101 protein-coding genes and 1 other annotated feature (2 of these 102 only partly in view) are annotated in these 114,662 nt (G+C 60.8%); of the genes, 63 read left to right on the plus strand and 38 right to left on the minus strand.

The features are described 5' to 3' along the window. Both H8S23_RS09845 and H8S23_RS09850 read right to left on the minus strand, forming a co-directional pair. Positions 1-543 carry the 5' portion of a sugar ABC transporter substrate-binding protein gene (locus tag H8S23_RS09845; protein ID WP_186888171.1) on the minus strand. 453 nt of this gene lie to the left of the window's left edge, so the window shows 543 of its 996 coding nt (coding positions 1-543); its start codon is at positions 541-543; its stop codon lies off the left edge, out of view. Between the two features lie 74 nt (positions 544-617). Continuing rightward, complete coding sequence (locus H8S23_RS09850; protein ID WP_186888172.1) at positions 618-1,667, minus strand: NAD(P)-dependent alcohol dehydrogenase; 1,050 nt, start codon at positions 1,665-1,667, stop codon at positions 618-620. A gap of 537 nt (positions 1,668-2,204) precedes the next feature. Between H8S23_RS09850 and H8S23_RS09855 the strand changes: the two genes are divergently transcribed. After that, the gene (locus H8S23_RS09855; protein ID WP_186888173.1) at positions 2,205-3,221 is read left to right on the plus strand and encodes a substrate-binding domain-containing protein; all 1,017 of its coding nucleotides are present in this window, start codon (positions 2,205-2,207) and stop codon (positions 3,219-3,221) included. Between the two features lie 281 nt (positions 3,222-3,502). Here the strand turns inward: H8S23_RS09855 and H8S23_RS09860 are convergent, their stop codons facing one another. Beyond that, positions 3,503-4,510, minus strand: a complete 1,008-nt coding sequence (locus H8S23_RS09860) for an aldose 1-epimerase family protein (RefSeq protein ID WP_186888174.1) — start codon at positions 4,508-4,510, stop codon at positions 3,503-3,505. 511 nt (positions 4,511-5,021) lie between these two features. Next, positions 5,022-6,230, minus strand: coding sequence for an ROK family transcriptional regulator (locus H8S23_RS09865; RefSeq protein ID WP_186888175.1), 1,209 nt, complete (start codon positions 6,228-6,230; stop codon positions 5,022-5,024). A 197-nt stretch (positions 6,231-6,427) separates the two neighbouring features. Here H8S23_RS09865 and H8S23_RS09870 point away from each other — a divergent pair, with 197 nt between their 5' ends. The 13 genes from H8S23_RS09870 (at position 6,428) to H8S23_RS09930 (ending at position 24,205) form a co-directional block, all read left to right on the plus strand. Continuing rightward, on the plus strand, positions 6,428-7,390 hold the full coding sequence (locus tag H8S23_RS09870) for a GSU2086 family protein (protein WP_186888176.1): 963 nt from the start codon (positions 6,428-6,430) through the stop codon (positions 7,388-7,390). Between the two features lie 16 nt (positions 7,391-7,406). Next, positions 7,407-8,438 carry a bifunctional heptose 7-phosphate kinase/heptose 1-phosphate adenyltransferase gene (locus tag H8S23_RS09875; RefSeq protein ID WP_186888177.1) on the plus strand — a complete coding sequence of 344 codons (1,032 nt, stop codon included), beginning with the start codon at positions 7,407-7,409 and terminating at the stop codon, positions 8,436-8,438. Then, a complete protein-coding gene (locus H8S23_RS09880) occupies positions 8,435-9,271 on the plus strand; it encodes an HAD family hydrolase (RefSeq protein ID WP_186888178.1) in 837 nt (278 codons plus the stop codon). Before H8S23_RS09875 ends, H8S23_RS09880 begins: the two co-directional genes overlap by 4 nt. Positions 9,272-9,350: 79 nt before the next feature. Then, positions 9,351-10,340, plus strand: a complete 990-nt coding sequence (locus H8S23_RS09885; protein ID WP_186888179.1) for an ROK family protein — start codon at positions 9,351-9,353, stop codon at positions 10,338-10,340. Between the two features lie 263 nt (positions 10,341-10,603). Beyond that, positions 10,604-11,251 (plus strand): D-sedoheptulose-7-phosphate isomerase, encoded by a 648-nt coding sequence (locus H8S23_RS09890; protein WP_186888180.1) that lies wholly within the window; start codon positions 10,604-10,606, stop codon positions 11,249-11,251. Between the two features lie 80 nt (positions 11,252-11,331). Next, complete coding sequence (locus H8S23_RS09895; RefSeq protein ID WP_186888181.1) at positions 11,332-12,945, plus strand: response regulator transcription factor; 1,614 nt, start codon at positions 11,332-11,334, stop codon at positions 12,943-12,945. 28 nt (positions 12,946-12,973) lie between these two features. Continuing rightward, a complete protein-coding gene (locus H8S23_RS09900; protein WP_186888182.1) occupies positions 12,974-14,002 on the plus strand; it encodes a sensor histidine kinase in 1,029 nt (342 codons plus the stop codon). Continuing rightward, positions 13,999-15,477 carry an ATP-binding cassette domain-containing protein gene (locus H8S23_RS09905; protein ID WP_186888183.1) on the plus strand — a complete coding sequence of 493 codons (1,479 nt, stop codon included), beginning with the start codon at positions 13,999-14,001 and terminating at the stop codon, positions 15,475-15,477. The genes H8S23_RS09900 and H8S23_RS09905 overlap by 4 nt, the downstream gene beginning before the upstream one ends. Positions 15,478-15,675: 198 nt before the next feature. Then, positions 15,676-18,153: an excinuclease ABC subunit UvrA gene (locus H8S23_RS09910; RefSeq protein ID WP_186888184.1), complete on the plus strand. Its 2,478-nt coding sequence runs from the start codon at positions 15,676-15,678 to the stop codon at positions 18,151-18,153. 251 nt (positions 18,154-18,404) lie between these two features. Then, positions 18,405-19,922 (plus strand): sugar ABC transporter ATP-binding protein, encoded by a 1,518-nt coding sequence (locus H8S23_RS09915; RefSeq protein WP_186888185.1) that lies wholly within the window; start codon positions 18,405-18,407, stop codon positions 19,920-19,922. 26 nt (positions 19,923-19,948) lie between these two features. Continuing rightward, positions 19,949-20,980: an ABC transporter permease gene (locus H8S23_RS09920; protein WP_186888186.1), complete on the plus strand. Its 1,032-nt coding sequence runs from the start codon at positions 19,949-19,951 to the stop codon at positions 20,978-20,980. Positions 20,981-21,079: 99 nt separating this feature from the next. Beyond that, positions 21,080-22,057 carry a substrate-binding domain-containing protein gene (locus tag H8S23_RS09925; protein WP_186888187.1) on the plus strand — a complete coding sequence of 326 codons (978 nt, stop codon included), beginning with the start codon at positions 21,080-21,082 and terminating at the stop codon, positions 22,055-22,057. A gap of 537 nt (positions 22,058-22,594) precedes the next feature. Then, positions 22,595-24,205, plus strand: coding sequence for a peptide chain release factor 3 (locus tag H8S23_RS09930; RefSeq protein ID WP_186888188.1), 1,611 nt, complete (start codon positions 22,595-22,597; stop codon positions 24,203-24,205). Between the two features lie 386 nt (positions 24,206-24,591). Here the strand turns inward: H8S23_RS09930 and H8S23_RS09935 are convergent, their stop codons facing one another. Beyond that, on the minus strand, positions 24,592-25,071 hold the full coding sequence (locus H8S23_RS09935) for a GNAT family N-acetyltransferase (protein ID WP_186888189.1): 480 nt from the start codon (positions 25,069-25,071) through the stop codon (positions 24,592-24,594). A 25-nt stretch (positions 25,072-25,096) separates the two neighbouring features. Continuing rightward, complete coding sequence (locus tag H8S23_RS09940) at positions 25,097-26,284, minus strand: BTAD domain-containing putative transcriptional regulator (RefSeq protein WP_186888190.1); 1,188 nt, start codon at positions 26,282-26,284, stop codon at positions 25,097-25,099. A 336-nt stretch (positions 26,285-26,620) separates the two neighbouring features. On the opposite strand from H8S23_RS09940, the gene H8S23_RS09945 reads away from it, so the two are divergent. Further along, positions 26,621-27,064 (plus strand): hypothetical protein, encoded by a 444-nt coding sequence (locus H8S23_RS09945; RefSeq protein WP_186888191.1) that lies wholly within the window; start codon positions 26,621-26,623, stop codon positions 27,062-27,064. 237 nt (positions 27,065-27,301) lie between these two features. Here H8S23_RS09945 and H8S23_RS09950 read toward each other — a convergent pair whose 3' ends face one another. Both H8S23_RS09950 and H8S23_RS09955 read right to left on the minus strand, forming a co-directional pair. Continuing rightward, complete coding sequence (locus H8S23_RS09950; protein WP_186888192.1) at positions 27,302-28,177, minus strand: aldose 1-epimerase family protein; 876 nt, start codon at positions 28,175-28,177, stop codon at positions 27,302-27,304. A 146-nt stretch (positions 28,178-28,323) separates the two neighbouring features. Continuing rightward, positions 28,324-29,544: a winged helix DNA-binding domain-containing protein gene (locus H8S23_RS09955; protein WP_341479915.1), complete on the minus strand. Its 1,221-nt coding sequence runs from the start codon at positions 29,542-29,544 to the stop codon at positions 28,324-28,326. A gap of 785 nt (positions 29,545-30,329) precedes the next feature. Between H8S23_RS09955 and H8S23_RS09960 the strand changes: the two genes are divergently transcribed. Continuing rightward, the gene (locus H8S23_RS09960; RefSeq protein ID WP_029503574.1) at positions 30,330-30,578 is read left to right on the plus strand and encodes a DUF3781 domain-containing protein; all 249 of its coding nucleotides are present in this window, start codon (positions 30,330-30,332) and stop codon (positions 30,576-30,578) included. Positions 30,579-31,311: 733 nt separating this feature from the next. On the opposite strand, the gene H8S23_RS09965 is transcribed toward H8S23_RS09960, so the two are convergent. The 7 genes from H8S23_RS09965 to H8S23_RS09995 all read right to left on the minus strand — a co-directional run bounded on the left by H8S23_RS09965 (position 31,312) and on the right by H8S23_RS09995 (position 38,024). After that, positions 31,312-31,860, minus strand: a complete 549-nt coding sequence (locus tag H8S23_RS09965; protein WP_186888193.1) for a GNAT family N-acetyltransferase — start codon at positions 31,858-31,860, stop codon at positions 31,312-31,314. A gap of 365 nt (positions 31,861-32,225) precedes the next feature. Continuing rightward, positions 32,226-32,690, minus strand: coding sequence for a hypothetical protein (locus H8S23_RS09970; RefSeq protein WP_186888194.1), 465 nt, complete (start codon positions 32,688-32,690; stop codon positions 32,226-32,228). A 606-nt stretch (positions 32,691-33,296) separates the two neighbouring features. Further along, a complete protein-coding gene (gene argS / locus H8S23_RS09975) occupies positions 33,297-35,066 on the minus strand; it encodes an arginine--tRNA ligase (RefSeq protein WP_423717614.1) in 1,770 nt (589 codons plus the stop codon). Then, positions 35,063-35,485 (minus strand): YwiB family protein, encoded by a 423-nt coding sequence (locus H8S23_RS09980; RefSeq protein WP_186888195.1) that lies wholly within the window; start codon positions 35,483-35,485, stop codon positions 35,063-35,065. The genes argS and H8S23_RS09980 overlap by 4 nt, the downstream gene beginning before the upstream one ends. 68 nt (positions 35,486-35,553) lie before the next feature. Then, positions 35,554-36,366 (minus strand): glutamate racemase, encoded by an 813-nt coding sequence (murI, locus tag H8S23_RS09985; RefSeq protein ID WP_186888196.1) that lies wholly within the window; start codon positions 36,364-36,366, stop codon positions 35,554-35,556. Further along, on the minus strand, positions 36,359-37,438 hold the full coding sequence (locus H8S23_RS09990; RefSeq protein ID WP_186888197.1) for a D-alanine--D-alanine ligase family protein: 1,080 nt from the start codon (positions 37,436-37,438) through the stop codon (positions 36,359-36,361). Before H8S23_RS09990 ends, murI begins: the two co-directional genes overlap by 8 nt. Before the next feature lie 256 nt (positions 37,439-37,694). Further along, positions 37,695-38,024 (minus strand): helix-turn-helix domain-containing protein, encoded by a 330-nt coding sequence (locus H8S23_RS09995; protein ID WP_186888198.1) that lies wholly within the window; start codon positions 38,022-38,024, stop codon positions 37,695-37,697. Between the two features lie 178 nt (positions 38,025-38,202). Here H8S23_RS09995 and H8S23_RS10000 point away from each other — a divergent pair, with 178 nt between their 5' ends. From H8S23_RS10000 to H8S23_RS10040, 9 genes are all read left to right on the plus strand, one after another. After that, entirely contained in the window at positions 38,203-38,451 is a 249-nt protein-coding gene (locus tag H8S23_RS10000) for an AbrB/MazE/SpoVT family DNA-binding domain-containing protein (protein ID WP_186888199.1), read from the plus strand. Between the two features lie 526 nt (positions 38,452-38,977). Beyond that, positions 38,978-39,127 carry a 50S ribosomal protein L33 gene (rpmG, locus tag H8S23_RS10005; protein WP_102049639.1) on the plus strand — a complete coding sequence of 50 codons (150 nt, stop codon included), beginning with the start codon at positions 38,978-38,980 and terminating at the stop codon, positions 39,125-39,127. Between the two features lie 15 nt (positions 39,128-39,142). Continuing rightward, positions 39,143-39,418: a preprotein translocase subunit SecE gene (gene secE, locus H8S23_RS10010; RefSeq protein WP_186888200.1), complete on the plus strand. Its 276-nt coding sequence runs from the start codon at positions 39,143-39,145 to the stop codon at positions 39,416-39,418. A gap of 33 nt (positions 39,419-39,451) precedes the next feature. After that, a complete protein-coding gene (gene nusG, locus H8S23_RS10015) occupies positions 39,452-39,970 on the plus strand; it encodes a transcription termination/antitermination protein NusG (RefSeq protein ID WP_186888201.1) in 519 nt (172 codons plus the stop codon). A gap of 123 nt (positions 39,971-40,093) precedes the next feature. Beyond that, complete coding sequence (gene rplK, locus H8S23_RS10020) at positions 40,094-40,519, plus strand: 50S ribosomal protein L11 (protein WP_186888202.1); 426 nt, start codon at positions 40,094-40,096, stop codon at positions 40,517-40,519. Between the two features lie 60 nt (positions 40,520-40,579). After that, positions 40,580-41,275 (plus strand): 50S ribosomal protein L1, encoded by a 696-nt coding sequence (rplA, locus tag H8S23_RS10025; protein ID WP_186888203.1) that lies wholly within the window; start codon positions 40,580-40,582, stop codon positions 41,273-41,275. 33 nt (positions 41,276-41,308) lie between these two features. Next, positions 41,309-41,456: a sequence feature (ribosomal protein L10 leader region), on the plus strand. A gap of 22 nt (positions 41,457-41,478) precedes the next feature. After that, entirely contained in the window at positions 41,479-41,991 is a 513-nt protein-coding gene (gene rplJ, locus H8S23_RS10030) for a 50S ribosomal protein L10 (RefSeq protein ID WP_186888204.1), read from the plus strand. Between the two features lie 57 nt (positions 41,992-42,048). Continuing rightward, positions 42,049-42,426, plus strand: a complete 378-nt coding sequence (gene rplL, locus H8S23_RS10035; protein ID WP_186888205.1) for a 50S ribosomal protein L7/L12 — start codon at positions 42,049-42,051, stop codon at positions 42,424-42,426. Between the two features lie 252 nt (positions 42,427-42,678). Continuing rightward, positions 42,679-43,338, plus strand: a complete 660-nt coding sequence (locus tag H8S23_RS10040) for a GNAT family N-acetyltransferase (protein WP_243165974.1) — start codon at positions 42,679-42,681, stop codon at positions 43,336-43,338. 1,118 nt (positions 43,339-44,456) lie between these two features. On the opposite strand, the gene H8S23_RS10045 is transcribed toward H8S23_RS10040, so the two are convergent. The 6 genes from H8S23_RS10045 to H8S23_RS10070 form a co-directional block, all read right to left on the minus strand. Next, a complete protein-coding gene (locus H8S23_RS10045; RefSeq protein ID WP_207721141.1) occupies positions 44,457-45,500 on the minus strand; it encodes an aldose epimerase family protein in 1,044 nt (347 codons plus the stop codon). 689 nt (positions 45,501-46,189) lie between these two features. Further along, the gene (locus H8S23_RS10050) at positions 46,190-47,383 is read right to left on the minus strand and encodes an LL-diaminopimelate aminotransferase (RefSeq protein ID WP_186888207.1); all 1,194 of its coding nucleotides are present in this window, start codon (positions 47,381-47,383) and stop codon (positions 46,190-46,192) included. A gap of 148 nt (positions 47,384-47,531) precedes the next feature. After that, complete coding sequence (locus H8S23_RS10055) at positions 47,532-48,395, minus strand: YitT family protein (RefSeq protein WP_186888208.1); 864 nt, start codon at positions 48,393-48,395, stop codon at positions 47,532-47,534. 670 nt (positions 48,396-49,065) lie between these two features. Then, positions 49,066-50,166, minus strand: a complete 1,101-nt coding sequence (locus H8S23_RS10060) for a DUF3048 domain-containing protein (protein ID WP_186888209.1) — start codon at positions 50,164-50,166, stop codon at positions 49,066-49,068. Between the two features lie 314 nt (positions 50,167-50,480). Continuing rightward, complete coding sequence (locus H8S23_RS10065) at positions 50,481-51,695, minus strand: DUF3048 domain-containing protein (protein ID WP_186888210.1); 1,215 nt, start codon at positions 51,693-51,695, stop codon at positions 50,481-50,483. Between the two features lie 338 nt (positions 51,696-52,033). After that, the gene (locus H8S23_RS10070; RefSeq protein ID WP_186888211.1) at positions 52,034-53,248 is read right to left on the minus strand and encodes a DUF3048 domain-containing protein; all 1,215 of its coding nucleotides are present in this window, start codon (positions 53,246-53,248) and stop codon (positions 52,034-52,036) included. A 194-nt stretch (positions 53,249-53,442) separates the two neighbouring features. On the opposite strand from H8S23_RS10070, the gene H8S23_RS10075 reads away from it, so the two are divergent. After that, a complete protein-coding gene (locus H8S23_RS10075) occupies positions 53,443-54,567 on the plus strand; it encodes a glycoside hydrolase family 25 protein (protein ID WP_186888212.1) in 1,125 nt (374 codons plus the stop codon). A gap of 234 nt (positions 54,568-54,801) precedes the next feature. Here H8S23_RS10075 and H8S23_RS10080 read toward each other — a convergent pair whose 3' ends face one another. From H8S23_RS10080 to H8S23_RS10090, 3 genes are all read right to left on the minus strand, one after another. Beyond that, positions 54,802-55,557, minus strand: a complete 756-nt coding sequence (locus H8S23_RS10080) for an N-acetyltransferase (protein ID WP_186888213.1) — start codon at positions 55,555-55,557, stop codon at positions 54,802-54,804. Further along, a complete protein-coding gene (locus tag H8S23_RS10085; protein ID WP_186888214.1) occupies positions 55,557-55,895 on the minus strand; it encodes a TfoX/Sxy family protein in 339 nt (112 codons plus the stop codon). Before H8S23_RS10085 ends, H8S23_RS10080 begins: the two co-directional genes overlap by 1 nt. Positions 55,896-56,207: 312 nt before the next feature. Further along, positions 56,208-57,125 (minus strand): helix-turn-helix transcriptional regulator, encoded by a 918-nt coding sequence (locus tag H8S23_RS10090; RefSeq protein WP_186888215.1) that lies wholly within the window; start codon positions 57,123-57,125, stop codon positions 56,208-56,210. Between the two features lie 547 nt (positions 57,126-57,672). Between H8S23_RS10090 and H8S23_RS10095 the strand changes: the two genes are divergently transcribed. The 19 genes from H8S23_RS10095 (at position 57,673) to H8S23_RS10185 (ending at position 76,940) form a co-directional block, all read left to right on the plus strand. After that, positions 57,673-58,803: an ABC transporter ATP-binding protein gene (locus H8S23_RS10095; RefSeq protein WP_186888216.1), complete on the plus strand. Its 1,131-nt coding sequence runs from the start codon at positions 57,673-57,675 to the stop codon at positions 58,801-58,803. Further along, entirely contained in the window at positions 58,800-59,438 is a 639-nt protein-coding gene (locus tag H8S23_RS10100; protein ID WP_186888217.1) for an ABC transporter permease, read from the plus strand. Before H8S23_RS10095 ends, H8S23_RS10100 begins: the two co-directional genes overlap by 4 nt. Next, positions 59,438-60,031, plus strand: a complete 594-nt coding sequence (locus tag H8S23_RS10105; RefSeq protein WP_186888218.1) for an ABC transporter permease — start codon at positions 59,438-59,440, stop codon at positions 60,029-60,031. Before H8S23_RS10100 ends, H8S23_RS10105 begins: the two co-directional genes overlap by 1 nt. A gap of 65 nt (positions 60,032-60,096) precedes the next feature. Further along, entirely contained in the window at positions 60,097-61,017 is a 921-nt protein-coding gene (locus H8S23_RS10110) for an ABC transporter substrate-binding protein (protein WP_186888219.1), read from the plus strand. Between the two features lie 323 nt (positions 61,018-61,340). Continuing rightward, positions 61,341-63,071, plus strand: coding sequence for a CocE/NonD family hydrolase (locus tag H8S23_RS10115; RefSeq protein WP_186888220.1), 1,731 nt, complete (start codon positions 61,341-61,343; stop codon positions 63,069-63,071). Positions 63,072-63,384: 313 nt separating this feature from the next. Beyond that, positions 63,385-64,092, plus strand: a complete 708-nt coding sequence (locus H8S23_RS10120) for a FadR/GntR family transcriptional regulator (protein ID WP_186888221.1) — start codon at positions 63,385-63,387, stop codon at positions 64,090-64,092. A gap of 346 nt (positions 64,093-64,438) precedes the next feature. Beyond that, entirely contained in the window at positions 64,439-65,467 is a 1,029-nt protein-coding gene (locus H8S23_RS10125) for a zinc-dependent alcohol dehydrogenase (protein WP_186888222.1), read from the plus strand. Between the two features lie 10 nt (positions 65,468-65,477). After that, positions 65,478-66,281 carry a sugar phosphate isomerase/epimerase family protein gene (locus H8S23_RS10130; RefSeq protein ID WP_186888223.1) on the plus strand — a complete coding sequence of 268 codons (804 nt, stop codon included), beginning with the start codon at positions 65,478-65,480 and terminating at the stop codon, positions 66,279-66,281. Positions 66,282-66,387: 106 nt separating this feature from the next. Continuing rightward, positions 66,388-67,212 carry a transketolase gene (locus H8S23_RS10135; protein WP_186888224.1) on the plus strand — a complete coding sequence of 275 codons (825 nt, stop codon included), beginning with the start codon at positions 66,388-66,390 and terminating at the stop codon, positions 67,210-67,212. A 93-nt stretch (positions 67,213-67,305) separates the two neighbouring features. Further along, positions 67,306-68,241 carry a transketolase family protein gene (locus H8S23_RS10140; protein ID WP_186888225.1) on the plus strand — a complete coding sequence of 312 codons (936 nt, stop codon included), beginning with the start codon at positions 67,306-67,308 and terminating at the stop codon, positions 68,239-68,241. Between the two features lie 19 nt (positions 68,242-68,260). Beyond that, complete coding sequence (gene garR, locus H8S23_RS10145) at positions 68,261-69,169, plus strand: 2-hydroxy-3-oxopropionate reductase (protein WP_186888317.1); 909 nt, start codon at positions 68,261-68,263, stop codon at positions 69,167-69,169. Positions 69,170-69,376: 207 nt separating this feature from the next. Further along, positions 69,377-70,339, plus strand: a complete 963-nt coding sequence (locus H8S23_RS10150) for a sugar ABC transporter substrate-binding protein (RefSeq protein WP_186888226.1) — start codon at positions 69,377-69,379, stop codon at positions 70,337-70,339. A 133-nt stretch (positions 70,340-70,472) separates the two neighbouring features. Further along, positions 70,473-71,975, plus strand: a complete 1,503-nt coding sequence (locus tag H8S23_RS10155) for a sugar ABC transporter ATP-binding protein (RefSeq protein WP_186888227.1) — start codon at positions 70,473-70,475, stop codon at positions 71,973-71,975. A gap of 17 nt (positions 71,976-71,992) precedes the next feature. After that, entirely contained in the window at positions 71,993-72,976 is a 984-nt protein-coding gene (locus H8S23_RS10160; protein WP_186888228.1) for an ABC transporter permease, read from the plus strand. A 12-nt stretch (positions 72,977-72,988) separates the two neighbouring features. Continuing rightward, complete coding sequence (locus H8S23_RS10165) at positions 72,989-73,273, plus strand: hypothetical protein (protein ID WP_186888229.1); 285 nt, start codon at positions 72,989-72,991, stop codon at positions 73,271-73,273. Further along, complete coding sequence (locus tag H8S23_RS10170) at positions 73,270-74,118, plus strand: DUF6273 domain-containing protein (RefSeq protein WP_186888230.1); 849 nt, start codon at positions 73,270-73,272, stop codon at positions 74,116-74,118. The genes H8S23_RS10165 and H8S23_RS10170 overlap by 4 nt, the downstream gene beginning before the upstream one ends. A 119-nt stretch (positions 74,119-74,237) precedes the next feature. Then, positions 74,238-74,885 carry a YczE/YyaS/YitT family protein gene (locus H8S23_RS10175; RefSeq protein ID WP_186888231.1) on the plus strand — a complete coding sequence of 216 codons (648 nt, stop codon included), beginning with the start codon at positions 74,238-74,240 and terminating at the stop codon, positions 74,883-74,885. A gap of 207 nt (positions 74,886-75,092) precedes the next feature. Further along, positions 75,093-76,223, plus strand: a complete 1,131-nt coding sequence (locus H8S23_RS10180; RefSeq protein WP_186888232.1) for a glycerate kinase family protein — start codon at positions 75,093-75,095, stop codon at positions 76,221-76,223. 390 nt (positions 76,224-76,613) lie between these two features. Then, positions 76,614-76,940: a hypothetical protein gene (locus H8S23_RS10185; RefSeq protein ID WP_186888233.1), complete on the plus strand. Its 327-nt coding sequence runs from the start codon at positions 76,614-76,616 to the stop codon at positions 76,938-76,940. Between the two features lie 452 nt (positions 76,941-77,392). Here H8S23_RS10185 and H8S23_RS10190 read toward each other — a convergent pair whose 3' ends face one another. Then, the gene (locus H8S23_RS10190) at positions 77,393-80,557 is read right to left on the minus strand and encodes an AAA family ATPase (RefSeq protein WP_341479918.1); all 3,165 of its coding nucleotides are present in this window, start codon (positions 80,555-80,557) and stop codon (positions 77,393-77,395) included. Continuing rightward, positions 80,554-81,693, minus strand: a complete 1,140-nt coding sequence (locus H8S23_RS10195) for an exonuclease SbcCD subunit D (protein ID WP_186888235.1) — start codon at positions 81,691-81,693, stop codon at positions 80,554-80,556. Before H8S23_RS10195 ends, H8S23_RS10190 begins: the two co-directional genes overlap by 4 nt. A gap of 329 nt (positions 81,694-82,022) precedes the next feature. On the opposite strand from H8S23_RS10195, the gene H8S23_RS10200 reads away from it, so the two are divergent. From H8S23_RS10200 to H8S23_RS10210, 3 genes are all read left to right on the plus strand, one after another. Beyond that, complete coding sequence (locus H8S23_RS10200) at positions 82,023-82,349, plus strand: hypothetical protein (RefSeq protein WP_186888236.1); 327 nt, start codon at positions 82,023-82,025, stop codon at positions 82,347-82,349. Positions 82,350-82,908: 559 nt separating this feature from the next. After that, positions 82,909-83,781, plus strand: coding sequence for a peptidoglycan-binding domain-containing protein (locus H8S23_RS10205; RefSeq protein WP_186888237.1), 873 nt, complete (start codon positions 82,909-82,911; stop codon positions 83,779-83,781). A 641-nt stretch (positions 83,782-84,422) separates the two neighbouring features. Then, a complete protein-coding gene (locus tag H8S23_RS10210) occupies positions 84,423-85,193 on the plus strand; it encodes a nucleotidyltransferase domain-containing protein (RefSeq protein ID WP_186888238.1) in 771 nt (256 codons plus the stop codon). 115 nt (positions 85,194-85,308) lie between these two features. On the opposite strand, the gene H8S23_RS10215 is transcribed toward H8S23_RS10210, so the two are convergent. The 3 genes from H8S23_RS10215 to H8S23_RS10225 are packed head-to-tail and all read right to left on the minus strand — an operon-like array spanning position 85,309 to position 86,626. Next, the gene (locus H8S23_RS10215; RefSeq protein ID WP_186888239.1) at positions 85,309-85,716 is read right to left on the minus strand and encodes a hypothetical protein; all 408 of its coding nucleotides are present in this window, start codon (positions 85,714-85,716) and stop codon (positions 85,309-85,311) included. Positions 85,717-85,718: 2 nt separating this feature from the next. Further along, positions 85,719-86,306 (minus strand): DUF2812 domain-containing protein, encoded by a 588-nt coding sequence (locus H8S23_RS10220; protein ID WP_186888240.1) that lies wholly within the window; start codon positions 86,304-86,306, stop codon positions 85,719-85,721. Next, a complete protein-coding gene (locus H8S23_RS10225) occupies positions 86,303-86,626 on the minus strand; it encodes a PadR family transcriptional regulator (protein ID WP_186888241.1) in 324 nt (107 codons plus the stop codon). The genes H8S23_RS10220 and H8S23_RS10225 overlap by 4 nt, the downstream gene beginning before the upstream one ends. 263 nt (positions 86,627-86,889) lie before the next feature. Here H8S23_RS10225 and H8S23_RS10230 point away from each other — a divergent pair, with 263 nt between their 5' ends. Continuing rightward, complete coding sequence (locus H8S23_RS10230) at positions 86,890-88,059, plus strand: CobW family GTP-binding protein (protein ID WP_186888242.1); 1,170 nt, start codon at positions 86,890-86,892, stop codon at positions 88,057-88,059. Positions 88,060-88,074: 15 nt separating this feature from the next. After that, positions 88,075-89,013 (plus strand): TIGR03943 family putative permease subunit, encoded by a 939-nt coding sequence (locus H8S23_RS10235; RefSeq protein ID WP_186888243.1) that lies wholly within the window; start codon positions 88,075-88,077, stop codon positions 89,011-89,013. Positions 89,014-89,447: 434 nt separating this feature from the next. Here the strand turns inward: H8S23_RS10235 and H8S23_RS10240 are convergent, their stop codons facing one another. The 5 genes from H8S23_RS10240 to H8S23_RS10260 form a co-directional block, all read right to left on the minus strand. Then, on the minus strand, positions 89,448-89,669 hold the full coding sequence (locus tag H8S23_RS10240) for a methylenetetrahydrofolate dehydrogenase (RefSeq protein WP_186888244.1): 222 nt from the start codon (positions 89,667-89,669) through the stop codon (positions 89,448-89,450). 135 nt (positions 89,670-89,804) lie between these two features. Continuing rightward, complete coding sequence (locus H8S23_RS10245; protein ID WP_186888245.1) at positions 89,805-90,911, minus strand: isocitrate/isopropylmalate family dehydrogenase; 1,107 nt, start codon at positions 90,909-90,911, stop codon at positions 89,805-89,807. 355 nt (positions 90,912-91,266) lie between these two features. Continuing rightward, on the minus strand, positions 91,267-91,701 hold the full coding sequence (locus tag H8S23_RS10250) for a DUF2871 family protein (RefSeq protein WP_186888246.1): 435 nt from the start codon (positions 91,699-91,701) through the stop codon (positions 91,267-91,269). Further along, positions 91,698-92,366, minus strand: coding sequence for a hypothetical protein (locus H8S23_RS10255; protein WP_186888247.1), 669 nt, complete (start codon positions 92,364-92,366; stop codon positions 91,698-91,700). The genes H8S23_RS10250 and H8S23_RS10255 overlap by 4 nt, the downstream gene beginning before the upstream one ends. 571 nt (positions 92,367-92,937) lie before the next feature. Continuing rightward, the gene (locus tag H8S23_RS10260) at positions 92,938-93,489 is read right to left on the minus strand and encodes a TetR/AcrR family transcriptional regulator (protein WP_186888248.1); all 552 of its coding nucleotides are present in this window, start codon (positions 93,487-93,489) and stop codon (positions 92,938-92,940) included. A 185-nt stretch (positions 93,490-93,674) separates the two neighbouring features. Between H8S23_RS10260 and H8S23_RS10265 the strand changes: the two genes are divergently transcribed. The 7 genes from H8S23_RS10265 to H8S23_RS10295 all read left to right on the plus strand — a co-directional run bounded on the left by H8S23_RS10265 (position 93,675) and on the right by H8S23_RS10295 (position 101,155). Then, positions 93,675-94,685: a LacI family DNA-binding transcriptional regulator gene (locus H8S23_RS10265; RefSeq protein ID WP_186888249.1), complete on the plus strand. Its 1,011-nt coding sequence runs from the start codon at positions 93,675-93,677 to the stop codon at positions 94,683-94,685. Positions 94,686-95,177: 492 nt separating this feature from the next. Then, positions 95,178-96,185 (plus strand): sugar ABC transporter substrate-binding protein, encoded by a 1,008-nt coding sequence (locus tag H8S23_RS10270; protein WP_186888250.1) that lies wholly within the window; start codon positions 95,178-95,180, stop codon positions 96,183-96,185. 105 nt (positions 96,186-96,290) lie between these two features. Beyond that, positions 96,291-97,778: an ATP-binding cassette domain-containing protein gene (locus H8S23_RS10275; protein WP_186888251.1), complete on the plus strand. Its 1,488-nt coding sequence runs from the start codon at positions 96,291-96,293 to the stop codon at positions 97,776-97,778. Positions 97,779-97,789: 11 nt separating this feature from the next. Continuing rightward, positions 97,790-98,749, plus strand: coding sequence for an ABC transporter permease (locus H8S23_RS10280; protein ID WP_186888252.1), 960 nt, complete (start codon positions 97,790-97,792; stop codon positions 98,747-98,749). A 26-nt stretch (positions 98,750-98,775) separates the two neighbouring features. Further along, on the plus strand, positions 98,776-99,468 hold the full coding sequence (gene alsE / locus H8S23_RS10285; RefSeq protein WP_186888253.1) for a D-allulose 6-phosphate 3-epimerase: 693 nt from the start codon (positions 98,776-98,778) through the stop codon (positions 99,466-99,468). Further along, on the plus strand, positions 99,465-100,397 hold the full coding sequence (gene alsK / locus H8S23_RS10290; RefSeq protein ID WP_186888254.1) for an allose kinase: 933 nt from the start codon (positions 99,465-99,467) through the stop codon (positions 100,395-100,397). Before alsE ends, alsK begins: the two co-directional genes overlap by 4 nt. Before the next feature lie 2 nt (positions 100,398-100,399). After that, entirely contained in the window at positions 100,400-101,155 is a 756-nt protein-coding gene (locus tag H8S23_RS10295) for an alpha/beta hydrolase (protein ID WP_186888255.1), read from the plus strand. Positions 101,156-101,494: 339 nt separating this feature from the next. On the opposite strand, the gene H8S23_RS10300 is transcribed toward H8S23_RS10295, so the two are convergent. The 3 genes from H8S23_RS10300 to H8S23_RS10310 all read right to left on the minus strand — a co-directional run bounded on the left by H8S23_RS10300 (position 101,495) and on the right by H8S23_RS10310 (position 104,760). Beyond that, positions 101,495-102,292, minus strand: coding sequence for a class I SAM-dependent methyltransferase (locus H8S23_RS10300; RefSeq protein ID WP_186888256.1), 798 nt, complete (start codon positions 102,290-102,292; stop codon positions 101,495-101,497). Between the two features lie 42 nt (positions 102,293-102,334). Further along, a complete protein-coding gene (locus H8S23_RS10305; protein WP_207721142.1) occupies positions 102,335-102,892 on the minus strand; it encodes a TetR/AcrR family transcriptional regulator in 558 nt (185 codons plus the stop codon). A gap of 353 nt (positions 102,893-103,245) precedes the next feature. After that, positions 103,246-104,760: a 4Fe-4S dicluster domain-containing protein gene (locus H8S23_RS10310; protein WP_186888318.1), complete on the minus strand. Its 1,515-nt coding sequence runs from the start codon at positions 104,758-104,760 to the stop codon at positions 103,246-103,248. 688 nt (positions 104,761-105,448) lie between these two features. Here H8S23_RS10310 and H8S23_RS14200 point away from each other — a divergent pair. The 3 genes from H8S23_RS14200 to H8S23_RS10325 all read left to right on the plus strand — a co-directional run bounded on the left by H8S23_RS14200 (position 105,449) and on the right by H8S23_RS10325 (position 110,153). Next, a complete protein-coding gene (locus tag H8S23_RS14200; protein WP_186888258.1) occupies positions 105,449-106,927 on the plus strand; it encodes an HAD-IA family hydrolase in 1,479 nt (492 codons plus the stop codon). A 344-nt stretch (positions 106,928-107,271) separates the two neighbouring features. Then, complete coding sequence (locus H8S23_RS14135) at positions 107,272-107,961, plus strand: TetR/AcrR family transcriptional regulator (protein ID WP_186888259.1); 690 nt, start codon at positions 107,272-107,274, stop codon at positions 107,959-107,961. A 935-nt stretch (positions 107,962-108,896) separates the two neighbouring features. Then, positions 108,897-110,153 (plus strand): MFS transporter, encoded by a 1,257-nt coding sequence (locus H8S23_RS10325; protein WP_243165975.1) that lies wholly within the window; start codon positions 108,897-108,899, stop codon positions 110,151-110,153. 467 nt (positions 110,154-110,620) lie between these two features. Here the strand turns inward: H8S23_RS10325 and H8S23_RS10330 are convergent, their stop codons facing one another. Beyond that, positions 110,621-111,574 (minus strand): 2-hydroxyacid dehydrogenase, encoded by a 954-nt coding sequence (locus H8S23_RS10330; RefSeq protein ID WP_186888260.1) that lies wholly within the window; start codon positions 111,572-111,574, stop codon positions 110,621-110,623. A gap of 528 nt (positions 111,575-112,102) precedes the next feature. Between H8S23_RS10330 and H8S23_RS10335 the strand changes: the two genes are divergently transcribed. From H8S23_RS10335 to H8S23_RS10345, 3 genes are all read left to right on the plus strand, one after another. Next, positions 112,103-113,458: an MATE family efflux transporter gene (locus tag H8S23_RS10335; protein ID WP_186888261.1), complete on the plus strand. Its 1,356-nt coding sequence runs from the start codon at positions 112,103-112,105 to the stop codon at positions 113,456-113,458. 75 nt (positions 113,459-113,533) lie between these two features. After that, complete coding sequence (locus tag H8S23_RS10340; protein WP_186888262.1) at positions 113,534-114,040, plus strand: AAA family ATPase; 507 nt, start codon at positions 113,534-113,536, stop codon at positions 114,038-114,040. Positions 114,041-114,179: 139 nt separating this feature from the next. Then, positions 114,180-114,662 carry the 5' portion of a hypothetical protein gene (locus tag H8S23_RS10345; protein WP_186888263.1) on the plus strand. 177 nt of this gene lie beyond the right edge of the window, so only the first 483 of its 660 coding nucleotides appear in the window; it begins with the start codon at positions 114,180-114,182; the stop codon falls past the right edge of the window.

Raw genomic sequence — 114,662 nt, forward strand, 5'->3', positions numbered from 1 at the left:
GTGGTTGCAGGAGGCGGCGTAAACGGTGTCGCCCTTTTCAAAGGTCTCGTTGACCCAGTTGGCGGCGTTGGTGCCGATGGCATAGCCGTAGTCGTAGTTATCCCAGCCATAGAAGGTGTCAGCGCCCTCTACGTCGGTGTCATAAGCGAAGAACTTGACGCCCGCATTGTGGGCCTCGTTCACCACGTCCACCATGGCGGGGCCGTCCTGCACGTGGCAGATGATGGCGTCTACGCCGGAGGAGATATAGTTCTCGCAGGCGGTGATCTTTTCACCGGTGTCCTTGGTCTGTTTGTACACGAAGTTGACGCCGATCTCTTTGGCATAAGCCTCCATGGCCTCGACCTGCATGGCGAAGATCTCGTTGGTCAGCTCAGAACAGACATAAGCGACCGTGATGTCGGACAGATCTTTGCCCGCGGTGGAAGCCGCGCTGGAGGGGGTGCCGCTGGACGGGGCGGCCGAGCTGCTGTCGGAGCCGCCGCAGGCGACGAGGGAGAGGGACATTGCCAGTGCCAATACGAGTGCTACTACCTTTTTCATGTTCTTTCTCCTTTTTGGTTTTTTGCATCTATACAGCCCGGTACTGGGTTTCCCGGGCAATGCGGCGAAAAGAGTTATTTGGCGATCTTCACGACCGCTTTGACGATCTCGGCCTTGTTGGACACGCTTTTGTCCATGGCGTTCTGGATGTCGTCAAAGTCAAAGATATCGGTGACGATGCCTTTCAGGTCCACCTTGCCCTCCGCCACAGCCTCGATGGCCATGGGGTAGATATGGCGATAGCGGAATACGGTCTTAAAGGTCAGCTCTTTGTCCAGCGCCAGGCTCATCGGCAGGGTCATCTCGCCGGACTTGGAATAGCCCACCAGCACGATGGTGGAACCCTTTTTGGCGATCTGGATGGCCTGCCGGGTGGTGATCTCGGTGCCGGCGGTCTCGATGAAGAGGTCGCAGCCCCGGCCGCCGGTAAGGGCTTTCACCGCCTCGACGGGGTCGGTCTCAGCGGCGTTGATCACCCCGGTGGCGCCCAGCTCCAGCGCCTTGTCCAGCCGCTTGGACATGATGTCGATCACATAGACCTTGGACACGCCTTTGGCCCGCAGGGCCATCATCGAAACCAGGCCGATGCAGCCCGCGCCGCTGACCACCGCCACCTGGCCCGCCTCGGCGCCGCCCTGGTTGGCGGCGTGGAAGCCGACCGCCAGGGGCTCGATGAGGGCGCCCTCCAGCGTGGAGACGTTGTCCGGCAGCTTGAAGCAGAGGGCGGCCTCGTGCGCCACATACTCCTGAAAAACGCCGTCGACAGGCGGTGTGGCGAAAAAGACCACGTCCGGGCAGAGGTTGTAGCGGCCGGTGCGGCAGAACTCACAGTGCCCGCAGGTCTTGCCCGGCTCCAGCGCCACCCGGTCGCCGACTTTCAGGTGGGTGACGGCGCTGCCGACCTCCACCACCGTGCCGCCCGGCTCGTGCCCCAGCACAAAGGGCGGCTCCACGATATAGTCGCCGATGCGCCCGCTCTCGTAGTAGTGCAGATCGCTGCCGCAGATGCCCACGTACTCCAGCTTGACCAGCACCTCGTCGGGTTTTGGCTGCGGGATCTCCCGCTCGGTAAAGCCCATTTTGCCGATGCCGTTCATCACGGCAACTTTCATCTTGCCTTCCAAAAAGTTCGACCTCCTGTCTTTCGGTGAGTAATGCTTTGTAAGTAAACGGTTGCTATCTCTGCTCTGTACTTTGCTTTATGAGAACTTTTCGGTTCGCTTCTACATGGTTCTCTCTCGTTAATCGTTTGCTTCCAACGTTCGGCACTCCGCAGATCATCGGAATTTCATTAAAAAGAGGAAAGAAAAAAGCAGATGCAAATTGTGAACCGTTTGCGCAACCGTTTTTCTGAACTGCTTTAAGAATAAACTTTTTTATCAGGTATGTCAATTGATATAAATTTATAAAGTTGATAAGTAAATTTTGTGGATAGTTTACACGTAACTGTTTCGGAAAAAATTAAACACAGCGCCCCTTGACAAACCAAAAAAGCAAAACTATACTGGATTTAACAGTATTTAACATTTGAAATAAACGGTTTTAAATACGTTTGATGAAATGATTTTAAAAATTAGTCATTAAATATGAAATTTAGAGGCCGATTCTGCTTTTTGTTTTAAAAATTGTATCTATTTATATCATGATGGGGATGGTTTGCGGTGGCAAAGTCAAGTATGAGAGATGTGGCTCGTCATGCCGGTGTTTCAGTGGCGACCGTGAGCCACGTGATCAATAACACCCGTTTTGTGGCGCCCGACACTCGGGCCAGAGTGCTGGAGAGCATTGAGAAACTGGATTACAGCCCGGACGCGATGGCGCGCAGCTTCAAAACGGGCCGCAAAAACCTGATAGGGTTTATTGTGCCGGATATCGCCAACGAGTTTTTTTCCACCATCATAGAAGAGGTGGAAAGCGTGATCGCAAAAAAGAACATGCGGCTCATTCTTGCCAACACTAAGGAGACGAAACAACGGGAGGCCGATCATTTACACGCGTTGTCCAGCGGCATTGTGGACGGGCTGATCGTCGCCAGCACCATGGAGAGCTACAAAGAGTTCTCCTGCACGCTTTCCGCCCCGCTGCCCATGGTGTTCATTGACCGTTCCCTGCAGGGGTGCCCCTGTGACACCATCACCATTTCAAATTATGATTCCATCTATGCCAGTGTGGAGACCCTGGTGCAGGAAGGGCACACCCGCATAGGCTATATCGCAGGCCTGATGCGGTTGTCCACTACGACGGAGCGCCTTGCCGCCTACCGGGACGCGATGGAGGATTATCGTTTGCCGGTAGAAGAGGGCTTTGTGCAGTATGGCGACTCGATGAGCCGCAGTGCGGTTCCCCATGTTGCGCGCCTGTTGGAGCTGGGCTGTACGGCGGTAGTGGTGGGCAACAATGTGATGGCGGACGACGTGCTTTATTATCTGAATGAGCATGACATCAAAATCGGGCACGGGTTTTCCATGGTCGGGTATGATGACACAGACCGGGCCAATTATAATATGCGCCGTATGCATATGGTGCGGCAGCCGGCGAAGGAACTGGGGCGCACCGCGGGACGGCAGATCCTGGAGCGGATCGAGTGCCCGGAGCAGTCGATAAAAAATATCGTGCTGCATTCTGATTTTGTTGCGCGGCGGTCGCCGCTTTTATCGGGCAGCACAGCCGGATATTGACGGGCGCAGAGAATCTTGCTTCTTGTCGTCTGAGGATAAAGAGACGGTTTTTCTCAGAGTGAATTGATGAAAATGCTTTTGGCCCGGTGGCAGGCCTTTTCATTTTCAATGGGCGCCCCTTTTATGGAAGCAGGTCCCTAAAAACAGGTGCGTGGAAAGAGATAGGGACGACGCTGGAGGCGCGGAGCGGCGCTGCAAAAATTGAGAGAATGGAACAAAAAGGACCGGCGCGCCGCAGCGCGTCGGTCCTTTTTTGAGCTCCCGTGGGGAAGCCCCCAGGCTTACAGGTGTTCGCCGACCGTGACTGCAAGGCGGTGGACCGTCTTTTCGCCCGGCGCGAGAAATTTCAGGCTGCCGTTGGCGCGGGCGTCCGCCCGGCCGTCGATGGTGGCGTTGCAGGGTTCGAGCCCCATGGCGTAATCGCCCTTGCCCAGCATTTTCCACTGCACGAAATGGTCCAGCGCACGCCGGTCGAAACGGATCGAGACGGCCAGCTTTTCAGCCGGGTTTTCGATGCCCACGGCGGAAAAACCCTCCGCATCCGTCTCAAGGTCGTGGTAGTAGCACATCTCTTCATAAGGCGCACTGGGCGGGGTGATGCGCAGATAGTCCTGCGCGTGGGCGGCCGCATGAGGGGAGCGCGGCGTGACGCACCGGGTGGGGATCGAGAGCCTGGCCTGCTCGCTGAGCAGCGGATAGCCCATATTGAAGTGGTAAAGGGTCATATAGGGCTTTGTCTCAAACCCCTCGTTGCAGATCACGTCGGTCAGCTCCACCCGGCCGGAGCGGTAGCGCACCGTCACGGTGCGGGCAAGGGTCAAATTGCCGCCGAAGAGGGCCGCGCTGCGCATCCATGCGGTCACCCGGGCCACCGGAAGGCCGTTTTCTTCTTCTACGGAGACGCAGAGCCGCTCGGCCGGGGTGTTGGCCAGTTCGCCGTGCAGGCCCAGCGCTTCGCCGGCGTCCTCACAAGCAGAGCCGATGTTGGACAGCCCGCAGGTGGCCAGAAAGCCCGCGCCGTAGCTTTTCAGCCAGCCGTCTCCCCGGCGGTCGTAAAAGGCGGGCCCCACCACCCCTGTGGGGGTGAGGTAACCCAGATTCCGGCCCCGGTATTTCAGGCTGTACAGGTCAAGGCAGCGGTCGGGCAGCAGCATCATCTCCATGCCCGCGCCGTCGGAGAGCAGCACCGCCCGGACGCCCTCGGCCCTGCCGCCGCAAAGGCGCGTTTCACGCAGCTCGAAAAGCTGGGCCAGGTCGCCCACGTATTCCCTCTCTTTTGCAAATTCCATCCTGAGTCCTCCTTTGCCCGGCCGCGGCCAGGCTTCCTTTTGACGAGATGACCGGACACGGCCGAAAGCCGTTCCCACTCCCCCGCGCTGCCGCTTAGCCGGATCCGACTTTGCAGCGCGGGGGAGCTTTTTGTAAAAGTGCACTCCGAAAAACGTCCGCCGCGCGGATTTCGCCCTCCTGCCCCGGGCGGAGAACCGCCGCCCGGGAGGCTGAGACCGAAAGGCACTGTGAAAAGCGGACGCGCATGCGGCCGCCGGGGCGCTTATGCGGACCCTTTTCTGAAAAAGGCCCGCCGTGCGACGGTGTTCCGCGGGATCTGCGGCGGTTGTGCGCGGTCCTTTTTCTGCCGCGGCATGCTGCTTTTGGACGTGCGCTTTCCTTTTTACAGAAAGAGCTTTTACAGAAACGGGGGCGGCGCCGTCCCGCCGTGTGAGAGCGGCGCGCGGCCGCCGCGCGCAGAAGAAAGGCGGCCCTGCGGCCGGGCCGCCTGTCCGCGCGCGTCCCACTCCCTCAAGTCCCGGGCAGCACGGGCAGTTCGCCGCGAAAGACCTGACGCGCCACCAGCGCCACCGCGCCGAAGACCGGGGCCCGGTTGAGAAAGCGGGAGCGCTCCACCCGCACCCGGCGGCATTCACCCGCAAGCAGACGGCTGTTGACCTTGCTCTCCAAAAGGCGCTCCAGCAGGCCGGCCTCCCCGCCCCGGTAGCCCACAAAGACCCGGTGGGCGTCCACGATGTTCAGGCAGTTTACCAGCGCGTAGGAGACATAGCTGCAGAAGCTGTCCAGCGCAGCCGCGGCGGGGCCGTCGCCGGCGCCCGCCAGGTCCACGATCTCGCGGAAAGCAGGCGCTTTTCCCCCTGCGGGGGCGCTCTCTCCGCGCAGGCGCAGCAGATCGGCGGCCAGTGCCTGGTCATTGGCGTACAGTTCCAGACAGCCGCGGTTGCCGCAGGGGCAGGGCGGGCCGTCGAAATTGATGGAGGTGTGGCCCAGCTCGCCGCCCAGCCCCACCGCCCCGTCAAACAGCTCGCCGTTGGCCACCAGCCCGGCGCCGATGCCGTCCTGCAGGTGCAGATAGAGAAAATCGTCCAGCCCGCGCCCGGCGCCGTAGAGCTGCTCGGCCAGCGCCCCGCCGGAAGAGTCGTGGATGAGCGCGCAGGGCAGGCCCAGACGCGCGGCCAGCAGCTCCCGCACCGGCAGGTTGCAGATGCCGTAAAAGTTGGGCGGCGAGAGCAGGGTGCCGGTGCTGGCGTTGAGGGGGCCCACCGCCGAAATGCCCGCGCCCAGCAGTTTGCGGCCGCAGCGGGCGCGCACTTTATAAAACAGATTTACGATCGTGTCGATCAGTGTTTCCCCGTCCAGGCGGCCCTCATAATAGAACGTCTCCTCGGCCAGCACTGTGGCGGCCAGGTCGCAGATCAGCACCCCGCAGTGGCGGCGGCCGATGAAGATGCCCAGTACACAGGGCGAGCAGGCGGAAAGGCCCAGCAGCGCCGGGGTGCGCCCGGCGCCGCCCCCCGGCATACGCCCGGCCGGCAGCTCGGCGGCCAGCCCGGCCTCCAGCAGATCCGCCGTGATGTTGGAGGTGGTCATCTTGGTCAGCCCGGTGCGCCGGGCGATCTCGGCCCGGGGCAGCGGCCCCTCTGTGCACAGCAGCTGCAGCACCTGCAGACGGTTGGCATGCTTCATGTCCCGGGCGTTGCCGCCCGCCGCTTTTTTCATCCTGTTCCCTCCGCACTCCCCCGCCGGGGCTTGCTTTTTTGGTCTGCTTCCATTATAATAAATTTGCACGAATTTGTAAAGTGATTTTAAAAATATGGGCATCTTTATTTTCAGACGGGCGGCGGGCTTTGACCCGGCGCGCCGTGCCGGGCCCCTGCCGGCCGCCCGTCCCCTTGCTTTGAAGGAGGCAGACCGCTATGTTTCAGCCGCGATCCATCGATTTTTCCAAGACCAGGACTTTCACGGCCAAAGACCGCTATAATCTGGTGCGCATCGACAACCTGCGCACCCCCGGCGCCCAGGAGGACGATCTGTTTCACAGCCCCGAGTTCGACCTGCTGGTACAAAAGCTGGCCCAGGCAAAAGAGGAGGGCCGGACCGTCACCTGCTTTATCGGCGCGCATGTGATCAAATGCGGTCTCTCGCGCTATCTGATCTGGCTGATGGAACACGGCTATATCAGCCATCTGGCCTCCAACGGTGCGGGCAGCATCCATGACTTTGAGCTGGCGTATCTCGGCGGCACCTCCGAGCATGTGCCCACCGCCATTGAGGACGGCAGCTTCGGCATGTGGGAGGAGACCGGCCTGTGGATGAACGAGGCCATCCGCGAGGGCGCGGCGAAAGGATATGGTTATGGACAGAGCCTGGCCGCCTACGCGGACGCGCACAAATCCCGCTTTCCCCATCTGGAGGACTGCGTCTTTTACCGCGCCTGGGAGATGGGGGTGCCCATGACCTATCACGTCACCATCGGCACCGACATCATCCACCAGCATCCGGCCGCCGACTATGCGGCCATCGGCCGGGCCAGCGGGGTGGATTTCGGGTATTTCTGCCACTCCATCGCCATGCTGGACGGCGGGGTCCACATGAACATCGGCTCGGCCGTCACCGGCGCGGAGGTCTTTTTGAAAGCGCTCTCCATCGCGCGCAATCAGGGGTATCCCACCTTTCACATCACCACTGCGAATTTTGACATCCTGCCCCTGGGGGATTACCGAACCGACATCGGCAAGGACAAGTACGACTATTATTACCGGCCGCGCAAGAACGTCATCAACCGGCCCACTTCCCAGGGCGGCACCGGGCTGTACATCTGCGGCAACCACGAAGCGACGATCCCCAGCCTGTATGCGCGGCTGCGGGACCGGGCGTGAGAAAGGCGGGCCGATCATGCTGCAGCAGGTGCTCCTGACCGAAAACAGGGTCCAAGAGATCGCGCAGGCGATCAAAAAAGTAAAGATCTGTGTCATAGGCGACGTCTGTCTGGACCTTTACTGGTACGCGGACATGAAGCGCAGCCGCCTTTCCCGCGAGACGCCCCACTTCCCGCTGCCCGTCGTGCGCGAGAGCTATACCCCGGGCGGGTGCGGCAACGTGATAAACAACGTCCACGCCCTCGGCGTGGCGGAGCTGCTGCCCGTCTCGGTGATCGGCGAGGACTGGCGCGGTTTTCTGCTGGACCGGTGGTTCGAGGACCACGGCATCGACACGGCCCGCATCCTGAAAAGCGCCCGGGGGCTGACCCCCTGCTACTGCAAGCCGGTGCGCATGGGCATTTCGGACGTGACGTACGAGGACCCGCGGCTGGATTTTGAGAATTTTGAGCCCATCGGCCCCGAGGAGGAAGCCCGGGTGCTGGCGGCGCTGGACGGGGCCGCAGCGCGGGCGGATGTGATCGCCGTGTCCGATCAGTATCGCTGCGGCGTGATCACCCCGGCGGTGCGCGCGCGGCTGTCGGCGCTGGCACAGAAGATGCCGGTCATCGTGGACAGCCGTGAAAAGGCGACCGAGTACACAGGCGTTATCGTCAAACCCAATGAGGTGGAGGCGGCTCTCGCCATCGGGCGGGACATCACCGGCCTCACCCTGACCGATGAGGAATACGCGCAGATCGGCTGCGCGCTGCAAAAAAAGAACGGCCGCCCGGTAGTGGTGACGCTGGGCGGGCGCGGGGCGCTGTGGTGCGGGGCGGACGGCGCGGTGCTGGCCCCCACCGTGCCGGCCAAGCCGCCGGTAGACATCGTGGGCGCGGGGGACACTTTCCTCTCCGCGTTTGCCTGCGCTTTTGCGGCCGGCGCGCCGGGCGCGGAGGCGCTGGCCTTTGCCAACCTGGCTTCCGGCGTGACCGTAAAAAAGATCGGCACCACCGGCACCGCCACCGGCGAAGAAATTTTGAAAAAATACAGGGAGAATTACGCATGAACGGCATAAGCGAAAAGAGACAGCTGGAGATCCTCCACCCCGACCGCCTGCCCGGGGGCAAGATCCGGGCCGCGATCTTTGATTTTGACGGCACCTTTTCCACGCTGCGCTGCGGCTGGGAAAAGGTGATGCGCCCGCTGATGCTGGAGAGCATCAGCGGCGGCCCGGCGTCCGAGGCGTCCGAGGCACTGCAGCGGGAGGTGGACGATTACATCGACGCCTCCACCGGCATCCAGACCGTATATCAGATGCGCTGGCTTGCCCAGCGGGTCGAAGCGGCGTGCCGCGGCGTGCCGGGGCGGGACGAGTGGTGGTACAAGGACGAGTACAACCGCCGCCTGATGGAGCAGGTGGGCGCGCGTCTGGCGCGCCTGGAGCGGGGGGAGGACCGGCCGGAGGATTACCTGATCGCGGGCGCGGCCGCATTTTTGCAGGCTCTGCAGGCCCACGGCGTGGAGGTCTACCTGGCCAGCGGCACCGACCACGGCGACGTGCTGCGGGAGGCGGCGGCCCTGGGTGTGGCGGATCGCTTCACCGCCATCAAGGGCGCGCCGGAGCGGCAGGCCGCCTGTTCAAAAGAGGCGGTGCTGCGCATGATCCTGGACGAAAAAGGCCTGCCGGGCGGCGAACTGCTGCTGGTGGGGGACGGCAAGGTGGAGATCGCGCTGGGGGCCGAGTGCGGCGCTTTCACGCTGGGGGCCGCCACCGACGAGGAGGCCCGGCACGGGGTGAATCCGGTCAAGCGGGAGCGGCTGATCCGCGCCGGTGCGGACGCCGTCACCGGCGATTTTGCGGACCTGCCCGCCCTATTGGGCTGGCTGGGCTTTCCCTGAGCGGACGCCCGGCCGGATGCGGGCTAACCCCCCGCGTTGGGACGCCGGGCGCGGCGGGGTCGGGAAAACAAAGGAGGGGATGCGCGTGAAACTGATCGGTGTGGACATCGGCGGCACCAAGTGCGCGGTGTCGCTGGGGGAGACCGCCGGGCGCGGCGGGGTGCGGCTGCTGGAGCGGGGGCCGGCGCGGGCCACGGCCGGGCTGGCGGCCCGCGAAATGCTGGCACTGCTGGCAGAGGACGCGCAGCGGCTTTGCGCCGGTGCGGGAGACGCGCCGGCCGCAGTGGGGATCAGCTGCGGCGGCCCGCTGGATTCCAGGGCGGGCCTGATCCTGTCGCCCCCCAACCTGCCCGGCTGGGACGCGGTGCCGGTGACCGGCTTTTTTGAAAAGCGGCTGGGCCTGCCCGCTTTTTTGTGCAACGACGCCAATGCGGGCGCGCTGGCCGAGTGGCGGATGGGCGCGGGCCGCGGCTGTGAAAATATGATCTTTATGACCTTTGGCACCGGCCTGGGGGCCGGACTGATCCTGAACGGCAAGCTCTACGAGGGCGCCTGCGATTTTGCCGGCGAGACCGGTCATATCCGGCTGGCGGAGCACGGGCCGGTGGGTTACGGCAAGATCGGCTCGTTTGAGGGGTTTTGCAGCGGCGGCGGCATCGCTCAGCTGGCGGCCGATCTCGTCCGCGCGGAACAGCAGCGGGGCGGCCGCCCGGCCCTGTGCCCCACCCCGCAGGACCTGCCCGGTCTGACCGCCGAGAAGGTGGGCCGGGCGGCAAAGCAGGGGGATGCGCTGGCAAAGGCGATTCTGGCCGAGTCGGGGCGCATGCTGGGCAGAGGGCTGGCGATCCTGATCGACCTGCTCAACCCGGAGCGCATCGTGATCGGCAGCATCTTCGTCCGCTCCCGCGGGGAGCTGTGGCCCGCCGCCCGGGAGGTGCTGGAAAAGGAGGCCCTGCCTGCGGCCCTGGCCACCTGCGCAGTGGTGCCCGCCGGGCTGACCGAGTCGGTGGGCGATCTGGCCGCCCTCACCGTGGCGGCCTACCGGCTGGAGCGGCAAAAAGAGGGTTGAGCGGCCCCCGTCCCCCGCGCGCCGAAAGAACGATACGCCCCGCGCACAGCCGGCCTCAGCCGCCGGACAGAAAGTCGTCTGCAGAGCTTAAAGCCGGGCGGGAGAAAGCGGCTTTAAAGTTTGTTTAGTTTACTTATTTTGCTTATGACGATCCGGCAGCCTCAGCCGCTGAAGGAAAGGTTATTTGCAAAACTGAAAGCCGATGCGGCGCGTGCCCGGCAGGACGCAGAACGAAAACCGTGAAACAGAAGAAGGGAGAAGCGATGAAACAGAAAACTGTGGAATTTTATGAGGATTTTTTTGAGCGTCAGCCGCGGCTTGCGCCCCTGCGGAGCGCGGTGCTGGAAGCCGTGGGCCTGCTCACCGACACCTTTGCGGCCGGGGGCAAGCTGCTGCTGTGCGGCAACGGCGGCAGCTGCGCCGACTGCGACCACATCGCAGGCGAGCTGCTGAAAGGCTTTTTGCTGCGCCGCCCGGTGGAACAGGAGTTTGCCGACGCGATGAGGGCCGAGTTCGGCAAAGAGGGGACGGCCGTCGCGGCAAAGCTGCAGCGGGGACTGCCCGCCATCTCGCTCACCGCGCATGCCGCCGCCCTCTCCGCCTTTGCCAACGATGTGGACCCGGTGCTGGTCTACGCCCAGCAGGTGCTGGCCTACGGCGCGCCGGGAGACCTGCTGATCGGCATCAGCACCTCGGGCGGCGCGGCGAATGTGGCGGCGGCGGTGCAGACCGCCCGGGCGCTGGGCATCCCGTCCATCGGGCTGACCGGGCGGGACGGCGGCAGGCTGGCGCAGCTGGCCAGCCTGGCCCTGATCGCGCCCGAGCAGGAGACCTACCGCATCCAGGAATGTCATCTGGCCCTTTACCATCTGCTGTGCGGCGCGGTGGAGTACGAACTGTTTGACGAATAAGGTGAAAAGCGATACGCTAAGGAAAAGAGGTCCCGGGAGGCCCGGCGCTGCGCGCCGGAGGCGAAAGGGGGAAGAGTCCAATGATCAAGGTCGTCGTTGCGGACGATGAGGAAAAGGTGTGCCGCCTGATCTGCAGTCTGGTGGATTGGTCGGCCTTTGAGATGGAGATCGTGGGCACGGCCCATAACGGGCTCGAGGCGCTGGAGCTGGTGGAGCGCCTCTCGCCGGACCTGATGGTCACCGACATCCGCATGCCGGGCTGCGACGGGCTGGAGCTGATCAGCCGCGCCAAGCAGCTGGATGAGCAGCTGGAGTTCATCATCATCAGCGGCTACCGGCATTTTGAGTACGCCCAGACCGCGATCAAGTACGGCGTGGGGGATTACCTGCTCAAACCCATCAAGCGGGAGGAGCTGTCCGCCACGCTGGAAAAGATGCGCGAGCGCTACCGCCACCGCACCGATCAGGTGTCAAAGGAAGAGCAGCTGCGGCTGCAGCTGCAAAGCGATATCGACAGGCTGCGCGCCGGCCTGTTCACCGGCCTGCTGCTGCAGCGCGAGCCGCCCGCCGAGGCGCTGGATCTGGACCGTCTCAATCAGGACTACCACTATGCCTTTCGGCCCGGGTGCTTTGAGGCGGTGGGGGTCAAGATCGACGGCGGCCATGAGCTGCTGACCTCCGGGGCTTTCAAGGTGCTGGAGGAAAAGCTCTCCCGCATCCTGCGGGGCCTGCTGCGCCCCGTCTGCACCGAGCTGGAATTCTGCTTTCAGGGCTCCCGCGTCTGGGGCGTGGTGAATTATGCGCCGCAGGATCGCCCGGCCGTGCGCCGCCAGCTGAAAGCGGCGCTGGATAAGATGAAGGTGCAGAAATCCTTTTTCCCCGAGCAGTTCACCATCGGCCAGGGCCGGGTGGCCGACTCGCCCGCCGGGCTGCCCGCCTCGGTGGAGGACGTGCACCGGGCGCTGGACCAGCGCCTGGTAGAGGGGGCGGGCAAGCTGTTGGAGGCCCCGCCCCGGGCCGAGGGCTTCCCCCGCGGGCGCGAGCTGTTGGCCGACGTGAGCAAGGCGATGGAGGCCGGGCTGGAGATCCTGGACCCGGCCCCGGTGCTGGGGGCGGTGCGGCTGCTGCGCGCCGACCTGCTGGCGTCTGAGACCGCCACCGGCGGCGAGGTGCTGTATCTGGCGGGCGAGGTGTGCAGCACCTTTGTGCTGCTGCTGCGCAACCTGCACTACGACCTGCCCGGGGCGGATGGATTTTTGGACGCGTTTCTGGCCCGGGCGGACCTGTGTTCCTCTGCGGAGCAGGTGTGGGACGAGCTGGAAGCGGCGGTGAGCGGGTCCCTGACTGCGCTCATCGAGCAGAAGCGGCAGGAGGATACCCGCCCCATCCGCACCGCCAAGCAGTATATCCAGGAGCATGCGGGCGAGCCGCTCACCCTGGAAGAGGTGAGCGGGGTGGTGGGGTTCAACGCGTCCTATTTCAGCTCCCTGTTCAAAAAGGAGACCGGGCAGAATTTTGTGGAGTATCTGTCGGAGGTGCGCATGGAGCGGGCCAAGGAGCTGCTCAAGGAGACCAGCCTGCCGGTGTCTGAGATCTGCGGGCGGGTGGGGTATTCCGACCTGAAATATTTCACCAAAAGCTTTAAAAAAGTGACCGGCATCAAGCCGGGGGAGTTTCGCAAGCTGTACTCCTGAGGCGGAGGGAAAAGGGCGGTGCTGAGCAATGAAAAACAGGGAGAAATATCTCTCCGGCAGGGTGCGCACGGCGCTGGCGGCGCTGCTGGCTTTCAGCGCGCTGCTGCTGGCGCTGCTGGCGGCGGCCTGCTTTTCCGCGCGGTGGCTGCTGTGGGCGCTGGCGCCCGCCGCGCTGCTCTACGCGGCGCTGATCGCGGGCGTGCGCCGCGGGCTGGCGGCGCCTTTCCGCGAGAGTGAAAAGATGATGGAGCTGTTTTCAGGCGGCTACACGCTGCAGGGGGTGTCGCAGCAGCGCTGTCCCATCAGCCCGGCCACCGAGGCGGCCTTTTCAAAGCTGCAGGAGTTTTTGACCACCAACGATCTGATCGGGGCGACCAAGCGCCAGGCCCAGTATCTGGCGCTGCAAAACCAGATCAACCCCCACTTTTTATACAACACGCTGGAGGGCATCCGCGGCGAGGCCATCGCCGCCGGCCTGGACACGGTGGCCCAGATGACCGAGGCGCTGGCGACCTTTTTCCGCTACACCATCTCCAACCTGGAAAATCTGGTCACGCTGGAGGACGAGCTGGACAATATCGAAAACTATTTTCTCATCCAGCAGTACCGCTTCGGCGAGCGGCTGCAGCTGGAGGTCGTCTGCGACGAGGGCGACCGGGCCGAGCTGCTGCGCTGCCGCATCCCGAAGCTGACGCTGCAGCCCATTGTGGAGAACTCCATCGTGCACGGGGTGGAGCGTAAGATCGGCCGCGGAAACCTGCGCATCAAGCTGGAGGGCACGGCAAAGCGGCTCATCATCACCGTGTCGGACGACGGCCTGGGCATGGAACAGCAGGCGCTGGACCAGCTCAACGGCCAGCTGGCCGTCACCCGGCTGGACTATGTGCGCGCGGACGCCGAGCGGCAGGGCGGCATCGCGCTGGTCAATGTGAACAACCGCATCAAGCTGCTGTTCGGCGAGCAGTACGGGCTGTGCATCTATTCCACCCCCGGCGTGGGCACCGACGTGGAGATCACACTGCCCCGCACCACCCGCGACGCGAAGGTGACGGGATGAAAGAAGAGATCCTGCGCATGGACCGGGTCACCCGCATCGTGGACGGCGTGACGCGGCTGGACAATTTCAGCCTGCATATCTTCCGGGGGGAGATCGTGGGCCTGCTGTCGATGAACGATCAGGGCCGGGACGACCTGGTGGAGCTGCTGCAGCAAAACCTGCCGCTGCACTACGGCTTTGTCTATTTTGGCGAGCGGCTGGTCAACAGCTACCAGAAAAGCCCCATGACGGAAAACCGGGTCTCGGTGATCGACCGGCGCAGGCGGCTGGTGGACGACCTGACCGTGGCGGACAACGTCTTTGTGCTGCGCCGGGGCTTTAAGAAGTATCTGGTGGAACCCCGGGTGCTGCGCGGACAGCTGGCGCAGTTTGTGGGCGAGCTGGACCTGCCCATCTCCGCAGACGAGCCGGTGTCCGAGCTGTCCGGCTATGAGCGCTGCGCGGTGGAGGTGCTCAAGGCGGTGATCGCGGGCACCCGCCTGATCGTGGTGCGGGAGATCAGCAACGTGCTGTCCGCCGCAGACCTGGAGCGCTTTCAAAAGCTGCTGCGCCACTATGCGGGACAGGGCTTTTCTTTCCTTTATATCTGTGCCCACCATGAGGAGGCCTTTCCGGTCTGCGACCGGGTGGCGGTGATGGAAAACGGCGGCATCGCGCTGAACCTGAACCGGCCGTTTCAGAACGACGAGGCCATCTGGCGGCGCTCGCTGGACTTCAGCCGCCCAGCCGGCCCCCCGCGCGAGCGCGCGGACCGGCAGCCGGTGGTTCGTCTGGACAGGGTCACCTGCGGCGCGATGCGGGCGCTCAGCTTTTCCCTCTGGCCGGGGGAGTGCCTGACCATCCTGGACCGCAGCAACACCATCCTGACCGACCTGATGGCGCTGATGAACCGGGAGCGCCCGCCCGCCTCGGGCATGGTGCAGGTGGGCGGCGCGCCCCTGCGGCCCGGCCGGGGGCGGGAAAAGCCGGGACAGGAGCTGGGCTTCATCGGCGAGGACCCGGCGCACACCATGCTGTTCCCGGAGCTGAGCGCGCTGGACAACCTCTGCTTCCTTGCCGACCGGCGGGACGGCCGCCTCTGGCGCAGCCCCGCCCTGCGGCGCAGCATTGCCCGGGAATACGAGCGCTTTCTGGGCGGCGCGGTCTATGAGCGGGATGTGGGCGCCCTCACCCATCAGCAGCGGTACGACCTGGTCTATTACCGCATGCACCTGTACCACCCGGGCGCGGTGTTCTGCATGCAGCCTTTTCTGGGCGCGGACATGTATCTGCGCCACCACATCATCGGGCTGCTGGAGATGCTGCGCGGGCGCGGGGTGGCGACGGTGCTGCTGTCGGTGAATATCTCCGACAGCCTGTCGGTGGCCGACCGGCTGCTGGTGGTGGAGCAGGGGCGTCTGGTGCGCGAATACCGGCGCGAGGATTTTCACACCCTGAGCAAGCAGGAGGGCTATGACCCGCACCGCACCAAGTGAGGGGGGAAACGCCCGTAAAAAGAGAAACGGCGCCGCCGCAGAGGGCGGCCGGGCCGCAGAACAAAAAACAGCCGCCTGGCGGCTGTTTTTTTATGGGCGGGCGGGGCGGACCGCAGATTTGGGTTTTGGCTTTTTTGCCGGTGTTTGCTATAATGTCAGAACATCCGAGCCTGTACACACCTTATTAAAGGAGGGACCATGGACCATATCCTGATCGAGGGCGCGCGCCAGGGCAACCTGAAAAACATCACTGTGGCGATCCCCAAAAACAAGCTCACCGTGCTTACCGGGGTATCCGGCAGCGGCAAGTCCACGCTGGCCATCGACCTGCTTTACAACGAGTGCCAGCGCCAGTATCTTGAGGCCATGGCCTATCAGGGCATCCGCAAGCCGGAGGTGGACCGGGTGCGGGGCGCCTGCCCCGCCATCCAGATCGGGCAGGCGGGGGCCAACCGCAGCCCACGCTCCACGATGGGCACGGTCACCGGCATCACCACCGGCCTGCGCATGATCTTTGAAAAGCTCTGCCAGCGGGCCTGTCCCCTCTGCGGCGCGCTGATCCGCGCCGATCAGTGCCGCGAAGAGACCGAAAAAAGGAACGGGGAGTTCCGGGTCTATCAGTATTGCAGCAGCTGCGGCGGCCGCCTGGACAAACTCACCCGCAGCCATTTTTCTTTCAATACCCGCGAGGGCGCCTGCCCGGTCTGCCAGGGCCTGGGCCGCCTGCACCGGGTGGACGAGGCGGCGGTGCTGCGCGAAGATCTCCCGCTGGAGCAGGGCGCGGTGGCGTTTTGGCGTCACAGGTACGGCGAGTACCAGATCGGGCTTTATCGCGCGGCGCTGGAATACTACGGCCTGCCGCAGCCGGACAGGGACCTGCCGCTGGGACGATTTTCCGCGGCCCAGCGCGGTCTGCTGCTGCACGGCACCGGCGGCGAAGAGGCGCGGCGCCTGTTCCCGGATAAGGAGCCGCCGCGCACCGCCGCGCAGGGGCGGTTCGAGGGCGTATTTGCCACCCTCTGGCGCCGTCTGTCGGAAAAGGGCGGCGATCCTTTGGCTCTGGGAGATTATTTTGTCTATGGACCCTGCCCGGCCTGCAAAGGCGAGCGGCTGGCCCCGGAGAGCCGCGCCGCCCAGGTGGCGGGCGTGCGGCTGCCGCAGCTGGCGGCCCTGCCGCTGGACGGTCTGCGGCGGTGGCTGGCAGGTCTCCGGGAGGGGTTGCCGCGGGACAGCCTGCTGCTGGCCGGGGATTATCTTGCCGACGCAGACACCAAGCTGCGGCGGCTGTGCCGGGTAGGGCTGGGTTATCTCACCCCGGACCGGCAGACGTCCACCCTGTCGGGCGGCGAAGCGCAGCGGCTGCGCCTCGCCGCGGCTCTGGACGCCGAGATCTCCGGCGTGCTCTACCTGCTGGACGAGCCCACCGTGGGCCTGCACCCCGCCGACACCGCGGGCCTGGTGGCCCTGCTCAGGGAGCTGCGCGATCTGGGCAATACGGTGGTGGTGATCGAGCACGACCCGGAGGTGATGCGGGCGGCGGACTGGCTGATCGATCTGGGCCCGGGGGCGGGCAGGCACGGCGGCGAGGTGGTGGGCCAGGGCAGCTGGGACAGCCTGCTGCGCCAGCCCGGCTCGGTCACCGGGGCATGGCTGGCCCGCGCCGGCGCGCCCTGTCCCCGCCGCACGCCGCGCCCCGGGGACGGCGGGAGCATCCTGCTGCGGGGGGTGACGCTGCACAACCTGAAAGAGGTGTCGCTGCGCCTGCCCACCGGATGCCTGACGGCGGTGACCGGGGTCTCGGGCAGCGGCAAGTCCACGCTGGTCTTTGACGTGCTGGCCCGCGCCGCCCAGGGGCTGCCGCACGCGGGCGAAGTGGAGGGCCTGCCCGGGCCCGGCGGCACGGTGCTGGCAGAGCAGGCGGCCATTGCGCGGCAGCGCCGGTCGGGGGTGGCCACCTATACTGGGCTGTACGACGGTATCCGGGCCCTGTTCGCCGCCAGCCCTGCGGCGAGGGCCGCAGGGCTCACGGCAAGGGACTTTTCTTTCAACGTCAGGGGAGGGCGCTGCGAGAGGTGCGAGGGTCTGGGCACGGTGACCAGCAATCTGCTGTTTTTTGAGGATGTGCAGGTGACCTGTCCGGCCTGCGGCGGCAGCCGTTTTGAGCGGCGGGTGCTGGACGCGCGCTGGCAAGGCCTGTCCATCGCCGACGTGCTGGCGCTGTCGGTGGAAGAGGCGCTGGCCGTGTTTGCCGGGCAGCCCAGGCTGCGCCGCGGGCTGGAGCTGCTGGACGAGGCGGGCCTCTCCTATCTGGAGCTGGGCCGGCCCCTGCCCACCCTCTCGGGCGGCGAGGCGCAGCGGCTGGGCCTGGCGCGGGAACTGATCGCCAGCCGGGGGGCCGGGGCGCTCTATCTGCTGGACGAGCCCACCGCCGGCCTGCACCCGCTGGACGTGGAGCGCTTTTTGAAGCTGCTGCACCGGCTGGTGGACGCGGGCGGCACCGTGATCGTGGTGGAGCACGACCGGCAGCTGATCCGGGAGGCGGACTGGGTGGTGGATCTGGGGCCGGGCGGCGGCGAGGACGGCGGCCGGGTGATCTTTGAGGGGCCCCCCGCCGCGCTGGCCGCCTGCCCGGCGTCGGTCACGGGGCGCTTTCTCGCCGCCGCCTGCCCCGGGTGAGGGGGCGGCGGGCGGATAAAAAAGGGATCGGGGCGCTGTGTCCCCTTGCCGGGCAGGGGCGGGCACGGCGCTTTTTTTGTGAGACGGATTATGGAATATATACAAAATGAAAATCGATCTATTGTAAAAAATGTCTTTTGCGCACAAAAACTTCAAAAAAATGCCCCCGTCCAGCCAAAGCTACTCCCCTACCGATATTTTCCAGCGGATGCTATACTGAGACCGTAAAACGAAAGGCCGGTGAAGTGAGAATGCAGGAGACGATCGTGGAACTGTCCCATATCAATAAAACGTTCCCTGGCGTAAAGGCCCTGGACGACGTGTCCTTCGATCTGCGGTCGGGGGAGGTCATGGCCCTGCTGGGCGAGAACGGCGCGGGCAAATCCACTTTGATGAAGGTCCTCAGCGGCGTTTATACCCGCGACTCGGGCAGCATGAAGATCTTCGGGCAGGAGGTGGGCGACCTGACCCCGCGCAAAGCGCAGGAGCTGGGCGTGGCCATCATCCACCAGGAGCTGAACATGTGCGCCCATCTGTCGGTGGCCGAAAACATCTTTCTGGGCAGGGAAAAGACAAAGGGCGTCCTGCTCTCCAGCCGTGAGATGAACCGGGAGGCGCGGGCGGTGCTGGACCGCCTGAATATCAACATTGACCCCGAGACGGTGGTGGGGGACCTTGCGGTCTCCAAGCAGCAGATGGTGGAGATCGCCAAGGCGCTGTCCACCAACGCGCGCATCCTCATCATGGACGAGCCGACCTCGGCGCTGACCTCCAAGGAGATCGACGACCTGTTCGTCATCATCCACAAGCTGCGGGACGAGGGCTGCGGCATCGTCTATATCTCTCACCGGCTGGAGGAGCTGCAGCACGTGGTGGACCGGGTGACCATCATGCGGGACGGCAAATTCATCACCAGCGGCAATTTTGCGGATTTCACCATGGACGAGATCATCTCCAACATGGTGGGCCGCGAGATCAAAGAGAAGTTCCCCCGCGTGCAGTGCGAGGTGGGCCGCACCATTTTGCAGGTGAAGCACCTCAATGCCGGCCGCATGGTGCGCGATATCAATTTTGAGCTGCGGGAGGGCGAGATCGTGGGTGTCGCCGGGCTGATGGGCGCCGGCCGCACCGAGACCACCCGGGCGCTGTTCGGGGTGGATCAGAAAGACTCGGGCGAAGTGGTGCTGGACGGCAAGCCCGTGGTCATCCGCCGCCCGGAGGACGCGATCCGCGCCGGCATCGTGCTGGCCCCCGAGGACCGCAAAAAAGACGGCCTTTGCACCAAGCTTTCCATCCGCGAGAACATCGCGCTGCCGAACCTTGACATCCTGTGCAGCAAATTGGGGGTCGTGGACCGCAAAAAAGAGCGGGAGATGGCCGCAAAAGCGCAGAAAGACCTGTCCATCAAGATGCCCAGCGCCGAGGTGGACGCGGGCAGCCTGTCGGGTGGCAACCAGCAGAAAGTGGTCGTGGCCAAGTGGCTGGCGCGCAACTCCCGCGTGGTGGTTTTTGACGAGCCGACCCGCGGTATCGACGTTGCGGCAAAGGTGGAGATCTACAACCTGATGAACGAGCTGAAAAAGGCTGGCATCGGCGTGCTGTTCGTCTCCTCCGAGATGCCGGAGGTCATGGGCATTTCCGACCGCATCATCGTGATGTGCGACGGGCGCATCACCGGCGAGCTGGACCCCCACAAGACCACCCAGAACGAGATACTGGAATATGCCACCCGCTTTGAGAGCAAGATCGCAAAGCCGCAGCTGGCCTGAAATTGAAGCTAAGGAGCATCGGTAACATGGAAAAGAGCGAAAAGAGAAACCCTTTCTCGCGGATGATGGCCATCCGCGGCATGGGCCAGGTGGTCACGGTCACGATCGGCCTTATAGTGCTGTGCATCGTGTTCGGCATCCTGAACCCGTCTTTCTTCTCGGGCAAAAACGTGGGCAACCTGCTGCGCCAGATCGCCCCCACCCTGATCACCGGCATTGGCCAGTCCTTTGTGCTGATCACCGGCAACATCGACCTGTCCATCGGCTCGGTGGTGGGCATGAGCTGCATGCTGTCCGCCACCATGATGACCAAGGGCATCAATCCCTGGGCGGCGGTGCTGATCACGCTGGCCTGCTGCCTGCTGGTGGGCATCATCAACGGTGAGCTGGTGGCCCGCTGCAAGCTGCCGCCTTTCATCGCCACGCTGGGCACCATGACCATCGCCCGCGGCATCGCCCAGATCGCCAACAACAACTACAACACCGATTCCATCGGCGAGGCGGCCGAGGGATTCCGCAACTTTTTCTATTACGGCAAGATCCTGGGGCTGTACAACACCATCTGGATCGCGGTGGTGATCTGGCTGATCTTTAATTTCCTGCTCAGCCGCACCCGCACCGGCCGCCATATCTACGCCATCGGGTCCAACCTTGAGGCGTCCAAACTGTCCGGCGTCAACATCGTGCGCACCACCACCAAGGCGTATCTGGTCAGCGCTTTCTGCGCCTGCGTGGTCGGCCTCATCATCTGCGCCACCAGCGGCATGGGCACCATGGACGCGGGCAACAGCTACGAGATGTACGCGGTCGCGGCCTCGGTCATCGGCGGCGTATCCACCCTGGGCGGCCAGGGCATCCTGCTGGGCACCGTCATCGGCGCTTCCATCTGGGGCGTGCTGCAGAACGGCCTGCAGTTCGCAGGCGCGCCGGTGGCCATCCGCAACATCGTCATCGGCATCATCGTGGTCGTCTCGGTGCTCATGGACGTAGTGCTGCGCGGCGGCAAGCCCCGCCACCGCAAGGAGAAAGGCGAAGCCGCCAAGGCCGAGCCGAAATAAGCCGCGCACAGCGGCGTCCCGATCGGAAATTAAAGCCGCATGGCTTTAATCAATAGAGCGGCCGCACTCAGGCCGTAAAGACAATATGGAGGTATTGTTATGAAAAAAGCACTTGCTATCCTCATGGCAGCGGCGATGGCTCTGTCGCTGGTCGCCTGCGGCGGCTCGGACAGCTCCGCACCCGTGTCCAGCGGCACCGCTCCGTCCACCGCGTCCACCGCTTCCACGGCGGGTTCCGGCGAGACCTATAAGATCTATATGATCTCGATGGACCAGATGGACCAGCACTGGGTCAACATGGACAAGGGCTGCCAGAAAGCCGTTGAAGAGCTGGGCAACGTTGAGTACAAATGGTCTGCCCCCGACGTCAAGGACGACGCCAAACAGATCGAGTGCATCAACAACGCAGTGGCAGACGGCGCCGACGCCATCCTGCTGGCCGCCAACGGCCCGGATGCGGACGTCGCGGCCCTGAAAGAGGCCCAGGCAGCCGGCGTGAAGATCGTTTACGTCGACTCCCCTGCAAACCTGGCTGCGGTCAAGACCTTTGCCACCAACAACGAGGCCGCGGGCAAGACCGCCGGCGAGCAGCTGCTGAAAGCCCTGACCGACAAGGGCGTGGAGAGCGGCAAGATCGGCATCATCAACACTAACGCCGCCACCACCTCCACCGTGGACCGCGAGAACGGCTTCCGCTCCGCGTTTGAGGGCACCGGCTTCGAGATCCTCGAGACCCAGTACAGCGAGGGCGACGCGGCCAAGTCCAAAGACATCGCCACCAACTACATCGCGCAGGGCTGCGTGGGCATCTTCGGCACCAACGAGGGCACCACGGTCGGCACCGGCAACGCCATCAAGGAAGACGGCGGCGACGTGATCGGCGTGGGCTTTGACAAATCTGACACGATCCTCGGCCTGATCAAGGACGGCTCCATCCTGTGCGCCATGGCCCAGAACCCCGACGTCATGGGCTATGAGGGCATCAAGGCCGCCGTTGCGGCCCTGGACGGCAGCGACGCGGGCGACGGCTCCACCTCTGACACCGGCGTCACCGTGCTCACCAAAGACAATATCTGAACTCATCTCTCTTAAAAGGGAAAGGGCCTGCGGAACTGCCGCGGGCCCTTTTCCATCTGCGCTTGGCAGCTTTAGGCGCGGAGGGAGCGCACGGGGCGGACGGCTGCCCAGCCCCCCGCACCTTTGCAGCGCCCACGTCCTTGCGCCCCTGCGGCGCCGGGAGGCGGGCGCGTTTTTCGCCGCGCTTTTGGCGCTGCACCTTGAGGGCGCAGCCCCGCCGGCACCGGCCGCGGGACGCGTTCTCGCCGCCTGCGCCGGCTGGGGGGAAATAAAGCAGGATCGAGAGCAAAGCGGCAGATCGCTTTCTCGCTGTCGCCTGCCTGTGCGGCGGCCGGTGCATAAAAGGGGGCGCGGGGCGCTGTGCCCCCCTGCCGGGACGGCGGCGGGCGGTGGGCGCTGTGAGGCGTTTCCCGCGCGGGCCAGGCCAAAATTTCGCGCGCAAAATCCTTGCTTTTCCGCTGCCTGCGAGATAAAATAATACCGTATGTCCGCCCGCAGGGGCGGCCCACCCATTCTGCGAGCGGGAGGAACGTAAAGTTGTCCAAACAATATGAACAGGAGATCCGGCGGCGGCGCACTTTCGCCATCATCAGCCACCCGGACGCCGGTAAGACCACCCTGACCGAAAAGCTGCTGCTCTACGGCGGCGCCATCCAGCTGGCGGGCACGGTCAAGGGCAAAAAGACCCAGCGGGCCGCCGTGTCCGACTGGATGGAGATCGAAAAACAACGCGGGATCTCGGTCACCAGTTCGGTGATGCAGTTCAACTACGACGGCTACTGCATCAATATCCTGGACACCCCGGGCCATCAGGACTTTTCCGAGGACACCTACCGCACCCTGATGGCGGCCGACAGCGCGGTGATGGTCATCGACGCGGCCAAGGGGGTGGAGCGGCAGACGGAAAAACTGTTCAAGGTCTGCCTGCTGCGGGATATCCCCATCTTCACTTTTATCAACAAAATGGACCGGGAGTCGCTGAACCCCTTTGACCTGCTGGACGACATCGAGCAGAAGCTGGGCATCCGCACCTATCCCATGAACTGGCCCATCGGCAGCGGCCGGGACTTTAAGGGCGTATACAACCGCGAAAACAGGGAGATCCTGTCCTATGGCGACGAGGCAGGCAGCGCTTTGGGCGGGCAGCACAAGCTGCAGACCGTCAAGGCCACGCTGGGCGACCCGGGGCTGGACGGCCTGATCGGGGCGGCGCAGCATCAGACCCTGGCCGACGATATCGAGCTTCTGGATGGCGCCAGCTATGATTTCGATCTGGAGGCCATCCGCCACGCAAAGCTCTCGCCGGTGTTTTTCGGCAGCGCGCTGACCAACTTTGGCGTCGAGCCGTTTTTGCAGGATTTTCTTCGCCTGACCACCCCGCCGCTGCCGCGCCGGTCGGACGCGGGGGAGATCGACCCCATGGACGATGATTTTTCGGCCTTTGTGTTCAAGATCCAGGCCAACATGAACAAGGCGCATCGGGACCGCATCGCTTTTATGCGCATCTGCAGCGGCCGGTTTGAGAAGAATATGGAGGTGCTGCACGTCCAGCAGGACCGCAAGCTGCGGCTCTCCCAGCCGCAGCAGATCCTGGCTTCGGAGCGTGAGATCATCGAGGAGGCCTATGCCGGAGATATCATCGGCGTATTTGACCCGGGGGTCTTTTCCATCGGCGACACGCTCTGCGCGCCGGGCAAAAAGTTCCGGTTCGAGGGCATCCCCACCTTTGCGCCCGAGCACTTCTGCCTCGTGCGGCAGGTGGATACCATGAAACGCAAGCAGTTTATCAAGGGCACCACCCAGATCGCCAACGAGGGCGCCATCCAGATCTTTCAGGAGTTGGGCGGCGGCATGGAAGAGGTCGTGGTGGGCGTTGTGGGCGTGCTGCAGTTCGAGGTGTTTGAGTACCGGCTGAAAAACGAGTACAACGTGGACGTTCATATGCAGCGGATGCCCCACCAGTTTATCCGCTGGATCGAGAACGAGGACCTGGACCCCAACACCCTTTCGCTGACCAGCGATACCAAAAAGGTGCAGGACGTGCGGGGCGGCAGGCTGCTGCTGTTCACCAACAGCTGGAGCATCCAGTGGGCGCTGGACCACAACGAGGGCCTGGCGCTGTCGGAGTTCGGCAAGGCCAAGGTGTGACCCCCGCTGCGCGGCAGCGCTCCGCAGAAAGACGCAGCAACAAAAGACCAGCTTCCGCAGAGCGGAAGCTGGTCTTTTGGCCATCCGCCCGGCTGCCGCGCAGCGGGGCGGCCGGGTGCGGACGGATCTTTTGCCGGTTTACGGTGTTTCACGCTGAAAGCAACAGCCGCGCTGCTGAGTTTTTTCCTGTGCCCATCCTTTGCCGTGGGCAGGTGCGCGGTCCTTTTGACCAGCCCCGGACGCAGAGGGACCGGGCGGCGGCTTCCTGACGCCCCACCGCGCAAAGCTGTAAAAAAGAAAGACCTGATCGCGGCGGTCGCCGGCAGCCGGGTCTTTCCTGTTGGACGGTTTTTGACACCAGCGGCTGGGGGCGGGGCCCCATTTTTTTACAGCGCCAGTTCCAGGTAGCCGCAGGTGAAAGGGAAAAAATCAAATTTCTGGGTGCGCACGGGCACAAAGCCCTGGGCCTGGTACCAGTTCTTCAGCACGGTATTTTCCTCAATGATACTGATCTCCATTTTGCGGCAGCCCATCGCGCGCGCCTCCCGCACCGCATGGTCCACGAGCGCCTTGCCGATGCCCAGATGGCGGCAGGCGGGCAGCACGGCCAGATGGTTCAGCTCGCAGGCGCCCTCTTCCCCGCCGGGGGACAGGGAGCAATAGCCTGCCGCGCGCCTCTCGTGTTCGTAAAGGTACATGGGTTCCCCGCGGTCATATTGGTCGAAAAGGCGCCGGGCCGGCAAAAAAGAGGTGTGCCGGGGCGCGGTCTCGCGGGTGATGCCGTATTGGGGCGCCACAGTGGCAAAACTCTCGCGCACCAGCGCGGCGCAGGCCTCCAGCTCTTCCCGGCGGACAGGGCGTATCATGGACACAACTCCTCTCCCGGCGGGATCATCCCTCGGTGACGTCGATGGGCTGCAGCGTGGTCGCCAGACGCACGCCGCGGCCGCGGTATTCGGCGCGGAAGCGGCGCTCTACCCGGCCGATGACCTTGAGCCCGTTTTCATAGGTGCGGGTCGCCATCAGCGCCACATATTGGGTGGCGGAAAAGCGGGCCACCACGTCGCCCCGGCGCAGGCTGAGCACCAGCGTCTTTTCCAGGTGATCCATGGCCCGGTTGCGGGCGCGGCCCGCCGGCGCGCTGCCCTCCTCGTCGGTGAGGGTCAGCAGGCCGAGAAACATCTTCTGCCCGGTGCGCGCGGCCGCCCGCGCCTCTACCCGGTACAGCTCTTTGAAGATCTCATATTCGCACAGGAAAGCGCCCCGGGCCTCGCCCTTTTCGCTGATGTCCTGTTTGATCTTGGCGATGTCGATCTCGATGTTGTTCATGTGCCGGATGATGTCGAGATACAGACCGCGCACCTGCTCGGGCAGGCTCTCGCCGCGCTCGCGGTAATACAGGTTTTGCAGATAATTGTAGTATTCCAGCGCTTTGGGCTGCATCTCCAGCCCCAGCAGAGCCCGCAGCTGGTAATAGCTGGCCGGGGCGTCGAACGGGTCGATGTCGGTGCTGTGGCTGGCGAGCTGCAGCAGAGCGCTCCAATTCTGCGTACCGTCCAGATACTCCATCAGCGGCAGGGCGCAGGCGGCATACTTCCCGTGCAGGTCCTCACGCACGGCGGCGGCCCAGCTCTGCCGCTCCTCTCCCGGCAGATAATCGCCGCTGTAAAGGATGGCCGCCCTTTTCAGCAGGGGGATGCGCTGGGGCCCCTCCGCCCGCAGCGCCTGCGCGGCCGCGGCCTCGAACAGCTCGGTGTCCGCCTCCAGCGGCAGGGCGCCGTTGAACCGGTAGACGCCCCGTTTGCAGAGGATGAGCTGCTTTGCATCCGAGATGCCCGCATCCTCAAAAGTGGTGCGCACCCGGTAGACCAGATTTTTCAGGGCGTTGGAGGGATTGCCGGTGCCTTTTGGCCAAAGGGCAGCTTGAAGCTCGGACGCCGGGATCTCCCGATGCCGGAAGGTGACAAGATATTGAAGCAGGCTCCAAAGCTGGCCCTTGCGGCAGTCGGGACCGCAGATCTCCACCTCGCCGACCGAAACTGCAAAACCGCCCAGCATCTGCATTTTGATCAGTTCCACGGATAGTCTCTCCTTTCTGCCCCCCAAAGCGGGAAAAAAGCCGCGCAGCCGCAGCCCGCGGCGGTTCTTTGCGGTTTCATTATAAAATAATTCGGCGTTGATTACAATAAAAAGCGACTTTTTGACATGAATTTTTTGCATTTGGCTGTCCTGCGCGCACAGTGGGGAGTGAAGCGGGCGGGAAAGGGGCATACTGAAGACAAAGACACCCGCAGCGGCGGAAAACGTGTGCAAAAGAGATTGACAAAGTTTGGCTGCGCGTGGTAAAATAAAATCCCATAAGACCTTTAGGAAATAGGGGAATTAAAAAAGGAAAGATCATAAGGAGGCATTCTCATGAAAAAGATGGTCGCGATCGCCCTTTCACTGGTGCTGGCCCTGGGCCTGGTCGCCTGCGGCGGCAGCAGCAAGGTAAAGGACGGCACCTACACTGCCGAGCTGAGCGACGCCGCTGCCGAGGCAAATCACGGCTGGAAAGATTACCTCACCGTCACCTATAAAGACGGTAAGATCGCCGAGCTGGATTTCGACTCCAAAGACGCGGACGGAAACCTGAAAAGCGAATGGGCCACCCCGGACAACTACCCCATGACCCCGCAGCCCTCTGAGTGGATCCCGCAGCTGGAAGAGAACCTCAAGGCCACCAGCGACCCGGATAAGGTGGCGGCGGTTGCCGGCGCCACGATGGGCAGCGACCACGCCAAAGCGCTGTACAAGGCCGTGATCGAAAAAGCCGAAGCGGGCGACTCCACCGTTGCGGTCGTGGACGTGGGAGAGTAAGCGAGATCCCGTTTGTTCGCGGCAGCCTGCGCAAGGGCTGCAAATTCTTCTTCGCACGGCATTTTTATCTCTTTCCTTTATGTTATAGGGGGAGGGGAGAACGGCGGGGAAGAGCACTTTTCTAACTTTGCGGAAAAGATAAGAAAAATAAAAGCAGGGTCGTCAATGTTATATTGGCGACCCTGCTTTTTGTAAGGCGGGATTTTACTATCCTGTCTATCCCGGGGAAGATCGCCCTCAAAACACCGTCACGGTGTATTCCAGAGAACGGCTTTGGCCGGGGGCCAGCGGGATGAGGTAGGGCTTTTCTTCGAACAGGCCGCTTTCGCCCTCCATTTCCGGCAGGCCGTGCCAGGGCTCGATGCAGAGGAAAGGGGCGTCCGCCCGCTCTTTGGTCCAGAGCGCCATCACCGGGAAGCCCGCATAGGCCATCGAGACACCGCGCCCGCTGCGGCGGTCCCGCAGCGTGATGCTGTGCAGCCCAGGCTGTTCCAGATAAAGGGTCCCCTGATCGAAAAGCCCCCGGTCCAGCCCAAAGCCCGTCACCCCGGACAGCAGGGGCCGGCTCGGCTGCTGCCCCGGCAGGGGCGTGTTTTGGACGGGCATGAGCAGCACGTCTGCCTGTTCCGGCAGCAGCAGGTCGTGATCTTCAAAGGCGCCCGCGCCCCGCGGGCAGCAAAAGCCCACGTGGCCGCCGATGCAGTAAGCCATCGGGCGGCTGCCGGTGTTTGTCACCCGGTAACGGGTGGCAAAGCCCGCGCCGGTGAGGGAGTGGGTGATCTCCAGCGCAAAGGGGTAAGGGTAGACGGCCAGCGTGTCTCTGTCGGCCTCGGCGCGCAGGGTAACTGAAAAGTCGCTGCGCGCGGTGACGGTATACTCCAGATCGCGGCCAAAACCGTGGTTCTTCACCGGGTTCCGCTGCCCGTCGATGCGCAGGACGCGGTCCTTTACGGCCCCCACCAGCGGGAACAGGACCGGGCTGCGGCCGGTCCAGCTGTCCGGGCTGCCGCCCCAGAGCACCTGCTCCCCGGCCGGGGTGCGGTAGGAGAACAGCTCCGCCCCGTGCGTGTCGGCAAGGGCGGCGGCGCCGCCCCGTTTCAATTCGATCTGCATGGTGATTCCTCCTTTGCTCCCGGCCCCGAACGCGGCAGGAATGCGGCGTGCGGCTGCCGGGGCTTTTGCTGTTGCTCCGCTCTGCGGCGGCTTTTGGGCAGGGGGGGAGGGCGTGTCGGCCCGAAGCTGCCGCCGCGGAGAAAGTCTCAGACGATCTCCAGCGTGAAATGCTGCAGGCGGGCCTGCCGGAACACGGCATATTCTTCTGCCAGCCGTTCCAAAGCGCCGCGCTCCGGCGTCTGCAGATCCTCCCAAACAGAGACCGAGATCCCGAGCGCCTCCTTTGCCGGCCGGGCCTGCCAGACGCCGATGACCCGGCCGTCTTTCAGGACTGCGCCGGGGTTTGCCACCGTTTTCCACACCCTGCGCTGCAGGACCGGGTCGGCCAGCACAACGGCCCGGTCCCGCAGATCGAGATAGGGGTCGTGGGGGCCGAGCAAAAGCAGGGACCGGTCCCCCGGCTGTGCGGCGGCGAGCGCCTCCCGCTCGCAGGCCAGCAGATAACGGGTCCCACCCGCCACCTGTACGGGCTCCAGCTCGGGGGCGACGCCGTTCCACAGGCGCGCGGCCTGCCGCGGAGAGCAGCCCAGCCAGGCGGCCAACCCGCTTTGGGAGGCGGGGCCATAACAGCGCAGAAAACGGCGCACCAGCTCCTTTTCCCCCTCCGGCCACTGCCGAGGCTGCCGGCCGGTCCAGCTTTGAAAAGAGGTGAAAGTGGGACTGCCGTCCTGTCTCTGTCCAAAGACCACCAGAGAGGCGAAAGAACACGGGCGCAGCAAAAAGGAGACGACAGCCCCGCCCACCGACTGCCGGTCCGGCGCGCCGTACATGGAGGGCGCGTTCCACAGCGGCCGTTTTTCCGCAGGCAGATGCGGTTCCACCCGGGCGGCAAGGGTGCGGTCCAGCGCCTCTTTGCTTCGGACTGTGCAGCCGTCCAGACAGGCCGCCGCCTCCGCGACCAGCGGCAGCAGCTGGTCGAAGGACATGCCGAGAAAGTCCAGCGCTGCGCTCACGCCGCGGGTGTAGATCCAGGGGCCTTCTCCCGGCAGGGCGGCCAGAGGGGAGAGAAAGACACCGCTTTCCCCGGTGGGAAAGACCACCGGCACGCCCCGGTAGCTCCAGGCCTGAAGCAGCTCTTTGCGGACGCAGAGCGCCTCCTCCAGCCCCGCCAGGGTACACCCTGCCACGCGGTTGAACAGGGCCGTCTCCCACGCGCCCGGCGGTGAGTTCTGTACCCCGCAGGCCCCGGCGGCTGCCGCCAGTTCCCCGGCGGGCAGCCGGCGGTCCAGATGATGGGCGTGAAGCCGGTAGGCCCGGATCTTTTCAAAAGTGATCTCCATGCTGCGCTCCTGTCTGCGGATCTCCAAAGAAAGAAAACCGCCGCTCTGCGGTGTCGCCGCGCCCGGCTGAGGCGGGGGGGACGGCGGGCCGCCGCCGGGTCAGGACGGCGTCTGCCGCTGTTGTTTTTATTATACTGCATCCTGGCGCAAAGAAAAAGCAGGCTTCCGGTAGGGAAGCCTGCGCGGGCGGTAAAAAATAGCCGGAGGCTATTTTTTCGGCCATCCGCCCGGTTGCCGCGAAAGCGGCGAGGGCGGGGCCAATTTAAGATAAGTTGTTTTTTATTGCGAAGCAATAAAAAATAGCCGGAGGCTATTTTTTAACAGCCATGTGGCCTGTCCGCAGGCCACGGCGCATGGAGATAGATTTTGAGCTGTCAAAGATTGTGAAATACTGAAAAGCCTCATGGCTACTGAATTATAGGGCTTTGTTCGTGTGAATAATTAGTAGGCTAAAAGTGTGGTTTGACGCTTTTTTGACGCCCGAACTCAATGAGAACTTATTAAAACAAATAAGAAGATATGGCTACTTATCTTTGCAAAATGCAATCTCCTTATACCAGTTTAGCAAATGCGGGTTATCCATTTTCATTTTTTCCTTTCCTGTTTTTGGGACAAAGAAATAGAAGAGCAAGCATAGGAAGAAGGTACCCTCTTCCAGAAAACTGCTTGTTGGTAGTATCCCAAACCCTCTCTCTATTTCCTAACTGGGTACCAATAATGTATTATAGAAATGTTGATAGAGATGTAGTATTATTAAAGCGATATAAAATTATGATTGAGAGTGATAAATCGGAAGTTATAAAGGAGAAAGAATGGAAGACAAAAAGATATTACTTGATAATATTGACAAAATTCATACAACCGAAATGGGAGTTGATAGAATTAAAAGAAATCTAAAAATAGATACAGTAGATGTTGTTGAGTATTGCAAAAATAAGGTATTGGATAAAAATTGCAACATATACAAACAGGGGAAAAATTGGTATTGTGAAGTTGAAAATATCAAAATCACTATCAATTCATATAGTTATACAATTATCACAGCACATATTATTAAGTAAATCCTAGTTTGTTAGGGAGATTGTGAGCATATAACGCAACGGAAAGTAGCAGAACCAGCCGCCCTTGTTAACGATAAAGTAAACGGCTTCGCCGTCATTGAGAAGCTCATCTGCCCCTGTTTGTGTGGCAATCAAAAGAGCGACAGCAAATTATGCTTTCGCCCTCGATAATTGTGAGGCATACTTGTTAAGAAGTAGGAGCAGAAATAGCCTTGCTATAAGCGGCTTTCAGCGCAAATTTTAATGGGTGCGGTACATTATCTTTATATCCTCCTAAAATACATCTTAGCAGCGTAACATCACGATTTCACATGACGCTTTTTTGACGCCCGCGCTTACAAAAAGAGCTTATAAAGAGATATGGCAAGATTTAGGCAGAAGTAGAGAAACGCTTTGATTTACAAGGGCTTCGCAGCTCCGTTATAAAGGCTTATAAGAAGTTGTAAGAAGATTTTCGTCTATAAAATCAATAAAAAATAGCCGGAGGCTATTTTTTAGCAGCCATGCGGCCTGTCCTCAGGCCGCGGCGAATAGAGATAGGATTTTTTATTGCAAAGCAATAAAAAATAGCCGCAGACTGCAGACTGTTTTTTGGCCGGTGCCCCGGTCGCCGCGTGAGCGGCGAGGGCATGGACATCAGGATAAAAAACAGGAATTGATTTGTTTCTGTCTGTGACAGCTGCGGCTGTTTTTGCCCGTTGGGAACGTCTCAAATCCTTGTCCAAACTGGAAATTACCGTTCAGACCGTAGGATCGAATAGCGTGCACAATCTACGATGCCTTGATTATTTCTACCGCTCTGACGTAAAGTGCCTTCATACTTCATACCGATTTTCTGCATCACGCGACCGGAATTGGGATTGTTCACATCATGGCCTGCATAAACACAATTTGCCCCGACCTTATCAAAGAACACTTCAAGTACTGTTTTTGCTGCTTCTGCTGTGTATCCGTTTCCCCAATATTTTCTTCCTATGACCCAGCCCAGTTCCAAACTATCCGTTTCCTCAATTACTTTTACAGCAGAAATATTACCGATCAATTCATGAGTCTCTTTTATTTCTATTGTCCACTGATAAAATGCGGGATCCGCATATCCTTGTATGCAATAATTTATATATCCTATCGTCATTTCAACATTTTGATGCGTAGGCCAAGTTAAATATTTTGTTACCTCGTCGTCTGATGCCCAATTGTGGAACATTTCCTCTGCATCCTCTATGGTAAAGCGCCTGAGGATCAATCGGTCTGTTTCCAATCTGATCGTCCCAATGTGATTCATGATATCTCCTGCACAAATTCCTTTTTGTCCATTTGTTTGCTTGAATTACAGCACTGATCGTAAAAAATGGCCGTAAACCTATTGGGGGGGCCAGTGCCCCGGCCGCCGCGTGAGCGGCCAGGGTGGGGCATCGGGATAGAAAATAAAGCGCCTTTTTCCCGGCGGAGCTGTGCCGGCAAAAACGGCATAAGCTGGGAAAAGCAGGCGGCAAAACCTGTGAGTTGCCGCCTGTTTTTTATCGAGAAAAGACGCGCGCGAAACAGAGGATCCGCTGCGGCCACACACCGCCGCCGGCCTGCATGGCTGTGCGCCTGCAGCGGGCGGATGCGCGCACAGTCAGAGGCCACCTGCCGCGGGGCGAAAGATCACTGCGGGTCCTGCGGCCCGGCGGGCGGCGCCTGGGTAGAGCTGGCGGTTTTCACCAGGCCGAACGCTTTGTCGGCAAACCCCTTGCAGAGGGGGACGCTGGCGTCCTTGCCCTTGGCGACGTTGACCAGGCCGATGACGGCAAAGATCAGGATGACAAGAGAGAGGATGCCGGCCACGGCGCTGAAAAAAACAGATACGACGCCGAAGAGACCTGAGACCAGGATCCCCAGAATGGGGATGGTGCAAAGCCAGGAGAAGGCGCCCATAAAAGCGCTGACGATCCCCGAGATCAGGGACAGGAAAAACGCCTGCATGGTCTGGCGGATCAGCCATTCGTCCTGCTCGGCCAGGATGACGAACGCGAGCAGCAGCCCGCCCAGCAGGGTTTGGCCCAAGATCGTCAGAACAAAGGACAGCACCGCGTAAAAGGTCAGACAGATCCCAAAACGGTCCTTTTTCATGATGATTCCTCCTTTTAGTCCAGGCCCCGCCCCACGCAGGGCCTGGATCCATTATACAGGAAAAGGAAAAAAAAAACAGGCGTGCAATAAGAAAAATCTCAATTTTACAGCAAAACGGGGATCTGAAAGGTGCGCCTGGGCTGGAGGGGAGAGCGGAAGAAAGAATTTTCTCTTGCCGCTCTCGCCACTGTGCCCCCTGGCGGCAGCGCCGCCTGCGGCTGAGCTCCCCTACCAGAGGCGCTGCATTCCCCTCGGACAACTTTACCTCCTGACGACCGCACTCTCTCTTGACGGCTGCGCTCCCCCTATGACAGCGCCCTCCTTGACAGCCGCGCCCTCCCGACAACTACGCCTCCCTGGGCAGAGCGGCTCAGAAAAAGCGGGACAAAAATATGGCCCGGCGCCGAAAAAACATTTCCCGGCGCCGGGCCGCGGCGAAGCTTTACGGGCGGCTGACAAAGCCGCACCTTGAAAAACATCGACGCTTGATCGCTGTATCTTTATCGGGATCGTGCATGAGGCCATCCGCCATTGTTTGCGGTTTAGGGCCGCCTGCCGAAAAAGCCGTCCCTGTTTCCCGCAGGTGCGTCAGCCGCTCCGCCGGGTTCACATCTTTTCCGGCACCGTGATCTTCAGCATCGCAAGACCGTTGGCGATGGTGGTCTTTGCCGCAGTGCACAGGGCGAGCCGCGCCTGCTGCAGCGCGTCCGCCTCCCCCTTGACGTGACAGGCGGTATAAAATTTGTGGAACAGGGTAGCCAGATCGGTGACATAGCGGGTGATGCGGGCCGGATCGTAGTTCTTGGCCGCGGTCACGATCTCTTCGGGGAAATAGCCGATGTGGCGCACCAGTTCGATCTCGGCCGGGTCGGTGAGCAGGGAGAGGTCGGCCTGGGCCGCGGGCCGCGGCGTGACCCCCTCTGCGGCCAGGGCGCGCAGGATGCTGCAGATGCGGGCATGGGCGTACTGCACATAGTACACCGGGTTGTCGCTGTCCTGTTTTACCGCCAGGTCCATATCGAACAGCACCTGGGCCCCCGGCTCGCGCTGGTTGAAGAAGAACCGGGCGCTGTCGATAGGGACCTCGTCCAGCAGGTCCACCAGCGAGACCGCCTTGCCGGTGCGCTTGCTCATGCGCACCTCCTGGCCGTCCCGCACCAGCTTGACCAGCTGCATCAGCACCACGTCCAGCCGGCTGCCGGACAGGCCCACCGCGTCCATGGACCCCTTCATGCGGGGCACGTGGCCCGCGTGGTCGGCGCCCCAGACGTCGATGGACAGATCAAAGCCGCGGGTGACCAGCTTGTTGTAATGGTAGGCGATGTCGGCGGCGAAATAGGTGGGGATGCCGTTGGCGCGCACCAGCACCTCGTCCTTGGGCCCGTCCTGCGCCTCGCCCTCGCCCGCCTTGGGGCGCTTGTTGGCGCCCCATTTCAGGCTGTATTCGCCCGCCTTGTACCAGATGGCGCCGTCCTTTTCATAGGTGGCGCCCAGGGCGGACAGCTTGTCCAGCACCTCCTGCACCGCGCCGCTCTCGTGCAGCTGGCTCTCGAGGAACCAGACGTCATAGTGGATGCGGTATTTTTCCATGGCGTCTTTCATGGCCTGGATGTTCAGCGGGAGCGCATAGTCCACCAGGGCCTTTTTGCGCTCTTGCGCAGGGCTGTCCACAAAGGCGTCGCCGTGCAGGTCGGCAAACTCGCGGGCGCGCTGGCGGATATCCTCGCCCTGATAGCCGTTTTCGGGGAAAGGCACCGCCTCTTCGCCCTTGAAGATCTGCAGATAACGGGCGGACAGGCTGTCGCCGAATTTTTCGATCTGGTTGCCCGCATCGTTGACATAAAACTCGCGGGTGACCTGATAGCCCGCCCATTCCAGCGCTGCGGCCAGGCAGTCGCCCAGCGCGCCGCCCCGGGCGTTGCCCAGATGCATGGGGCCGGTGGGGTTGGCCGAGACGAACTCCACGTTCACCCGTTTGCCCTCGCCGAACTCGGTGCGGCCCCAGTCCGCGCCCTGCTGGTTGGCGGCCAGCACCACATCCTCGAAATAGCGGTGGGACAAAAAGAAATTGATGAAGCCCGGCCCCGCCACCTCCAACCGCTCAAAAGGGGTGCCCGCACAGTCGGCGCGGGCGGTCAGGATCTCGGCGATCCTGCGCGGCGGCAGCCGGAAAGCGCGCGCCCCCACCATGGCGGCGTTGCAGGCGAAGTCGCCGTTGCGCACGTCGCCGGGGATCTCGATCTTGAAAGCAGGCGTGGGCGCCTCGGGCAGTTCGCCGGCCGCCACGGCCGCGCCCATGGCGGCCAGGATCAGGTCGTAGGCCGCGCTGCGCGCGCGGGCCACCGGGTTGTAATGATGAAACTCCAAAGTCGTTATGCCTCCCTGACGGTAATATTGACGGTGTTTTTCGAGAACGGGCTCGAATTGATGTCCAGATTATAGCTGAAGCGCAGGCTGCCGCCGCGGTCGGACAGATCGGCGATGATCTCGTCCGCGGCGATGCCCATGGTGATAGCGCCGTGGCCGGTGTCGTAGTGGCAGATATGCCGCCGCCCCTTTTCGATCACCAGCTGGCTGGGCGCGGGGCCGAACCGCAGCATGCTGACCGTGCCGGCCTTGTCCAGTTTTACGGTAGTGGTGCAGCCGTCGTAGCCGGTGGCCTCGGTTTCGCGGTAGGTGATATAATAGCTGCCGCCCCGCTGCACAAAGCTGCCGCGGGTCATCAGCTCCACCTCGTTCTCTTCGCCCTCGGACTCCTGCACGCCTTTGATCCTGATCAGATAATCCTCTTTCATATCCGCCCTCCCGGGTCTGACCCGGACGGCGCGGGCGGGCCGCCCGTGCCGCTCCGGCATCCCTGTGCTCAATCCCATAGTGTAAACGGGTGCACGGTGCCGTGCACATCCTTTCCGAGAAAAAGACCGCCCACCTCGGCGAAGTTTTCTCCTGAATCGCTGACATAAAAGCTGACGGCGCCGCCGGACGTCCGCCCGTTCAGCAGGTCCTGCCGCTCCAGCAGCTGCCGCAGCGCCGCGGCGCCCTCGGCGCCGGAGTCGATCAGCCGCACCCCCGGGCCCATCTCGTCGGCGATGGCGCCGGCGATGAGCGGGTAGTGGGTGCAGCCCAGGATCAGCGTATCCACCCCGGCCCGCCGCACCGGGGCGAGATATTCTTTTGCCAGGGTCGTGACGATGAGGTCGTCGCGGCCCACATAGCCGTTTTCGATCACCGGCACAAAGAGCGGGCAGGCCCGCGCGGTGAGGACGCTGTCCGGGCGCAGGGCCCTTACTGCGGCCTCGTAGCCGCCGCTGCGGACAGAGGCGGCTGTGGCGATGACCCCGATGCGGCCGCTGCAGCTGGCGTGGACAGCCGCCTGTGCCGCCGCCTGCACCACGCCCACAAAGGGCACGGGCAGCGCGTCGGTCACCGCGGCGGGCAAAGTGGAGGACACGGTGCCGCAGGCGCAGAGCACCGCCTTGACGCCCTTTGAGAGCAGGAACTGGATATCCTCTTTGCCGTAGCGGATGATGGTGTCGGCCCCGCGCCCGCCGTAGGGCACCCGCGCCGTGTCGCCGAAGTAGACGATGTCCTCGCCGGGCAGCAGCCGCACCAGCTCTTTGACCCCGGTGAGCCCGCCCAGGCCGGAGTCGAACACGCCGATGGGCCGGTTATCCATTCGCGGTCTCCTTCCTCTCGAAAGCCAGCTGGATCAGCCGGTCCAGCAGCCCGCCGTAGGTCATGCCGGCGTGCAGCATCAGTTTGGGGTACATGCTGATGTCGGTGAAACCGGGCATGGTGTTGATCTCGTTGAGCAGCACCCTGCCGGTGCCTGCCTCCACAAAAAAGTCCACCCGGGCCAGGCCGGTGCAGCAGAGGGTGCGGTAAGCGCGCACCGCCGTCACCCGCACCTCTTCCAGCTTTTCCGGGGCCAGCTGCGCCGGGATGACCACCCGGCTGGTGCCGGCGAGATACTTGTCGTCGTAGGTGTAAAACTCCTGGCTGGCGAGGATCTCGCCGGGCAGGGTGCCCTGCGGGCCGTCGTTGCCCATCACCGCGCACTCCACCTCCTGCCCGGTGACGAACCGCTCAAAGACGATGCGGGTGTCGTGGGCCAGGGCCAGATGCACGGCGTCCAGCAGCTCGCGCCGGTCGTGCGCCTTGCTGATGCCCACCGAGCTGCCCGCGTTGGCGGGCTTGACAAAGATGGGCCAGCCCAGCCTGCGCTCCAGCCGGTCGGCCACGGCGTCAAAGCCGGGCAGCTCGGCCCGGGTCATGTAGTCCCACTCGCAGCGGTCGATGCCCGCGGCGTCCATCACCAGGTTGGCGGCCGCTTTGTCCATGCACAGCGCGCTGGACAGCACGCCGCAGCCGACATAGGGGATGCCCGCCAGCTCCAGCAGGCCCTGTACGGTGCCGTCCTCGCCGCCCTTGCCGTGCAGCACGGGAAAGACCGCGTCCACCTTTTGCAGCGTGAAAGCGCCGTCCACGCACTTGACGATGCCGCGGTCGGTGGCGTCCGGGCTGATAAAAGCGGGCACGCAGTCGGGATACTGCTCCCAGCTGCCGTCCGCCAGATTGGCCACCGGGCCGGGGTAATACAGCCAGCGGCCCTTTTTGGTGATGCCCACCGGGATCACCTCGTAGCGGTCGGCGGGGATGTTGCGGATCACCGAGGCCGCCGACATCAGCGACACCTCGTGTTCGCTGGATACGCCTCCAAACAGGACGCAGATCTTTTGTTTTGCCATGATCTAAGAATACTCCTTCCCGATTTGGGAAAAACGGCCGGGGCGGCCCGTCCCCGCCGCATCCTGCGCGGCGGCCCAAAAACGCGGGCGCGGGCGGCCGGCGCCCGGCACGCGGTCAAAATTGCAGATACAGATATATATTACCATACCGCGCGGGTTATGAAAAGAGGATGCGGGCGCAGCCGGGCCTTTTTTTGCCCGGCGGCTTTTTGGGCCGCCGCAGACAAAAAGCCTTCGAGCCGCGGCTCAAAGGCTTTCAGTTTTCTTTCAGCGAGGAGATGACGCTGTCGAGAATGTCCAGCGCCTGCTTTTTGCGTCCGGGGTCCAGGGCGTCCAGCCTTTTGATGATATCGTTGCTCTTGGCGAAATAGCCGACCGTCAGGCTGTCCTGCAGCACGTCGTCCGCAGAGGCGGAAAGGGTGTTCAGGATGTGGACGAAGGTCTCCAGCTTGGGCACCTTGTCCCCGCGCTCGATGTCCGCCAGGTAGCGGGTGCTGATGCCGATCTTTTCTGCGCATTCCTTGATGCTCCAGCCCCGCTTTGCCCTGTAAGATCTCAGCTTTTTCCCCAGACTTTTGGAATTCACGGGCATCGCCGCCTATCTTGGGATATTTTCTACGAATAGCATACAAATTATACAGAACAGAAGAAACGATCTATCCATAGAAAAGTCCCTAAATAGATGTTGTTTCTGAGAAAAAGATGTGCTAACATGGGATTAAAAGGCGGGTCACCGAGAAAGAACTGGAACAGGAGAGAAGAAGATGATAAAGTCGACGGGTATCCTCAGAAAAGTGGACGGGCTGGGACGGGTCGCGCTCCCGCTCGAGACGAGAAAAAGTCTTGACATCGGTGAAGAGGACAGTCTCGAGCTTCTCGTAGACGAAGAAAACGGGCGCATCATTTTTGAAAAGGTGTCGAAAAAATGCCTGCGGTGCGGGTCGGCGGACAGCCTGAAAGAGATCAAGCCCGGCTTTTTTCTGTGTGAGAACTGCATCCGCGAACTGAAATGAGCGGGGCGGCAGGCCCTGCGCAAAAGCGGCGCGCTGACAAAAGCGCGCCCTTTTTATGTTTTGCCTGCGGGGGCCCGGCGCGGAAAAAGCGCCTGCCCGCCCGGGCGCGGCAAGAAGGGAACCGCCGGACGGGGAGCTGCCGGCGGGACGAAAGGGGCGCCGCGCTTTTGGGACCGGGCGCCGTCAGGGCGGCGCGGCAGGGGGCGTGCTCTGCCGGGCGCTGCCGCTGCGGCAGTGGCCCCGCGGCCGGCCAAAGAGATCTCCCACGGCCTTTTTCTCCGGCCGCCGCACGCGCGCGGGCAAAAATATCCCCCGCGCGCGAAAGAAAAGGCCTGCATGCCCTTGACGCGGGCGGGCGGGATGTGCTATAGTTAATTCACCTCTTTGCAGGTCTATTTTTTTGTGCCTATTTTTTGACGCAAAAAGCGGGCCCGCTACTTTAAAAAAGAGGGAGGCCAGCCCGCCGTGACCGCGCTTTGCGGGGGCGGCAGAGGCGAAACGAACCGTTTAATGGAGGTGCCGAAGAATGAGAGTCAAAATTACCCTTGCATGCACGGAGTGCAAACAGCGCAACTACAACACCATGAAGAACAAGAAGAACAGCCCCGACCGGCTGGAGATGAACAAGTACTGCCGCTTCTGCAAGAAGCACACTCTCCACAGAGAGACGAAGTAAGAAAGGCGGAGAACAATGGCTGAAAAGGCTGAAAAAGCCGTCAAGACGGAAAAGCCCGCCAAGACGGAAAAGAAAGAGAAGAAGCCGTTTTTCCTCATCCGCTTCTTCCGCTCGATCAAAAAGTTCTTCCGCGATACCTTCACCGAGATGAAGAAGATCGTCTGGCCCAGCAAAAAGCAGGTCATCAACAATACGCTGGTCGTCATTGCCGTGGTGATCGTCGCCGGGCTGGTGATCTTCGGCCTGGACAACCTGTTCGGCCTGATCCTGAAGCTGATCCTGCGCACCTGATAAGGGCGCGGCGCAATGAAAGGGGAGACGGAGATGGCAGAAGAAGGTCTGTGGTATGTGGTGCATACCTATTCCGGCTATGAAAACAAGGTCGCGCAGAACCTGGAGACCCTGGTGGAGAACCGCCGCCTCCATGATCTGATCCAGGAGGTCAAGGTGCCCACCGAGATCGTCCCCGAGATCAAGGACGGCGTCAAGCGCGAGGTGGAGCGCAAGCTCTTTCCGGGCTATGTGCTGGTCAAGATGGTCATGACCGACGATTCCTGGTATGTGGTGCGCAACACCCGCGGGGTCACCGGCTTTGTGGGCCCCTCTTCCAAGCCGATCCCCCTGACCCAGGCGGAAGTCGACGCGCTGGGCGTGGAGACGCACGAGGCGCAGGTGGATTACAAGGTGGGGGACAACGTCGAGGTCACCGCCGGCCCGCTGGAGGGCTTCATCGGCCTGGTGGAAGAGATCGATATGGAAAAACAGAAGGTCAAGGTCAAGGTCTCCATGTTTGGGCGCGAGACGTCCGCGGAGCTGGACCTGTCGCAGGTGAAACCCCTGTAAGTCCGCAATTTTTGCAGAAAACCGCTTTTGCGGTTTTTGATAGGAGCCCCTTTTGGGGGCTCCGTGGGAGGATGGGGGACATCCTCATCCGCAACGAACCACAATTTTTTGGAGGTGCAGACAATGGCTCAGAAGGTAGTGGGGTATATTAAACTCCAGATTCCCGCCGGCAAGGCAACCCCGGCACCGCCCGTTGGTCCCGCTCTCGGCCAGCACGGCGTCAACATCATGTCTTTCACGAAAGAATTCAACGAGCGCACCCAGAAGGATATGGGCTACATCATCCCCGTGGTGATCACCGTCTATGCCGACCGCTCGTTCAGCTTCATCACCAAGACTCCTCCGGCCCCGGTCCTGATCAAAAAGGCCTGCGGCATCGAGTCCGGCTCCGGCGCGCCCAACAAGACCAAGGTGGCCACCATCACCAAGGATCAGCTGCGCGAGATCGCCCAGACCAAGATGCCTGACCTGAACGCCTCGTCTGTCGAGAGCGCCATGTCCATGATCGCCGGCACCTGCCGCAGCATGGGCGTCAAGGTCGCCGAGTAAGCTTTGCGGACCCGCCAGAAGTGGGAGGAAATTTCCGATTTAACCACAGGAGGATAGAATATGAAACACGGTAAAAAGTACGTCGACTCGGCGAAGCTGGTCGACCGCACCAAAACATATGAGGCCGAGGAGGCCCTGGCGCTGTGCTGCCAGACCGCAAAGGCCAAATTTGACGAGACCGTCGAGCTGCACGTGCGCCTGGGCGTCGACAGCCGCCACGCCGACCAGCAGGTCCGCGGCGCCGTCGTGCTGCCCCACGGCACCGGCAAGGACGTGCGGGTCATCGTCATCGCCAAGGGCGACGCCGCCAAGGCGGCCGAGGACGCCGGCGCAATGATGGTGGGCGACGAAGAGCTCGCCGCCAAGATCCAGAACGAGGGCTTCATCGATTTTGACGTCCTCATCACCACCCCGAACATGATGGGCGTCGTGGGCCGCCTGGGCAAGATCCTGGGACCCCGCGGCCTGATGCCGAACCCCAAGGCCGGCACCGTCACCATGGACGTGGGCCGCGCGGTGGCCGAGGCCAAGGCCGGTAAGATCGAATACCGTCTGGACAAGGCCAACATCATCCATGTGCCCATCGGCAAGGCCTCCTTTGGCGCCGAGAAGCTGGGCGACAACCTGAAGACCGTCATGGACGCCATCGTGAAGGCGAAGCCCGCCGCCGCGAAAGGCCAGTATATCAAGAGCGCCACCGTGGCCTCCACCATGGGCCCCGGCGTCAAGCTGAACAGCGCCCGCTACGGCGCCTGAGCGGCAGGCTCTTGACAAACCCCGCAAGAGGGGGTAAAATAAAAAAGCTGTCCAAAGACAGCAGGTATCGCCAGATATAAAGGGGTTTTGCCCCGCCTGCCGAGGATGAGCGCTCAAAGATCGCAATGCGACGTTTTGCGCCTCTTCCCGGCTGCCGGGGAGAGGCTTTTTTATCTGAAAACAGGGAAACGAGGTGAAAAATTTTGCCAAGTGAGAAAATTCTGTCCCAGAAACAGGCTTACGTCAAGGAGCTGGAGGAGAAGCTGAAAAACTCTGTGGCCGGCGTCGTGGTCGACTACAAGGGCATCAGCGTTGCGGACGACACCAAGCTGCGCCGCGAGCTGCGCGAGGCGGGCGTCGAGTACACCGTCGTCAAGAACACCATGCTGCGCTTTGCGATCGCCGGTCTCGGCTACACCGAGATGGAGAAGGTGCTGGAGGGTTCCACCGCCATCGCGATCTCCAAGGAGGATCCCATCGCCGCCGCCAAGATCCTGGGCAAGTACGCTGAAGCGTCCAAGGGCAAGTTCTCCATCAAGGCCGGCTATATGGACGGCAAGGAGATGGATGTCGCGGGCGTCGAAGAGCTGTCCAAGCTGCCGGGCAAGCAGGAGCTGCTGTCCATGCTGTGCTCCGCGCTGCAGGGCAATATCCGCGGCCTGGCCGTCGCTCTGAACGCCATTGCCGAGAAGAACGGCGAGGGCGACGCGGCCTGACCTGGTTTGGGCCGCCCCACAACACAAAAAATTTGAACATTATGGAGGGACAACATTATGGCTTCCGAGAAGATCACCAACTTTGTTGAAGAAATCAAGACCCTGTCCGTTCTCGAGCTGAACGAGCTGGTCAAGGCTATCGAAGAGGAGTTCGGCGTTTCCGCCGCTGCTCCCGTCGTCGTTGCCGGCGGCGCTGCCGGCGGTGCCGCTGCCGCTGAGGAGAAGAGCGAGTTTGACGTCGTTCTGGCCGAGGTCGGCGCCAACAAGATGCAGGTCATCAAGACCGTCAAGGAGATCACCGGCCTGGGCCTGAAAGAGGCCAAGGACCTGGTCGACAACGCCCCGAAGACCCTGAAAGAGGCTGCTTCCAAGGCGGACGCCGAGGACATCAAGAAGAAGCTGGAAGATGTCGGCGCGAAGATCGAGCTGAAATAAGCTTCGTTTCCCCTGTAAAAAAAGCCGCGGCCTTTGCCGCGGCTTTTTTGCATCTGCGGCCGGGACAGGGACGCGGAGCCCGGCCGGGCCGCCCGCCTTTTTTTGAGGGGGGCGGCGCCCCTTTTGCGGCAGGAAAGGGCGGAGCGCCATTGTCCGGGGACGGGAGATGGCCCGGCCGCTGCCTGCTGCCCCGAGACCGCCGCTGCGGCCGCAGGCCTGCAGACCAAAATGAGAGAGAAGAGAGATCAGGAGATGGAAATGACGGAAGAAAAGGAACAGATCACGATCCGCCGCGAGACAAAGGCCGACCACGCGCGGGTGGAAGAGATCACCCGGCAGGCCTTTTACAATCTGTATATCCCCGGCTGTGTGGAGCATTACCTCGTCCATATCATGCGCAGCCACCGGGATTTTGTGCCGGAACTGGACCTGGTGCTGGAGCGCGGCGGCCAGGTGATCGGGAATATCATGTATACGCGCGCCAGCCTGACCGATAGGGACGGAGCGGAGAAGCAGATCCTGACCTTTGGCCCGGTCAGCATCCTGCCGGGTCTTCAGCGCAGGGGATATGGCAAGCTGCTGATGGAGGACTCGTTTGCGCGGGCGCTCGCGCTGGGGTATGAAGCGATCGTGATCTTCGGCAGCCCGGCCAACTATGTGGGGCGCGGGTTTAAAAGCTGCAGGAAGTATCGGGTGTGCGCAGAGGATGGGAGCTATCCGGCGGCCATGCTGGTGAAAGAGCTCCGGCCCGGCGCGCTGGAGGGGAAAGACTGGGTCTACCGGGACAGCCCCGTTATGAAGATCGAGGAACAGGAAGCACAGCGCTTTGACGACGGGCTGGAAAAGATGGAGAAAAAGCAGCAGCCCAGCCAGGAAGAGTTCTATATCCTCAGCCATTCCGTGATCCGGTGAGCGCCGTGGCGGCCCTTTTGGGCCCGCGCCCGGAGAGCTTCCCCGATGGGACCGCGCCGCCCTCTGTAAAAGTGCGCGCGGCTGGGCGGCCCAAACAGGATATTTTGCTGTTTTGTGTTTATGAAGGCCGCCCCTCCCTGTGCGCCTGCCCTTTCCCGCAGAAAAGCGCCGGGCACCCTGCCGCGGTACCGGGGGCGGCAGGGCCATCCCTGCGGCCGGCTTGGAATACAAATGGTATTAAAGTATGCAAAAAGTCCAAAAAGGAGCGCGGCGCGGGAAAGAGCGCGGAACGGAAAGAAAGCAGAGGCCGGGCGCAGCAGATCGCGGTATCCTCTGGACCTGCCGCCGCAGGACGGCGGGGCGGAGGCGCCGGAGCGCGCGCACCCTCACGCGGGACGCCGCCCGCAGACCGCTTTTGCGGGACGCCTCTCGCCCTTTTTTTGCTGAAAAACAGATACGGCGACAGCCGCGCAAAAGGAAAAGCCCCGTGCATCCTGCGATGCCGGGGCTTTCTCTGCAAAAGTTACCCTCCCGTTTCGGCCGCTTTGCACAGAGCGGGAACCGAACTGAAACAGGGGCCAAACCCGTTTCGCGGGCCGATGACGCTTCTTCCCGCCGCCGCGCGTTTGCGGCCGGTTTCACAGCCGGTTTTGTGCAGCGGGCGGCCCCTTTGCCGTCGGCTGCTTCTGAAGCCGGATGGGAAGTCGCAAGAGCAAAAACGGCGCGGAACAGGTCCGGGCCAGGGCCCAAGACAGTATTTTGGAGCCTTTTGGAAAAAGAAAGGCCGGGCGTTTTTGGGGGAGACTCAGGTCTCCCGCTCACTGCTCTGCATCGGCTTTTTTCTTTTTAGGGCAAAAAGTCCGGCGCAAAAAGCCCGGCTGCGGGCAGCTGCCGGCGCAAAACCAGCGCGGCCCGGACGCGGCGCGCGCAGAGAAAAAGGCGCCGGCCAAGGGCCGGGGGCGCGGCGGCAGTATGACAGCGGAGAGAAGCAGCGCAGGGCCACACGCAGAAAGGGTGCAAAACAGACGCTCTGCACCCTCTTTTTACAGCCTGCCGCCCTGTTTTTCCAGGGAGGGACGGCTGAGCTATTTTTTCAGCATGTGGCCCTGCCCCGTATTTCAGCGCGCTGAAAAGGCGTAAACGGTGACCTCATGGTAGATCTCCCCCGCGCGCAGCACGGTCGAGGGAAAGTTTTTGCAGTTGTTGGCGTTGGGGAAATACTGGGTCTCCAGACAGACCGCCTCGCGGTCGCCGTACCGGCGTCCCCCCTTGCCGGGCGCGGCGTTTTTGTCCATGAAATTGGCACTGTAGAGCTGCAGGCCGGGGCAGGTGGTGCGGCAGGTGAGCACGATACCGCTTTGATCTCCCTCCAGCACAGCAGCGGTGGCCAGCTGGCCGGCTGCCTTGTTCAGCGCGAAGTTGTGGTCGTAGCCGCCGCCGAAGCCCATCTGTTCGTCCTGCGCGCCAATCCGCTCTGCCAGGGTGTGAAATTCCCGAAAATCAAACGGGGTGCCGTCCACCGGCATCAGCGCGCCGGTGGGAAGCGAGTCCGCGTCCATCGCGGTGATGGCATCCGCGTCGATGCGCAGCCGGTGCGCCATGGCGTCGCCGCCGCCGTTGAGGTTGAAATAGCTGTGGTTGGTGAGGTTGACCACCGTGTCTTTGCTGGCGGACGCGCGGTAGTCCAGCGTCAGGGCCCCCGCCTCGTCCAGCGTGTAAGCGGCGGTGAGGGACACCTCACCGGGGAACCCCTCCTCCCCGTCCGGGCTCAGGCAGGAAAAGGCCACGCCGCCCTCCACCTCGCGGGCGGAAAAAAGCTTTTCATTGAAGCCGTGCAGACCGCCGTGAAGCTGCTTTTTGCCCTCGTTGGCGGTGACCGGCCAGCGCTTGCCGTCGATCTCAATAAAAGCGCCGCCCAGACGGTTGGCGTTGCGGCCCACCAGCGCGCCCAGATAACCGCCGCTGACGAGGTAACCGTCCAGCCCGGGGTAGCCCAGCACCACGTCGACCGGCCCGGAGGCCGTGGGCACGCAGATGCTCTGCAGGATGGCGCCGTAATCCAGCGCCGTGACCTGCATACCGGCGCTGTTGGAGATGGTATAAGCCGTGACGGGCCTGCCGTCCGGCAGCGTTCCAAAGGGGCGGGTGGAGACTGTGATCAAGAGAAAAACCTCCCTTAAATTCTCAAAAATACGAAAAAACCGATCGATTCTAGTGTACCTGCCCGGCGGGAGAATGTCAATCGGCAGGCGGGCGGGCCCCTTTTTTTCATCCGTCCCGACGGCAAAAATCCCGTCAGTTGCCCTAAAAGGCGGACCCCATAGAGCCAAAATGAAAACAGGGGATGGACTCAAATGCCAAGCCGTCCGTTTTTTGTATGGCTCACAAACGAGGGGAATGTACCGCGTTTTGATCTGAGGAAGAACAAACACCATCCCATCACCGAAAAGCAGATAAGCTGTGCGGCCGCCTGTCCGAGCGATTCTATGACCTGTTTCCTGATGAAAAAGTGGAGAGCCGACCGCTTTGACCGGCGCCAAAAGCCGGATGCCACCAAGGGGGCCAGATACCCGGCGCAAAGAACCCCTGCACATCCTTGGTGCAGGGGTTCTTTTGGGTTATTTCGATAAAGACCGGTTTGCCCGGCCGGATGTCAACACTGATGTGAAATACCGAGAGGCGGGCAGACTTGTGTCACAGATAGGCCCCGAGGACCAAAGCGCCGCTGCATCCCGGAAAGACCGTCTCTGGCGACGTCTCGATCGGGAGCGGTGCTTTGAGCCGGGATCGGAGGCGGGAAAGGCGGGGGAAGGGGCGCTTTTGACCTGCCGCCGCGGGCCTGCCGGCGGCCTCAGCGCAAAAACTCCAGCGTGCGGGGCAGGCGATCGCAGGCCTGTTCCACGCTGGCCGGGTCGCCGAACGCAGAGAGCCGGAAATACCCCTCGCCCATGGGGCCGAAGCCGATGCCAGGCGTGCCCACCAGATTGCCGTATTGCAGCAGAAAATCAAAAAAGCCCCAGGAGGACAGCCCGCGCGGGCATTTCAGCCACAGATAAGGCGAGTGCTGGCCGCCCCAATGGGGCAGGCCGGCCGCCGTGAGGGCCGCGGCCAGACGACGGCTGTTTTCACGATAGACGGCCAGAGCGCGGGCGGTCTGCTGGCGGCCTGCGGGGCTGTATACAGCCGCCGCGCCGCGCTGCACCACATAGGCTACCCCATTGGACCGGGAGGCCAGCCGCCGCCGCCAGAGCCCCTGCAGCGAGACCCCGCGCACCTGCAGTTCGGTGGGGAAGACCGTGTAGCCGCAGCGGGTGCCGGTGAACCCGGCCACTTTGGAAAAAGAGCCGATCTCCACCGCACAGTTCTTGGCGCCGGGGATCTCGTAAATGCTGCGCGGCAGCTTGGGGTCGGTGATAAAGGATTCATAGGCCGAGTCAAAGATCAGCAGCGCCTCGCGGCTGCGGGCATACTCCACCCAGGCCGCCAGCTGGTCCCGGTCATACACGGCGCCGGTAGGGTTGGCGGGGCTGCACAGATACACGGCGTCCACCTCTCCGTCGCCTGCGGGAGGCAGGGGCAGAAAACCGTTGGCCTCGGTGCCGGGCAGCGAGACCGGGCGCATGCCGCGCATGCGGCAGTCGTCCCGCACCGCCGGATAGGTGGGATCGCAGAGCAGCACCGCGCCCCCCGGCGCAAACAGGTCGAAGATGCCGCCGAGATCGGTCTTGGCCCCGTCGCTGATAAAGATGTCCCGCGGCGGCACCGGCGCGCCGCGCTGGGTCAGGGCGGCGGCGACGGCCTGACGCAGAAACTGATATCCCTGCTCCGGCCCATAGCCGTGAAAGGTCCTCTGCCGGGCCTGATCGGCCACCGCCTGCCGCATGGCCCGGGTCACGGCGGGACAGATGGGGCCGCGCACGTCCCCGATGCCCAGCGAGATCAGCCGGGCGTCGGGATTTTGAGAGGCAAAGCGCCGCACGCGGCGGCTGACCTCAGAAAAAACATAATCCTCTTCCAGTGCAAGCAGACCATTGTTCAGCTTCATCGCAAAAACCCCTGTGCAGCAAAATCAGGAAACGCGGGGCACGCCCCGGCGTTTCCTGTCTTTTTACGACCTGGAGATTTTCAACAGCCTGTTATAAAAAAGAAAATAATACAAAACAAAAAGCCCGGCACAAAGAGCCCAGCCGGCCTCAGATCTCCCGGAAGCCTTTGCCGATGATCTCGGAGGAGTTGACCATGGTGATGAAAGCATGGCGGTCGATGCCGCGGATAAAGTTGCGCAGCGTGACCGCCTGGCGGCGGGTGAGCACGGTGGTGATGACCTGCTCGGGGCGGTGGGTAAACGCACCCTCTGCCTGGCTGATGGTGGCGCCGCGGTGCAGTTTTTCCAGGATAAAGGTCTTGACCTGCTCCGGCTCGGCGCAGATGACCGTGACATACTTGCGCGAGTTGATGCCGTCGATGACGATGTCCACCAAAAAGGTCTTCAGCAGCAAGCCCAGCACGCAGTAAAGGCCGGTGCGGGCGTCGAACAGCCAGAAAGTGGCGGCGGTGATCAAAAAGTCGGACACCAGCAGCGCCTTGCCGATCTCCATGGAAGAGTATTTCGCCAGCACCATGGCCACAATGTCGGTGCCGCCAGTGGAAGCGCCGATGTTGAACACCAGCGCCGAGCCCACAGCGGGCAGGATGACCGCCCAGATCAGCTCCAGCATGGTGTCGTCGGTGAGCGGCGCGGCAAGCGGCACCAGCTTTTCAAAAAGCGCCACATAGACCGACAGGGCTGCGGACGCATACACCGTGGCGCCGCCGAAGCTGCGGCCGAGGAAGAGAAAACCGAAGATCACCAGCACCAGATTGATGATCATCATTGCCCCGCCCACATCAAGCCGGGGAAAGAGATCGGCCAGGATGATGGCAAGGCCGCTGGTGCCGCCCATGGCAAAGTGGTTGGGCGTCTTGAATATACTTATGCCGGCCGCAGTAAAGATTAGACCGGCGTTGAGGATGAGAAACCAGATCAGCTTTGCCTGGAAAGACTGCTTTTTTGTCATAAGAGCACTTCCTGTCGGTAGTTGGTGGGGAGCAGCGGCGGGCTGCCCGTGCTCCATTATAAGGCTTTGGCCGCCCGGTTGCAAGGAAGGACGGCGTTTTCCGCCGCGGAAAATGACGCGCGGGCCACCCCCTCCGGCCGCCCGGGGACACGGCTGTTTCCGGGGCCGCCGTACCGTGCTACAGCTGCCCCGCCGCCGCGCCCACAGAGGAGAGCACGGTGGAGCTCCTTTGCCCAAGCGCTCAGAAACGGCCCGGCGGCGCTGCGCGCGGGCGGGGCGGACCTTTCCACCCCAGGCAGGTCCCCCCGGCAGCGGGAGGGAGAGGGCCCGGGAAGGACTTGCTGCGGCGCTTTTCAGGCGGCGGCGAAGTTCCTCCCGCATTTACCTGCCGCTGAAGCCCGAAAACAGGAATTTCCGGCGCGGCGTCAAGCCCCCCTGCTGCAGTGGGAGAAGGAGCGGTTTCCCGCTTTCGGCAGCGGATGCGGACGCCCTTTTTTCGTCCGGCAGCGCCGGTGGGCGCTTTTGCCCGGACAGACAAAGAGCAGGCGGCGTTTTCCCGGTGAGAAAACGCCGCCTGCCGTCTCGATTTGTAAAAAAGCATTTGCCGCGAAACGCCGCTGGAAAACCGCCGGCTGTCCGGAAAGCGCCGCGCGGCGCAAAGGCGGGTGTCTCAGGCGGCGGGGGACGGGGTGGGCGCGGCGTTCAGGGCCGCGCCGTCCACGGTCAGGCTGTCCTCGCGGGCGGTGCTGACCACCGCGATATAGCTTTTGCCCGCTGCGACGGTCAGCTCGCTGCCGTCCGCGCCATAGACTTTCAGCGGGGCCTGGTCTCCGTCTTTGCTCCAGGTGATGGGGGCATAGCTGCCGCCGGTGAAATAATAGCCGCTGCCGGAGGACAGGTCAAAATCAGTCAGCTGCGGCTCGGGCTTGTGCCCCACGCCCGCAAACAGCACGAACACGTTTTTGAACGCCAGCTGTCCGCCGGTGGCGGCGTCGACCTGGGCGGCGCCGTAGATATCTTTCAGGTAAAGCCCGGTGTCGGCGCTGTAGTGGAAAGCCGCGTCGCCGTAGTCGGAAAAGCGGAAAGCCAGCGTGGAGGCCGCGCCGCCGGACAGCTTTACCGCCGCGCCCTTGTCCGCAAAGCGGAACAGGGGAGAGAGGGCGCCGGTGGTGGAGAGGGAACCCAGGGTGTCGATGCCGCGCTGCACCAGCTCGCCGCTGGTATACCAGCAGTGTTCCTGAGCCTTGGTCTTATAGCGCTCCTCATCAAAATAAAAGGCGCTGGTGCCAAGATACATGCCGTCGATATCCTGATACTTGTAGTAGTTCAGCATGCGGGTGGAATAGGTGGAGCCGCCGATGTGGACGAACAGGGCGTTCATGGGCAGCACGAACTGGACGAACTGGTCGCGCGAGGAGCGCACCGGCCCCACCAGAGGCATCGAGGTGTAATCGGCAAAGACCGCCATCATGCGGGTGATGCCGCCCTCGGTCTCCATCTCATAGATCACGTCCGCCGACCCGATACCGGTCTGGGGCAGGGCGGTCTGGATATTGTTGATCATCACCGCTGCCGGGCGCTGCCCGTCGGCCAGGCCGGCGGGCTTGTCCTCGCCGGTGAGAGGGTTATAGTCCAGCGCGGTGACCGGCTGAGGGGTGGCGGTGGGGGACGGGGCGCTGCCCGAAGAGCCGGACCCCGGCCCCCCGCAGCCCGACAGGGCCCCCAGCGCCAGCGTCAGCGCCATCAGCAGGGAAAGTGTGCGTTTTTTCATGGTTTGTCTCCTGACTTTATCAGAACGGCCGCAGCCGCGTGTCGTTATATCCCCTATTATAAGGGCAAAACGGGAGCTTGTAAAGCCGCGGCAGGGCGGGGAAGCGGCCCCGGCGGATGTGAAATTTTAACCAAAAGCGGCAGAGGGCGGCGGGACCGGCGCGGGGAAAAGCGGAGGAGAGGGCGCCCCCCGCAGTTTGACGCGGCTTTCTGCAAAGACAGGCACAAAACGCGCGCCGCGCGTTTTGTGCCTGTCCGCTGCCCGGCGGCTGCCGGGCGGTCTGCTGTCTGACGCAATACAGCGGGGCGCGGGCTTTATTCCCCCGCGGCCTCCGCCGCAGCCTCGTTCTGCGCGGCGTTGGGGTCCACGCTGACCGATTCGTCGGCCGCGCTGCCCTCTGCGCCCTGGATGGAGAAGTTGTCGTACTCCTCCAGGCTGACCACGGCCACATAGGACCTGCCGCGGTTCACTTTCAGGCTGTTGCCCGCCTCGTCGGTGAGCATCAGCGCGTACTGGATGGGGCCTTTTTCCCAGTGGATCTTTTCGGCCTTTCCGCCGTTGATATAATAGCCCAGGCCGCCGAAGTCGTAGTTCACTTTTTTGTAGTCCGGGTCGCCCTTGTCGTTGCCGTTGGCATCCAGATTGCCGCCCGGATAGGGGTAGGTGGTGATCTCGGTGAACAGCACGATCAGGTTGTCAAAAGCGGTCTGCTCGCCGGTGTTCTCGTCCACGGTGTCCTCGATATATCCCTTGTGGGAGTTGTACTGGCTCATCCGGTACTGGTTGCTGATCACGTCGTAATCAAAATAAGTGCGATAGCTGTTGGAGTGGACGATCCCCACGCTGAGCGCGTCCTGGCCGCCGAGGCTGCGGGACGGCTCGCGGTAGTCCACAAAGTCGAAGATGGGGCTGGACAGATCCCGGCTCATGTCCACATCTTTCCAGTCCACATAGCTCTTCAGCCGCTCGCCGGTGGTGAAAGCGGTGTGCTCGTAGGCATAATTTTGACTGAGGCGGTTCTGGTCGCGGTAGATCAGGTCGTCAAAGCCGTTGCCGTCCAGGTTCAGGTCGCCGTACTCCACGTCGTCGATGTACTGCTGGGTGATGCCGCTGCGGCCGATGTGGACGTAGAGCGGCTGAAAGGGCATCACCAGCCGGAAAAACTGGTCGCGGGCCGAGCGCACCGGCCCCACGTCGCCCAGGGCCTCGTAGTTGTTGAACAGGGCCATAAAGCGGGTGATGCCGCCCTCGACCATGATCTCGTACAGCACGTCCGCGTCGTTGATGCCCCGCTGGGGGCGCGCCTGGGCGATATTGTTGATCATGACGGCCACCGGGCGCACGGAGACATAGTCGCTGCCCTTGGCCTCGCCGGTGAGCGGATCGGGGTCATAGGGCTCCGGCGTGGCGGTGGGCGCGGGGGTGGCGGCCGCGGGCTGCGAATCGCCGCCGCCGCTGCCGCCGCACCCGGCGAGGGCCGTCAGGGACAGCGCAAGGCAGAGCAGCAGAGCAAAAAGACGCTTTGTCATTGATTTCTCCTGGATTCCGCCGGAAGAGACGGGGCCGGACCGGTAAAAAAGACGCCGCCGCAGAGAGAACGGCCCGAGCCGCGGCGGAGGCGCGCCCGCGTGGCTGCGGCTGCGGAGCGCTGTCCCCGCGCGGGGCAGAGCGCGTCTTGTTACCCGGGCCCGGCCAAAGTCCCGGCTGTATTTTTTGCGGCGGCTCGTCCGCCGCAGAGCATATCCTCATTATAAAACCTTGCCGCGGTTTTGTAAACCGCGGGGCGGGCCGCACGCCCTGTGCGCGGGCAAAAAAGGCCCGATACCAGGGCGGTACCGGGCCTTTTGGGGCAAAATGTGGGAGAGCCTCAGCCGGCGTCCGCGACGTCGGCCGCCTGCTCGGCCTGCTGGGCGGCGGAGTCCGCGTTCGGGTCCACGGCCACCGAGTTGGCGGTGGCGTCCCCGCCGTCGCCCTCATAGCTGAAGTTGTCGTATTCGTTGAGGCTGACCACCGCCACATAGGACTTGCCGCAGTTGACCTTCAGGCTGTTGCCCGCCTCGTCCTGCAGCATCAGCGGGTATTCGGTGGGGCCTTTGGTCCAGCGGATCTTCTCGATGCGCCCGTTGCTGATGTAATAGCCCAGGCCGCCGAAGTCATAATCCACCTTTTTATAATCCGGGTTGCCGTGGGGGTTGCCGCCCGGATAGGGGTACTGGGTGATGTCGGTGAACAGCACGATCACGTTTTCAAACGCCATGCGCCCGCCGGTGGCCTCGTCCACCATGGGGGTGTAGCCGCTCTTGGGGGCGTACAGGCTGGTGAGATATTTGCCCGAGGACGCGTCGTAGTCAAACGCCGTGCGATAGCTGCTGGAATGGACGATGTTGACGCTGGTGGCGCTGTCGCCGCCCAGGGTGCGGGGGGACTCGCGATAATCCACAAAGTCGAAGATCGGGCTGGTCAACTCGCGGCTCATGTCCACGTTGTTGCTCTGGATATAGGACTGGATCTTTTCCCCGTTGGTGTAGGCGGTGGCGTCGGTCGTCCACCCTTGAGCCTCACGGGCAGCGTCCCGGTAGGCGAAGCTGACCTTCATCCCGTTGACCGCCAGTTCACCGTATTCCGTGTCGTCGATGTACTGCTGGGTGATCTCGCTGCGGCCCACGAACAGATACAGGGCCTGATAGGGACGGATGAGGCGGAAGAACTGGTCGCGGCCCGAGCGCACGGGACCGATCTCAGAGAGATCGGCGGTGGGGAACAGGGCCATAAAGCGGGTGATGCCGCCCTCGACCATGATCTCGTACAGCACGTCGGCCTGCGACAGGCCGCGGGTGGGACGGCTGTCGGAGCGGTTGTTGATCATCACCGCCACCGGCCTGCCGCCCACATAATCGGCGCCTTTTTCCTCGCCGGTGAGGGGCCGGCCGTCAAAGGGGGCGGCGGTGGGCTCCGGCGTGGCGGTGGACACCGGCGCCGAAGAGCCGCCGGAGGACGCCGAGGAGGAATCGTCCTTGCCGCAGCCCGCGAAAACGGTCAGGGACAGCGCAAGGGCAAGGGTGAGACAGAGCAGACGTTTCATGGCAAAATCTCCATTTCTTTTCGCGGTGACGATGGGGTACGCATCCCGCGCCTTGATTTCTTTTTTACTATACCCAAAAAGACGACAAATGTAAAGTGAAAGCCGGCCCGCGCGGGGAAACATTTTGCCCGGCGGCGGATAAACTGAAGCGTGGGAAAGCCGCGCCGGACGCGGCCCCAGAAGGAGGAAAAGAGATGCAGCAATTGGAACGGGCCGCCGCACGGCCGGTGGCGGAGCTTGGCATCGACGTGAGCAAATATCAGGGCCGGATCGACTGGCGGCGTGTCGCGGCCGCGGGCTACCGCTTCGCTTTTGTGCGCACCGGCTGGGCGGGCTATGCGGGCGGCATTGAAGAGGGCTATGACCCCCGCTTCGTGGAAAACGCCGTGGGTGCGCGGGAGGCGGGCCTGTCGGTGGGGGCTTACGTCTACAGTTATATGAACACCCCGGCCGCGGCCCACGCGGCGGCGGAAAGCGTGATGAGGCTGGTGGAGCCCTACCGGCTCTCTTATCCGCTGGTGCTGGACTTTGAGGACGCCAAAACCTATGCGGCGCTGGGCAGGGCCCGCAGCACCGCCATCGCCCGCAGCTTTCTTGAGGATCTGGAGGCGGGGGGCTACTACGCCATGCTCTACACCTACACGAATTTTGCAAACAACTATCTCGATATGGCGGCGCTGTCCGCCTATGACCTGTGGATCGCGGACTACCGCGCCTCGGTGGGGTACCGGGGCAGTTACGGCATCTGGCAGTACACCAGCAGCGGACGGGTGAACGGCATCACCGGCGCAGTGGACCTGGACCGCTCTTACAAGTACTACAGCTCCATCATCCGCGGCGCCCATCTCAACCATCTGGACGCTCCCCAGCCGGCCATGCAGCCGCTGACGAACGCCGAGCTGGAAGTGTTCGGGCAGAAAAACTGCGAATTTTTTACCGGGCCCGACGTTTACCGGGTGGCGGGCAGCCTGGCGAACGGGCGCTACAAGGCCATCGCGCGCAGCACCGACGTGTTCGGCGGTTTTTCCTGGGTGATGCTGCTGATGGGTGGCAGCGTCTGGTGGACGGCCCTGTTGGAGGATCGCTGCCGCCTGATCGGGGGCAAGTCCGGTTCCCGCAGCGCCCTGTGGGAGGAAGAACGCCACCTGGAAGAGCTGGTGGACAAATACCGGGAGGAAAACGACTTTTTGCGCTGCCGCCTGGACGCGGCGGAAGAAAAGCTCTCGGCTGCCCGCCTGCTGCTGGATCTGCCGGCCCCGGCCTGTATAGAGGAAGAAGACGCGGCCCGGGAACAGGAGGAAAACGCAGAATCCTTATAATGAACGACGGGACGATGAAAAAAGTTACGCCGCGGAAAAGTTTTCACAAAATGGGCCCGCCCGCAGGGGGGCTGCCGCGATGCGCGCAGAAGCCCCGCCTGGACGGCCGGGACAGGAGCACCCGCCCGCCGCCGGGCGAAAACAAAAGACCGGCCCCGCCCGCAAGGGGAGGCCGGCCTTTCGTTTTTTCCTTTTTGGGGGAAGCGCGGGCAAAGCCGCGCGGGCGGCCGCGGTTCAGCCGCAGAGCTCGCCGATCAGCTGAACCATCTTTTTGGCGGACAGGATCTCGTTGGTGACAAAGGCGCCGTTGTAAAACAGGCTGTAGGTGGGCCAGGGCGCGGGGCAGGCCTGCGCTTCGGCGGCACTTTTCAGCTGCACTTCCTGAAACGGCACTCCCGCGGCCTCGGCCACGGCGCGGACCACCGGCACATATTTGGCGGTATAGGGGCATTGATGGCTGTAATAAAGGACAAAGCCGGGCGCGGCGGGGCCGGGCCCCCGCACCGAGGGGGAAAAGCGCGGCGGCGCGGCATCCGGCTTCAGCGGCAGCCAGAGCAGCTCAAACCAGGGGGCGGCCCTGTCGGCCACGGTGAAGCCCCGGCGGCGCAGATAGTCCGGGTCGGAGAGAAAAGGGCGCTTTTTGGGGGAAGAGAGCACGGCCAGACCCGTTTTGCCCTTGGCGCGGCAGTCGTCGATACAGGCGTTCAGCAGCAGGGTGGCGTTGCCCTGCCCCTGCAGCTGGCCGGACACCCAAAAACAGTCGATCACGGCCGCGCCCGGGGCCTCCACGGGCGCCCAGGCGCACTCGGCGGGCAGATACTCGATAAAGCATTTGCCGCGCACATTGCCCTTGAGAAAGACCAGCCCTTCGGCCAGCCGGGCGGCAAGCCAGGCCTTTTTGGCCGCCACCTGCGGGTCCCGCGCCGAGGCGATGGCGCAGCAGATATGCTCTTTTTCCAGATTGTCGGCAGTGATGCGGACCAGTTCCATCAGGTCTCCTCCTTGGGGGCGGCTTTGCGCCGTCTGGATCTTGGCTCGGGCAGGGCGGCGCAGGTGGCCTCCACCAGCCGGCGCAGAAAGTCGCGGTCGTCCAGCTCTTCCACCAGATACATCCGCGCCCCCTCGTGGGGCTCCGCCAGCGGCGGGTCTCCCAGCAGCTGCCGCCCGGCCTCGGTGGGCTTGACATAGAACTGATCGTCCTCCACTGTGCCAAAAAATTTGCCGCCGCGCCAGAGACCGTATTCCCCAAAGAGCTTTTTATAGGTCACGCCGCCCGCCTGTGAGAGCTGGTCGGCCACAAACCGCACATATTCCGGGCTGGAAGCCATCTTCTCGCCGCCTTTCGATCTGGTTTTTTGAGATCTTATTCTATAATGAAGTATACAGGGCGAAACAGGACAGCAGCCTGTCCTGTTTGAGGAGAAAAGCCGGGCGGGGTGAAAAAAAGGGGCTTCCCCGATGGGGACAGCAGGGTTCCAAGCCTCTGTGAATACCTTTTCCCAGCTGTAAAAATAGCCGTAAAAGGGGGCGCGGCGCTTTGCAGGACCCTGCTGTGGGGCGGGTGAGGGGCGCGGCGCTTTGCAGAGACGCGCCGGGCTTTCCCGCCGGGCAGTTTCCCTCCTGTACCCCGGGATGGGGCTTTATTTTGGAGCGAGAGCGGCGTCTCCCTCGTGGCGGCCGGCGATGCGGCGGGCCAGCGCGGCCAGCTTTTTTCTCAGATCGGCGGGTTCCAGCAGCTCGGCGGCCTCCCCAAAGCTCAGCAGCCAGCCCAGCGGGTACGCCTCATCCGGGAACCAGGCCCGCAGCAGCAGGCGGCCGTCCCGCTCTTCCAGCTGGTCCGCGCCGTACTCCTCCAACAGTCTCCAGCGGACGGAGGGATCGAACGCCGCCAGGATACAGACCCGGGCGGGAAAGGCGCGCGCCGGGTCAAAGCCGCCGTCCCCGGGCAGGGGGCGAGGCTCGAAAGTGCCCTCCAGCAGCTCCAGTCCCTCCATGCGGGCCAGTTTAAAGGTGCGGAAAGCCCGCCTGTCCCGGCACCAGCCGCGGAGATACCAGCTGGACCATTCAAACAGCAGCTGTGCCGGCTCCGCACAGCGCAGACCCTCGCCCGAGGGCCCGGCATAGCGGAAGCGCACCGGCCGCCTTTGGGCGATGGCCTGGCGCAGCAGCTCCAGTTTGGGGGCGAGAGAGGCGCGGTAATAACAGGCGAGATCGATGCGCAGCGCCTCGTCCGGGCCCCCGCCCGCGTCCAGCTTTTCCATCAGCTGGCGGTAGCGGGGGCTCTCGGACACGCTGTCCAGGCCCGCCAGCCCGGCCAGGATGGCGGACAGCTCGGGCCGGGTGAGCAGGGTGCGGTCCACCCGGTATCCCGGCATCACCGAGATGCCGCCGCCCGCCCCCCGGCTGGTGGTCACCGGCACCCCGGCGCGGGCCAGCGCGTCGATGTCCCGGCTGATGGTGCGCCGGGAGACCTCAAAGCGGGAGGCCAGCTCCGGCGCGGTCACCTGCTCCCGCTGCAGCAAAATAGCCAGGATGCCGATCATCCGGTCGATCTTCATTTTGCAACCCTCCCCCACGGCGGTTTCTGCTTTCCCCTCTATCATACCACGACAGGCCGGGGCGGCAAAAGAAATTCGGCCGACCGGCCGCGGCGCAGGGGGGAACATCGGCCTGCAGGCGAAAAGCGCCGCAGGGCCCGGAGACCCAGCGCACAGGGGAGGAGGGCAGGGCGCGCTTTCCGCAGCCGCAGGCGCAGACCTGGCCATGCAGCGCCTGCGCAGCGGGGCCGCCGGCCCCTTTGGCCGGGCCCCCTGCGGAGAAAGCGCAAGACCGGAAAAGTATGAAGAAAATATTAAATTTACATTTTTTTTACTTTGAGGCGCGGGGCTACTTGACAAAGTGACAACTTCAATAGTATTATAAAGTTGTTATAAAACAAGCCCCAGCCATCGTTGAGGCCGGGGCGCTTCTGTTTTTTTGTACAAAAAAGCAGAAGAAAAAACATTTTTTTTGACCTCATTGCTCAGAGGTGCTATAATAACAGGAAAAAAATGGATATTAAAAACAGGGCCCAGCGCCCTGCGGAACAGCGGGAGGCAGAAAAGGATGATCGAATACAGAAATGTCTGTAAGAACTACGGCGACCGCAAGATCGTCAAGGATCTCAGCTTCACGGTGGAGGACGGGCAGTTTGCCGTGCTGATCGGCCCGTCCGGCTGCGGCAAGACCACGACGCTGAAGATGCTCAACCGGCTGATCCAGTCGGACGGGGGCGAGATCCTGCTGGACGGGAAAAACATCAACGATATCAACGCAGAGGAACTGCGCACCCACATCGGCTACGTGATCCAGCAGATCGGCCTGTTCCCCAACATGACGGTGGAGCAGAACATCACGGTGGTGCCGCGGTTGCTGAAATGGGATAAAGAGCGCTGCAACAAGCGGGTGCGCGAGCTGCTGGCGCTGGTGGATATGGACTATGACACCTATGCAAAGAAATATCCCAACGAGCTGTCGGGCGGGCAGCAGCAGCGCGTGGGCGTGCTGCGCGCGCTGGCGGCCGAGCCGCCGGTCATTTTGATGGACGAACCTTTCGGCGCTCTGGACCCCATCACCCGCGACGCGCTGCAGGACGAGGTCAAAAACCTGCAGAAGCGGCTGCACAAAACCATTATCTTTGTCACCCACGACATGAACGAGGCCATCAAGATGGCCGACGTGATCTTGTTTATGAGCGACGGCGAGCTGCTGCAGAAGGCCTCTCCCGAGGAGATGCTGCGCGCGCCGGCCAACGACACGGTGCGCGAGTTTATGGGCAAGCATGTGTCGCAGGGCGTTGCCGGGCAGGACAACATCCCCTGCGGCGAGATCATGCGCAAGAACGTGGCCAAGGTGTCCGACACCTGGCGCACGCTGGAGTGCGTGCAGCTGATGAGCAGCCGCGAGATCGACTCTCTGGTGGTGGTGGACGACAGCGACCGCTACCTGGGCGTGGTCACCATCGAGGGCATCAAGGCGCGCGGCAAGGCGGGCGCTTCGGTGCGCAACATCCTGGAGACCACGGTGCCCACCGTGCGCACCGACACCCTGGCCAAAGAGGCCTTTGCCACGCTGGACAGCACCAAGGCGCGTTATCTAGTGGTGCTGGACAAGGACGACCGCGCTGTGGGCATCATCACCCGCACCAGCATGTCGAAGGCCCTGGCCTATATGGTCTGGGGAGGTGACGCCGTATGACCCACCTCATCGAGCTCTATGGCGCCATGCTGGTAAAGGCCATTTTTGTGCATCTGGCGTATGTGCTGGTCTCGGTGGCCGCGGCCACGGTGGTGGCGCTGCTGCTGGGCGTACTGCTCTCGCGGGCGCCGCGCATCGCCGGGCTGGTGATGCCGGTCATCTCGATCTTCCAGACCATCCCCGGCATCGTCTTTATCGGCATCCTGTATCTCTATCTCGGCATGGTGCCGGTCACCGCCTTTACCGCGCTGGCCATCTATGCCATCTTCCCCATCCTCAAAAACACCTATGCGGGGCTGCTGGGGGTGGAGGAAAAGTATAAGGAGGCCGCCCGCGGCTGCGGCATGAACGCGCGGCAGATCCTGTTTAAGGTAGAGCTGCCCCTGGCCATGCCCACCATCTTCGCCGGCATCCGCATGTCCACTGTTTACACGGTGAGCTGGGCGGTGCTGACGGCCATGATCGGTCTTGGGGGCCTGGGCGAGTTTGTCTACCGGGGCGTTTCCACCAACAACAGCACCCTCACCGTGATCGGCGCGGTGCCCGCCGCGCTGATGGCCATCGGCCTGGGCGCGCTGATCGACTTGATACAGAAAAAGGTCACTCCGCGCGGCCTGCAGGAGGTGAAGAACTGATGGATTGGAGCAGAGTTTGGGAGCATTTCACCATCGTCGCCATCGCCAGTGTCTTTACCATCCTGCTGGGGCTGCTGCTGGGCTTCACCGCCCATCTGAACCGAAAAGCGGGCAAGGTCATCCTGGCTGTGGTGGACGTGCTGCAGACCATTCCGGCGCTGGCGCTGCTGGGCATCATCATGGTGTTCTTCGGCGGCAGCCGCACCACCGTCATCGTCGGCCTGGTGCTGTACTCGCTGCTGCCGGTGGTGCGCAACACCTGCACCGGGCTTGAAAGTGTGAGCCCCGCAGTGAAAGAGGCGGCTCTGGGCATGGGCATGAGCAAGACCTACCGGCTGTTCCGGGTAGAGTTCCCCATCGCCTTTCCCACCATTTTCACCGGCATCCGCATCGCGGTGGTCACCTCCATCAGCGTGGCCGTGTTCGGCACCTTTGTGGGCGGCGGCGGTCTGGGACAGGTCATCTACCGCGGCATCTATGTACAGGATATGAGCCGCATCCTGTTCGGCACCGTGTCGCTGATGGTGATGGCCGTAGTGCTGGATTTTATCATGTCGCTGGTCGAAAAGAGGCTTTACCGGCACCAGATGTGAGGATGCCGGAGGCTTTGCAGACAACTTTGAAACGGGATCTTGACAAGAGAAAAGGAGGACACTACATGAAGAGATTGAAAAAATTATCCGCTCTGCTGCTGAGTGTGCTGATGGCGGTCACGCTGCTGTCCGGCTGCGGCGGCAGCAAAAACACCATCGTCATCCTGGACGGCGAGTTTGCCGAGCCGGAGATCATCGCCGAGATGGCGAAGATGCTCATTGAGGACAAGACCGACCTGAAAGCGAAGATCAAGGACGCCATGACCCCGGTGTTCGGGTTCAACGAGATGAACGAGGGCAAGATCGACCTGATGCTCAGCTACGACGGCAGCCTGCTGGTCACCTTTTTGAAACACGACGACTCGGAGGTGCCCGAGGGTATGAGCACCTACGACTACGCCCAGCAGGTGGCGGCGGAAGAATGCAATGTCCATCTGCTGGAAAAGCTGGGCGCGAACAACACCTATTCCATCGCGGTGCGCCGCGAGACCGCGGAAAAGTATGACCTCAAGACCATCAGCGACCTGGTGCCGGTGGCCGGCGAGCTGGTGTTCGGCGCCGAGCACAAGTTCTTTGACGAGGAGGGCCTGATCCGCTATAAGCCCATGTGCAAGGCGTACGGCCTTGAGTTCAAGGACGGCAAATCCATCGACCTGAACCTGAAATACTCCGCCATCGCCAGCGGCGAGATCGACGTCACCGAGATCTACGCGACCGACGGCCAGCGCATGGCCAACGACCTGGTGCTGCTGGAGGACGATAAGGGCTTTTTCCCGGAGTACAACCTGGCGCTGCTGGTGCGCAACGACCTGTTTGAGGATTACAAGGACGCCGCCCCCGAGCTGGAAGAGGTGCTCAACCTGCTGGCGGGAAAGATCAGCAACGACGCCATTGCCCAGATGAGCTACGAGGTGGACGTGAACAAGCGCGAGCCCGAGGACGTGGCCCGTGAGTGGCTGGTGGAGCAGGGCCTGCTGAAAGGCTAGGCAAGTGCCTGGGACCGCTGACAAGTAAGACAAAAAGAGAGGACGCGGCAGCTGCCGCGCCCTCTCTTTTTGCGCTTTGAAAGGCGCGGGGGCGGAAGATCTCGCCACGTGACGGGTGATGAGAAAAAAATAGCGCTGCTGAAAGAAACTGGACAGTTTGATCAAGACGAAAGGCCTTGACAGAAAAGAAAAAAAGGGTATACTTAATTTAATCCTGTATTACAACATGACAACAAACAAGCTATCCGCTGCGTATTCGTATCGACTCCGGGCGCGCACTTTAGCAGGTGCCCTCCCTGTATGTTAACTTAGGAGGTCATTTTATGTCGGTTTGTAAGAATGAGATCATTTATCGCCGGGCTCCGGGACTTTCGGACCCGGGCTGCAGTTATCCCGGATTTGCCCCGGAATCAAAGGTGCTCAAAAAAGGGTCTGTCTGCCGCGCAGGGCATGCGCCGCTGGCCTGCGATATCCTGTTCGAACGGGACACGGCCATTACGGTACGTGACGGCACTATCTTATACGCGGATATTTATCGTCCGGTGGGAGAGGAAAAAGTTCCGGCGATTCTTAATTCCACTACTTTTGGAAAATCTACCGATGAGAAAAAGCCGGCTATGATCCAGCAGAAAGCGGCGTCCGGCGAACAATTTCCGGGCGTACCTAAAAGTATGACCTCAGGTCTGAATAGTTTTGAATCCACCGACCCGGGTTTTTTTGTTCCTCATGGTTACGCGGTGGTAAATCTGGATATCCGCGGCAGTTACATGTCCGGCGGTGACAATCCCTATTTTGGTACGCAGGAAGCTGAGGATGATTACGACGTTATTGAATGGCTTGCCATGCAGGAGTGGTGCAGCGGCGCTGTCGCTATGACCGGTAATTCCTGGCTGGGCATCAATCAGTGGTTTGCAGCAGCCCAAAGGCCGCCGCATCTGGTTTGTATTGCCCCTTGGGAGGGCTGGTACGATATGTATCGCGATGAATATATGGTGGGCGGCATCCCGAATTATCCTGGTTTTCGCTTTAATAACGCCTATAGTGAGGGCGGAAAGATGGAGGATGTAGTGGCAAATTGCCTTGCCCATCCCCTGTTGGATGAGTACTGGAAAGATAAGGCGGCTCATCCCGAGAAGATCGAGATCCCCGTTTATGCCACTGCTTCGTGGAGCAGCGTTGTGCATTGCCAGGGCACGCTGAATGCCTGGCGCAAGGTCCCCACAGATCAAAAATGGCTGCGGGTCCACAATACCCAGGAGTGGAGGGATACTTACGACGAAAACAATTCTCAGGACCTGCTGCGCTTTTTCGACCATTATATGAAAAAAGAAGAAAATGGTTGGGAGAACACGCCCAAAGTACGCCTTTCGGTTCTGGACCCGGGTGGACAGGACATTGTCGAACGGCCGGAAAAGGAATTTCCACTGGAACGCCAGCGGCTGTGTGAGTTGTATCTGGATGCAGCTGCGGGCAAATTGTGCGAGACGCTGCCGGAGAAAGAGGCTGAGGCGCGATATTCCGGCTGGAATGGCAAAGATATGGTTAAATTCCGCTATACTTTCGACAAGGAGACAGAACTCGTCGGTTATAGCAGTGTGCGGTTGTATGTGGAATCGCACGGATACAATGATCTGGACCTGTTCGTAAAATTGGAGAAGCTGGGTGCGGATGGCCGACGAGCCGAACATATCTCAGTGGCGACGGTACCTGATTTTGACCGCTATTCAGGTCCGACGGGCCGCCAGCGTGTGTCCCTGCGTAATCTGGATCCGGAAAAATCGGCACCGAATGAGCCTTATCACACATTTGACCAAGTGCAAAAGCTGCGCCCGCATGAGATAGTGCCGGTGGAAATAGGCCTGTTTCCCACCGGTCTGCGTTTTCACAAGGGGGAATCCATTGAACTTAAAATTGCCGGCTGGTGCTTTTACGATGTGCCGGGGGGATTTGGAAATCTGCTCCACATGGGCATCGATAATAATGGAGAACATGTGATCCACACCGGTGGGCAGTTTGCTTCAAAGGTCGTGCTGCCCATGATCCCGTTGGAATAAGCCGATCCGGCAAAGTGACCGCAGGCCCTGCAGGGTCTGCGGCCATTTTGCCTTTTAATAAAAAAGGAATTTTTTGGGTGTTTTATATTGACAAATGTTTAACAATTGGATACAATTTTGCATGTATACTTGTAATACAATATTACAGTATGAAGACCATTTCTAATGGACAGACATCTCTTAATGCGTATAGAAGTAGTTTCTGAAATAAAACAAAAAATCGTTCTCCTGCTTTTCAGAGAAAGGAAAATCAAAATAACAATACCCAAACAAATTCATTCTGGTACAATAAAAAGTCGTGAGGAGAGAGTCCATGAATTTATCCCCTGTAAAAAAAACAAGCATCAGCGATCAGGTGTTTGAGCAGCTGAAGACAAATCTAATTGATGGTACCTGGCGTCCGGGAGAGAAGATCCCCTCTGAAAACGATTTGGCCAGCGCTTTTGGAGTGAGCCGGGTAACGGCCCGGCAGGCGCTTTCCCGCCTGTCAACATTGGGGCTGATCGAGACGCGTCTGGGCGAGGGGTCCTTTGTGAGGGAGATCAAACCGGGAGATTTTCTGCAGGATATGATCCCCAATGTGTATCTTAATTATGAGCTTAGCCACGACTCGATCCGGGAGGTGCTGGAGTTCCGTCTGCTTTACGAGGTAGAGGTCGCCGGGCTTGCGGCGCAGCGCATCAATGACGCCCAGATCCTTCAGTTGGAGCAAAGCTATGAAAAAATGAAAAAGTTCGCTTTACAAAGCCTTGAAAATTACACAGAAGAGGATCTCAGCTTTCATTCTATGCTGGCGCAGGCTACCGGAAATTCGTTGGTCATCCAACTGAGCGGGATCATGAACGACCTGCTGCGGGTAACCATCAATAAGCTCACCAGCAATATTGGTACCGACAACGGACTACACTATCACCACAAGCTTATCAGAGCCTGCCGCAGTCATGATCCGCAAGCAGCCAAGAGTGTGATGTTAGAGCATCTGCAGCAAACTTTATCGGATTTTCAAAAAACAGAAAATTGAGTACACCGCAAGGTGGCCCATATTAAAAAAATAAAAGGCAGCTGTTTTACAGCTGCCTTTTATTTTTGCCGGGCCTTTCTATCCGCATAATTAAGTTTTTTGAAAAAAGAAAAGTGTAACAAAAGATCCTTAACAGCTTAAAAAAACTTTCAGGCCGGACTGGGTAAAAAAACAAATTTGTGAGATTACGCTAAAAATATTCAATAAATATCTTGTATTTTAACCATAAAATATAGATTGACAGTCCAACAACTTGAATGTATACTAGTCACATAGCAAGATAGCTGGTAGTTGTCATACAGGATAAAACAAGAGAAATGAGTCCGCTAAAGGAGTTGTTGGATCAATGAGAGCGCTCAGATATCTGGGGCCAGAGAAACTGGAGGTACAGCAGGTAGTGACCCCTGTGCCAGGGCAAGACGAGGTATTGCTGCGGGTACGTGCCTGCGGTATCTGCGGCAGCGATGTGCATGGCTTTTTGGGCCTTACAGGGCGCCGTATTCCTCCGGTGACCATGGGCCATGAGTTCTGCGCCGAGGTCGTTCAGTGCGGGAAAAACGCAAAGAAGTTTAAAGAGGGTGAATTGGTTATCGCGCAGCCGATCCACTTTTGCGGCAGCTGTGTCAACTGCAGACAGGGACTGACCATGCTTTGCCTCAACAAAAAATTTTTCGGCGTGTTGGACACTGATGGCGCTATGGCAGAATACATCGCGGTGCCGGAGAAGCTTCTCTATCCGCTGCCGGCCGGCTGCAGCCCGGAGGTGGGAGCACTGGCGGAGCCATATGCGGTGGCTTATGGCGCGGTCAAAAAAGCGGGCGATCTAACCGGAAAAGACGTGCTGATCATCGGGGCAGGCACTATAGGGATCTGCATTCTGCAGCTGGTAAAACTGCAGGGGCCTAAAAAGATCATTGTCTCCGACCTGAGCGATACTCGATTGGAACGGGCCAAGCTCCTGGGAGCGGACGGGATAGTCAATCCAGGGAAAGAGAATGATCTGGAGGCGATCAGAACGCTGACCGGCGGCAGTATGGTCGATCTCTCTATCGAGGCCGTAGGAGTGCAGGCTACGGCAAATCAATCTATCAAGGCCCTGAAGGTCGGGGGAACGACGGTCTGGGTCGGCATGTCCCAGCGTGAAATGACGATCGATATGCAGGACATCGTCTGCTCTGCACGGTCGGTGTTGGGATCTTTCAATTATACCCATCAGGATTTCGGCGAGGTAGTGCAGCTGTTGGGCAGCGGCCGGATGGAATCGGGTCGTCTGATCTCTCGAGTAGTCTCATTAGAAGAAGCTCCCCAGGCATTTCGCGATCTGCACGACCGGCCTGACGAGCTGCTCAAAATCTTGATCGACCCAACCAGGTGAGGTGACGCGGATGAAATACGGATGCTGTCTGAATATGGTAGCCGGAGGTCCTGACGGAACCGGCATGGAACATATCGCGGCGCTGGCGGCTGCCGGATACGACTATGTCGAACTGCCGCTGGCCGAGATCATGGCACTCGACGAAACACAGTTTACCGCGCTGTATCAGGCGCTGCAAAATGCGAATATTCCCTGTGAGGCCTGTAATAACTTTTTTCCGAAAACGCTGAGGCTGACCGGCACGCAGGCAGACTCTATAGAACAGACAATGGAATATGTAGAGCGCGCATTGGCCAGAGCAGCAACCTTGGGAGCGCGAAAAGTGGTATTTGGCAGCGGCGGAGCAAAAAATGTGCCCGCAGGCTTTCCCATTGAGGAAGGCTGGCGGCAAGTGACGGAATTGACCAGGCGTATCGGCCCGGTTGCGCGGCAAAACGGCATCCTCATCGTCATCGAGCCGCTGCGAAAGGCCGAGTGCAATCTGATTAATTCTTTTGCAGAGGGCTGCCGGTTGGCCGACGATGTGGACGACTCAAATGTAAAGGTGCTGGTGGATTATTATCACCTGACCGAGGAAAAGGAGTCTGTAAAGCACGTTGAACAATTGGGACCGCATTATCTGGGACATATCCATTTTGCCAATCCGAAAGGCCGGGTTTATCCCTCGGCGCAAGATGGCTGGGACTATTCGGATTTTGTAAAAGCGATCAAGGCGGCCGGATACAGCGATACCTTGAGCTGCGAAGCTTATACTTCAGAATATCCCAGGGCGGCGCGGGAGGCATTGGAATTTTTTAAGGCGAATTTTGACTGAGCCGGCAAACGTTGGCAATGCCAACTGCCGGGGCGGAATAAACACCGAAAAATACGTCTGTTTTGGGAGTCGGTGAAATGGTTCGGAACAGAAAGGGGTACTTAGAATGAAATACAGCGCACAGGAAATCGCAAGGCTCGAAGAAAAAGCGCGCGCGATCCGTCGCGGGACCCTTGAGTGCATGGGGATCGGGGTCGCCGGGCATGTGGGAGGCTCCTGTTCCAGTGCGGACATTATCGCCGCACTCTACTTCCACAAGATGAAATATGATCCTCAGAATCCGCAAGACCCGGACAGGGACCGATTTTTGCTCAGTAAAGGGCATGTAGCCATTGCGCAATATGCCGCGCTGGCCGAGGCAGGGATCATCCCCCGCGAGTGGCTGAAGACCACTAAGCAGCTTGGCTCACGCCTGCAGGGCCATCCGGACCGCCTCAAGACGCCGGGCGTAGAGGCGGGGACCGGGTCACTGGGGCAGGGCCTGTCCATCGGCTTGGGTATGGCGTTAGGGCAGAAGCTGGCCGGGATCGCCCGTAAGACCTATGTGCTTTTGGGAGACGGTGAGATCGCAGAAGGACAGGTGTGGGAGGCCGCATTGGCCGCGCCGATTCTGGGGGCGGACAACTTGGTGGCCATTGTAGATAATAACAGACTGCAGGCCACTGATTTTATTAAGAAGCGGTTCAACACTTTGCCGTTAGCTCCGAAATTTCAGGGCTTTGGTTGGCATGTGATCGAAATCGATGGCCATGACATGGAGGAGATCCTTTCGGCGCTGGACGCCGTGGACGAAATAAAAGGAGTGCCTACTGTCATCATTGCGCACACGGTCAAAGGTAAGGGCGTGAGCTTTGCCGAAAACGTTGCGGCTTATCACAACGGCGCGCTGAACGCAGAACAATATGAGCAGGCCATGACAGAACTGGCCTGAGGAGAAAAAAGCCCACGGGCACAGGGACAGGGGAGCGACGCGCTCGCCCGGAAACTTCCGGCTTGGGCTGACAGCGAAAGGAAGGTTACAGGCATGAGCTATACCAACCAGAGAAAGGCGTACGGTGAGACCCTGACCGCGCTGGGCGCGGAAAATCCAAAGATTGTTGCCCTGGAAGCAGATCTGGGCAATTCGACCATGTCGCGCCTGTTCCAGCAGGCATACCCGGAACGCTATTTTGAGATGGGCATCGCCGAGGCGAATATGACCTCGGTGGCCGCGGGACTTGCCCAGACCGGGTTCATCCCGGTGACGCATTCCTTTGCGGTTTTCTCCGGCGGACGCGCTTTTGACCAGTTGCGCCAGACCATTGCGATTGGCAAGCTGAACGTCAAGGTTTGTGGTTCATCGGCCGGCTGTTCGGACTTCGGCGACGGCGCCACACATCAATCGGTGGAAGATATCGCCATCATGCGGGCAATTCCTAATATGACGGTGCTCTGCCCGGCAGACGCCAACGAAACGGTGGGAGCCGTGCGGGCGATGATCGAACTGGAAGGCCCCTGCTATATCCGTATCAACCGCAATGATTACAGCAATGTGACAGAGGAGCATGCTCCGTTTAAGATCGGGGTCCCCACTGTACTGAGGGAAGGCAGGGACGTGACGATTTTTGCCATCGGTTATATGACGACTTTGGCTCTGGAAGCCGCCGAGGCGCTGAAAGACGAGCTTTCGGTCCGAGTGGTCAATGTAAGCACCCTTAAGCCGGTGCGGGAAGAGACGCTTGCAGCCCTTGCAAAGGGCTGCCGAGGCGTGGTCACCGCTGAGGAGCACAGTGTAGTTGGCGGTCTTGGCAGCATTGTTTGTCAGGCGCTGCGGGGCAGCGGCCTGCCGGTGGAGCTGGTGGGCATCGAAGATGTTTTTGGATGCAGCGCCCACAGCTATGACGAAATTTTAGGTCATCTTGGGCTCACGCAAGAGCACATTCAGGAGGCGGCCCGCAGAGCTGCGAAAGCCGCAAGATGAAAAATACGCGGTTCCCTTTATAAATAAGGAGGTCTTTCACGTGAAGATTGGATTTATCGGGCTGGGCATCATGGGCAGGCCCATGGCAAAAAATTTGTTGAAAGCGGGACATGAACTGGTAGTTTACGACGTTGTACGAACCAATGTGGAAACGCTCACTGCGGCAGGGGCAACGGCAGCCGATTCTTCCCGTGAGGTAGCGCAGCAATGCAGGGTCATCATCACCATGCTGCCCAACTCCCCTCACGTAAAAGCTGCGGTGTTGGGTGAGAACGGTGTGCTGGAAGGCGCGCAGCAGGGAACGATCCTAGTGGACATGAGTTCTATCGCACCGCTTGCGTCCCAAGAGATTTGTGAGGCCTGCGCGCAAAAAGGGGTGCGGATGATCGACGCACCGGTCAGCGGAGGCGAGCCGAAAGCGGTCGACGGGACCATTGCCATCATGGTAGGCGGAGACCGGGCCGTTTATGAGGAAGTAAAAGATCTGTTGCTGGTCATGGGATCTAGCGCTGTTTGGTGCGGTGGTATCGGTGCTGGCAACACCACCAAATTGGCAAATCAGGTCATTGTGGCGCTCAATATTGCAGCAGTGTCCGAAGCGTATCTGCTGGCGAAAAAAGCCGGCGTTGATCCACGCTTGGTTTTTGAGGCTATTCGGGGTGGTCTTGCGGGCTCTACAGTGATGGAGGCAAAGACCCCAATGATCTTGTCGCGCGATTTTAAGCCCGGTTTTCGCATCGATCTGCATATCAAAGACCTGGCCAATGCTTTGGAAACCGGTCATTCGGTAGGAGCGCCGCTGCCGCTGACCGCCTCGGTTATGGAAATGCTGCAGACCCTGCACGCAGACGGCTGCGGTTCAGACGATCACAGCGGCATCGCAAAATATTACGAGAAAGTAGCGGGCGCGCAGATCGCAGAACCTTGATCCCCGCACCCTCGTGCAAGACACAGGAAGCACCCAGCACTTTTTATGTGCCGACGGCACTGCCGCCGGAAAGATGAGTCACTTTTATCGCGGGGCGGCAGGGAGGTGGGAATAGTACCGGTGCACCGTTACTTCCGATAAGCCGGTATAGGCCACGGACCCCACATTCCGCGATAAGAAAAATAAGAGCAGGAAAGGAACAAGAAAATGAAAAAGTTATTTGCGATTCTCACAGCACTTGTCCTGGCAACTTCTCTAGCCGCCTGTGGCGGCAGCGACTCCTCCATTTCTACAGAGGGACAGTCCTCCAGTGCAGGTACGACAGTCGGTGCCTCCCATAAGATTGGCTTTGCCTGTGACGATCTGAGCACCGATTTTGCAGCCGCAATGGCTGATGGAGTCAAAAACAAATGCGCCGAACTGGGCATCGAGGTGGAGATCACGGATGCCAACAAGGACCCCAATAACCAGACCAGCCAGGTGGAGAATATGATCACCAACGGCTGTGAAGCGATTATCATGTCCCCTTATGATTTGTCGGCCTGCGGTGCTCTGGCCACTGCCTGCGAAGAGGCGGGAATACCGCTGATCGTGCTGAATACACCGCTGAATGACGGGACCTATTTTTCTACAGCAGTCGTCATGGACATTGAGGCGATGGCCACTGCAAAGGCGAACGCTATCGTAGAGGCTCTGGACGGAGAAGGACGGGTCTACATGTTGATGGGCCCTCTGGCACAAGAGATGTGGACCACCCAGGCTGACATCGCGCGGAAAATTTTTGCAGAGCATCCGGGTATTGAGATCATCGATGAACAGACCGGCAACAACAAGCGGGACGAGAGCATCGTGGTCATGGAAAACTGGATCTCCACAGGCGCAGAATTCGACGCCGTGTGGTGCTCTAACGACGCCTCGGCTATCGGGGCGGGCACGGCCTGTAAAGAGGCTGGACTGGATGCTTTCATTATTGGTCAGGGCGGACAGGCTGAGGGATGCCAAGCGATTAAAGACGGACTGTTTGACTGGACCATTTATGCCCCTGGTTCCCTGATCGGTTCCTCAGGTGTAGAGGCTGCTTATAAGTTGCTGAGCGGCGAAGAAGTGGGAAAGACTTATTCGCTTAAACTGGAATATGTCACCCCGGAGAACGTGGACGAATACCTCTGATTTCATCGGGCGTCTTTGCCCTCGCGGGGAGATCGGGCAGGCCGCTGTGAACGGCCTGCCCGATTGACAAATAACGGCCGGAGGGAAGCGCTCCGCGCCCTCTCTCTACAGTGCCGACGAAAGGCGAAAAATTATGGAGAAAAACGATATATTGCTGCAGGTCAGCGGAGTGTCAAAATCGTTTCCCGGCGTCAGGGCCCTGGACGGGATGAATCTGAGCGTCCGTCGGGGGACCGTCCACGCGCTGATGGGAGAAAACGGAGCAGGAAAATCCACTCTGATGAAGATTCTCACGGGCCTTTACCAAAGAGACAGCGGCGAGATCACCTTGGACGGCGTGCCGCTGGAAACGCATACTATCTCCGCCGTGATTGCGCAGGGTATCTCAATGATTTATCAGGAGCTCAACCCCATTGAAGGGATGACAGTGGCGGAGAATATTTTTTGCGGCAAAGAGCCCTGCCGGGTCAAGCTGTTCTACGTAGACCGCGCGGCGATGAACAGGCAAGCCGCCGCACTGCTGGAAAAACTGGGAGTGATAGGCATTTCACCTACCGCGAAGCTGCATACATTGAGCAACGCCCAAAAGCAGCTGGTAGAGATTGCAAAGGCTATTTCCAATGATTCGAAGCTTATCATCATGGATGAGCCCACCTCCGCAATTACAGAAAGTGAGTGCCAGAGGCTGTTTGAGACCATCAAACGACTTCAGGCAAGCGGGATGACCTTCATTTACATTACCCATAAGATGGACGAGATCTTCAGTATCTGTGATGAGGTCACAGTGATGCGAGATGGGAAATATGTGGATACACGACCTGTAAGCGAGGTGACTCACGACAGCCTGGTGGCAATGATGGTGGGAAGAGCGATCACCAATGTGTATCCTAAACAGAAAGCCCAGATCGGTGAGACGGTGCTGGAGGTGCGGGAGTTATGCGCGGGAAAGTCGTTTCATAACGTTAGTTTTGAATTGAAAAAGGGAGAGATTTTGGGTTTTGCCGGGCTGATGGGGGCGGGGCGTACTGAAATCGCCGAGGCGCTATTCGGTACCCGCCCCATCACCGGCGGCGAGGTGTTCGTCGAGGGCAAAAAGGCACGTATTGGCACCCCGCGCGATGCCATCCGCCTTCGAATGGCAATGCTCACGGAAGACAGGCGCCTTACCGGCTGTTTGATCAATTCAAAAGTATATGATAACATCCTTACCCTGATGTGGAAAAGGCTTCGAGGCCCCCTTGGGATTGACCACAGAAAAGGGAAACAGATCTGCAACGAGCAGATCGGGCGCTTTTCGATCAAGACTACCGGCCCGGATCAAAGGATGCGCAATCTTTCGGGTGGAAATCAGCAAAAGGTGCTGCTGGCGCGCTGGCTGCTGACGGAGCCTGATATCCTCATCCTGGATGAACCGACCCGTGGTATTGACGTGGGAGCAAAATATGAGATCTATCAAGACATGGTGCGCCTGGCTCAACAGGGTAAGTCTATTATCATGATCTCCTCGGAGCTTCCGGAGGTCTTGGGCATGAGCGACCGCATTCTTGTGATGCACGAGGGGGAGCAAATGAAGATCCTGGATGCTGCACAGGCCGACCAGGAAACCATTATGCGGTATGCCTCCGGCATTGCGTAGTCAAAGGAAGGATAACAATGGAAAAGACAAAAAAGAACAAAAGCAGTATGTCTCTGGGTGAGAGATTTCTGCGGCTTCTAACTGACGAGCAGACCGGCGCCGCGATCATCCTTGCCGTCGTAGTCCTCATCCTGGCCCTCACAGCGGACAACTTTTTATCCACACGCAATCTGACCAATCTACTGCGCTATGCATCCTTTTATGTGATGGTGGGCGTCGGAGTATTGGTGATCTTCCGCAGCGGTGCTATGGATCTGTCGTTAGGCGCAACGATGGGCATGTCCGGCATCCTGGCGGCCATGCTGGCGCAGCGCGGAATGCCGCTCTGGCTTATTCTTATTGAGACGCTGGTGGTGGGAGCCCTTATTGGCGCGTTCAACGGCTACCTGGTAGGATACTGGGGCTTCCCCGCCTTTATCGCCACATTGGGCAGCAAGCAGGTGGTGCGGGGCCTGATTACTGTGATCACCGGCGGTTATCCGGTCAATGGACTCTCGGAGGAGTTTACTTTTCTCGGCGCGGGAAGTTTTCTGGGGATTCCGGTCCCCATTTATGTGGCCCTTGCAATGATGGGCATCACTGCCTATGTGCTCAATAAGACGGTGTTCGGCCGGCATGTCTGTGCCACCGGCGGCAATACCCAGGCAGCATTGGTTTCTGGCATCAACACTCGGCGCATCCAGATGCTGGCATATGTCTACGGCGGTTGCTGCGCCGCTATTGCGGGCACGGTCCTCACTGCCCGCATCACTTCGGGCCAGGTCAATACCGGCGACGGCTTCGAGTTGGACGCCATCGCGGGCGCCATCATCGGCGGTGCCGCCATGGACGGAAGCGGCGGTACCGTAACTGGTGTGCTCTGCGGCATTCTGGTCATCTATGCGGTCAAAAATGGCATGACTCTACTGGCGGTCAACGCTTATTGGCAGCAGGTCGTACAAGGCGCGATCATCATCATCGCCATTTTCCTGGATATTATCCGCAAAAAACAGCGCAAGTGAGAGGAGCGGCTTATGCAGATCGAATACGGACTGCTTCCAGAAGAACCGGGGATGGAAGAATCTTACACGATCATTCCAGAGGATCTCAAAATGAATCCCAACTGCCCTTGCCCCACTCGAACCTGTCCAAACCACGGGTTTTGCCAGTACTGTGTACCGCATCATGAAAAAATTAGCCGCCGGCTGGCAGAGATGGGGCAACCCGGCCGTGCAGACCCGCCTTTCTGCCATCGGAAAGAATATCTCGAAACAAAGCGGGCAGCAGGTGCGGTGAAAAAGGGGAGGGGTGCGGAATGAAGTTGGGTGATCTTCCCATTGGGGCACGGGTATGTGACCAGGGTGGAGAAGCCGCCTTTCTCGTTGCAGCGCAGAACCATCCGGGCTACGCGGGGACGACCCTGCTGGCGGAAAAAGTGTTGGGAGTGCGCTGCCTTGACGCGGCGGAGCCGCAGCGCCGGCAGGTCTCTATTTTTGAACGGGTATGGCAGTTTGGCAGCAACGACTATGCGACCAGCAACCTGCACCAGTGGCTGAACAGTCAAGAGACGGACTGGTTTCACCCCCAGCATGAAGAGGACTGTCCGCCCAGCACCCCGTATCTGCGCTACGGTGAACAGCCCTATGACGGATTGCCCGGATACCTTAGCGGTTTTTCAAAAACCTTTTTGGCACAGATGCTGGTGAGCCAAGTGCCGGTACTGCGGCGCACCGAGCAGGGCAAAGCGGAATTGACATGGGTAAAAGCCCGGGTCTTTTTGCCCAGCCGCACGGAGCTGAACAAAGGAGACGAGTGTGGAGTGGCCGAAGGAAAGCCGCTGCCGCTGCTCTGGGATCAACGTATCTTTAAGGCGGTGCCGCAGGAGAGCGAGCTGAAAAAGCACGGGCGCTCGTGGAACCCCGGCCGCGCTACAGCCCCTGAGGACGCCCCTCAGATCTATGATCCCCGATATGGCTGGTGGTATTGGATGCGCACACCGAGCAGTTTGTATGCTTTTCTCACCCGGGTGGCCAGCCCTTATGGGGCGGTCAGTTATACTTATGCCAACAATGATGTAGTGGGAGTGCGGCCGCTGATGAATCTGGATGCCGGGACGCAGGTGGAGGGAGACGGACAGATCGACGAGACTTATACTATCGTCTGACCGTAACACGCAGAACAAAAGGCGCAAAGGCTGGCAGCGGGGGTACATTCGGGCGGATATCTTTCGCCGGTGTACGGGCTGTCAGCCTTTTCTTGCATGGAGAGAGGGGAAAAGCTATAATGAAAAAAACGACCCGGGCCTTTTGGTACTTGGCGGGACTGGCCCTGTTGGCACTGGGGAGCGCATTGAGCGTCAGGTCGGAGCTCGGGGTAACCGCGACTGCCAGCATCGGATATGTGCTGGCTGCGGCCAGCGGCTTATCTTTAGGGCTGATCACAATGCTTAATTTTATGTTTTTTATTGCGGTGCAGCTGTTGTTTACCTGTAAAAGCCGTCTGCGTATCCTGATGCAGCTGCCTTTCAGCGTCTTTTTTTCTGCTGTGCTTGACTTTTGCTTGGATATGCTGCGCTTTGAGGCGAACTCCCTGATCGCAAAATTTGCCCTGTTGGTGCTGGGGGTACTGTTGACTGCCGCGGGGGTGTTTTTAACGGTCAGTCCCGGTATCGTGCCAACTGCCCCCGACGGCTTTGTCGAAACTCTTGCAGGACGCTTTGGGTGGCGATTCGGCGTCGTTAAAAATATTTTTGATCTGGTCAGCGTGACGCTGGCGGCGGGGGTGGGTCTGCTGTGTGTCGGGAGCCCAAAGGGAATCGGCATAGGCACTCTGTTTTCTGCATTGCTGATTGGCCCGCTGGCCGGAGTGCTGATGAAACGTTTTGGAAACAGTTTTGCCAAACCGCAGCAAACGTCTGCAAAGGCGGGGTAAAACAGCGTGCTTTGAAACTTTGAATAATTGAAGCGCTTTACTAAATCGGACAGCTTCGGCATCAAAAATATTCGGAACAGATAAACTGCGCTTGAACTGTTTGAAAGCTTCCCACCTCATTGACTTTCCCATTTTGAGACACACCCTGGGACGCCATACAGTTGGACCGGAAATAAAATATGCTTTTATCCCAAAAGGAGAATGCCCATGAAAAAAGTGATCCTGATCCCGGATTCATTCAAAGGGACGATGAGCTCGGCGGAGATCTGCGAGATAATGGGGGCGTGCATCCATGCCCGCTGGCCGGAGGCGCTGACGGTGAAGATCCCGGTGGCGGACGGCGGAGAGGGCAGCGTGGACGCCTTTCTGGGAGCCATGGGGGGCGAAAAAGTCCCCTGCCGGGTCACCGGGCCGCGGGGCACGCTCTGCGACGCCTTTTACGGCAGGATCGGCGGCATTGCCGTGATCGAGATGGCCGCGGCGGCGGGCCTGCCGATGATGGGGGAAGAGCTGGACGCAGCGGGGGCCACCACGTTCGGCGTGGGGGAGCTGATGCTGGCCGCCGCCCGGGCAGGGGCAAAAAAGATCATTATGGGCCTGGGGGGCAGCGCCACCAACGACGGCGGCTGCGGCGCTGCCGCGGCCTGCGGGGTGCGCTTTTTGGACGAGGCGGGCACAGCCTTTGTGCCCACCGGCGGCAGCCTGAGCCGGATCCGGCGGATCGACGCTTCGGGCCTTTCGCCGCTGCTGGGCGGCGTGGAGATCGTGACCATGTGCGACATCGATAACCCGCTGTGCGGTCCCCAGGGGGCCGCCGCGGTCTTTGGCCCGCAAAAGGGGGCCGACCCGGCGCAGGTGACCCTGCTGGACCGGGGCCTCGCCCATCTGGCGGGTCTGGTGAAGCGCGATCTCGGCGCGGATATCCTGCAGCTGCCCGGCGCGGGCGCAGCCGGCGGCATGGGCGGCGGTATGGTCGCCTTTTTCGGCTCGGCGCTGCAGATGGGCATCGAGACGGTGCTGGAAACAGTGGGCTTTGAGGCGGCCCTGGAGGGGACGGACGCGGTTTTTACCGGCGAGGGGCGCATCGACGGCCAGAGCCTGCGCGGCAAGGTGGTGGTCGGGGTGGCCCGCGCGGCGCGCAAAAAGGGGGTGCCGGTGATCGCGGTGGTAGGCGACATCGCCGACGGGGCCGAGGCGGCCTATGCGGAGGGGGTGTCCGCGATCTTCAGCATCAACCGGGTCGCGGTGCCCTACAGCGAGGCGAAGAAACGGGCCAAAAGCGATCTGCGGCTGACCATGGACAATCTTCTGCGCTTTATGGAACTGTGGAAAGCGTGAGTGAAAATATGGGTCCCGCAGAGCGGGCGGGAAGCCTGCCGCGGGGAGGGCGGCCCCGGGCCGAACGGCGGCGCTGTTTTGGCGCGCAGCTGCCGACGGGTGCAGACGGATGCCGCGCTGCGGCGGGGCCTGTGTATCCGGCGCCCGGCGGCCGTTTTCGGCGCCGCTGAGAACGGGCTGCCGCCGGCCCGGGTGGACTTTTGAGAGGCGCGCTTCCCGCGCGCCGCAGCGGCAGAAAGCGCAGCGGGGAAGCAGAGATGTTTTTGAGGGAAAAAGAGAAAAACGTCCCTGCAAAACCGGCGGGGTGTTCGGCCCTTGCGGGGGGAGAAACAAACGCGCCGCTTTTGCAGCGTTTTTCTTTTGCCCGCGGAGGAGGCTGCGCCGTCGGGGATGAAACTCTTCCTGGTTGAAAAAGGTTCCCCATTTTCTGCGTTTTCCTGCTTCGGCCCTCCGCGCCCCTTTTCCCCGGAAAAGGCCGGGTCAGGCGCGGGGATGTTCTGCGCGGCTCCCTGTTGTTTTGGTGAGGAGCGGAAAGACAGACATTTACAGGGGTTTGAACAGACAGCGCCTTTCGGAAACTTTCCGAAAGGCGCTGTTTTGTTGGTTGGGGAAACCGCGGGCTATGCCGGTGGAGGTGCCGCGCAAAAAAGCTTTCGCTTCAAGTATCGAGCGAAGCGAGTTGCTGACATAGCAGCCTGCCGAGCAGCAATGGCTTAGGGAGATGGACTTGTGACGGTTTATGGGCGGCGGAGCAGTTGATGCAAAAGAGAGATAATTCAGTACATCTCTAGATGTCCGCCGGTGAAATGCCCTTTCAGGGCTTGATCAGGCCTCCGGCTTAGCCGGAGGTCATGACTTTAAAAAAGGCGTTGGGTGGAGAGCCACCCCCCAAACGGTCAAAAAATAAAAGCCTGTGCCCGCCGGGGGGCCGTGCGGTCCCCACCCCGTCCTGGGTCCCACCCGGGTCCCGCCCTGGTTCCGGCCCCGGGTCCTGCCCTTAGCGCCACATCCCGGCCTCGCCCCTGGTCCCGTCCCGGCTTCCGGCCCACGGTCTACGGAGGCTGCTCCCGGCGCGGCCCTTTTGCGGGCGGCCGCCGCGGCAAACGGCTTGGGCAAGCTTTGAATGCGCGCTCCCGGGCTGCTGCCGCAGGTTTGGGAAGCGGAGCGCTTCACGGCCGGGCGGGCGCCGTCTCGATGCGGCTGCCGCCGGGGGTCTTGCGCACGGCGATCTGGTTCTCGATGCGCTGGCGCAGCTCGTCCACGTGGCTGATGATGCCCACCAGCCGGTCGGAGGAGGCCAGCGCCGTCAGCACCCCCACCGCCTGTTCCAGCGAGCCGGCATCCAGCGACCCGAAGCCCTCGTCGATGAACAGCGCGTCGATCTCCACGCCGCCCGCTGCGCTCTGGATCACATCCGACAGGCCCAGCGCCAGGCAGAGCGCGGCTTTGAAGGACTCGCCGCCGGACAGCGACTTTACCGAGCGCGCCTTGCCGGTATAGTGGTCGATGACCTCCAGATCCAGCGCGTTTTTGCCCGAGAGGTCGCTCAGATCGTCGCGGCGGCGCAGCTCGTATTGGCCGCCGGACATGCGGGAAAAACGGGCCGCGGCGGCGGCCACCACGTTGTCGAAGTAGGCCGCCTGCACGTATTTTTCAAAATCCAGCTTGGCCTTGCCGGCCAGAGTGCCGCAGGCGGTGTCCGCCAGCTGCTTTGCCGCCCCCGCGCGCTTTGCCGCCTCGCCGCTCTCCTGCAGGGCTTCCCGCATCTGCCGCGCCAGTTCCCGGTTCGCGGCAAGGCGGCTGTAGAGCGCACGCCCACGGGCGTCCGTCTGTTCCTTTTGCTGCGAAAGCGTTTCCCGGCGCGCCGCCAGCGCGGCGGGATCGGCTTTTTCAGGTCCCTGCAGGTCGGCTGCCAGCTGGGCCAGCGTCTCCTGCAGCGCCGCGCGCTGGCTGCGGGCGGCCTCCAGCGACTCCCGCAGTTTTTCCAGATCCGCGGGGGGCAGCAGGGCACCGGCATAGTCCTGCTCGTCCGCAAACCCCGCTTGAGACAGGGCGTCTTGCAGCCCTGCACGGGCGGCGGCAAGCGCCGCCTGCGCCCGGGCGAGCTCACCCCTGCGCTCGGCAAGCAGCCGGGCGTCCGCGGCCTGCCGCTGCTCTTCGGCGGCAAGAGCGGCGGAGGCGGCTTCTTTTGCCGCCTCTCTGCGGCTTGCCTCCCCGCGCAGGGCGGCAAGGCGGGCCTCCGCCGCGGCGCGGTCCGGCAGCGGCAGGCTGCCCAGCGCCGCGAGCCGGCCTTCCAGTTCCGCGGCGTCTGCGCGCAGCCGGGCGGCTGCGGCGCGCGCCTCCTCGCAGGCGGTGGCTGCGTGCAGACGCTGTTCCTCCAGGGCTTTGTGCTGTGCGTTGAGCGCGCTGAAAGCCTCGCTGTCGGCGGCCGCCGCAGCGGCGTCCGCTTCCGCGGCCCGCACGGCCCCGGCCAGACTGCCGGACAGCGCGGCGAGGGCGGCCCGCAGTTCTTTGCCCGGCGCATCCGCGCCGACGCTTACCCCCTGGGAGAGGAAAAACGGCAGTGCCGCCGCGTAGAGCTCGTCCCGCCGGGCCGCGGCGGCCGCTTTGGCCGCGCCCGCCTCCTGAGCCGCCTTTTGCCAGCCGGCGCGCGCTGTTTCCAGCCTGCCGCGCAGCGCCCGCAGCGCGGCTTCGTCCGGTGCGCCGCAAGGAGGGGCCGCGGGCGCGGGATGGTGTGTGGCGCCGCAGACCGGGCAGGGCGTTCCCTCGGCGAGGCCGGCGGCCAACAGCCCGGCCTGCGCTGAAAAAAACGCGCGCTCCTGCCGGTTGAACTCCTCCTGCAGGGCGGAAAAATCCGCGTCCTGCGCCGTGAAACGCTTTTGGGCTTCCTGCGCGGCGGCAAAAGCGGCGCGCACCCCCTCGAACCGGTCGGCAAGGCTCTGGGCTTCCCGCAGGGCGGCCTGCGCTTCCCGCAGGGCCGCCTGGCGTTCGGCCAGGCGCTGTTCGCAACCTGCCAGGCGCTCGCGGCGGTCCTCCAGCTCGGCCAGCCGCTGGGCAAGGGCCGCGGCCTTTGCGTCGGCGTCCGCTTCCTCCTTTTGCGCGCGGGCGGCGTCCGCCTGCAGCGCACCGCGCTGCTGCACAAGCGCCTCCCGCTGGGCGTAGCGGGGCAGCTCGGCCTCCAGCCGGGCGGCCTCGTCCCGCAGGGCGGCGCGCTGCGGCTCGTCCTGCTGCTGGGCGGCGTCGGCCCGGCGCAGGCGCTCCAGCGCCGCGGCGCCGTTTTGCAGGCCGTTTTCCAGCGCGGTGATCTTTTTCAGCAGGTCGTCGGCGGCCCGGGCCTCCCGCAGCGCCTGTTCCGCCGCCGGGAAGACCTTTTCCCGCGCGGCGCGCCCGCGCCGCAGCCGCAGCGCGTCCAGCCGCAGTTCGTCCCCTCTTGCATCCAGCGCTGCCAGCGCGTCCTGGGCCGCGTCTTTCCGGCGCAGCAGCTCCTGCCGGTGCAGCGCCCGCTGCTGGGCGGCGGCAAGGGCCAGCAGCTCTTCCCCCAGCGCGGCGGTCTCGCGCTGTGCCAGGGCATACAGGTCCTCGTCCTGCGCGTTTGACTGTTCCAGCAGGGACAGCATCTCCTCCGCCCGGCAGGGATCGCCCTCGGCGATCAGGGCTTCCCGCCGCGCGGCCAGCGCCTCGTCCGCAGGCGGCATGGAGGAGGCGAAGTACTGCACCAGCGCCCGGCCGCAGCGGTCAAACGCCTCGCGTTCATCCAGAGCGCGGCGGCGCAGCTCCTTTTGCAGGCGCTGGCAGGGCAGGGTGCCGAAGACCTGCCGCAAAATGGCGGCGCGGTCTTCGCTTTTGGTGTTGAGCAGCTTTAAAAATTCGCCCTGTGCGATCATCGAGATCTGTTTGAACTGGCTGTGGTCGATGCCCAGCAGCTCGCGCACCGCCGCGTCCACCCGCCGGGTGCCGGACAGCGCGCTGCCGTCCGGCAGGGTGAGCGAGGCGTCTCCCGGCTGCAGCAAAAAGCCATCGCCCCTCTTTTTGGGGCGCAGGTATTCCAGGTCGCGGCGCACCGTGTAGACCTGTCCCCGGTGGGAAAAGCGCAGCTCCACATAGGAGGGGGCGCCCGGTGCGGCAAAATCGCTGCGCAGGCCGCCCGCCTCCCGGTATTCGCCGCTGGCCTCGCCGTAGAGCGCATAGGAGATGGCATCGAACAGAGTGGTCTTGCCCGCGCCGGTGTCTCCGGTGATCAAAAACAGCCCGCGGCCGCCGAAAGCGGAAAAATCGACCTCCTCCCGGCCCGCGTAGGGGCCGAAAGCGGAAAGGGTCAGCTGGATGGGTTTCAGGGCTCGTCACCTCCGCTGGCGCGCAGCGCCGCCGCAAACAGCTCCCGCTGGCTGTCCGACATGCCGCCGCCGTTCATCAATTCAAAAAATTCGTCAAACAGCTGGGGCACGCTTTTGCGCTCCACCTCCGCAGCGGCGGTCTGGCCGCCCGCGGCGCGGGTGCGCCGGTTGTCGAAGTCCAGCTTCATCAGGTTGGGGTAGACCGCCCGCACCCGGCCCACCGCGTCCATCAGCTCCTCCTCGTCGGTGAGGGTGACATGCATGTAATCGTCGGGGTCGGCGACGTTGGCCGGGTCCAGCAGGACCTGCAGCGGGCCGCGTACCTCGCGCAGGTCGTGCAGCGGCTGCAGGGGCAGCAGTTCCAGCGACAGGCTGCCCGGCGCGCCCAGCGTGATCAGGGGCGCGCTTTTGTGATGGCGCGCCTCGGAAAAGGAGTATTTCAACGGCGAGCCCGCATAGCGCACCGTCTCCCGGCCGATGCGCTGCGGGCCGTGCAGATGGCCCAGCGCCACATAGTCGTAGCCGTCAAAGCGGGCCGCGTCCACATTGTCCGCCCCGCCCACCGGCGCGATCTCAGAGTCGCACAGCGACGGGGCCGCGCCGCCCGCAGTGACGAACTGATGGGCGACAAGCACGTTGCGCCGCCCGGAGAGAGGCGGCAGAGCGGCCAGGGCTGCGGCCGCCGCCTCGTCGGCGTTTTTGGGGCGCTCGTCCGCAAAAGGGGCCAGGACCGCCGGTTTGACAAAGGGCAGCAGCGTAAAGTCCACCGGGCCCCACTCATCCTCCAGCGTGATCCGCAGCGGCGCGCCGCCGTACTCGCCCGCGATGTAGACCCCGCTGTCGCACAGCAGGCCGCTGGCAAAAGAGAGCCGCTCGGGCGAGTCGTGGTTGCCGCTCACCGCAAGCACCTTGTGCCCGGCCCGGGTCAGGGCGGTGAGGAACCAGTCCAGCAGCTCCACCGCTTCCGCCGGCGGCACCGGCTTGTCGTACAGATCTCCGGCCAGAAGTACCGCGTCGACGGCGTGCCGGTCCGCCAGGGCAAGCGCCTGTTCCAGCACATGGCGCTGGTCGGCCAGCAGGCTGAACTCGTTTACCCGTTTGCCGAGGTGCAGATCGGCCAGATGCAGCAGTTTCATGGATGCGCCCCCTTTGCGCGGGGCGGGCCCCGCGGTGAGAAGTAGTGTTTGGCCCTGCCAAAAGAGAGGCGGGGACCGGGAAGCAGGCGGCCGCAGGGCGTGCCGGTGCGCACGCGTCGCCTTTTTGGGCCGGTGCAACAGGCGGGCCGCAGCCCCGCGCCCTTTTGGCACGACGGGCAGGATATCCCCATTATAGCGAAAAACGGCAGTAAAAGCCACTTTATCTCTTTGAAAAAATATGGTATACTGAGGGGCACCGAGAGAAATGCGCCCGGCGGTCCGGGCACGGAATAACAGGCGCGCGCCGCGCGCCGTGCAGGAGGTTCAGGATGAAATTCAGGACATTGGTCGCGATCGCCGCGGCCGCCGCCGCTTCCGCCGTTGCCTGGAAGATGGTGAAAGACGCCCGCAGCGAAGAGGACGACATCACCTTGGAACTGGCCGGAGACCAGGTGCGGGAAGCGCAGGATGAACAGGAACAGCCCGGCGCCGCAGGGGACGAAGAAAGGGCTGCCGGCCCGCAGGCGGAAGAGCCCGCGCCGGAGGCTGCCCCCGCCCCGGAGGAGAGCGCTGCCTCCCAGCCTGCCGACCCCGCGTCCATTGCCAGCGCCGAGGACTTTTCCGGCGACTGGGAGGATATCGGCTGCAAGGGATAAAAACGGCAGGCGGCAGGAAGAGAAGCTGTCCCGAACAGTCTTTGTGATTTTGAAAAGCGCGGGCCCCGCAGCCGGGATCCGCGCTTTTTTTGCGCCCCGCGAAGAGGATGGCTCTGCTGCCGGCGGCAGGGCGCGCGGCACTTTTCACCGCGCCCTCTTTTTTGGAAAAGCGGGGAGGGGGCGCGTTTTGCGCCTTGTTTTTGCCGGGGTTAAGGGCCGCTTTTTGCGGCTGTTTTTTCTGTGCTGTCCGCCCCGGTGCGGGGACACCCGGACAAGCGGCCTTTCCCTTTTTTGACCGCCGGAAGCGGGCTCCCCTGCGCTTGTGCGGGCAAAGCAGAAGTTCCCGGGGATGTGCGCGATGCGTCGCCAGCGGGCGCCGGGGCGCTCCAGATGCTTCATAATAAAGTTCTCCCCAGCTGCGCGCGATGCGCCGCCCGCGTAACCCAGCCGGGCCGGCGCGCATAGGATGGCGGGATGGGGAGAGGGGCGCGCAGCGGCCCGGCAGGGGGCCGCCGCGTGCGATTCTGCGTTTGGCCCTCCCCAAAAGGAGGAGAACGAAATGTCAGAACTGGAACGCGCCGGCCTCTTTGCCCTCGAACCGGCCTTTGCATCCGACCCGCGTCCCACGGTGGACCCGCCCTATCCCGGAAAGCTGCTGCGGATGGGCTCGTCCGGGCCAGAGACTGCGCTGATACAGCGCTGTCTGGAGGGGATCCGCACCGGGCGCTACCCCGAGCTGGCCCCTCTCTCGCCGGACGGCGTCTTTGGGCAAAAGACCCGCACCGCGGTGCAGCAGTATCAGGCGCTGGCAGGGTTAGCCGCCGACGGCATCGTGGGGCCGGACAGCTGGAACTCCATCGTCACCACCTATAACGCGCTCTACCCCGAGGGGGACGGCCGCTGGCCCGGCAGCACGCTGCACCCGGGCAGCCGCGGGCCGGACGTGGTGCGCATGCAGCAGAAGCTGAACTATCTGGCCAATCTCTACACCGCCATCAACCGGCAGACGGTGGACGGGGCGTACGGCTCCAGGATGGAGGCGGCAGTGCGCCGCTTTCAGGCCCAGTTCGGCCTGACGGCAGACGGCGCCGTGGGCCGCGCCACCTGGGAGCGCATCACCAGCGTGCAGGCGAACGCCGAACGGGGAGAGCCGGACGGCGTGCTGCCCCGTTATCCCGGCCGCCCGCTGCGGCGCGGGGACAAAGGCGACGGCGTGCGCTTTTTGCAGAGTTATCTGAACGAGACCCTGCGCGCGGAGGACCCGGGGGTGTCCCAGGTGCGGGTGGACGGCAGCTTCGGCCCGGCGACCGAGGCGCTGGTAAAAAGCTTTCAGCGGCATTTCCGGCTGGCGGAGGACGGCGCGGCGGGCCGGGATACCTGGGGCGTGGCGGTTGCCGAGTTCAACCGCCTGGTCATGCGCGGCAGGGCCTGAGACAGGAGCCGGGCGCGCAGCGGACCGCGGCTTTTTTCGGCGGGACAGGGGTGGACAGGGAAGAGCAGACCGAGAAGATGAGACATGAAAGAGCGCAGGGCATGAAAGCCCGCTTTGGCACAAAACCGGCAAGGGCTTTTACAGGCGGGGGGCGGCCGGACGAACGCCGCTGCGGGACGCAGTTCAGCTTCTTTGCTGCGCTTGAGTGAGGGCTTCCCCTCTTGATTTTAAACTGAAAAAGCAGGCACCCACGGCTTTGGCGGGTGTCTGCTTTCATTTTGGCAGGCGCGGGAGGCATGGCATGAGGGAGGCGCTGAGCATGTATCTGTTGTGTCGGCGGTGCTCTTTAAAGGAATAGCCGCAGACTATTTTGGGGCTATCCGCCCGGTTGCCGCGCAGCGGCGAGGGCGGGGCCGGTCGGGACAAGAAATCGTATTTGTTTTGCGCTGTAAAAAAAGAACTGCACAATGGTCACTTTGTGATATGATGTAGGCAGCCATAGAATCGATCCATATGGATTTTTTGCAGCAGGCGCAGTTTGCTTTTGTTTTTCAGCGATCCGGCCGGTACGAGATCGATCTCTTTGAGTGCGGTAAGGCGGGTGCGGTGCACAGAAAATATCATGAGAAAGGGAAAATGATATGGACAGGGATCAATGGATATCAAATGAACTGGAACGCCTTGAAGAAGAATACGATATTAAGATTATTTATGCAGTGGAATCAGGCAGCCGCGCGTGGGGCTTTGCCTCCCCTGACAGCGATTATGATGTGAGATTTATCTATAAACGGCCCAAAGAGTGCTATTTAAAGCTGGAAAAAAGTCGTGATACGCTTGAATTCATGCTGCCGGACGATCTTGATCTGAGTGGATGGGATATTGATAAAGCGTTGAAATTGCTTCACGCTTCCAATCCGTCCCTGATCGAATGGATCAGATCTCCGATCGTTTACAAAACGACCCCCGATTTTGATCTGATCGCAAACCAGCTCGACCGTTATTTCTCCGTCAGAACAGGGGCCTATCATTACCTCAGCATGGCCAAAAATAATTATTCAACCTATTTTCGCGGAGATACGGTCAGCGTAAAAAAGTACTTTTATGTGCTGCGCCCGATCCTTGCCGCAAGATATATTCTGAAAACAAAAACGCCGCCCCCCGTGCCTTTTGACGAACTTGCACAAGCGGAGATGGAACAGGAGCTGCAGCCTTATATCGACGAGCTTCTTGCGGTCAAGAGGGCGGTAAAGGAAATGCATCCCATTCCGCGCGTAAAAACTGTGGATGAATACATTGAAGAAAATCTCAGACAGATCGAAACAGCGCTCTCTCATCTGCCCAGAGAAACGTCTCTTGCCTGGGGACCGCTGGACGAGCTGTTCTGCCGATTGATCGGCGTATGGGATAGATAAGGGCGGTCACCGTGTTTGTGGCAAAGCGGTAAAACAGCGGCTTTCCTGAAAGCGGGACGGGGACCGACGGGGGCGGGCCAGGCGCCCGGACCGATAACGGGCGCGGCCGGGCCTGCTACTCCACGGCCGCTATAGCGAAGCTGCCTTTGTGGTGATCCGCCTCAATAAGGACCACCACTTTACCCGATATTTTGACGTCAAAGGTTGAGGTCTCGATGGCGTCCTGCTCAAAAATAACAGTACCGTTTTTGTCCTTCATTTCAAGAGAAATGCTTCCGCTCTCTGTTACGATCTCCACGTGAAGCGTTTCGTGGGTGTCTTTGGGGCGGATGGTGTGTTTCAATTTTCCGTCCAGAGTGAGATAGCTTGCAGACCAGCTTCTCCATCCGTCCGTACCTGTGTACCCGATGCGGATCGCGCTTCTCATGGTGCCGATCCCCAGGAAATTCGCGGTTATGATCCACACCGCTACCGCCGCGGCGATCACCAGGGCTGATCTCAGGGCTTTCGGTTTGCGCTTCATGCTCACCACTCCTTTGTTTTCGCGTCCTGCTTGAATTTAAGGATCTGTATTTGATAGAGGAAAACGGGGATAAGGGCGATCGCGCCCAGCGTCAAAAGCAAAGCGGAACGTTGAACGAGCCCCAAAACGCCAAACAGAACGAACAGCATAAACCACGGATCGCGCAGATTGGCGCAATAGCCGGCTTTATCTTCGTAAGTGGTGTGAAGTTCAAAAGGTTTTCCATCCCTGCTTTTCTCGACGATCAAAAGCTCCCGGTTGAAAGTGGTGGCGTTTGAAGCGATGCGCCCGCCTTTTTCCGCCCACGGACGCCAGTGGACCTTTCCAACAGAGTAGTTGAGATTGATGTTCTTAAAAAACACTCTGTACCCCAGCTCTTCGAGAAGATCGTGATATTCTTTTGCTTTTTCTGCTGACTTTTCTGCGATGAAGTCAATGCGGTATTCCACTTCGCCGGGGCTGCATTTCTGAAACTCGTAAAGCAGCTTTTCGGTGCGGATCAGCCGGTAGCCCATCGCCGCCATTTTGTTGAGCCAATTTTCCTGCGCGCTCAACAGACCGCCAAAAAAGCGATAACATTTTTTGCTCATACGGCACCTCCGATTATTTCCGCGGCGACAGCTGCAAGTTCACGCAGCCTGTAAAGTTCCTTTTCTGCAATTTCTTTTCCGCGCTCTGTGATGCGGTACTCTTTTTTTCTGCCCTCCCTGCCGCCGCAGGGTTCGATCCATTTTTTCTCCAGCAAAGAGTTTAACGCGCCATATAGAGTGCCCGCCCCCAAGGAAAGCCGCCCGCCGGTCTTTTCTTCAATGAACTGCATCACAGCATATCCGTGTTTGGGCGCGTAGAGGGAAAGCAAAATATAGAAAGTCACTTCTGTAAGCGCGCCGCTTTTGGCGTTGTCCCGCATAGTCGGACCTCCTGTAGTACGGTTACTGTAATAATACTATATCACTAACCGTAATAAAAATCAAGGGGCATGCCGCCGCACCCCTCCCTGGCTCCTGATTTTGGGGGGAAGAGCGGATGCGGCCGCGCTTTAAGCTGGGCGCTCTTTTGCGACACGGAAGCCTTGACGGCGGGTATATAATGTAAGGGCGGAACGTGTGAGGGACAGGCAGTCTGCCGGGCCGCTGCGGCCGCAGTATTTGACAGAAAGACGGGAAGTTGCAAATGACAAAAATCGATATTTTCTCCGGTTTTCTCGGGGCCGGAAAGACGACCCTGATCAAAAAACTCATCAAGGAGGCTTTCAGCGGCGAAAAGCTGGTGCTCATCGAGAACGAGTTCGGCGAGATCGGCATCGACGGCGGCTTTCTTAAAGAGGCGGGCATCCAGATCACCGAGATGAACTCCGGCTGCATCTGCTGCAGCCTGGTGGGCGATTTCGGCAAGGCGCTGGAAAAGGTGCTGGAGCAGTACGCGCCCGACCGCATCCTCATCGAGCCCTCCGGCGTGGGCAAGCTGTCCGACGTCATCCGCGCCGTGCAGCGGGTAGGCGAGCACGCGGACATCCTGCTGAACAGCTTTACCACCGTGGCGGACGCCTCCAAGTGCCGCGTGTATATGAAAAACTTCGGCGAGTTTTACGACGACCAGATCAGCCACGCCAACACCATCATCCTCAGCCGCACCCAAAAGCTGGACGAGACCAAACTGGAAGCGGCGGCGGCCCTGCTGAAAGAGAAAAACGGCACCGCCACCATCATCACCACCCCCTGGGACGAGCTGGACGGCGGGCAGATCCTGGCGGCGATGGAGCGCCGCTCCACGCTGGAAGAGGAGCTGAAACTGCTGGTGGCTGAGGCGGAACACGAGCACGGCGAGTGCGACGACCCGGCGTGCAGCTGTCACGATCATGACCACGACCACGAGCATGAGCACGGGCACCACCACCACGACGGCGAGCGTGACGACCCGGCGTGCAGCTGTCACGATCACGACCATGACCACGAGCATGAGCACGCGCACCACCACGACGGCGAGTGCGATGACCCGGCGTGCAGCTGCCATGACCACGATCATGAGCACGGCCATGAGCACGGGCACCATCATCATCACGCGGACGAGGTGTTCACCAGCTGGGGCACCGAGACCCCGCGCAAGTACACCGACGCGGAGGTGCAGTTCGCGCTGGACGCCCTCTCCGACGCGGTGAGCTACGGCGTGGTGCTGCGGGCCAAGGGCATCCTGCCGGCAGCCGACGGCGGCTGGATCCACTTTGACTATGTGCCGGGCGAGAGCAGCGTGCGCCGCGGCGGCGCGGACGTGACCGGCCGCCTGTGTGTCATCGGCTCTAAGCTGGACGAGGAGAACCTCGCCGAGCTGTTCCGGCTGGCCTGAACGGGGGGTGACAAGATGATCCCGCTCTATCTGTTCACCGGTTTTCTGGACAGCGGCAAGACCAGTTTTATTCAGGAAACGCTGGCCGACCCGCGCTTTTCCTCCGGCGAAAAAACGCTGCTGCTGCTCTGTGAAGAGGGCGAGGCGGAATATGCGCCGGACAAGTTTGCGGGGGGCAATGTGACCATTGAGACCATCTCCTCGCCGGAGGAGATGACCGCCGAATACCTGCGCAACCTGACTGCGAAGCATCACAGCGACCGGGTGCTGCTGGAGTATAACGGCATGTGGCCCATGTCGGTGCTGGTGACCCATATGCCGAAAAACTGGCAGCTCTATCAGCACATCATGCTGGCCGACGCCGCCACTTTTGAGATGTACAACGCCAATATGCGCAGCTTGGTGGTGGAGCGGTTGTCCAGCGCCGAGATGGTGCTGTTCAACCGCTGCGGCGCGGACACCGACAAGATGGCCCTGCACAGGATCGTGCGCGGATCCAACCGGCGCAGCGAGATCGCCTACGAGTATGAAAACGGCAGTGTGGATTATGACGAGATCGAGGACCCGCTGCCCTTTGACCTGGACGCCGATCCCGTGGAAGTGAAAGACGATGATTTTGGGCTGTGGTATATGGACATCACCGACGACCCGCAGAAATACGCGGGCAAGCGGGTGCGCTTTTTGGCCCAGGTGGCCCAGTCGCCCCGGGTGCCGAAAGGGGCTTTTGCGCCCGGCCGCTTCGTGATGACCTGCTGTGTGGAGGATATCACCTTTGTGGGGCTGGTCTGCAAGTACGAGAAAGCGGCTAGCCTGAAAAACCGCGACTGGGTGACCGTGACCGCGCGGGTAAAGATCGAGTACGCCGCCATCTATGGCGGCAAGGGGCCGGTGCTGGTGGCCGAGACGGTCGAGCCGGCGGCAAAGCCGGAGCAGGAAGTGGTCTATTTCAGCTGAGCGGCGGTGCGGCTCTGCGGGCGGGGCTCCCGTATCCCGGCGCGGCAGGGCGCAGCAGGCTGCTGCCGAACAGCGCAGACGAAGATCAGAATAAAAACAGAGAGGCGCTCTCCGCCGGCCGGTTTGGCCGCGGGAGCGCCTCTCTGTTTGTGCTGCAGGGGAGCTTATACGGTGCGCGCGCTTTTGCCCTCGCGCAGGGGGACCCGCGTCCCCGGGCAGGGGACGCAAAGGCGCGCAGGGCCCGGCGGCCCTTTTGTGCGCGGCCCGCCGCACAGCAAAAAGGCGGAGCGGCACGGCGGAAAAGGGCCTGCCGCGTCCGGAAGCAGGCGTTTCCCCGTATTTTGGGCCGCCCCGAAAAGCGCGGGAACGGGGCAAAAGGCGTTCCCTCTGGCCCGGCGCGCTTCCGCGCCTGGGCAGGCCTTTTGGGGCGGAGGTCACCGCTCCTCGATGGTGTAGGTGAATTTATACTCCTGCTGCAGCGCTTTTACCTTGTCCTCATTGTCCTCGATAAAGGTCTCGGTGTAGACCGATTTTCCCTGCTTTTGATACTCCTTGACGATCTGGTTGAGCTTGTCCCAGCATTCCTGATGGCGGGGTTCCTCTTTTTCGTCAAGGGAGATAACGAACTCGCGGTGTTTGGGGATACGTGCTTTCATGGTTCCGGCTCCTCACCCGGCGGGCCGCTCAAGACGGCCGCGCCCGTATTGTTTTTCTGCTGTTTCAGTATACGGCATCCGCCGCGGTTTGACAAGCGCCGCCGCTTTTTTGCCCGGCGCGCCCCGGGGCGCGCGTCACAGCTCGGCCGCGCCGGCAACCTTGCGGTGCAGCGGCGCAAAGCCGTCGCCCGCGGCCTTGACGCTGCGGGCCACCTTGCGGTAGAGGGCGGGGCTGGTGAGCGCCGCCGCGATCAGATCGCCGAAGCGATCGCAGCTCACCAGGCGGCAGCGCGGGGTGAGGATGTCCACTGTGCGGTAGCCGTCGTCCAGTACCTTCTGCACGGCGGCCTCGATGGCGGCGCACTCGTCGGCCATGCCGAAAGCGTATTTCATCATCAGCGCCCCGGCGTAGACGGCGCCCACCGGGTTTGCCAGGTTTTGGCCCGCCATGTCCGGCGAGGGGCCCAGCACCGGGTGGTAAAGGCCCTTGCTGCCGTTGCTGAGCATGGCGCAGGACATCATGCCCGCGCTGCCGGTGAGGCCTGCGGCCTCGCCCGCCAGCACCTCGCCGCAGGGTCCGTCGGCCAGGATAACGTCAAAGCGGGCCGGGTCGCGCAGCAGCTGCGCAGCGGCTGCGGAGGCCCCCAGCGTGGAAAAGGCCACCCGCGGGAAGCCCGCAGCCGTCTGCTGCACCACCTGCCGCCAGAGCCGGTTGCACTCGGGCGCGCTCGGCTGCTCCACAAAGACCAGGCCGCCCCGGCGCATCTCGGAGGTGCGAAAAGCGATGCTCGCCACCCGCAGGGCCTCGCTCTCCACACAGTGCAGCACGTCCTGCGCCCGGCCGTCGTCCGCCGGAGCCGGGCCGTACCGACTTGCGGCAGCGCCTGTCAGCGCCTGCACCAGCATCAGGTCGATATCCCTGCTGACCAGCGCCGGCGCCAGGGGGCTGGCGCCGGCCAGCTGCGGGTAGAGCAGCGCGGGACGCATGCTGGCCTGCAGGTGCATCTCGCCGATGAGCTGGCGGATGCCGGCGCCGGTGCCAACGCCGGCCAGCACGCTGTCAGCGGACAGGCAGATGGCCAGATTTTCTGCGTCCAGCGGCGCGTCTTCGCCCCCCATGACCTCGATAAACTCAAACCGGTGCCCAAAGCGGGCAGCGGCTGAGCGCAGCACCTTGTCGGCCTCGGCCAGAACCTCGGCGCCGATGCCGCTGCCGGGCAGCAATGCGATCTTTTTTTCCATGATGCGAAACCACCTTTCCTCTGATGAAAACCGGGCAGAGGAACCAAAAAACGCCCCGTCTGCCGCCGAAAGGCGAGAGACGAAGCGTTTGCTCCGCGGTACCACTCTCATTGCCGCGCAAAAGGCGCAGCCGCTCACCCCGTCCAACAACGGGCGCCCCGATAACGGCGGGCCGGCCGGCACAGCCTACCGCCCCAGAGGGTTTCAGCCTGCTGCTCACAGGGGATAGTCTTGCGGGGCCGCCGCCATCTCGCACCACCCGATGGCTCTCTGAAGAACGTCCGTGCCGCAGACCGTGATCCTGTTCTCTGCATTTCTTGTTTATCTGTAAGTCTAGCGTGTACCGCCGGCCTTGTCAAGAAAAACTTTTTTCCTCCACGGCGGCCGCGGCGCGGCGCAAACAGACAAACAGCAGCACCAGCCCCGCGCCCAGCAGGATGTGCCCCACCCCCGCCGCGCCGGAGAGCGCGGCGTCTGCGGCGGAGGACAGCGGCGTGCCCAGCACCTGCAGGACGCCGCGCGCAAGCAGGGCGGCGGCGGTCAAGGGCAGGCTGGCGTTGTAGAGGCGGAAGAACAGCCGGTAGGGCCTCTGCTCCCGCACAGGGAGCCGTGCGCAGAGGGCGGCCAGCACCAGAAAAAGCCCGCAGCCCAGAAGAAACAGATGGGTGTGTACCAGCCCCAGCGCCGTGCGGCCGGTAAAGCCGTTCAGGCGGGTGAACTCGCGGTAGAACACGCCTCCGGCCAGCGCGGCAAGCGCGTATCCAAAGGACAGGTCCAGCATTTTTTTCATTTTTTCTGCGCCCTTTTCATATCAAAATACCCGATCAGTACCGTCCAGACATAGGCGCAGGTCTTGGGGATCATCAGCATGCCCACCAGCGGCGCGCTGTCCGCCCAGAGGACCACCGGGATATAGAAAGCAAAGCTGAGCACGATGGTCAGCCACATGAAGCGATAGGCGCGGTCACCCGCGCGGCGCGCTTCCCGGTAAAACAGCACGATCACCAGCAGGCCCAGCAGCGCAAAAGGGATATTGCGCCAGATCGCCCAGGAGAGCGGCGCGTCGGCGGAGAGCCATTCGTTCTGCGGGAACAGGCAGAGCGCCGCCCGCGCCGCTGCCAGCAGCCAGACCGCGGCGGTGAGGCCGTTTTTGCCCTGCACCCGGTAGCGCAGCCGCCAGACATAGTACAGCAGCACATAAAAGGCGGTCATCGTCACCGAGGTGATCAGCTTGCCCGCGCCGAGAGCGGCGGTGTAGCTGTCCAGCCCGGTGGTGCACAGGGCCAGGGCCCGGGGAACCAGGTGGAACGCGTCTCCCGCGCCCAGCGTCACAGCCATGATGCCGAACAGAAGAAACTGCCGGTCGCCCCGGCTTTTGCGGATCATCGTCACCCCCAGCGTCAGTACGGTGGCAAGGTAAGCGGCATCGAACAGGGTCTCCACGATCGCTTGCATTGAAACATCATCCTTTCGGTTTTGAATGGAGATAGAAAATAGCCGCAGGCTGTTTTTGGGCAGCCGTGTGACCTGTCCCCAGGTCGCGGCGAATAAAGAACAACAGCTTTGGCCCGGCGTCTCCGCCCGGGCGGAAAGAGGATGCCGCACAGGGAAAGCGCCGGCGCGTTTTCCATCCCCGTTCCGGCCGCGCAGAAGTGAGGAGGCAGGCTTTTCGGGGCAAAAGGGGAAATGGCGGGCTCGGGAAAACGGCTTTTCCGAAAGCGCGGGCCCGCGGCCGCACGGAGGGAGGGCGCTGCCCGCACCCGCCTCCGCAGCGATCAGGCTGAGCCGGGGAGCCCTGGGGGACGGTGCTCCCGGCGCTTTCCCTGAGGAACTGTCGGGGACAAGGCAGACTCAAGGTGAACATTGTTCATTTTAGGGCGGAACGTCCGCCCGCTGTCCGGCGGGCGTCCAGAGGGGGAACAGGGAGAGGAGAACGCATTTTTTCCGCTTTTGATAACACCGTCCGGGGAAACGGAGGAAAGAGCCGGCAAAGCGGAAAGAGGGGCAGGGCGCGGGGCGGGAGCGCTCAGCAGACCGCGCGGCGGATCAGCGCCTCCAGGAACGCGCTGCAGTCGGTCCCCCGCAGCAGGTCGGCGCGCAGCTGGTCGAACACGAACGACGCAAAGGCCTGCGGCGTAAAGCGATCGTCCCATACGTCGCGGCGCACGGCCGGGTCGGACAGCAGGGCCTGCAGCAGCGCCTTTTCCACATGGACGGAATACTCCCGCATGGCCGCCCGGCCGGCCGCCTTGTCGGCGATCACCGTCATATGACGGGCAAAAAAGCCCGGATAGGCTGCGGCGGCCCTGCGGATGCCCTCTGCGAGGCGGGCGGTCAGGCCGAGAAGATCTCCCTCCGGCCCGCCGCACAGGCAGGGGTGAAAGATCTCCTGCCACACCTGAGAGACCACGGCAATGGTGAGGTCCGCCTTGGTGGGAAAATAGTTGTACACCGACCCCACCGCGATGCCGCAGCGCTGCGCCACCGCCCGCATGCTCAGCGCGCCCGCCCCCGGGGCCAGCGCCAGTTCCCGCGCTGCGCGCAGGATATCCTCCCGCGAGATGACCGGCGTATTCAACGGCAGCGCCTCCTTTTCAAAAATGAACAATGTTCATTATAGGCTTATGCTTTTATTTTGTCAAGAGAAAAAGGAGAGCCGACGGCACTTGCAAAACAGGAAAGGTGCAAGTATACTAAAAATGCCATGAAATTCCACCTGCTGACCGGAGGGCCAAAACGCAGGGGAAGCGGGGAGAGGAAGAGTTGGAAAAGGCAAAAAGCATCAAGGAGATTGCACAGTTGGCCGGTGTCTCCACGGCGACAGTGTCCCGGGTGATCAATCAGAACGGCAGGTTTTCCAAGGAGACGGAGGAGCGTGTGCGCCGTATCATTCGCCAGCAGGGGTATATGCCGAATATGAGTGCAAAAGGGTTGCGCACCAGCCGTACTCAGGTCATTGGAATCATTGTGCCGGACATTACGAACCCTCATTTTGCCGAACTGGTTCTTAACTTGGAAATGAATTTGTTCCAGCACGGATATTCCTGTCTGATCTGTAATACCAACGAATCAGAGGAACTGGAAAAAAAGCATATCCGCTCCCTGACGGCACAAAATGTGCGCGGGATCGTGCTTATTTCCGGCCTCCGCAATTATATCGAACTTTCAGGGACACCGGTGGTTTATCTGGATCGGCCGTCGCACAGCCGCAAAGAGCGCACTTCAGGCGTGATGATTGAATCCGACAATGAGACGGGAGGCTACCTTGCCACAAAGGAGCTGATCCGGGCTGGGTGCCGGCAGATCGCAATTCTGAAGTGCCTCAAAAATGATGACAACCAGCAAGCGCGCTACAAAGGCTTTCAGAGGGCACTGGTGGAGGAGGATCTGAGGGAGAATGAATTGTTGTGTATGGATACTGCGGCGGTCTCTGTAAAGGACGCGCGTGTAGCTGTAGCGCAGCTGGTGGCGGGAACAGCGCATTTTGACGGCATCATGTCCACCACCGATACTATGGCGGTGGGCGCTGTGATCGGGCTGCGGGAGAACGGTCTGGAAGTGCCGGGAGATGTGCTGGTGACCGGTTTTGATGATTGCCAGCTGGCGGCGGCCTGCGGGCCTGGCCTCACCAGCGTCCATCAGGACGTGCCGGGCATGTCCCGCCTCGCCACGGAACTGCTGCTGCAGATGATAGAGGGAAAGCAGCCGGAAAAAACCTACTACCGCCTGCCGGTGAGCCTGACGGTGCGGCGCTCCACCCAGCGGGAAAAATGAAAACGTCTTAGTTTTTTATGGGTGCGGGCAGCTGTTAAATTGGAATAACAGAAACATGTGTGAAAAAATGACGACAAAGTATGCGCGGGAAGTTGCAGCCCGTGTGCTTTGTCGTCATTTTTTGACCGGGAGGGACGTGAATCAAAACAGTCTGGCATCCGCCGTACGCCGCAGCTTGAAAAGAGATGAAAAGCTTTCCCTGACAGAGAAAAAATGTACGGGGATGTTTTTGCATGACCATAGAAATGAATTGCTTTACATACAGGGATAAAAGATCTTCCTGATTTTGGGAAAAAAGAGGAAACCTGCACAATTTGAGCAAACGATTACTCAACAATGCGTCAAAAATTAAAGCATGCTATTGACTTTTATTTGGAGAAACAGTATAGTTTAAGCGCAATGAGAAATCGATTACTCCAATAAATCGTTCATGTTCCGACCGCTCTGAGAGCAACGGAATAAAATACATTACATGAAAAGTGGAGGTAAAGTATGAAAAAGGCATTGTCATTGATCTTGACAGTTGTGTTGCTGGCAGGCGTGGCGACAGGCTGCGGTTCCGGCGGTGGGCAGAGCGGCAGCACGGCATCGGCGGGAAGCTCTGTTTCGGAACAGCAAACCAAACAGCAATGGGGCTTTATTTTTGAGCAGCTCACTAACCCTAATTACGTTACGATGAGCGGCGTGGCTTTAGATTATTGTAAGGAACTTGGAATAGAGCTTCAGATCGTTGATGGGGGCGAAAACAGCGACACCATTGTCAACGCCGCAGAAAATATGGCGACGATGGGATATCAGGTGATTTTGCTCAGCCCAATGGCGGTAGAGATTGCTGCAACCGCTGCGGAAGCAGCAAAGGCCATAAGCCCCGATATTATCGTTGTGAACAGCGCCATCCAATGTGACAGCTGTGATTTTACTTTGCTGCAGGATGATTATACGTCGGGCTATATCTCTGGTCAATATGCGGGCCAATATGCTTTGGACAACGGCTTAAAGCAGGCGCTTGTGCTGGGATATCCGCGCGACAAGGCCCTGATTGACAGAGAAGAGGGATTTATCAAAGGGATGGAAGAGACCGCGCCTGAGGTAGAAATCGTCAATGTGGATATGTCAAACTATGGCTTGGATGAGTTTACGGGCGCCTGTGAGAACCAGATGACCGCGCACCCCGACTGCCGCATCGTCTATGCGATCTCTGACGTTGTGATGAGTTATTTTTATGAGTCCCTGCAGGCTTCCGGACAGAACACTTCTGATTGGGCGCTGTATTCGGTCGACGGAACAAAAGACGCCGTAGGCTGGCTGTATGCAGAGAAAGGATACCGCGGCACCGCTGACACCGGCACATTGGAGATCCCCAAAGGTCTGATTGACGCCGCACTTGAATTACAGGAGGGCACGAGTGCTTCTGATATCTCAATCAGTTTGCCGGTAACCATGATCACCGGGGAGAATGTGGACGAATACGCAGAAAAAATTGGCTATGAAGCCGAGTGAGGGGCCAAAGGTACACAACATCCTTGAGTTCCAAAAGATGAGATGGAGCGGGCCGCATGTCCTGCGGGATATGCGGCCCGTCCTCTCTGAAAAGAAGGTGAAGGTGTGAACGATTTTATCAGCGTCAAAGGGATTACAAAGACATACCCCGGTGTACGCGCCTTGGACGATGTGTCGGTAGGATTTGCCCGAGGCGAGATCCATGCAATTATTGGGGAGAACGGGGCGGGAAAGTCCACTTTGATGAAAGTCCTTTCAGGAGCGATCCAACCCGATCAGGGAACAATCACAGTGGAAGGGCATGAATATAATGGATTGACACCGCGTCAATCCTTGGATCTGGGAATACAGGTCATTTATCAGGAATTAAATCAGATCGGTAATTTGTCGGTCATGGATAACGTGTTTATCGGCAGTCCACCGCATAAAGGCATTCTGGTGGATTTCAAAACGATGGAAGCAGAGACACGACGGATATTGGACCAATTGGGGATGGGCGCTATTTCTCCCAGAGACACAGTCGCTTCATTGACGCCGGGCTATCAGCAGATGGTAGAAATTGCAAAAGCGTTAACCAAAAAGGTAAAGCTGCTCATTCTCGACGAACCAACCTCTGCTTTGTCCACCGGGGAGGCTGATACACTTTTTGAGGTCGTTGAAAAGTTAAGCAGGAAAGGAGTTACCATCCTTTTTATCTCCCATCGGCTGGAGGAGATCTTCCGCATTGCCTCCCGCGTCACAGTCATGCGAGACGGAAAAATGATTACAACCCGGAAAGTGTCAGAGATAGACAGAACGGAACTCATTAATCTGATGGTGGGACGAGACTTTAATGAGGTGTTCCCAGTTTCCCACGCGTGTCCAGGGGAGACTCTTTTGGAAGTAAAACATATTTCTGGTCCAAGGTTTCATGACGTAAGTCTTTATGTGCGCAGGGGGGAGATCCTGGGACTGGCAGGGCTAGTGGGAGCCGGGCGCACTGAAACGATGCTGGGGATCTTTGGTGCGGCCAGGATCACCTCGGGCGAAGTGTGGATCAAGGGCAAGCAGAAAATTATGAAAAGCCCGCAGGATTCCATTCGTCATGGAGTGGCCTTTTTACCGGAAAACAGAAAGACACAAGGGCTGATCCTGTCTCTGCCGGTCAAAAACAACATTGACTTGCCGTCTTTGAAAAGGCTGTCCCGATGGTTTGTAATCGACAAAAAGGCAGACGACAGACTAGTGGAAAAGAGTATAGAAGAACTGGCGATCAAAACCCCCAGCAAAGATCAAGTCGTCGTCAATCTGTCCGGAGGAAACCAGCAAAAAGTCGTTGTGGCCAAATGGATGGGCATGGAGAGCGATATACTGATTTTTGACGAACCTACAAAAGGAATCGACGTCTCTTCCAAACAGGAGATATATAATCTTTTGTGCCAGCTGGCGGAGAAAGGAAAAGCTGTTATCTTAGTTTCTTCTGACATGGAAGAGATTATGGGAGTCTCAGACCGCATTGCTGTTTTCTATGAGGGTACGGTTTGGGGAGAACTGAAATCCCGGGACGAGTTTGACGAGAAAAAAATCATGCAATATGCGTCCGGAATAAAATAGCGGAGGCTAAAATGAAAGCACAAATTCAAAAAAGGAATATCAAAAATTTTTTGCAGAACAATGTCATCCTGCTTTTTTTGCTCTTGCTCTGCATCTTCTTTGCGGTGTCTTCTGATAAATTTTTAACAGCAAACAATCTTTTTCTGGTGATACGCCAAGTCTCTGTTTTAGGGGTAGCCAGTTTGGCCGCAGCCATTATTACTCTTTCTGGCGGTCTGGATATCTCAATCGGAAATCAGATGACTCTGTACGCGCTGGTGGCCGCTCATCTTATGGTCAACAGAAAGATGAGCATGGCGGTTGCGATCCCGGCTGCACTTTGTCTGAGCCTTGTTGTAGGATTTATCATTGGATATGTTATTAACAAATTCCAGATCAATCCTTTTGTTGCCACACTGGCGTTTTCCACTGTCTTTTCGGGAATATCGTTCGGTATTACCGGCGGATATCAGATCTCGCATTTTTCCGATGCTTTCAAATTTATTTCTCAAGGATATATCGGAGCTGTCCCTATGCCCGTTATTCTAATGCTGATCATATTGATCGCGGGAGCTTTTGTGTTGAATAAGACCTGTCTGGGACGCTATATCTACAGCGTGGGCGGAAATGAGGAAGCCTCGCGGTTATCCGGCATCAACACACAGAAAATCAAGGTGGGCGCCTATGTGGCGGGAGGCTTTTTGGCGGGGATCGCGGCGATCATGATGGCCGCCAGATTAAACTCGGTCAGTACAACTTGCGGCGACGGATATACTTTTGACGCCATGACCGCCATCATGCTGGGCGGCGTATCCGTGCGGGGAGGAAAGGGAAAAGTCTCGGGCATCCTTATTGGTATTCTGATCATTGGGGTCCTCAACAATGGACTCACCCTGATAGGCGTGGAATCTTTTATACAGAATATCGTCAAAGGTCTGATTATGCTGGCGGCGATCTGCTCCGATAGTGTGATCTATAGAAAACGCGGTTGAATTGATCCGCAAAGGAGGCAGGAAGTTTGAAAAGAGAATACCTATCACCTTCACTGATGTGTATGGATTTTCTTCACGCCGAAGAGCAGTTAAAAATTTTTGAAAAAAATTTTGACGCTCTGCATTTCGATATTATGGACGGGCACTTTTGTAAGAACCTCGCATTGTCGCCGGCCTTTCTCCGAGTGGTATCCAGCACCTGCAATCTGCCGGTGGATGCTCACCTCATGGCGACGAAGCCGGATGATTTTCTGGTCGATGCTGTGGCCGAAGCGGGAGCATCCTGCATATCGCTGCATGCGGAGACCATCAACCGCGATGGGTTCCGAATGATGAATAAAATAGAAAAACTGGGCTGCAAGAAAGGGCTGGTGCTGAACCCTTCCACTCCGCTGGATTGCATCAAATATCTTTTGGGGAGAATTGATCTTCTCACGGTAATGACGGTAGATGTTGGGTTTGCAGGGCAGAGTTTCATCTTTGAGATGTTAGATAAGATCAGAGAAGCACGCAGGATGCGGGAAGAGAACGGGTGGCACTATCTTATTCAGGTCGACGGCGGCTGCAGACAGGAATATTACCGAATGCTGCACGATGCCGGAGCGGAAGCGTATATTCTTGGCAATGCGGGACTTTTTTCTTTAGACCCCGATTTACAGATTGCTTGCAATAAAATGCGCCGACAGTTTTCCACGGCAATCGCAGGGGGAGAAGGATGAAAAAGAATTTCGTGATCGGTGTAGATATCGGGGGAACAAGAGTCCGGATGGGCTGTGTGGATGCCACATACCGATTGCAGAACACCCGGATGGCTTTTTGCAGCACTTTGTTCGGGACGGAAAACACAGTAGGGGCCGTATGCGATGTCCTGAAAAACTATATCAGGGATTTTAAGGGGAAATCAGATATTTTAGGGATTTCTATCGGGGTTCCCTCCACATTGAGCCGGGACAGAAAAACGATCATTTCGACCCCCAACATCCCGGGATTGGACAACATTCGCTTGGGGGAGATTGTAGAAAAAGAACTTGGGCTATCCACAATACTGGAACGAGATGTGAATTTTTTGCTTTACAATGATATTGAACGCTTGAAACTGGATACCTCGGGCACTGTGATAGGATGTTATGTGGGTACGGGTTTTGGCAATGCAGTAATGGTAGAAGGGAATCTTTTGATCGGCAAAAATGGAACGGCATGCGAACTGGGGCATATTCCAGTGCCCGGCAACGCGGAGCGATGCAGCTGCGGCAATTTCGGCTGCGTTGAGACGATTGCATCCGGCCGAAAGCTAAGTGAACTGCGGGACGCCTATCTGCCGGGAGCTGAAATGTGTGAGATGTTTTTAAAACATTATCCCACCTGCGGCTTTTTACGGGACTTTATTGATTATTTGTCTATCCCTGTGGCGACTGAGATCAATATTTTTGATCCGGATTACGTGATCCTGGGGGGAGGCGTTCTGGCGATGCCGGGCTTCCCAACGGGAGATTTTGAGAACAGTATCCGACGGCATGTCCGTAAGCCTGCCCCTGAAAAAGAACTGGAGATCGTTTATGCTTCGGATGATATCTACAACGGAGTGCGGGGAGCGGGTATCTACGGATTTAAAAAGTTGATGGCGCGGACTAAAAAGGAGGAGGAATAAAAATGTCTGTATTCACAGGGGAATTCACTTCGAAAGAGCTGAACCGCAATGTGGTTGTGCGCGTGGTTTATCCAGATAGTCCATTTGACCTGGAACAGCTGGATACCTGTCCCAAGACCATGTATCTTCTGCACGGATATACGGGCAGTTCCGGCGACTGGATTCGTTTTACAAGATTGGAATATTTTGCTCGGCTTTATAACTTTCATGTCGTGATGGCGGATGCGGGAAATAGCTTTTACAGCAATATGGTCTATGGGGGACAGTATCTGCACTTTTTTGGAGAGGAACTGCCCAGTGAGATCAACAAAAAATTTAAATTGCCTGAAAAAACTTTTATTTGCGGCCAGTCTATGGGAGGGCATGGATGCGTTAAAGTGGGCCTGAATTATCCTGACAACTACAAGGCGATCGGCTGCCTGTCCGGTGCAGTACGATTTCAGAGCATCGCAGAAAACCACCATGGAACTTCTGCACGGGATATCGGTGCAGTGCTGGGAGAGAACATGGAATTCAAAGAAGAAAACGACTGTTTTAAACTCGCGGAAAAGGCGATGGATACGGGAAAAAAACCATATCTGTTCCAGATCTGCGGTACAGAGGACTTTTTGTATGAGGACAATGTAAAATTTGACCTGCATTTAAAAGAAATCGGATATCCGCATGAATTTGTTGCAGCACCAGGGGCTCATCTGTGGAGTTTTTGGGAGCAACAGATGCCGGAGCTTATGAAAAAATTGTGCACTGGAAATTTTTAACTTTTGTGAGAGGCAGCTTTTCAGAAAGAACACAGCGATAACGGATATGGATGGACAGTATGGGAAATGATTTTGAAGAGTGGACCGATCCATGAGAGGCACGCCGTCATCGGCCCAGGTGCATAACGGGAGGGCCGGCGCCTTGCCGGCCAGGCAGGATGGAAAACAGAAATAAAAGACGCGTCTTTCTGCCTTTTTGGGCTGGAACGCGTCTTTTATTTTAAATTATCTTCAATCCTCTTTAAAAATGAACAATGTTCATTATAAACTGTTTTCTGTGATCGTCAAGCAGCCTATCAAAAATAGTTCACCGCTGGGCCGGGCAGAGCGCATCGGCGCTCACGTCTGCTTTTTGAGGATATCCAGCGCGTGACTGGTGACGCCCAGCAGATCTTTGCGCTCGCAGGTGGCATAGTGGTAGTTCAGGTACAGTGCAAAGGCATCCTGATCCATGGCGTCGAGCTCCTCGCGCAGAAAAAGCGCGCAGCCGTCCGCAGCCACATAGTGCAGCCGGGTGAGGGGCAGGCCGGAGATCAGTTCGTCGACATCTTCTTTGCGGACAAGTTCGAACAGGTCTTTCGGCCCGGATCTGGCGGCAAAGGTCTCCGGGTCCAGGAGCCCCTCTTTCAGATATGCGGCGACGTCGACATTGCCGCGGCGGAACCCCTCGTCCAAAAGGCAGCCGTCGGAGATCACATAGGCGGCAAAGATCACACCGCCCGGCTTTGTGACCCGGATGGCCTCGCGCAGCGCCTGCTGTTTGTCCTGTTTGGTATAGAGATGATACAGCGGGCCCAGCAGCAGCGAGATGTCGTACCGGCTGTCGGGGAAAGCGTCCAGCGCAAGGGCGTTGCCCTGGACGACGGTGACGTTTTCGCCGGGCTGCGTGTTTTGACGGAAGACCGAGATGTTGTGCTCGACCAACTCCACGGCGTCCACGTCATATCCCTGGCGGGCCAGCGTGTGGGAGTAGCGGCCGGTCCCCGCGCCGATCTCCAGCACCCGGTCGCCCGGCTTGATGTATTTTTCAAGGTAGCGCATGGTGGTGAGAAATTCCACCGCCCCGTGGTTGGACAGCAGCCGGCCGTCCTCGTCATACTGGGTATAAAAATCGATCAGATACTGGTCTGTTTTCATGCTGTACCTCGTTTCTTTTATAAAAGGGCAAGGTCCCCGCGCTCAGGCGGGCAGATCCCAGCCCGGGTCGGCCTGTCTTATAAGGGCGCGCAGCAGGTCTGCGGTCAGCTTTTCCGCAGTCTTTCGGTCAAACAGCAGTTTCTCGGTCGCCGTGAGGACCGCTATGCCGTGGCTGTACAAAAACAGATCCAAAAAGATCGCTTTTGCCCGCTCTGCCTCCACGCCGGTGAGTTCGGAAAAACGCCGCGCCTTTTCCAGGTTACCGGGTTCCCGGTAAAAGTCTTTGGCTTCGGTCATGTCGAGTGCCATATCGCTGATAAACAGCAGTTTAAACAGATGAGGCTCTTCCTGAGCGAATTGGATATAAGAGAGCGGCAGCACCAGGCAGGGCGGAACGGGCTCGCCGCCGCCATACCGGGAGACATACCGCTCATAGTATCCGTAGGCAAAGGTGAGAAACTCGTTTTTCAGCTCCTCCATGTTTTGATAACAGGTAAAGATCGGACGGGTAGAGCACCGCAGCCTGCCCGCGATGCTTCGGGCGTTGACCGACTCAAAGCCCGTTTCCCTTGTGAGCTCCAGCACGGTTTGTAAAATCATCTGCCGGGTTATTTTTGCTTTGGGCGGCACCTGAGACACCCCATTTCTCAAAAAAAGATTAAAATACACTTGTTACACAACTATTGTTGCATATTGAACGCACAATGTCAACTCATTTTTAAGACCAGAGACAGGCGGCGGGGCTTTCAAAAGAGGCGACGGCGCCGTGCCCGGCACAAAATGCGCTGCGGGGGAGGCCGCGCGCCGGCCGGGCAGAGCCTGCGCGGGCCCGGCGGGGCCTAGGGAAAAAACAAAACAGCAGGGGCGCGCCGCCGGGGGCGCATCTCCTGCTGTTTTGTTTTTTTAACGTTATACCTGCCGTCTGCCCGATGGGAGCTCTGTCAAAAAGCGCGTCAGTCCTCTTCCAGCAGCAGCGGGAGGGTGATCTCGTATTTGGAGTCCAGGGCGTTTTTCTCCTGCGCCTGGTTTTTGTACACGTTGACGGTGGCTGTTGCTTTTGCGATGGGCTGCAGGGTGCCTGCACCCGCCACGCAGCCGCCCGGGCAGGCCATGCCCTCCAGCAGGTAGCCGTCGTATTTTCCGGTGCGGGCGATGGTCAGCATCTTTTTGCAGTCCGCCAGCCCCTGGGCGGCCATGATCTTCACCTCATGGCCGGGATGCTCGCGCTGGATGACGTCCGCCACTGCGGCGGCCACGCCGCCGCTCACCGCAAAGCCGCGGCCCGCGGCCGTGCCCTCGCGCAGGGGATGCTCCTCGGTGATCTCGTCGAAATCGACCCCCTTGGCCTCGAACATCCCCATGACCTCTTCAAAGGTGAGCACAAAATCCACGTCGCTGCGCACGCTGCGGCGGCTGGCCTCCAGCTTTTTTGCGCTGCAGGGGCCGATAAACGCCACCTTGCAGTTTTTGTGCTCCTTTTTCAGCAGGCGGGCGGTGAGCACCATGGGGGTGAGGGCCATCGAGATGTTGGGAGCAAGGTCGGGGAACAGCTTTTTCGCCATCACTGACCAGGCCGGGCAGCAGGAGGTCGCCATAAAGGGCTGCTCGGCGGGGACCTTTTTCACAAAGTCCTCGGCCTCGTCGATGGTGCACAGGTCGGCGCCCACAGCCACCTCGGCCACGTCGGCAAAGCCGAGGCGCTTCATTGCGGCTTTCAGCCGCTCCGGCGTCACCTTGGGGCCCAACTGACCCACAAAGGCCGGGGCCACAGCCGCAAAGACCCGGTCGCCGCGCTTGATGGACTGGATGAGCTGGAAGATCTGTCCCTTGTCGGAGATGGCGCCAAAGGGGCAGTTGACGATACACATGCCGCAGGACACGCACTTGTCATAGTCGATGGAGGCCCGGCCCAGCTCGTCGCTGCCGATGGCGTTCATGCCGCAGGCGGCGGCGCAGGGGCGCTCCTGTTTGATGATGGCGTGGTAGGGGCAGGCCTCCACGCAGCGGCCGCACTTGATGCACTTTGACTGGTCGATCACGCTTTTGCCGTGCACCATCGAGATCGCCCCCTTGGGGCAGACCTCCTTGCAGGGATGGGCCAGACAGCCCTGGCAGCCGTCGGTCACGCTGACCAGCTTGTCCGGGCAGGAGTTGCAGGCGAATTTGATGATGTTGACCAGGGGCGGCTCATAATATTTTTCCGCCACGGCGCTGTCCTCGACGCCCTCGGCCAGCCGGGAATGTTCGTCGACCGGACGCAGCGGCAGCCCGATGGCGAGGCGCAGCCGTTCGCCCACGATCGCCCGCTCAAGGAAGATGCTCTCGCGGTAGGACGCCTTTTCGCCCGGCACGATCTTATAGGGCAGTTCTTCAATGCGGGAATAATCGCCCCCCTCATAGGCAAGGCGCGCCACCTCGGTGAACACCTTGCGGCGGATATCGGTCACAGAAGAATAAATGCCTCTCATCATAATCGCAGATCCGTCCTTTCTATGGCATCAGGCCCCGCCGGCGCAGGGCAGGGGGGCGAATGAGTTAAAAATTTAACAATCAAAGACCCTTTGTAATCATACCATGCGCCCTGCCGCCGCGCAAGTGGCCGGATGCCCAAAGTTCGCCCATTTTTGCGGCAATTAATGGGAAAATTACCGGCCTGCGTGAAAAAATCACCCGCACAGAAAGGCGCTGCTGCCGGGGCGGCCGGTCAGGGCCCTGGATGTGCCTGCCGCAGCCCCGCGCGCGGTGAGGGGCTGTTCTGCAGAACCCGCAGAGACGTGGGGGATGCCGGAGAGATCGGCTTGCCGGCGGGCCGGGGCGGCCGCGGCGGGGAGGCCGAGCGCCTGGCGGATCTTTTGGACGTGCAGAGATCCTGCAGGGCGCTCCGCGGTTGACAGGGGGGCGCAAATCGCCTAAACTGAGGGAGTGTTTTGCCGGCGCCCGCCGCAAAAAGGGGACGCCGGGACGCAGTGGGACGGCTGACAAACAAAGCCCGGCAGAAAACGGGTGTGATCTTTTCGGCAGATGGAACAAAAACCGCGGGCGGCACCTGATGGATGCCCGGGGATCTTTGTGAAATATGGCAGAATAAAGTGCCGATGATTTTCAAAAGGCAGCTTTGCCGACAGCCCCACAATCAGACGAACAGCGAGGGAAGCCATGGACCGCACCCAGGAGATCGAGCGCAGCATCATTAAAAAATATCGAAAGTCCATCTGGAACCGCTTTGTGGGCGGCGTAAAAGACTATCACCTCATCGAAGAGGGAGACCGGATCGCCGTGTGCATCTCGGGCGGCAAGGACAGCATGCTGCTGGCCAAATGCATGCAGGAGCTGCAGCGCCACAGCTATATGAAATTTTCGCTGGAGTTTCTGGTGATGGACCCGGGCTACAACCCCGCCAACCGCCGCCGCATCGAGGAGAACGCCGCGCTGCTGGGCATCCCGGTGAAAATTTTTGAGAGCGACATCTTCGAGGTGGTGGAGGCCATCGCCGAGAGCCCGTGTTATCTGTGCGCCCGCATGCGCCGCGGCCACCTTTACAAGTACGCCCAGAGCCTGGGCTGCAACAAGATCGCCCTGGGGCACCACTTTGACGACGTGATCGAGACCGTGGTGATGAGCATGTTTTACTCCGCCGAGATCAAAACCATGATGCCCAAGCTGCGCAGCAGGAATTTTGAGGGCATGGAACTCATCCGCCCGCTTTATCTGGTGCGGGAACAGGACATCATCTCCTGGGCGCGGCACAATGGGCTGTCCTTTTTGCAGTGCGCCTGCCGCCGCACAGAGCAGCGCTCGGACCTGACCGGCACCGACGGCGGCCGCCGCAGCGCCACCAAGGCGCTGATCCGCCAGCTGCGGGCCGAAAACCCGCAGGTGGATGTGAACATTTTTCGCAGCATCCACGACGTGAACCTGAAAACCGTGATCGGCTATACCGATCTGGAGGGCGGGTACCACCATTTTCTCGACGCGTATGAGGGCCGCACGGGCAGGCCGGAGTTTGCAGTTTTTGACCTGGACGGCACCCTGCTGGACTCGATGTGGGTGTGGGACGGCGTGGCCGCGGACTATCTGCGGGCCCACGGCGTCACCCCTCCCCCCGACCTGGCAGCGCAGGTGCGGGGGATGAACGTGCCCCAGGCGGTGGAGTTTGCCCAGCGGCAGTATGGGGTGTCCGGCACCGTGCAGCAGGGGGTGGAACAGGTCTGCGGGCTGGTGGCGCGCGCCTATGCCGAAAAGGTGCAGCTGAAGCCCTTTGCCCGCGACTACCTCGACCAGCTGCGCCGGCAGGGGGTGCCCATGTGCCTTGCCACGGCCTCTGAGCCGGACTATGTGCTGCCGGCGCTGGAACGGCTGGGCATCGGCGGCTATTTTAAGTTCATCGCCACCTCGGACAGCCTGGGGGCCACCAAGCAGTCCGCCGCTTATTACGAAAAACTGGCGGAAAAGTTTGGCGCCGCGCCCGGGCAGCTGACCGTGTTCGACGACTCGCTGCACGCCATCCGCAGCGCCAAAGAGGCGGGCTGCCGGGTGGTGGCCATCTACGACGACGCCAGCCTGGATGAGCGCAGCCGCATCAAGGTGCTCTGCGACTATTATGCCGGCGGCTTCGACGCCCTGTTGGAGGGGTAAAAAGCCGGAAAAGTTGGAAGTAAAGGGCGGAGCCCTGAGAGGGGGGGACCGCGGCGGCGCGCGGGATGCAGCGTCCCCAAAGCGGGACAGGGGGGAAAGCCGGGCCTTTTGCCCATGATCGCCTGTTGGGCCGTCTCGCCGCTCGCAAGAGCGGTGCAGGCGGCCCCTTTTCGTTTGCTTTTCAATAGTCTTTGTTATTGCCGCCGCCCGCGAGAACGGCGCGGCCGGAAACGGGGACTGCAGACGGGCTGCGCCGCCGCGCGCGAAAAAACTTGACAGGAAGCAGGATAAGGTTTAATATAGATACATACCGTCGGTATGTTATAAAAAAAGGAGGCAGTTCGATGCCGCGCAACAAGCACCCGGAGGAAACGGTGGACCGCATCCTGAACACGGCGCTGGCCCTGTTTTTGGAAAAAGGCTATGAGGCCACCACGGTCCAGGATATCATCGACCATCTGGGCGGGTTGTCGAAAGGGGCGATCTATCACCACTTTCGCTCCAAAGAGGAGATCATGATCGCAGTGGGGGACCGGCTGGGGGCCGAAAATGCCCGCATGCTGGGCGCTGTGCGGGACGATCCCTCGCTGACCGGGCGCGAAAAGCTGGTGGAGATCTTCCGTGCCTCGCTGCGCAACCCCAACCAGGAGGCGCTGTTCAAGGTGGGGCTGGCCGTCAAAAAGAATCCCCGTTTTCTGGCGCTTCAGCTGGAGGACATCTTTCAGGTCGTTGCGCCGGACTATATCCAGCCCATTCTGGAGCAGGGCCAGCGGGACGGGACCATCGCTTCGGCAGACCCGCAGGGACTGGCCGAGGTGATGATGCTGCTGACAAACGTCTGGCTGAACCCGATGATCCTTATCAGCACGCCGGAGAAGATGGCGCAGCGCTGCAGGCTGTACAACGAACTGCTGCGGCCGCAGCTGGGTTTTGAACTGCTGGACGAAGAGATGCTGCAGAAATATATCGATTATTGCGGCTGGTATCTCCGCACGGCGGAGGAAAAGGGAGACGTGGCGGCCGGCGGCCTGTGACGGGCAAGGGGGCGGCTGTGCCCCGCAGCCGAAAGGGAAAGAGTGATCTTTTCAAAGCTACCGCGCTATTGCCGCGCTGCTGTTTTTGTTTCGGCGCTCGCCGCAGCAGGAGCGGAAGTTTTGCGGTCCTGTTGTTTGCGGCGGGGTGGAACGGGACAGTGTTTTCGGGCAGCTTTCAGCGTGCCGCCGGCCCGGCTGTTTTTTGCGCCGGCCGCGGCTGCGCCGCTTCACCGGCGCGGCGGGCTTCGGTTTCATTTGCGGTGGGCGCGCACCCGACCGCAAACCACGGGCACAGCGGTTTTTGCAGGGGAAAGGGCGGTCTGCGTCTTTTCGCCCTGCCTGAGCGGGCGGCGCCTCGACGCGATCAAGGCATAGGGCTGCCCGCTGAATGTGGGAACGCTTCTGGGAACGACGGGGCTTCGGCAGTTTTCCGGCCCATCGGCAGAGCTGACGGGCCGGGCTTTGCCGGTCACGACCCTGTGGGAAGCGGCGGCCGCCCCGCGGCCGGCGGCAGCAGCCTGTTCCGCGCCTCTCTTTTGTCTGGCCCATATCTGCCGCGCGGCCGTCCCATTTTTTGCAGGCGGTCCGGCTTTGGCTGGCGGGAGCTTTTTTATTCGGCGTGATCGAGGCAAGGACCTGCCTTTGCATCAAAAGCGCCGTTTGCCCGATGAGCCTGCACAGTGCAGGCAAGGCGCCTGAGGCGGAGATCGAAAGTCATGCGACGGCGTTTAGCTCCGGGGCGCAGCGGCCAAAGCGTGCCGCCGGGCAGCCTCTTTTGCCGCCGGGATGTCCGCCCGGAGAGCGGGGCCGCTGATTTTCGAGCCAGGAATAAAAAAGAGGGCTGAGGGCTCTCTTTCCTACTAAACGGGGAAGAGTTATTTTTTTTGCACAAATACATACCAACCGTTGGTATTAAAAAATTAAAGGAGAATTTTATGGAACCCATGGAAAACACAAGGACCGCCCCGGCGGGAACGATCTTTCGCCGGGACTTCACGCTGGTGGTGATCGGGCAGATCATCTCACTGTTCGGCAACGCCATCCTGCGCTTTGCCCTGCCGCTCTACCTGCTGCGGGCCACCGGCTCGTCGGCGCTGTTCGGCATGGTCACCGCAGTCTCGTTCTTGCCGATGATCGTGCTCTCGCTGCTGGGCGGCGTGCTGGCAGACCGGGTCAACAAGCGCAATATTATGGTGGCGCTGGACTTTTCGACCGCGGCGCTGATCGCGGTGTTTTATCTGGTACTGGGCAAGCTGCCCATCGTGCCGCTGTTCACGGTGATGCTGATGCTGCTGTACGGCATCTCGGGCACCTATCAGCCCGCGGTGCAGGCCAGCATCCCGGCGCTGGTGGAGGGCGGCGGCCTGATGTCCGCCAACGCGGTCATCAACGCCGTCAACTCTCTGGCCGGTCTGCTGGGGCCGGTGCTGGGCGGCGTGCTGTACGGCCTGTGGGGCATCGGGCCCATCCTAATGGTGAGCATCCTCTGTTTTTTTGCCTCCGCCGTAATGGAGATCTTTATCCGCATCCCGCACCAGCCGCGCGCGGGGGGCAAGGGCGTTTTTGCCTGCGTGCGGCAGGATCTGTCTGAGAGCCTGCGCTTTGTGCGCCGCGAAAAGCCGGTTTTTTTGAAAGTGATCGGCATCGTGGCTGCGTTTAACCTGCTGCTCAGTTCCATGATGGTGGTGGGCATCCCGGTGGTGGTCGTAAAGCTGCTGGGCCGCAGCGACGGAGAGCTGGGGCTGGCCCAGGGGGCGCTGGCGCTGGGCGGACTGGCCGGCGGCCTGCTGACGGGGCTGCTGGGCGCGCGGCTCTCCATGGCCCGGGCGCACCGGCTGCTGCTTTTCTGCGCGCTTTCGGTGGCCGGCATGGGGGCGGTGCTGGGGCTGGGCGTGTCCGCTTTCAGCGGCTATCTGGCCGTCACCCTGCTCAGCTTTTTCGCTATGGCGGTCTCCACCGTGTTCAGCGTGGAGATGATCACGGCGGTGCAGGCGGGCACCCCACCCCAGCTGGTGGGCAAGGTGATGGCCTGCCTGATGACGTTGGCCATGTGCGCCCAGCCCGTGGGCCAGGCGCTGTACGGCGTGCTGTTCGAGCGCTTTGAGACGGCGGCCTGGGCCATTCTGCTGGCGGCGGCGCTGGCCGCCGCACTGCTGGCTCTGTGCTCAAAGCGGGTCTTTCGGCAGCTGTAGAGAAAGGCGGACGAAAAAAGGTCGCGGCGGCGCGTTTGCAGTCGGCGGAGGCCGGGAGCTGCCTTGCAGCCGCAGCAGCGGCCCAGGATGCCGGAGGTCAGGGCAGGCCTGCGGATGCCGCAGGCGGCAGACAGGGTTTTATGAGATTTATTTTATGGGGCTATGGAGGAGGTTATGAAAGACGGTCTCCGCAAAACGGAGGCTGCCTTTTCGGCCAGTGCCCCGGTTGTCCCGCAGGGACGAGGGGCGGGCCATAGAAATAAGTCGCTTTTTATTGAGGAACAATAAAAGACAGTCTCCACAACGTGGAGACTGTCTTTTTGACCCTCCGGCCGGCTGCCGCGCAAGCGGCGAAAAACGTATTTGCCGGGGGCAGCCGCTTTCGCGCGGGCAATACCAAAAAAACAGGCCGTTCCGGCTGAAAGAACCGGGACGGTCTGCTCTGTTTTTTATGGAGGAAAATGCGCTCAGCGTATCAGGTTGCGGGGATTGCCCTCCAGGTAGAGAGAGACGTTTTCAAACACCATGCCCGCGCGCACTTCCATGCTCTCGGCGGTGGCAAAGGCCACGTGGGGGGTGAGGATGGCGCCAGGCGCGCTGCAGAGCGGGTGATCTTCCGGGATGGGAGGCTCCATCTCGAATACGTCGATGCCTGCGCCCGCGATCCGCCCCTCTTTGAGGGCGTCGGCAAGGGCGGCGTTGTCCACCACCGGGCCGCGGGCGGTGTTGATCAGCAGGGCGGTGGGCTTCATGCGGGCGATCATCTCGGCGTTGATCAGCTGCCGGGTCTCTGCGGTGACCGGCACATGCAGGCTCACCACGTCCGCCTCGGCCATCAGCTGCTCCAGCGGCAGATAGCGGATGCCCAGGGCCTCGGCCTCCGGCCGCCGGGAGCGGCTGTAGGCGATCAGATTGCAGCCGAACGCCTTGGCCAGCTGCGCGGTGCGCAGGCCGATGGCGCCGGTGCCCACGATGCCGAAAGTTTTGCCTGCCAGCTCAAAACCCACCAGCCCGGCCTTGGTGCCGCCGCTGCGGCAGGCGTCGTTGCAGGCGGGGATGCGGCGCAGCAGCGAGATGACCAGGCCAAAGACCAGCTCGGCCACGCTCTCGTTGGAGTAACCCGCGCAGTTGGAGACCAGGATGCCCCGCTCGCGGCACAGGTCCATGGGCAGATGATCCACGCCGGTGAACGCCACCGAGATCAGCTTGAGGCGGGGGCAGGCGGCCACCACCCCGGCGGGCAGCGGAGTGCTGGCCACCATCAGGATATCCGCCTCTTTTGCCCGTTCGATGAGGACGGCGGGGTCATAGTTGCCGTCCGTATAGGCGGTGAAGCTGTGCTCGGCGGCGATGAGGGGCGCTGCCAGTTCGGCGACCTTGGCGTCGCTGACGGCGAGACCTTCCAGCAGAACGATATTCATGTGTTTGACTTCCTTTCCGGTTTTGGGCGGCCGCGCCGCGGCGGCGGGACGCGCCCTTTTACGCTTTTCATTATACCAAATCAGCGCCGCGGCGCAACAGATAAAATTCTGGCGTCCCGGAGCGGGTCGGCACGGCCGCCCAAAACCGGCCATGCCGGCCCCGAGCCGCCGCGAAATGGCGGGCGCTTTACGCGCTGTTTTTGCCGTGCGGCCTCTTTGACCGGCGCGGTGTGCCGACGTGGTCTGCGCGTGCTTGAAAGGCGTTTTTTCAGGTGCCTCCGGGCTGCCCGGCCCCGCAGGCGCGGGGTCTGGGGCTTCGGCGGCCTGGATGCGGCGCCCGGCCCCGCGCGTCCCCCGGATGTTGGGGCGGACCCAAAATCGGCCCGCGGCGCTGCCCGGCGCAGTAAAACGATTGACTTTACGGGGCAAAAAGCATAGAATCTCACTGTAAAACTTGTGTAAAACAGACAGCGCCGGGCGGGGCGGATCTGCCGCCCTTTCCGCCGGCGCGGGGAAAAGAGGATGGAAATGGAACAGGCGCAACTGGCTGCAAAGCCGCTGTTTTCCCGGCAGGCGCTGCAGCGGCTGATCTGGCCGCTGGTGGGGGAGCAGTTTCTGGCGGTGATGACCGGCATGGCGGACACCGTGATGGTGGCCAACGCGGGGGAAACGGCGGTTTCTGCAGTCTCGCTGGTGGATTCGATCAACATCTTGATGCTGAACATTTTTGCGGCCCTGGCAGCGGGCGGCGCCATTGTGGTCAGCCAGTACCTGGGCATGCGGGACGGAAAAAACGCCAACCGGGCCGCGAAACAGCTGGTGGTCATCGTGGCGGCGCTGGGGGCCGGGCTGGGCGTGGTCTGCGCGCTGGCCCGCAACCCGATGCTGGATTTTCTTTTCGGCAGCACCGACCCGGTGGTGATGGAGGGGGCGCGCAAATACTTTTTTATCACGGCGCTGTCCTATCCGTTCATTGCGGTCTATAACGCCGGGGCGGCGATCTTCCGCTCCATGGGCAACAGCAGGGTGTCGCTGAAAGCCTCCCTCATTGCCAATGCGGTGAATATCGCGGGCAACGCGCTCTGCATTTTCGGGCTGAAGTGGGGGGTCGTGGGCGCGGCCGTCCCCACCCTGATCTCGCGGGCGCTGGGCGCGGTGCTGCTGCTGGTGCTGCTGCGCAACCCCGGTCTGCAGATCACCCTCAGGGATTGGAAACGCTTCCGGCTGCGGCCGGATATGATCAAAAAGATCCTGGGCATCGGCATACCCAACGGGCTGGAAAACGGCATGTTCCAGGTGGGCAAGATCCTGGTGCAGAGCCTGATCGCCACTTTCGGCACCGTGGCCATTGCCGCCAACGCCGTGTGCAACACGCTGTGCATGCTGCCCCAGATCCCCGCGCAGGCGATCGGCCTGGCCATGACGACGGTGGTGGGCCAGTGCGTGGGTGCAAACGATTACCGGCAGGCGTCGGGCTATGTCAAAAAGCTGACCTGGATGGCTTTTCTGTGCAACGGCGCGCTTTGCCTGCTGATGCTGACCGGCGCGCACCTTATCATCCTGCCGTTCAACCTCTCGGCCGAAACGGCCGCCGTGGCGCTGAAGATCGCCCGCCCCTATTATATTTTGGCGGCGCTGATCTGGGTGATGAGCTTCACTTTTCCGGGCGGGCTGCGGGCTGCGGGAGACGTCAAGTTCACCATGGGGGCTTCCATGCTGTCGATGTGGGTGTTCCGTATCGGCTTTTCCTATCTGCTGGCCCAGTACCTGGAGATGGGGATCTACGGCGTGTGGGCGGCCATGTACGTCGACTGGGCGGTGCGCATCCTGTGCTTTGTGGCCCGCTATCTCAGCGGAAAGTGGAAGACCAAGCGGCTGGTGTGAGCGCAAGCGGGCGCACAGGCGCGGGAGCCTGGCCGCGCCGCCGGGCGGCCGGGGCGCAAGAAGGAGAGCGATAACATGAAACGTCTGATCCTGATCGGCGGCGCGATGGGGGTGGGCAAGACCGCCGTTTCGCAGGAGCTGCTGCGGCTGCTGCCCGAGGCGGTCTGGCTGGACGGCGACTGGTGCTGGCGGATGGACCCGTTTCGGGTCACCGAGGCCCGCAAGCGGATGGCGCTGGACAATATCGCCCACCTGTTGGGCGGCTTTTTGGACGACGAAGGCTATGAAAACGTGATCTTCTGCTGGGTGATGGACAGGCAGGAGATCATCGACGCGGTGCTGGCCCCGCTGGCCGGGAAAGAGTTCGAGCTCTTCAGCTTTTCGCTGGTCTGCGGGCCCGGGACGCTGGAGAGCCGCCTGCGGCGGGATGTGGATGCCGGCCTGCGCACGCCCGACGTGATCGGGCGCAGCCTGGAGCGGCTGCCGCTGTACGGCGCGCTGGACACCGAAAAGATCGGGACCGAGGGCCTGTCGGCCGCCGGTGCGGCGCAGGAGATCGCCCGCCGCGTTGCGGGAGAGTGAGAAAGAGCGCTGCAGATTTTTTTGGAAGGTGGATAAAATCGTAATTTCAGCTAAAAAAAAGATTTTTTTTAGGTTGTTTACAAATTGAGTTTTCGGTGAAAAGAGAATAAAATTATCACAGGATAGGGAGGTGAAAAACATGGCCTATACCCCGCCTCTTCCTCCCGGCAGCTGGGCGATGAAAAACAATTTACTGCTGCTGCGCTGGAACCTCGTCTGGGAGCCGGAGCTTATGTCCCAACGTAAGCCCCAGCGCCGGGGCGGCAGTGCTTTTTTGCGGGAAAGGTCTTGTCTTATCGCCTGTGCGGCGTTTTTTGCCGTCCTGGATTTTATTCTGGCCCTTTACTTCCACTTTTTTCTTTGGGAACTTTTCTGTCTTGTGCTGCCCGAGGCCGGTGTGCTTTTTCTTTTCTGGTGGGGGCTGGGGGTCAAGCGGGATACCCTGTGGACGCGGGGCCGGGCCAAAAAAGAACGTGCCGTCCCCGCGTCCTACGGCCTTTTTAACCTGCTCCCCTGCATTATTTTCAGCGTGTGCTGCGCGCCCTTTTTGACCGAAGTGCTGAGATCTTACGGTTCTTTCACCGCAAAAGCGATGGGATATGGCCTGGGGCTGTGCGCCGCC

The organism is Anaerofilum hominis, from assembly GCF_014287275.1.
GTDB lineage: Bacteria > Bacillota > Clostridia > Oscillospirales > Ruminococcaceae > Pygmaiobacter > Pygmaiobacter hominis.

Bases quoted from the DNA above. Each gene is read 5' to 3' on its own strand.
- H8S23_RS09860 (WP_186888174.1), bottom strand. From the start codon at position 4,510: ATGGAATTTGCAAAAGAGAGGGAATACGTGGGCGACCTGGCCCAGCTT.
- H8S23_RS09865 (WP_186888175.1), bottom strand. From the start codon at position 6,230: ATGAAAAAAGCGGCGGGCGGCAACGCCCGGGACATGAAGCATGCCAAC.
- H8S23_RS09870 (WP_186888176.1), top strand. From the start codon at position 6,428: ATGTTTCAGCCGCGATCCATCGATTTTTCCAAGACCAGGACTTTCACG.
- H8S23_RS09875 (WP_186888177.1), top strand. From the start codon at position 7,407: ATGCTGCAGCAGGTGCTCCTGACCGAAAACAGGGTCCAAGAGATCGCG.
- H8S23_RS09880 (WP_186888178.1), top strand. From the start codon at position 8,435: ATGAACGGCATAAGCGAAAAGAGACAGCTGGAGATCCTCCACCCCGAC.
- H8S23_RS09885 (WP_186888179.1), top strand. From the start codon at position 9,351: ATGCGCGTGAAACTGATCGGTGTGGACATCGGCGGCACCAAGTGCGCG.
- H8S23_RS09890 (WP_186888180.1), top strand. From the start codon at position 10,604: ATGAAACAGAAAACTGTGGAATTTTATGAGGATTTTTTTGAGCGTCAG.
- H8S23_RS09895 (WP_186888181.1), top strand. From the start codon at position 11,332: ATGATCAAGGTCGTCGTTGCGGACGATGAGGAAAAGGTGTGCCGCCTG.
- H8S23_RS09900 (WP_186888182.1), top strand. From the start codon at position 12,974: ATGAAAAACAGGGAGAAATATCTCTCCGGCAGGGTGCGCACGGCGCTG.
- H8S23_RS09905 (WP_186888183.1), top strand. From the start codon at position 13,999: ATGAAAGAAGAGATCCTGCGCATGGACCGGGTCACCCGCATCGTGGAC.
- H8S23_RS09910 (WP_186888184.1), top strand. From the start codon at position 15,676: ATGGACCATATCCTGATCGAGGGCGCGCGCCAGGGCAACCTGAAAAAC.
- H8S23_RS09915 (WP_186888185.1), top strand. From the start codon at position 18,405: ATGCAGGAGACGATCGTGGAACTGTCCCATATCAATAAAACGTTCCCT.
- H8S23_RS09920 (WP_186888186.1), top strand. From the start codon at position 19,949: ATGGAAAAGAGCGAAAAGAGAAACCCTTTCTCGCGGATGATGGCCATC.
- H8S23_RS09925 (WP_186888187.1), top strand. From the start codon at position 21,080: ATGAAAAAAGCACTTGCTATCCTCATGGCAGCGGCGATGGCTCTGTCG.
- H8S23_RS09935 (WP_186888189.1), bottom strand. From the start codon at position 25,071: ATGATACGCCCTGTCCGCCGGGAAGAGCTGGAGGCCTGCGCCGCGCTG.
- H8S23_RS09945 (WP_186888191.1), top strand. From the start codon at position 26,621: ATGAAAAAGATGGTCGCGATCGCCCTTTCACTGGTGCTGGCCCTGGGC.
- H8S23_RS09950 (WP_186888192.1), bottom strand. From the start codon at position 28,177: ATGCAGATCGAATTGAAACGGGGCGGCGCCGCCGCCCTTGCCGACACG.
- H8S23_RS09960 (WP_029503574.1), top strand. From the start codon at position 30,330: ATGGAAGACAAAAAGATATTACTTGATAATATTGACAAAATTCATACA.
- H8S23_RS09965 (WP_186888193.1), bottom strand. From the start codon at position 31,860: ATGAATCACATTGGGACGATCAGATTGGAAACAGACCGATTGATCCTC.
- H8S23_RS09970 (WP_186888194.1), bottom strand. From the start codon at position 32,690: ATGAAAAAGGACCGTTTTGGGATCTGTCTGACCTTTTACGCGGTGCTG.
- H8S23_RS09980 (WP_186888195.1), bottom strand. From the start codon at position 35,485: ATGAAAGAGGATTATCTGATCAGGATCAAAGGCGTGCAGGAGTCCGAG.
- murI (WP_186888196.1), bottom strand. From the start codon at position 36,366: ATGGATAACCGGCCCATCGGCGTGTTCGACTCCGGCCTGGGCGGGCTC.
- H8S23_RS09990 (WP_186888197.1), bottom strand. From the start codon at position 37,438: ATGGCAAAACAAAAGATCTGCGTCCTGTTTGGAGGCGTATCCAGCGAA.
- H8S23_RS10000 (WP_186888199.1), top strand. From the start codon at position 38,203: ATGATAAAGTCGACGGGTATCCTCAGAAAAGTGGACGGGCTGGGACGG.
- rpmG (WP_102049639.1), top strand. From the start codon at position 38,978: ATGAGAGTCAAAATTACCCTTGCATGCACGGAGTGCAAACAGCGCAAC.
- secE (WP_186888200.1), top strand. From the start codon at position 39,143: ATGGCTGAAAAGGCTGAAAAAGCCGTCAAGACGGAAAAGCCCGCCAAG.
- nusG (WP_186888201.1), top strand. From the start codon at position 39,452: ATGGCAGAAGAAGGTCTGTGGTATGTGGTGCATACCTATTCCGGCTAT.
- rplK (WP_186888202.1), top strand. From the start codon at position 40,094: ATGGCTCAGAAGGTAGTGGGGTATATTAAACTCCAGATTCCCGCCGGC.
- rplA (WP_186888203.1), top strand. From the start codon at position 40,580: ATGAAACACGGTAAAAAGTACGTCGACTCGGCGAAGCTGGTCGACCGC.
- rplL (WP_186888205.1), top strand. From the start codon at position 42,049: ATGGCTTCCGAGAAGATCACCAACTTTGTTGAAGAAATCAAGACCCTG.
- H8S23_RS10040 (WP_243165974.1), top strand. From the start codon at position 42,679: ATGGAAATGACGGAAGAAAAGGAACAGATCACGATCCGCCGCGAGACA.
- H8S23_RS10050 (WP_186888207.1), bottom strand. From the start codon at position 47,383: ATGAAGCTGAACAATGGTCTGCTTGCACTGGAAGAGGATTATGTTTTT.
- H8S23_RS10055 (WP_186888208.1), bottom strand. From the start codon at position 48,395: ATGACAAAAAAGCAGTCTTTCCAGGCAAAGCTGATCTGGTTTCTCATC.
- H8S23_RS10060 (WP_186888209.1), bottom strand. From the start codon at position 50,166: ATGAAAAAACGCACACTTTCCCTGCTGATGGCGCTGACGCTGGCGCTG.
- H8S23_RS10065 (WP_186888210.1), bottom strand. From the start codon at position 51,695: ATGACAAAGCGTCTTTTTGCTCTGCTGCTCTGCCTTGCGCTGTCCCTG.
- H8S23_RS10070 (WP_186888211.1), bottom strand. From the start codon at position 53,248: ATGAAACGTCTGCTCTGTCTCACCCTTGCCCTTGCGCTGTCCCTGACC.
- H8S23_RS10075 (WP_186888212.1), top strand. From the start codon at position 53,443: ATGCAGCAATTGGAACGGGCCGCCGCACGGCCGGTGGCGGAGCTTGGC.
- H8S23_RS10080 (WP_186888213.1), bottom strand. From the start codon at position 55,557: ATGGAACTGGTCCGCATCACTGCCGACAATCTGGAAAAAGAGCATATC.
- H8S23_RS10085 (WP_186888214.1), bottom strand. From the start codon at position 55,895: ATGGCTTCCAGCCCGGAATATGTGCGGTTTGTGGCCGACCAGCTCTCA.
- H8S23_RS10090 (WP_186888215.1), bottom strand. From the start codon at position 57,125: ATGAAGATCGACCGGATGATCGGCATCCTGGCTATTTTGCTGCAGCGG.
- H8S23_RS10095 (WP_186888216.1), top strand. From the start codon at position 57,673: ATGATCGAATACAGAAATGTCTGTAAGAACTACGGCGACCGCAAGATC.
- H8S23_RS10100 (WP_186888217.1), top strand. From the start codon at position 58,800: ATGACCCACCTCATCGAGCTCTATGGCGCCATGCTGGTAAAGGCCATT.
- H8S23_RS10105 (WP_186888218.1), top strand. From the start codon at position 59,438: ATGGATTGGAGCAGAGTTTGGGAGCATTTCACCATCGTCGCCATCGCC.
- H8S23_RS10110 (WP_186888219.1), top strand. From the start codon at position 60,097: ATGAAGAGATTGAAAAAATTATCCGCTCTGCTGCTGAGTGTGCTGATG.
- H8S23_RS10115 (WP_186888220.1), top strand. From the start codon at position 61,341: ATGTCGGTTTGTAAGAATGAGATCATTTATCGCCGGGCTCCGGGACTT.
- H8S23_RS10120 (WP_186888221.1), top strand. From the start codon at position 63,385: ATGAATTTATCCCCTGTAAAAAAAACAAGCATCAGCGATCAGGTGTTT.
- H8S23_RS10125 (WP_186888222.1), top strand. From the start codon at position 64,439: ATGAGAGCGCTCAGATATCTGGGGCCAGAGAAACTGGAGGTACAGCAG.
- H8S23_RS10130 (WP_186888223.1), top strand. From the start codon at position 65,478: ATGAAATACGGATGCTGTCTGAATATGGTAGCCGGAGGTCCTGACGGA.
- H8S23_RS10135 (WP_186888224.1), top strand. From the start codon at position 66,388: ATGAAATACAGCGCACAGGAAATCGCAAGGCTCGAAGAAAAAGCGCGC.
- H8S23_RS10140 (WP_186888225.1), top strand. From the start codon at position 67,306: ATGAGCTATACCAACCAGAGAAAGGCGTACGGTGAGACCCTGACCGCG.
- H8S23_RS10150 (WP_186888226.1), top strand. From the start codon at position 69,377: ATGAAAAAGTTATTTGCGATTCTCACAGCACTTGTCCTGGCAACTTCT.
- H8S23_RS10155 (WP_186888227.1), top strand. From the start codon at position 70,473: ATGGAGAAAAACGATATATTGCTGCAGGTCAGCGGAGTGTCAAAATCG.
- H8S23_RS10160 (WP_186888228.1), top strand. From the start codon at position 71,993: ATGGAAAAGACAAAAAAGAACAAAAGCAGTATGTCTCTGGGTGAGAGA.
- H8S23_RS10165 (WP_186888229.1), top strand. From the start codon at position 72,989: ATGCAGATCGAATACGGACTGCTTCCAGAAGAACCGGGGATGGAAGAA.
- H8S23_RS10170 (WP_186888230.1), top strand. From the start codon at position 73,270: ATGAAGTTGGGTGATCTTCCCATTGGGGCACGGGTATGTGACCAGGGT.
- H8S23_RS10175 (WP_186888231.1), top strand. From the start codon at position 74,238: ATGAAAAAAACGACCCGGGCCTTTTGGTACTTGGCGGGACTGGCCCTG.
- H8S23_RS10180 (WP_186888232.1), top strand. From the start codon at position 75,093: ATGAAAAAAGTGATCCTGATCCCGGATTCATTCAAAGGGACGATGAGC.
- H8S23_RS10185 (WP_186888233.1), top strand. From the start codon at position 76,614: ATGAAACTCTTCCTGGTTGAAAAAGGTTCCCCATTTTCTGCGTTTTCC.
- H8S23_RS10195 (WP_186888235.1), bottom strand. From the start codon at position 81,693: ATGAAACTGCTGCATCTGGCCGATCTGCACCTCGGCAAACGGGTAAAC.
- H8S23_RS10200 (WP_186888236.1), top strand. From the start codon at position 82,023: ATGAAATTCAGGACATTGGTCGCGATCGCCGCGGCCGCCGCCGCTTCC.
- H8S23_RS10205 (WP_186888237.1), top strand. From the start codon at position 82,909: ATGTCAGAACTGGAACGCGCCGGCCTCTTTGCCCTCGAACCGGCCTTT.
- H8S23_RS10210 (WP_186888238.1), top strand. From the start codon at position 84,423: ATGGACAGGGATCAATGGATATCAAATGAACTGGAACGCCTTGAAGAA.
- H8S23_RS10215 (WP_186888239.1), bottom strand. From the start codon at position 85,716: ATGAAGCGCAAACCGAAAGCCCTGAGATCAGCCCTGGTGATCGCCGCG.
- H8S23_RS10220 (WP_186888240.1), bottom strand. From the start codon at position 86,306: ATGAGCAAAAAATGTTATCGCTTTTTTGGCGGTCTGTTGAGCGCGCAG.
- H8S23_RS10225 (WP_186888241.1), bottom strand. From the start codon at position 86,626: ATGCGGGACAACGCCAAAAGCGGCGCGCTTACAGAAGTGACTTTCTAT.
- H8S23_RS10230 (WP_186888242.1), top strand. From the start codon at position 86,890: ATGACAAAAATCGATATTTTCTCCGGTTTTCTCGGGGCCGGAAAGACG.
- H8S23_RS10235 (WP_186888243.1), top strand. From the start codon at position 88,075: ATGATCCCGCTCTATCTGTTCACCGGTTTTCTGGACAGCGGCAAGACC.
- H8S23_RS10240 (WP_186888244.1), bottom strand. From the start codon at position 89,669: ATGAAAGCACGTATCCCCAAACACCGCGAGTTCGTTATCTCCCTTGAC.
- H8S23_RS10245 (WP_186888245.1), bottom strand. From the start codon at position 90,911: ATGGAAAAAAAGATCGCATTGCTGCCCGGCAGCGGCATCGGCGCCGAG.
- H8S23_RS10250 (WP_186888246.1), bottom strand. From the start codon at position 91,701: ATGAAAAAAATGCTGGACCTGTCCTTTGGATACGCGCTTGCCGCGCTG.
- H8S23_RS10255 (WP_186888247.1), bottom strand. From the start codon at position 92,366: ATGCAAGCGATCGTGGAGACCCTGTTCGATGCCGCTTACCTTGCCACC.
- H8S23_RS10270 (WP_186888250.1), top strand. From the start codon at position 95,178: ATGAAAAAGGCATTGTCATTGATCTTGACAGTTGTGTTGCTGGCAGGC.
- H8S23_RS10280 (WP_186888252.1), top strand. From the start codon at position 97,790: ATGAAAGCACAAATTCAAAAAAGGAATATCAAAAATTTTTTGCAGAAC.
- alsK (WP_186888254.1), top strand. From the start codon at position 99,465: ATGAAAAAGAATTTCGTGATCGGTGTAGATATCGGGGGAACAAGAGTC.
- H8S23_RS10295 (WP_186888255.1), top strand. From the start codon at position 100,400: ATGTCTGTATTCACAGGGGAATTCACTTCGAAAGAGCTGAACCGCAAT.
- H8S23_RS10300 (WP_186888256.1), bottom strand. From the start codon at position 102,292: ATGAAAACAGACCAGTATCTGATCGATTTTTATACCCAGTATGACGAG.
- H8S23_RS10305 (WP_207721142.1), bottom strand. From the start codon at position 102,892: ATGATTTTACAAACCGTGCTGGAGCTCACAAGGGAAACGGGCTTTGAG.
- H8S23_RS10310 (WP_186888318.1), bottom strand. From the start codon at position 104,760: ATGAGAGGCATTTATTCTTCTGTGACCGATATCCGCCGCAAGGTGTTC.
- H8S23_RS14200 (WP_186888258.1), top strand. From the start codon at position 105,449: ATGGACCGCACCCAGGAGATCGAGCGCAGCATCATTAAAAAATATCGA.
- H8S23_RS14135 (WP_186888259.1), top strand. From the start codon at position 107,272: ATGCCGCGCAACAAGCACCCGGAGGAAACGGTGGACCGCATCCTGAAC.
- H8S23_RS10325 (WP_243165975.1), top strand. From the start codon at position 108,897: ATGGAACCCATGGAAAACACAAGGACCGCCCCGGCGGGAACGATCTTT.
- H8S23_RS10330 (WP_186888260.1), bottom strand. From the start codon at position 111,574: ATGAATATCGTTCTGCTGGAAGGTCTCGCCGTCAGCGACGCCAAGGTC.
- H8S23_RS10335 (WP_186888261.1), top strand. From the start codon at position 112,103: ATGGAACAGGCGCAACTGGCTGCAAAGCCGCTGTTTTCCCGGCAGGCG.
- H8S23_RS10340 (WP_186888262.1), top strand. From the start codon at position 113,534: ATGAAACGTCTGATCCTGATCGGCGGCGCGATGGGGGTGGGCAAGACC.